Below are 115,343 nucleotides of genomic sequence, written 5' to 3'. Positions count from 1 at the left end.
CGGAGGCCGGGACACAGCAGCACCGACCGGAGACCGAGGACCAGGACCAGACCGACGCCCAGCAACCCCACCACCGGGCCGCCCCGCCCCAACCCCAACCAGGCCGCCAGGCCCCCGCCGAAGGCCCACCAACAGCCAGCGCAGCACCACCCAACCCGCACTCGCGGTGGATGGCAGGCGTCACCGAGGGCTCGTATCGGGGTTGGGCCTGTCGACTGGGCGAGGGCCCAGCTGTATAGAAGGTAGAACGAAGACGTTTCCGCAGGTCATGCACCATCTCTAGTGATCACGGTGTCCCCTCAGTCGCGACATCGCGACCCCGGGATGTACCGACTGGGGAGACACGGACGCGGCGGAATGTCGCAAGGTTGCGACATGAAAACCCGGGGAAATGTCGCAACCTTGCGACATTTGGCGCCTGCCGCCGACGTCGGCGATCCCGAGCCGATCACGAGGGCTTCGATACCTACGGTGTCCCCCAGGGGGGACACCCGACACGCGGAATGTCGCAAGGATGCGACATCGGGGTCCAGGGGTCCTGACATACTGCTGCCTCAGCTCAAGATCCATCACCGAAGCGACCGTGGGAGACCCACCCCGTGCCAACAGAGCCCGCGCGCCGCCGCCGCACAGCACCAAAGGCCTCCCCACAGCAGCCGGCACTGCCGATCGAGAACCCTGCTGACGCCTGGGCCAGCCCGCTGTCCCCGGTCAAGGACGTCAGCAGCCTGGACGATGTTGCCCAGCGCTACCCCAACCGGAAGCTCACCCTGGAGGCCCAGCGCAAGACGCTGGAGATCTACTCCACCGAGCCGAACCAGCAAGGCGCCTTCTCGCTCGACTCGCTGGACTTCCTCCTCGTCATCGCCCAGTTCTTCCGCGAGGCCCTGCCTCTTCGGGTGATCTTGGTCCTGATCGCCGGACAGAAGGCCGGCGGACGGGTGCCGCTGACCCAGGAGGAGATGGCCACGATCCTCGACGTCAACCGGACCAAGGTGAACGAGGCGCTCAGCCAGGTCATGGAGCACGGGATCGTCTTCATGGTGAAGCCCGGGGTCTACCAGTGGAATCCGCCCTACAGTTACCGAGTGGCGGAGTTCATCCCGGGTACAGAGCTGGTGCCCGCGCAGTACGTGCGGGTCGAGCAAGCCGATACGATCTCCAAGATCCGTGGAGACAAGTCCCTCCCCGACCTTGTCCGGTTCCCCTCGCTTGAGAAGATGCGCATCGCCATCGACGAACTCCGTCGGCAGCGCGCCGAAGAGCGAGCGGCGCGGCGCAGGGCCCGTCAGGAGAAGTCCGACGAGAGGAGCGAGTCGTGAGCCAGCTGCACTTCGCAGCAGTCAACTGTGACGGCATCGTCGCCGACCTGGACATGGGGCCCGCGGCATACCGGATCCTGCTGAAGCTCCGGGCCCACAGCGAGGCCGGCGGGCGCATCGACATGGACCAAGCTGGAATCGCGCAGCTGGTCGGTATCGCCAGGACCACGGTGATCGCCGGAATGAGGGACCTGCTCCTCGCGCGGCTCCTCACCCGTGTGCGCAACGGGAACTACAAGCTCAACGCCATGATCGCCGGGTACAGGTCGCCGGAAGACGCGGTGGCGGCAGTGGCCGTCATGCCTGCCGAGGAACGCCTCACCCACCCCGACTTCGTCAAGAACTACCGCGAGGCCGCGGCCCAGTACCAGGACCAGCTCGCGGAGCAGCGCAAGAAGCGCGCCAAGGCCGCAGCCGCGAAGAAGGCCGCAGCCGAGCGCAGTCGGCGACGCCTCCACGCGGTCGGCTAACCCTCGACGGCCGAGGAGCCGTGACGTGAAGGCACCGCCACGGCCTCGCAGCGGTGGAGGCCGGCCTGGGCGGTGTCCGGCCTGCGGGCCGATCCTGGAGGTGTGGCGTCCCGAGCAGCTGCCCCGAAGGTCCGTCTTCCCCACATCGAGCCCATGCTGGCGACGGCTGGACCGCTGCCGACCGGTCCCGGTTGGTGGGCAGAGGCGAAGTGGGACGGGGGCCCGCTGTCTCGCCTACAGGGAAGGCACAGACGTACGCCTGGTCGGCTGGCGCGGGACGGACTACACCGCGCGCTTTCCCGAGGTCGCCGGGGCGCTCGTCGACGTGCCGGGGCCGCTGCTGCTGGACGGCGAACTCGTGGTAATGCGGGAAGGGCGTCCGAGCTTTCACGGCCTCCAGAGCAGGATCCATCGCTCGCGGCCGGCTTCGGTGCGAGCTGCGGCCAGGGCGGCCCCGGCCATGCTCGTGCTCTTCGACCTGGTGCACACCGATCGCCCGCAGTTCTCCGTGCCCTACGAGGAGCGGCGCGGCCTCCTGGAGGCGCTCGGCCTGGACCGTCCGCGGGTCCGGGTTCCACCCGCCTGGGCATCGGCGGAGGAGGCCTTCGCCTGGACCCGCGAGCGTCGTCTCGAAGGTGTCGTCGCGAAGCGGGCCGGCTCGCTGTACCGGGCCGGGGCACGCTCCCGGGACTGGATCAAGGTGAAGCACCTGCTGGTGGCCGATGTCGTGATCGGCGGCTGGATCCCCGGCGGCCGCAACGGGGCCACGGTGCGCACGGTCCTGGTCGGCGTTCCCGCCGGCCAGGGCGGCCAGCTCGTGTTCGTGGGCGCGGTTGGCACCGGCTTCGACGACGCCGAGCGCCGCGCCCTGGCCGCCGCCCTACGCCGCCTCTCCGCGCCGCTCAGCCCGTTCGCCGGCACCGCCGGAGGCCTCGGGCTGCCGAGGGGCACCGAGGTCCGCTTCGTGACCCCGCAGCTCCACGCCGAAGTCGAGTTCCTCGAACTCACCGAGGGCGCGCGGCTCAGACATCCGGTCTGGCGCGGCCTGCGGGGCTGAACGACGGCTCACGCGGCCGAGCGGCGCCGTTCGCCGGCCTCCCGCTCGTGCTCGGTCCTGGCGGCCTCCAGGAGATCGCGCCACGAGGCGACGGTCGGCCGGCGGCGCAGCAGGGCGCGCCGCTCCCGCTCTGTCATGCCACCCCAGACTCCGAACTCGATCCGGTGGTCGAGGGCGTGGGCCAAGCACTGGGTGCGGGAGGGGCAGCCGGAGCAGGTGGCCTTGGCGCGGGCCTGGTGGGCGTGGTCGGCGAACATCTCGTCCGGATCGGTGGTTCGGCAGGCGGCCGCTTCCCGCCAGTCGTCTTCGTGCAGCACTGGTGTCCTCCCCCGCTTCGGTGCTGGGCTCAATCTAGGCGATCGGGATCACGTGGTCGAGGATTTACCGGAAATGATTTTCTGGACCTCGGTTCGAAGCTTTCTCTATTTCTTGTCACGTTCCCCTTGCCGGGATTCTTCCTGGGTCGCTTCTGGCCGGTTTATCGGGGAGTTTTTGCCTGGCCACGGTTCCACGAGGTCAGTCCTGCGGTGCGCCGCGGCGGGACAGGGGTGTTCATCGGGTTGTCGGCTCGGCGGCTGGCGGCTTGCGGTGGCCGCCCGCCGTGTCATTGGAAAGGCTGCCATGGATGGTTCATCTGAACTGGTGGCGGGGCGGCGGGTCAGAGGCTGCGGAGGACGGCGACGACCCGGCCTAGGATGGTCGCCTGATCGCCCGGCAGGGGCTCGTAGGCCGGGTTGGCCGGCATGAGCCAGGTCTTCCCGTCGCGGTGCCGCAGCCGCTTGACGGTGGCTTCGCCGTCGATCATCGCGGCGACGATCTGGCCGTTCTCGGCCGTCGGCTGCCGTCGGACGGTGACCCAGTCGCCGTCGCAGATGCCCGCTTCGATCATGGAGTCGCCCTTGACGGTGAGGGCGAACAGCTCGCCGTCGCCCACGAGTCGGCGGGGAAGCGGGAAGACGTCCTCGACGCTCTGCTCGGCCAGGATCGGGCCGCCTGCGGCGATCCGGCCGACCAGCGGTACGAACGAGGTGGACGACGAACCGAAGGCCCCGGTTGCCGGTGGTGTGGGGTCCCCGAGGCGGTGGTCCGCCAGTACGTAGGCGCGGGGGCGGTGCGGGTCCCGGCGGACGACGTGCATCTTCTCCAGGCGTCCGATGACGTGGGAGACCGAGGAGGTCGAGCTGAGTCCCACCGCCTTGCCGATCTCCCGCATGGAGGGTGGGTACCCGCGGTTCTGGACGAAGTCTCGGATCGTGTCGACGACCTGGCGCTGCCGGTCCGTCAGGCCGTCGGCGCCGACGCGGATGCCGGGCGGCCGGCCCGCGCGGACGGGCAGGGCGATGTCCTCCGCCACGGTGTGGTCCTCTCCTTGGGGATCTTGGTGGACTGGCACTCTACGCCCGCCTGCCGTAGTGGTCTACGAACTTTCCGTGGTTACCAGGGCGTCCACCTGCGCCGATGATGCGCGAGCGGGTCGCGGAGGTCAGTGCCGCGGGGGTCAGGGCGCCGGTGCCGAAGCGGGCGTTGGCGCGGTCGATGACGGGCTCCAGCGTCCGCGCGTTCTCGGTGGGTCGGTCGAAGGTCAGCTGGACCGCTGCGGACTTGTGGTCGCGGAGGTCGCCGGTGCGGGCGGTGACGGCTCGTACCCGGGCCCGTTGCAGGCCGAGCCGGGCGTGCAGGCCGTAGAGGGCGTCGCGCAGTGCCGGGCTGTGGCCGGTGGCCTCGGGCAGGGTCCGGGAGCGGGTGGTGCTGGAGCGGTCGGCGAAGGTGACCTGGAGTTCGACGGCGCGGGCGGCCTGGCCGGCGGCACGGAGGCGGTTGCCGAGGTCGGTGGCGAGGTGGAGGAGCGCGCGGCGTACCTCGTCGGGGTCGAGGACGTCGTGGTCGAAGCGGGTGGTGGAGGAGATGGTCGCGGGCGGTCCGGAGGGGGTGACGGTGCGCCGGTCGGTGCCGTGGGCGCGTTCCAGCAGCAGCCGGCCGGTGGCGGCGCCGGCGATGCGCTGCACGGTGGCCGGCGGGAGGCCGGCGAGCTCGCCGACGGTTCCGATGCCGTACCGGCGGAGCTTCTTCTCCAGGGCGGGCCCGATGCCGGGCAGGTGGCGCACGTCCTGGTGGTGGAGGAAGGCGAGCTGCCGGTCCGGGTCGTCGGGCAGGACCTGGACGGTGCCGGGGGTGGCGGTGTCGGCGGCCAGGGTGGCGAGCATGCGGCTGGGTCCGATGCCGCCGGTGGTGACCAGGCCGTAGCGGGCGGCCAGCCGGGTCTGGAGCAGATCCGCCAGACCGGCGGGCGACAGCCCGAAGTAGCCGACGGCGCCGGCGAGCTGGAGCAGCGCCCGGTCCGGGGGCAGGGCCTGGACGACGGGGGTGATGTCGCCGAGGACGGCGAACAGGGCGCGGTAGGTCTCGAACGGGGCCCGGTGGACGTGCAGGTGCAGGATCGTCGCCGGGGTGTTGGAGGTGGTGGTCATCGTGGGCTCCCCGGGGCCTGAGTGGTGCGTGCGCATGCCGATCACCCTGCTGAGCCTTGGGAGGCGTGCCACATGCGGCCGGCGCCGCCCGCGCCGCTGGGGCGGTGGTTCTGGCGGCCGTCGTCCTGGTGCTCGGGATCTGCCGTCCCGGGGGTGGCGAGGAGGGCGCGGACGGCTGCCGTGCCGCCTTCGGCACGTGCCCGGGCGAGGTCGGCGAGATCCCAGGCCCGGTGTCCGACCACCGAGAGGGAGCGGCCTCGGTGCTGGAGCTGACCCCGTACCAGCAAGAGCCAGGAGTGGAAGAGGGTGCGCGCGCTGGCCTCGGCGTCGGGACCGGAGAAGAACGCGAGGTCGACGGGGAGGCCGCCCGCTCCGTCGTCCAGCGTGACAAAGATCGTGCGGCGGCCGGACTTCTGCGGCGGGGTCTGGATCGCGACCTTCGCCCCGGCGACCAGCACCGTCTCTCCGGCCTCGACGTCGCGCAACTGGGTGGAGGGGGTGACGCCAAGCTCGGCCAGCAGCGCGTGGTGCTCGGCCATCAGGTGCTGGGAGGCGTCCAGGCCGATGACCTCCAGCTCGGCGTCCAGCTCTTGACCGGCGGTCATGGCGGGCAGGCCGGTCGGGGCGGGGGATTCGGCGGGGGCGGGCAGGGCGAGCTGGTCCGGCACGGCGGTCGAGCGGTGGCCGTGGTGGAGCTCGTCCAGGAGCAGCAGCAGGTCCCGGCGGGGCCGGGTGCCGCCGGGTACGGCGGTCATGGCGCCGATGCGGGCGAGGTTCTGGGCGGTGGGCAGGGAGGGGCGGGCCCGCTCCCACAGGTCCGGGATCGAGGTGAAGGGGCGGGCGGCGGTGATCCGGTTGATCTCCTCCGCCGTGATGCCCTTGACGGCGGCGAGGGCGATCCGCAGTCCGTCCCGGCCGTCCGGTCCGGTCTCGACCCGGTAGCCGGCCTCGGAGGCCTCGACGCACACCGGCAGCACCGGCACGCCGTGGCGGCGGGCGTCGGCCAGCAGCAGGCGCAGCGGGTACATCCCCGGCTCCGCTTCCATGATCCCGGCGTAGAACGCGGGCCCGAAGTGCGCCTTCAGCCAGGCACTTTGGAGGGTGATGACGGCGAACGCGGCCGAATGCGAGGCCGGGAATCCGTAGGCGCCCATGCCCTTGAGCTGCTCGAAGGTCGAATCGACGACCCGCTGGTCGTAGCCGGCCTCGGCGGCGCGGGTGCGGAACCACGTCTCCAGGGCGGGCAGGCGCTCAGGGCGGCTGAGGGCGCGGCGGGCCTCCTCCCCCATCGCCAGATCGGTCCGGGTCAGCACCGAAATGACCTTCGCCACCTGCTCGTTGAACACGAGCACGCCCAAAGTCGGGGACAAGGCGGGGATAAGGTCCGGGTGCGGGTAGCGCACCGGCTGCCGGCCGTGCCGGGCGGCCAGCCACGGGCGGATCATGTCGGCGGCCACCGGCCCGGGGCGGAACAGCGCGAGCTGCACGACCAGGTCGAGGAAGCTCCTCGGTTGGGCGCGGCCGAGGAGGTCGCGCTGGCCGGGGCTGTCGATCGAGAAGACGCCGAGGGACTCGCCCTCGCGCAGCAGGGCGTACGCTCCTTCGTCGTCCAGCGGCACCTGAGCCGGGTCGTCCAGGTCGATCGCGCGGCCGGTGGTGCGCTCGATCTCGGACAGCGCGTACGACATCGCCTGCATCGTCCGGTTCCCGAGGATGTCCAATTTCAGGCAGCCCAAATCCTCGACATCCTCCTTGTCGAACACGCTCATGGGCAGGCCGTCCCCGGGGGTGGGGAGCACCGGTGTGCGGGCCAGCAGGGAGTCGTCGGAGAGCAGCAGGCCGCAGGGGTGCATCGCCTGGCCGCGGGGCAGGGCGTCCAGGTCCTCGATCAGGTCCCAGAAGCGGGTGCCGTAGCGGTCGGCGTGCTCGGCGACCTGGCGCAGCTCGGGCAGCTCGGCCATCGCCGAGCGCGCGTCCTTGGCCCGGATGTGCGGGAACGCCTTGGCGAGCCGGCCCGCCTCCTCCGGGTCCAGGCCCGTGGCGAGGGAGACGTCGCGGATCGCCCACCGGACCCTGTACGTCTCCGGCATCGCGACCGCCGCGACGCGGGAGCTGCTGAAGCGCTCCAGCACCAGGCGGTAGCAATCGATCCGGCGGTCCGCGGGCACGTCGACGTCGATGTCGGGCAGCGAGCGGCGCCGGAATGACAGGAAACGCTCCATGATCATCAGGCCGTGTTCGAGCGGGTTGACCGCGGAGATGCCGAGCAGGTGCACGATCAGGGACCCGGCGCCGGAGCCGCGCGCGGACACCCGCACCCCGGCCTGCTTGAAGTCGGCGACGATCTGGCTGACCGTCAGGAAGAAGGTGGACCAGCCCAGGCCGGTCGCCACCTGAAGCTCCTCGGCCAGCCTCTGGACCGCGTCCTGGTCGTGGTCCATGCCGCGCTCGGCCAGCGCCGACTCGCACCGCTCGCGCAGTACCCGAGCCGATGAGCCCGGCAGCAGACCGAGCCGGTCCTCCTCCGGGAATCGGACACTGCCGATCCCCAGGTCGGACGCGGGGTCCAGTCGGCACTCGGCCGCCGTGCGGGCGGTCACCGCCAGCAGCCGCTGCCCGCCGGACGGCCCCTGGCCGGCCGCCTGCGCGACCTCCACGGCGAGCTCGGCCATCTCGGCGGGCCCCTTGAGCCACCGCTCGCCGTTGCACACCGCGCCACGCTGTACGGGGCGCAGTAGCCGGGCGGCGTCCAGGACGTCGGCGATCGGTCCCTGGCCCGGGTCGGCGTAGCGGGTGGCGTTGGTGAGGACGGCGAGCAGGTCGAGGTCGGCGGCAAGTCCCACGGTGCGGGCGGCCAGGCGCAGACTGCCGGGGCCGGTGCCGGTGCGGCGCAGGTGGACGGCTTCCAGGCGCAGGTGGGGGCCGAACCAGGTCCGCCACGGTGCGAGCAGTTCGGTGGCGCGGTCGGGTCGGCCGGCGGCGAGCGCGCGCATCGGCTCCGAGCTGGGGCCGAGGAGGACGGTGAGGCCGTCGGTGTGGGCGGCGAGTACCTCCAGGGGGACGACGGGCTGGCCGCCGCCGCGCTCGGCCCGTACCGCCCATGCGGCGGTGATCAGCGCGCACAGGTTGGCCCAGCCGGTGCGGTCGCGGGCCAGCAGGGTGATCCTCGGCGCGGACTCGTCGACGAAGGCCCCTCCCCTCGCCGGGGCGCGGCGCTTGTCGCCGGGCCGGTCGGGCTGCTCGACCAGGCCGACGGCGAGATCGGCGCCGAACAGCGGCCGCACCCCGGCGGCGGCGCAGGCCTTGGCGTGGCGGACCACGCCGGAGACGGTGTCCCGGTCGGTCAGCGCCAGCTCGGTGATGCCGCGCTCGGCGGCCCGCTCCGCGAGCGCGGCCGGCAGGGATGCTCCGTAGCGGACCGAGTAGCCCGAGGCGGTGTGCAGATGGGCCGCGAGCACCCTGCGTCGCCTCCTGTCCGGTTGCCCCCTTCTTCGTCTCGTCGTCTCCGGCTCCCCTCCGGCACTCCATTCGATAACATGTTCGATTACCGGCGCAAGCTGCATTACCGCAGGTGGGGGCCATGGAACGGTACGTGCGCGTTGCTTCCCCCGGTCTGCTTCCTGCGCGGAGACCTCCACGAGCCCCGCTGGGACCGTTCGACCCCCATGCCCCCAAGCCGCGGATGCGGAAACTCCGAGGAGGCGAGACCCGGGCAAAACACTTCGTAGCCACGGGGAAAGGCGAGGATGATGTGGGTCACTGGCGTCACTGCTCGACCCGAGGGGAACCCACATACGATGCCGCTTGACTGGTCCCGCGTCGGCTCTGGGCACAAGGAACCGCTGCTGCGTCCCCGTGAAATCTACGCGGCGCTGGCGAGCCGGCCATGGCCCTACCTGCGGCACGAGCAGGGCGAGGTGCTGGAGAGGTGGTTCGCGCGCCGTACCGACCGGGACATGGTGATCAAGCAGAACACCGGCGGCGGTAAGACGGTCGTCGGCCTGCTCATCGCGCGCAGCACGCTGAACGAAGGCGTGGGCAAGGCCGTCTACCTCGCGCCGGACACCTACCTGGCCGCACAGGTGCGGGCGGAGGCGGACCGGCTGGGTCTGGCCGCCACCGGCGACGCGGACGACCTGGCCTTCCGCTCCGGCCAGGCGATCCTGGTGACCACGTTCCAGAAGCTGATCAACGGCAAGTCCGTCTTCGGGGTGGCCGGTGACGGCCGGCCGGCGATCGACCTGGGGATCGTGGTCGTCGACGACGCGCACGCGGCTTTGGCCACCGCGGAGGGTCAGTTCCGGCTGACCGTGGCGGCCGACCACCCGGCCTACGCAAAGCTCCTCGCGCTCTTCGCCAACGACTTGGAGGCGCAGTCTCCGAAGGCGTGGGCGGACGTGCGCGCCCATGACTTCACCGCTGTGGTGCGCATTCCCTTCTGGTCGTGGCAGGCCCGCCAGAGTGAGGTCATGGCCGTCCTTCACCCGCACGCCCGGGACGAGGGCTTCAAGTTCGAATGGCCGCTGATCGCGAACGTGCTGCCGCTGTGCTCGGCCACCGTCACCAGCCGCGGGGTGGAGCTGCGCCCGCCGTGCCTGCCCATCTCGATGATCCCCGCCTTCGACAAGGCCACCCGGAGGGTGTACCTGACCGCCACGCTCGCCGACGACAGCGTCCTGGTCACCGACCTCGACGCCGACCCGAAGCAGGTGCAGCTTCCGGTCACCCCGGGCAGCGCCGCCGACCTGGGCGACCGCATGATCCTGGCACCCGTCGCTCTCAACCGCTCCCTGGGCGACGAGGCCGTGCGAGTCCTGGCCCGGCAGCTCGCCGACGGCGACCGCGATGGCGACAACGTCCCGGACGCCCCGCCGGTCAACGTCGTCGTGCTCGTCCCCAGCGAGAAGGCCGCCGCTGCATGGGAGCCCTATGCCGACCGCATTCACTACGTCCGCAACCTCGAAGCCGGTGTCGCGGAGCTGAAGGCCGGCCATGTCGGCCTCGTGGTCATGGTCAACAAGTACGACGGCGTCGACCTGCCCGGCGACGCGTGCCGGGTCCTGGTCCTGGACGGCGTCCCCCGCCCGATGGACGCCACCGAGCGACGCGAGGCCGCCGTGCTCTCCGGCAGCCCCACCTTGCTGGCCCGTCAGATTCAGCGCATCGAGCAGGGCATGGGCCGCGGAGTACGCGATAGCGAGGACCACTGTGTGGTGCTGCTGCTCGGCAGCGACCTTGCGGTAGCGACCCACGACCCGCGCCAGCGCGCACTGCTCTCCCCGGCCACCCGCGCCCAGGTCGAACTCAGCCGCGACATTGCCGACCAGATCCAGGGGGAGGGCCTGGACGCCGTGCGCTCCGCGATCGGCGCGTGCCTGGACCGGGATCCGCAGTGGGTGGCGGCCAGCCGCCGGGCCTTGGCCGAGATCCGATACGCCGACAGCGGCATCGTGCGACCGGAGGCCGTCACATCCCGGCAGGCGTTCGACCTGGCGGCCACCGGCCGGCTCCGCGACGCCGCCGACACGATGCAGCGCGCCACGACGGACGTCGAGGACCCTGCTGTCCGAGGACTGCTGCTTGAACAGCGGGCCGCCTACCTCAACCACGTCGACCCCGCCGCGGCGCAGCGCATGCTGGTCAAGGCCCTGGAGCTGAACCCGTTTGTGCTGCGTCCGGCCGCCGGGGTGGTGCCGGCGCAGCTGCGGGCCGCGGCCGTTCAGGCGAAAGCGGCGGCGGGGTTCCTGGAGCAGGAGTACACCGATGGCATGTCGCTGGTGCTCGGCGTCAAGGCGCTGATGGACGAGGTCGTCTGGGGCGACGAGAGGCGAAGCGACGCGGCGGAGGCGGCCTGGTTGAGGTTGGGGCTCCACCTCGGCGTGGCCAGCACCCGGCCGGAGAAGTTGTACGGGACGGGCCCGGACAATCTGTGGGCGCTGACCGACGAGCGGCACGCGGTGATCGAGCTCAAGACGGGGTGCAGCACCGAGACGATCGCCAAGAGCGACCTGGACCAGCTGGGTGGAAGTGTCCGCTGGGACGCGACGACCCACGCCGGCGTTAAGTCGCTGGCGGTCATGGTGCACCCCAGCCCGGTGGTCGATGCCCGGGGCACGGCCGTGGACGGCATGCGGGTCGTGACCCCCCAGAAGTGGGAGGCGCTGAAGAGGGCCGTGACCGTTTTCGCCGTCGCGCTGGCGGACGGGAACGGCCGCTGGCGCGACGAGCAGGCCGTCGCCGAGCAGTTGGCGGTCGGAAAGCTCATGGCGGGCGGGTTGTTCCAGACGTATGGCGAGACGCCGCGTCCGCAGGAGTTGAAGGCCCAGCGGTAGCTGACGTCATTACTCGACCGCCCCGTCGTCGAAGCCGCGCTTCCAGTAACCCCGCCCGAACCGCCGACCTGGGGCGGCCGGACCGCTCGGGGGTTCGGCCGGCCGCTCTTCCACGGTGCGGCCGACAGGCCGAGGCGGCAGTCCGGGCTACGCCAAGGAGGTGCTGCGACGGAGCGGCCGATAGGCCGCACGGACGGCGGCTGGCGCGGGACGGGGCGAGGTTCAGTGACCGGCATCGGCGGCGGTGGCCGCGCCGCCCCGCCGGACGGCGGCCGTCATCGCCCGGTGGGCGGCTTCGGCCTCGGACGCCGTGGTGGCGGGCACCGGAGACCCCTCCACGGTGTACCACTCGTCGGCGCCGTCGTACTGGATGTGCAGGATCGCCTGGCGGCTGTCCCAGGTGGTGCGCAGGGTGAGGTCCCCGGTGATGACGCCGACCTCGACGGTCATGACGCCGCCGGGGCCGGCCGCGATGCCGGCGGTGACGACGGGCTCGGTCCGGGCGTAGGGCTGGTCCGGGGTCGTCATGAGCCCGCCGGGCAGGTGTCGAGCATCTGGCCGACCGCGGCCTTCTCCGGCTTGGTGACCGTCAGCTTGTAGTAGCTCTTCACGTTCGTCCAGGCCTTGCCGTAGTTGCACCATGCCGACTGGAGCGGCGGCTTCCACTGGTCCGGGGTCTGGTCGCCCTTGCTGCGGTTGGAGGCGGCGGAGACCGCGAGGAGCTGCGGCCTTGTCAGGTCATTGGCCAGGCCCTTGCGCTGCTCGTCGGTCCAGCTGTCAGCCCCGGCCCGCCAGGCCGCCGCAAGCGGAACCAGGTGGTCGATGTCGATCTTGCTGGGGTCGTTGACGGTCAGGCCGTCGTACGGGCTGACCCAGTTCCCGGAGGTGGGCTTGCACTGGGCGTCGGTGGTCACTGCCTGTCCGTCGCGCTTAAGCACCGCCTCGCGGACGTCGCAGTTTTGCCCCTGCGAAGCCCAATGCGGGAACCGGTCCCGGCTGTACCCGGTCATTGGCCGCAGCTCGGCGACGGTCAGCGCCTCCAGCTCGACCCGCGCCGCCGACACCGACGAAGGCGCGGGCCCCGGCCAGGCCCCTGCGGTCGCGGGCGGCACCGGCTTGGCCTGGCTCTCGTGACCGGCCGGCTTCGAGCACGCGCCGAGTGAGCCCACGAGAAGCACGACGCCCGCCCCCGCCGCGGCCCGACGCAAGTACAGAGAGGACATACGCATAGCTGACAGCCTGCCCACCCTGACGCTCCATCACCAAAACGGCACGCCACAAGACCACCGTGGTCTGCGCAACACCGTGGCGTCGGTGCAAGCCGACTCGGTGCACCTCCTGCTGGCCGTACGGCCCCCGCCCGGCCGCAGGGTCCGCACAGCCTGAAGAGCGCTGGACGGATCGGCGGGCCGACGGGCGCGACGAAGGCGCAGCGGGTCGGCAACTACAGGAGGACCATCGCGAGCATCAGGGCGGCGATGGTGATCACCAGGGCCAGCAGCACGATGGGCTCGACCATCGCGCCGCCGCGGCCAGACAGCTGACGGCTCATTACGCTCCCCCCTTCGTGCGCCCGGCAGCACGATAGCCGATCAAGCACCGCCGACGGTCAACGCGGAAGGTTGTTACTACACAGACGAGTGGCTGTCGGGCGATGCCAGACACTTGCCGTGCACCAGTTCGTTGGCCGGGTGGCGCCGTCCGCCCGGCGCCTTTTCGATGTTCCGCCGCGCTGTGGAGGCCGTGTATGGGTCTGACCGTGCAGACGCTGAGTTTCAGGTCCGTCCTCCATGCCCGGTGGTCCGTCGTCTTCGACCACCTGGGCGTGGAGTGGGAGTACGACCAGCGGGCGTTCCCCCTCGGTGGCGGCCTCACCCACCGCCCGGCGTTCTGGCTGCCCCAGCAGCGCATCTGGTTCGACGCGATCGGCCCTGCCGGCCCGAACGACGTGGCGGCCTGGCCGCGCTTCGCCTTCGCGGCCCTGCCCGAAATTCCGGAGGCGGACAGCTGCGTGCTCGTCGACCTCCGGGAGGAGCACTCGATCCTGCCCGCCCGGCTGCCGGAGCGCTGGCGCGGGCGGGCTCTGCTGGCCACGGGCTCCATGCCCACGGCGGACCAGACGGACCCGTGGGACGGCGGCGATCTGAGGATCTTGGGGGACGACTACTACCAGTGGACCCTGTGCCCCGAATGCGGCCAGCTGGGGGCCGAGTACGCCGGCTACGCCAACCGCATGCCCTGCCACTACGACCACCGGGCCCACGAGGCCAGCAACAGCGCCGACCCGCTGATGCTCGCCGCCTACCGGGCAGCCGCCGACGCCGAGGTGGTGAGCAGCGGCGAGTACACCTGGGACCCGTTCACCCAGGAGCACCAGGGCGGCTGGGAGCGGCGGGTCCTGGTCGACGAAGACCTGTGGCACCGCGACCGCCTCGCCCGCCGGGTCTGCACCGCCGACTGCTGGTCGACCGCCAGCGCCTGGCGGGAGACCGCCCGGGCGGACCTCGACGGCTGCCTCGACGAGAGCGAGGCCGGGGCGTGCACAGCCTGCCCCGGTACGGTCTGCACCCAGTGCGGGACGCGGCCCGCGCCGGGCCCGGGCGAGTTGTGCCTCGGGTGCCGCCCGCTTCGGCCGCCGCTGGACGAGACCGCTGCCCGACACCTGCTCAACTCGCTGGCCGGCAGCATCAGCGCCCGCAGCGGGATGCCGATCGCCAGCGTGCAGTACCAGATCAACGGGCACGTCGGCGTCCGCCGGCGGGCCGAGGCGACCTTGTGGTGCATCGCCCAGGCCCTCGACTTCGCCACCGAATGGCTCACCGGCCTCGGATGGACGCGCTGGCCCCCGCCCGCGCCGGACCGGTCGGACGCCGCGCAGGCTCAGCCCGCGGCCCGCCCGCAGGTCGCCAGCACCCTGCCCGCCCCGCGCGTGGTCATCACGGCCCGCATGGCCGGGACCTGCGGTCTGTGCCTGGACGACGTCTACGAAGGCGACAGCATCGGGCGCATCGAGATCCCTGCCCAGAGCCGCTACGGAGATCCCGGCTGGCTGTGCCAGCACTGCCTGCGGCTGCGCCGTCATGCCCCGCGGCTGCGCGACGTCGCCCTGCGGATCTTCCACCGGACCTGGGCAGGGCAGCATGCCAGCCTCAACCAGCTGGAGGTCCGGCTGCTCGCCGACGCGCTCACCGCCCGGCTCGCCGACCCCGGGGAGAGCCCGTCCGCTGCGGCGGAGGCGATGCTCGGTCGGCTGAGGCAGGTCCTGGACGACGGCAAGCCCGCGAGCCTGGGTGGCAGCGAGACCGCCGACGTGATCCAACTGCTGGCCGGCCGCTCCTGGGACGGCGGGGACCAGGTCGTCCTGGACGCCGTCGCCGCGCACCTTCGCGAGTGGCGCGAGGCCGCCTCCATCGGATACGGCCGGCCCCGGACGCTCAGGGCGCAGACTCCCCTGCGAAACTGCACCGCCCCATACCCGGTGTAGGGCCCCGCCCAGAAGCTGGCACCGCCGTTCGGCCCCGGCCACAGCAGCCCTCCTCGGGGGCCTCCTCCCTCCTCCGCGCGCAGGACGGGCCGGCGCCTCGGTGTACCGTCCCACAATGAGCAGCCCGACCCCTGACCTCGACCTCGTGATCGAGACTGCCATCGAGGACACCGTCGCCACGGCCAGCCCGGTATCGGGCCGCTGGATGACCGCCGAACTCGAACGGCGCGGACCGGAAGCAGTGTGGACCGGAGCCTGCCAGCTGCTTGCCCCATTGGCCGCCCGGCCCGCCTACGGGCAGGACCCGGCGCAAGGCACCGACCGGCTGCGCGCTGTCGTGCGGTCAGCCCAGCCGGACGTCGCCTTGGCCTTGGCGGTGCGTCTCGCCTACCAGGTCGAAGGCGAGGAGGGCGCCGCCGGAATCTGGGAGGCCGAGGACATCGAGCTCCAGCGAGCGGCGCTCATGCACCTACTCATCAGCTACTGCTTCAGTATCGGCTTCGGCGGACGCCGGCTGGGCGCGGCGCCCACCGTGGCGCTCATCCGGGAGGCATTCCTGAACCGCCCGGCCCGTCCGGCTGCTGCACCGCTTGTGGCAGGCGCCCCAGAACCGCAGGGCGGATGACGCCGACCTCACCGCTGCCTCAGGATCGGACGACCCTGGCGACACCACAGCGCCGACGCCCGGCCCTGTCCGCGCTGCCGCGATTCCCGGGGCCGGGCCCAGCAGTGTGGTCAGAGCAGCGGCATGCTGCTGGAGCGCGGGCAAGGCCACGACCGGGCGCACCCCGCCGAGGCCCGATGGCGGAGCCCCAACTGCGGGTCAGCGCCCACTGTCGAAGGTCCCGAACAGGCGGGCAGCGGCCGTCGTGCTGTACCCGTAGAGGTCCTCTGGGTCGCGCCCCTGCGCGGCGATCTCGGCGGCCACCACGACCCGGTGTTCGGCGTGCTCCTGCTCGGTGACCGCGTCCCAGAACAGCCAGCGCCCGCCGGTGTGCGGCGGCTGAGCGAGGACAGTCCGCACGGCGAAAGGATCGTCTCCAACGAGCAGGAAGCCGTCCGCGTGCATGATGTGCAGCAGTTCCCGGGTGCAAGCCCCGCTCGCGGCCGCGGCCGGCCACGTCGTGGCCAGTTGCCGAGCGAACCGGTCGACGGGCACTTCCGATACCTCGCCGGGGCCGATGAGGCAGTGGAGGACGCCCCTGGCGATCATGCTGTCCAGGACCAGCGCGGCGGCGGGGACCTGTCCTCCGTACACCGGGGCCAGCCACATGATCCAGCGTCTGGTCTGCTCGGTGATGCCGGGCCGGTCGGGCACCTCACCGGGCTGAAGGTCCCACCACGGCATGTCGGTGTCGTTGTAGAAGGCGCCGGGCGGTTGCAGGCTGCGCAGCAGCGGCGGCCGCCACGCCGGGACCGGCCGCTCGCGGCGGACCCGGCCGGGCTTGCGGCGGCCCATCAGCTCATCACCTGCTCGGCCTGGGCGCGGGCGTCGGCCCACGCGTCGAGCGCCTCGGTGGTGGGTTCGCACAGCGGAACCCACCCGCCGGGGACCTCGCCGTTCTCAAAGCGGCGCAGCAGCGCGTCCGCTCCGGCTCCGGCACCGTCGGGACCCCAGGGCCGGGCGGTGGAGATGACCAGGACCTCGCCCAGTGCGCACGCGGCCGCCACCCAGTCGTCCGTCAGCGCGGTCACGGCGGTGTAGAGCGAACGGGCCGGCTGCCCGCCGTCCTCCAGGCAGGTGCGCAGAGCGATCCAGGAGGGGGCGAGCGAGCTGCCGGTGCGGTGCTCGATCCGCGCCGTCCAGCCGTACGGGGCGTCGCCGCCGTCCATCCCGAGGCCGAGCTCCTCCCGTACGTAGTCCTGCCACAGCTGCTCCTGCTGCTGCGATCCCATGAGGCCGGCGAGCTGCTGGGTGTAGAGCCGCAGGATCGGAGTGGGCCTGCCGTCGTGGTCGGCGAGCAGCGGAGCGACGTAGGGCCGGTAGACGGCGTAGACGGCCTGGCCTTCATCGGGCCGGCCGTCTCCGTCCAGCGGTGCCCAGGACAGCTCGACCTCGGCTGGCTCCTGGGGGACGGCGGCGGGAACGGCCCAGCGGATCGCGGACGGCGCGCAGGCGTGGTGGGCAGAATGGACGGCCAGCACCCCGGGGTAGGGGTTGAGGTCCGGGTCGTAGCGGCTCAGCAGCAGGGTGACGGAGGTGTCGGTGGTCTGGGGGTTGCCCGGCTCGTCGCACCAGTGGCAGGTGTAGCGGCCCACAGCTCCCGGCAGACGGATCTTCTTCAACCAGGCGGCCCAGTCGGTCCGGCAGTTGCGCTGGAGACCCTCGCCCCGGCCCAGCGCGAGGATCTCGTCGGACAGGACCAGCCGAGGCGGCCGGAGACCACCGTCGATGATGCGGGCCGCTGCGGAGTGCGTGAGGCCCAGCTCCGTCTTCAGGTGTTTGATGGCCTCTCGCCGACCAGCGGAGGAGTTCTTCGGCACGACAGCTTCTTCCCACCGGGTGCCCACACCATCCCGGCCGGGCGCGAAGGGTGCCAGAGCAGGGCGAAACCAACGCGGGCCCTCACTTGGACCGTTGGCCGCCAAGTGGTCACCGGCCGGTGTGGGCGGGGTGACGGCGGCGAGGAACGTGCGCGTCCTGCTCCGCTCGCACCCTACCGCAGCCTCAGCGGGCGACGGGCGACAACTTGGCGGCGGTGTCCTGGCCGGTGCGGCCAGGGGGCCTCGGTACTCGGTGGTGTGCCTGTCCGGCGTTGCGTCCTGCACGCGGAACGCCGTCTGCCCTGACGTGGCCGGAGCGGGGATCGCCCCGGCCGGTCGGGGGTCAGGTCAGGTAGGCGGCGACCAGGTCGGCGAACTCGTCCGGGGTGACGATCCGCACGCCGAGCTCCTCGGCCTTGGTGCGCTTGGAGCCGGCCTTCTCACCGGCCACCAGCAGGGTGGTGCGCTTGGAGACGGAGGAGGACGCCTTGCCGCCCGCGCGTTCGATCAGCTCGTTCATCTGGTTACGGGAGAGCTCGGCGAGAGCACCGGTCATGCTGCCGGTGACCACGACCGAGCCGCCGGCGAGCGGGCCAGCGTCGGCGTCGGTGTTCTCTCCGGTGGCCGCAGCGGCCGGGGCCGTTTCAGCGGTGCCCACGCCCAGCGCCGCGAGGCGGTCCAACAGCGGGGCGAGCTCGGCGAGCTCGGCAACGACGACCCGAGCCTTCTCCGTCCCGATGCCATCCACCGCCGCCAGCGTCTCGGCGTCGGCGGCGCGGATCGCCGCCATGGAACCGAAGTGGGCGGCGATCCGCCGGGACATCGTGCGCCCCGTGCCCCGGATACCGAGAGCGCAGAACACCCGGTTGAGCGGCTGCGTGCGGGCGGTCTCGATCGCGGCGAGCAGGTTGTCGGTGCTGGTCTCGCCCATCCGCTCCAGGCCCAGGAGCTGCTCGCGGGTGAGGGTCCACAGGTCGGCAAGGTCGGCCACCAGCCCGGCCTCGACCAGCTGCACGGCCCGGGTGCCGCCCAGGCCCTCGATGTCGAGCTGGTCGCGCCCGGCCGCGTAGATGATGGAGGCGACCGCCTGGCAGCCGCGGCCGCGCACGCAGCGCCAACGCTGTTCCGCGCGGTCGATGGAGTCCCCGCAGCGCGGGCAGACCTCAGGGAACACGATCGGCCGCTCCTCACCGGTGCGCTCCTCCACCAACGGCGCCTCCACGCGCGGAATCACGTCGCCGGCCCTAAGTACGTAGACCGCGTCACCAAGCATCAGGCCGCGGCGGGTGATGTCGGCGGGGTTGTGCAGGGTCGCGTAGGTGACGGTGACGCCGTCGATGACGACCGGCTCCAGGACGGCGCGCGGGGCGATGATGCCGGTGCGCCCGACGTTCCACTCGACATCCAGCAGCCGGGTGACCTTGTGCTCGGCGGCGAGCTTGCGGGCGACCGCCCAGCGCGGTGCACGCGAACCCGACCCCGCCTCCCGCTGGTCGGCCGCGGCGTCGGCCTTGACCACGACGCCGTCGATGCCGAACGGCAGCTCGGGGCGCAGCGCGGCGATCTCGTCGATCCGCTGCTGGGCCTCCTCCAGCGTGGCGCAGCGCGCCGGGCGGGCTGCGGTGGTGGCGGCGGTGTTGGCCCCCAGGTCGGCCAGGCGCTCCAGCAGGGCGCTGTGGGTGAGGTCGTTGTCGAGGCCGACCGCGCCGTAGCCGAAGAAGGTCAGCTCGATGCGGTAGGGACGGTCCTTGGCACGCAGGGTGCCGGCGGCGCCGTTGCGCGGGTTGGCGAAGGGGACGGCGCCGTGGGCGGTGCGCACCTCGTTGGCGTGCTCGAACTGCTCGCGGGTGAGCAGGACCTCGCCGCGCAGCTCGACATCGACGGGCTCGGCGAGCGCGGCGGGCAGGCCCAGCACGGCGTCGGCGGCGTGGCTGATGTCCTCGCCCGCAAGGCCGTCGCCCCGGGTGATCAGCCGCTCCAGGCGCCCGGCGCGGTAGCGGGCGGCCACCGCCAGGCCGTCCAGCTTGGGCTCCACGCACCAGCCGTTCACCGGGCGGCCCAGCCGCCGCTCCAGCCCGGCCGCCCAGTCCGTCAGCTCCTCGGCGGAGAAGACGTTGTCCAGCGACAGCATCGGCACGCTGTGCGGCACGTCGCCCTGGACCGCGCCGCCGGCGACCTTCCCCGTGGGCGAGTCCGGCAGGACCTCCTGCGGGTGCGCCTCCTCGTAGGCGGCGATCGTCCGCACCAGCGCGTCGTACTCGTCGTCTCCGAGCGGGGTGGCCCCGTCGGTGTAGTACGCGGCGGCGGCCTGGACGGCCGCGGCAACCGCGTCGGCGTAGGCGGAGGAGGACGACAGCGGAGCGGATGTATCGATCATGGGGACATCATCGCGGCCAGCACCGACAACGTAGCTACCGCCAGTTGCGGCATCTCGACCTGGCCGGTGCTGTCGCCCTCGCGGACGTCGCCCAGGCCAGTCCGCATGTTCTGGGTTGGCGAGCGGAGATGACAACCCGGGGAGCAGGCAGGGTCCGGCAACCTATCGGTGAGCTGCGGCCTGATCCGGTCGTGGATCTTGGCCGCCTTCGGAGTTCGCCAGCCGTGCCGGACTCGCCGAGCGGAGCGGCAGGCTCGCAGCGTCCACTATCGGGTGAATTGCTGCCGAATCCAGCTGGCAGTGCGCCAGCATGACGGCGTGAAGAACGCGAAGACCTGGCACGAGCGCGGAACCCACGTCGAACGCCGGCCCTCGCCGCCCGTCGGGCGCAGCGAGGCGGAGCAGGTGGTGTGCCCGCGTTGCCGGGCCGGGGCGGGCAGCCCCTGCCGCGGCGAGCAAGGGCAGCCGATCAGGCCGCACAAGCAGCGGTTCGGCGCAGCTCGGTCCCAGGCGCAGCGGTCCGGGTCCGGGGTGCGGCGAGGTGAGCCGGTGCCGATCGAGCGGATCCGTCCGGTGCCCGCGCCGGCATCGCGTGCGCAGGGTGCCGGGCGGACAGTGCGGGGTGTGCCGGTGGCCCCCGGGCCGGTGGGCGGGGGTCAACCGGTGCCGCCGCAGGAGGCGCTGGTGGTCGACTGTCCCAAGTGCGGGGTGGAGGCGGGGGCGTGGTGCCCGGGTCCTGACGGCACGGTGGGTGCCCACAGGGAGCGCAGCGCGGCCGCCCGGCAGGCGAGGCAGCACGGCCGCGGTGGGGCCGTCCCCGCGCCGCGGCTCGGGCGGCAGGTCAGCGCCGGGCAGGTCCTGGCGGTGCAGTGTCCGGCGTGCGGTGCCGCGGCCGGGCTGCCGTGTCGTGGGCCGGCGCCGCGCGGGGAGGTGCTGCCCGAACCTCACCCGCACCGGGCGCTGGAGGCCCGCAGGGAGCTGTTCGGCACCCGGGCCGCTCCCCCGGTCGCGCCTCGGGCCAAGGGCGCCAAGCAGCGCGGCCCCGGCGCCGCGGGCGGTGCGGCGGGCAACAACCCGTTCATGGCGGCCACACAGGAGCTGATGGGCAAGCGGCCCTCCCAGGCCAAGACGCGATCCAAGCTCAGCCAGAGGGAGCTGGACGCCCAGTACCGCCGGGCACTGGCCGCCAACCCGGGCCAGGCGAGCGCGATGCGTTCGGCGGGCGCCGCCCGCGGCGGCCGCGGCGCGTCCCGCAAGGGCACTGGCCTGTACGGATAGCGGGTGCCTCGCCGCGGAGTGCCGCAGACCCGCCCGGCCGGGAAGGCTCGGGCGCCGGAGCCCATCGGTCCGGGCGCCGGCATCGGGCGTGTGACGTGGAGGTTCGCCTCTCGCTAGTTCGCGGGCGGCCGGGTGCCGGTGTTCAGTCCCAGACTGTCACGGTGTTGAACCCCCCGATCGGCCCACAGGTCCGTGACCTGGCGACCGGCCGCGCCGTTGGGCGGGGCGCGATGTGGACCGACAACGAGGGGTGGACCGTGCGGAAAAGGGCTTGGGCTCTGGCAGCCGCGGTGATGCTCGCCGCCGTACCCAGCGCGGCGCTGGCGCAGAACCGCAGCTCGCAGTCCATCGGGCTGGACGCGAGCGCGGGCGACGGATCGGTGTGGGGCAACGCCCGGTTGACAGCCACCCAAGAGAACAACGGCTACCGCTTGAAGGGGTGGGTCGAGTCCGGCGCAGGATGCGTGGAGCTGAAGGCCGTGAACATGCACCTCGGCTCTTACTTGGGCGGGGACCAGATCGTGAAGACCTGCGAGACGAACGTCCAGGTCCCGGTGAACGCGTGGACCCACCACACGGACGTCGTCCTGTCGGCGATCGTCCCTCACGGCCAGGACTGGGACTCGCACATCGTCACGCTGACCGGCCGCTGACGCACGCCGCCCGTACGGCAGGGGCATCGTCTTCCCCAATTCCCTCGACGGACGGCTCCCGGTGGCCGGACACTGAGCCATGGTCTCCCCGCCCGCCGGACTGCCGGCCATCGCCACCGCTCCCCTGACCTCCGGCCTGACCTGCCCCGCTCTGGTCACCGTCGTCGACGCCTGCGCCCCGGCGCAGGTGGCCTGCGGGGCGGTGCGCGACGGTGAACCGGTCGATCTGATCAGCGCGCTGGCGGGCACCGGGCGCTCCAACCCGTTCGGCGCCGCGCACATCGTGGAGGAGCTCCAGCAGCACCTGCCGAGGATCGCCGCCAAGACCGGCGTGCCGCTCGACCAAGCGCAGGAGATGCTGTGGACGCGGATGCTGCCCGGGGTGCCAATCGTCGACCTGGCGATCGGCGACCACCTCTCCCCCGCGTCCAGGCTGCTGCTTCGCGACGACCCGACGCTTCCGGCGAGCGCCCGCGGTGACGCCGACGACGCACCAACCGCAGCCCTGGCCGAGTTCCTCGCCCCGGCGGTCATCCTGACCCAGGACTCGGTGTTCACGCGCTTCGGGCTGGCCGTCCCGGTGGACCAGTGGGTTGGCAGGGCCCACGGGCTGCTGCGCGCGGCCGGCTTCGAGACGAGCCTGTCCACCTCCGTGCTCGTCGCCGAGATCGCCGCCCGCCTCGCCGGGCAGTTCGTGGCCTGGTTCGGGCGCACTGCCGTCCGCAACCCGGTTCTCACGGGCGCCGTGGTGGCCCTGGCAGTGCTGGTCTGCCGCCACCAGGGCCTGCTGGACGCGGCCCGGTGGCGGGCCGGCGCCGTGTCCCTCAAGGAGATCGCGGCGCCGCTGCTGGAGAAGTTCGCCGCCGCCAGCGAGGACCACGCCCTGACCCGCGGCGGCCTCGTGGTGGTGGAGGCCGCCGCGGGCGAAGTGACGACCGAGCAGGCCGCCGCTCGCCACCTCACCCGAGCCGGTGCTGCCCTGACGCCGGGGCAGCTGCGGGACGCGCTGCTTGCCGACGGCACCCGGATACCCGCGACCCGGCTCAGGTCCGCGATGCGCGAGCACCCCGCGTTCACCCGGCTCCCCGGTGACCGCTACGTCCTCGGTCGTCCTGCATTGCCCTGATCCGTTCGTGGCCAGGCAGGACGACGACGGCGCACGGCTTCGCCCGGAGGCCATCGGCCCGAAGTGACGAGCGGGCGGGCTATCTCCTTGAGCGCAGCGCCCAGACAAGGGTGATGGCCTGATGGCACTGTGGTCACCGCCGTCCGATCTGGAGTCACTGCCGCCATTCGGGGTCGTAGAGATCCTCGGGGAGAGCTTCCACGGTCTTCAGGACACTGTCCGGAAGGTGTCGGGGGTCAAGTGCAAGGAGGGCGGGAAGGTCAGCGGTTCGGAGCGCTCGCACGCCGGCGCGGTGCCGTTCGCCGATGTCCAGAGAGCGCGGCTCTGCGTCTGCCGCTGCAAGGTAGCAGGTGACGAACGGGTCCAGGGCTGCTCTGTGCGCCGCCAGGTGGCGGCGAAACGTGGGGGTGTCCACCGTGGCGGTATTGGCGTCTTCCGCGCTCGTCGTTGCCGGGATGCCGCCGTAGGCCATGAACAGGCTGGTGTAGGAGTTGATGCAGTGGTGGTCGGGGCCGTCGGCCGGTTCGGGCAGCCAGTGGCCTTTCGAGGCCCCGGTGGTCTCGCCGACGCGGTAGCGGATGAAGTCGAGCGTCGCTGGCAGGGTGTCGATGCCGATGACTCTGGACTTCGGAGCGGCGAGGATCAGGTCAGCCAGCGTCGGGTCGGCGTCAGGGGCTACCGACTGCGGGGCTACGAGCCGGAAGCGCTCTCCGTCCACTTCCTCGTCCCAGCGGGGGATCGCCGCGGTAATGGCCTCGTACTCGGCCACCAGGACGCAAGCGGCGGGGTGCTGCGTGAAGCTGCCCTTGGCTGTGAACGTGCCGAGCGGCAGCCTGGGAGCTTCGGCGAAGACGGTGTAGCTGCTGCTCGTCTCACTGTCGGACTCAACCGTCAGGGCGACCCGGCCCGATACAGCGGGGATGTCGATCTGCGCCGTCCAGGCCCCGCTTCGGCTGTCCCGGGTCCAGTCAGGGCGGCGGTCGGGGACGGTGGCGGCCGCGAGCGCCCAGTCCACCATCTCCCGCACGGCGTCGCGCCCCTCTCTGCTTGCCTCCTCGCTGTCAGGCTGGGCTTCGGGGTGAGCAAAGTCGGGCGAGAGCCTGCCCAGTGCTTCCAGGTCGACCCCAGCGCGGTGGCAGGTGTCGAACAGCTCATCGGCTCCGAGCGGGTGAGCCAGGTTGGCATGGGCAACCGGGACGTCGGTCCACCAGAGGCACCTGGCGATCCAGCCCCCACCTGCTCGCAGCGCTGCGGATGCCGGGTCCGCCAGAATCTTTTTCGCCGCTGCAAGGGCCAAGTCGGCCACGGCCAGGGCGAGTGGTTCCGCCGGGTAGCCGATCAGCAGGCACAGAGCGTGCGCCGGATCCCGGGGGGCGGCAGCACCGGTCGAGAACTCTGACACCAGGCGCAGTACAGCGGCCTGGGGATCGGGGCGGCCAGCGTGTTCGGCCCCGGCCGTCGGCCAGAGGGGGAACGGAGCCGCGGCCGACAGCCACAGGGGCGCGGGGCTAGGAAGGGCCCGGTCGATGAGGTAGGAGGCTCCGAGGTGCTCGTGGATGAGCAGGTCGACGGTTTCCATTCCCTTGAGGCTGCCGAGCAGCCCGATTCGGCGTAGCGTCGCGGAGAGCTGGGTCGCCAGCGGATGCGTCCGGTGGTGATGCCGGTCGGCTGTCTCCACTACCGCGGCGTGCGTGGGCTGTGCCGTCCGCCCCTGGCGTTCCGCTTGTGCTACGGCGGCGGCGATGGCTTTGTTCCAGTCGCGCTCGAAGGTACGGGCCAGGACGATTCTGCCGCCAGCGAGGGTCAGGACAGTGTCCTTGCCCTCGCGACTCCAGCGAAGGCCAGGTACACCGGTCGGTTCGGTGCCCGGCGCGGGGGTGGGGATGAGAGATGAGGCCCACCGGGGCAGTTGGTCGCGCCCGACGTGCAGCACGAGTTCATCATGGCGCGGTGTCAGCCACTGGATGCCGAAAGGGCCGCCGGTGTGGGACAGCCAGTGGAAGCCATAGCCGGTGATCAGCGCAGAGAACACGGCGGCCTCAGCGCGGGCCTGGTCACGGGTCGACTGCGGAATCAGCTCGGCATTCTCGGCGAGCTCCCGCTTGGCGCTCTGATAGGGCTCATTCGTGGCCCAGCGGCGCAGTGCCACGAGATCACCGAAGGTTGGGACCTCGGGCCAGTTGATTGCGTGCACGATCGCTTCCTTCGCGCGCTGCCCGGCCAGCGCATCTAGGAGGACGCGCAGAAAAGTTCATGGTGCTCAGGGCCAAGCATGGGTGGGCGCCCGAGGGGCGCAGGGTTCTGCCTTCCCGATGCCGCGTTTCCGGGTGCGGCATCCCGGCAAGGCCGGAGACCGGCCTGCGATCATCGTGCCAGAGGTCGTACGCGATGGGAAGAGTCATCCTGACTGGTCGTTGACTCGCACGGCGATGCCCGAGGCGGCCCAACAGCCCTTCTGTCTGCTCGGGCCGACGATGTCGTGCAAGCGGTAGCGTGGGCGCCGCAGCCAGCCGGTGCCCGGTACCCGGCCCGTCGTTTCGCTTCCTTAGGGCTGGCGGCCCGGGCGTGCAGGGTGTGGCACGGGCGGGAGAAGCCGCGCACGGATCCCGCTCCCAGCATCACTCGATCAGGTGAATCCCTTTGCCGGGGGCCCTGCTCCCGCTGAGCCGGGACAGCATGGCGTCGTCGCCGGCGCAGAGAGCGAGGACCCCGCGGTGAGCAGCACTGACCTGACGGACTGGCCGGCCGCGTTCGAGCCGTCCGATCCGCCGCGGCTGGGCCGAGTGCACTTCTGGCGGCCGAACGTGACGGTGCCCGAGCCGGAGTCACCGCCCGAGGAGGCCGAGCACCGCCCCCACCACCACCTGGTGGTGGTGCGCCAGCAGGCCAACGGTGTGCGCACTTCGCGGGTGCCGTACTGGTCGATGCCGGTGAGCGCGGCTGTGCCCGTGCTGAGCCGGGCCCGGCTGCGGGGAAGCGGGGACGAGGCCTGCCGGTTCTGGGGCGCGGCCTCGCTGCTCGCGCTGCGCCTGATCTCCCGGGGGCGGATCGACGTGGCGGTGACCGAGTCGGGCTACGACACCTGGCGGTGCGCGCCGCTGACGGACCAGGAGCGGGAAGAGCTCGCCGCGCTCGCGCGGGCGATGCCGCCGACTGCCCACGCGGTCCCCTTCCAGGAGTCCTACAGCGGGCGACCACTGCTGCCCGAACCGCTGTTCCTGCTCCAGGCCTACCTGGACGCGGTGGCGGACGCCTTCGCCCGCACCCCCGAGGGCCCCGAGCGTGCCGGGACGCCGGTCTTCACCGCGCTGCCGGCCCAGCACGTGCCGCAACTCGCCCTGCACAGCGCCCCCGCGCCGGCGCCGCTGGCGCGGATCTCCCTGCTCGTCGCGATCGACGACGACGGACCCTTCGGCGTCCGCGCCCTCCTTCAGGTCCGGCGCACCGGAGTCGACGAGGCGCTGCTGAGCGCGAGCCAGGTGTGGGACGACGACGGCGACCCGTCACTTGATCCTGTGCGGCTTCACGCCCGCGTCGCACTGCACGCCGCGGCCCAGGCGTGGCCTCCGATGCGCGAGTTCGTGGACCAGCCCGGACTCGCCGCCATGGACCTCTCCCCCGACCAGGTGGACGATCTGCTCGGCCAGAGCGCGGCCGACCTCACGGCGGCCGGCTGCGCCGTGTTGCTGCCGCGCGACGTGGTCCGGGCGCTGACGGTGCGCGCCCAGATCTCCACCAGAAGTCCGGGCTCGGCGCTGTCGGGCGCCCTGCTCGGCCAGGACCAGCTGCTGGGGTTCCGATGGCGGGTGGCGCTGGGCGGCAAGGAGCTCACCGCCGCGGAGATGACCCGGCTGGTCGAGGCCCGGCGGCCGTTCGTCCGGCTGCGCGGCCAGTGGGTGCGGGTGGACCCCGCGCTGGTGGCCAAGCTCCGCCGGCGCAACCGTGACCTGACCGCCATCGAGGGACTCGCCGCTGCGATCACCGGCGGAGTCGACGGACCTGGGGGCGAGGTCGTCGACCTCGCCCCGGTCACCGGCCAGCTGTCCGTGCTCCGCAAGGCGGTAGCCGGTGCCCGCGACCGGCCGCCGGCCATCCCCGCCGCGCTCCAGGCCACCCTGCGCCCCTACCAGGAAGCGGGCCTGGGCTGGATGCAGCAGCTGACCTCGGTCGGGCTCGGTGCGGTCCTCGCCGACGACATGGGTCTCGGGAAGACCTTGCAGCTGATCGCGCTGCACCTGGCCCGGCAGGAACAGCCGGACACCGCCGGTCCGGCGCTGATCGTCTGCCCGGCCACCCTGCTCGGCTCGTGGACCGGCGAGCTGGGCCGCTTCGCCCCGAACATCCCCGTCCACCGGGTCCACGGCCCCGAGCACCTGCCGGACGATCTGCCCGGCGACGCGGTCGTGCTGACCACCTACACCACCCTGCACCGACGCCTGGAGCCGCTCACCTCCCGCCGCTGGTCACTGGCCGTTCTGGACGAGGCCCAGCACGCCAAGAACCCGCACACCGCCATCGCCAAAGCCGTCCGCGCGATCCCCGCGGCCTCCAGGGTGGCGCTGACCGGCACCCCGGTGGAGAACAAGCTCGCCGACCTCAAGTCCGTCTTCGACTTCGCGGTCCCCGGCCTGCTCGGCACCGACGCCGACTTCCGCACCCGCTATGGCCGGCCGATCGAGGCCGAGGGCGATCCGGTGGCCGCCGCCCGGCTGCGGGCTCTGACCGGGCCGTTCGTGCTGCGCCGCCTTAAGTCCGACCCTGCGATCGCGCCTGACCTGCCCCCCAAGATCGAGACCGACCACCGGGTCGACCTGACGACCGAGCAGGTCGCCCTGTACGAGGCGGTCGTCCAGGAGCACCTGGAGCTGATCGCCACCGCCGAGGGCATCGCGCGCAAGGGCCTGGTCTTCAAGCTCATGACCGCGTTGCGGCAGATCTGCCTGCACCCCGCCCTGTACCTCCAGGACGAGGACAACCCGGCCGGGCGGACGTTCGCCGAACGGTCCGGCAAGGTCGCGCTGCTGGACGAGCTGCTGGACGTGATCATCCCCGAGGGCCAGGCCGTGCTGGTCTTCACCCAGTACGTGCGCATGGCCGGCTTGCTGGCCGACCACCTGGCCGACCGCGGCATCGCCCACGAACTGCTGCACGGCAAGCTGACCGCCCGCCAGCGCACCAAGCTGGTCGACCGGTTCCAGGCCGGAGGCTTCCCGGTCTTCCTGTTGTCGCTGCGCGCCGCCGGAACCGGCCTGACCCTCACCAAGGCGGGGCACGTGATCCAGCTCGACCAGTGGTACAACCCCGCCGTGATGGACCAGGCCGCCGACCGCGCCTACCGGATCGGGCAGACCCAGACGGTCCAGGTCCACCGGCCGGTCTGCGCAGGAACGATGGAGGACAACATCATGAAGGTGCTCTCGGACAAACGCCGCCTCGCCGATCTGGTGCTGACCGGCGGCGAAGCCGGATTCAGCGAGCTGACCGACCAGCAGCTCGCCGACCTCGTCACCCTGCGCAGGCACCCGTGAGCCTGGCCAGCCCCGTCGCCTACAACCGCGATTTCACCCCAATCCCGGCCTGCGACGGCAAGATCGACGCCATGACCGTCGTCGGCCAGGCCTGGCTCGACGCCCTGACCCAAGACCCGGCCACCCGCACCCGGATCCTCCGCGCCCGCCCCTACGCCCGCACCGCCCGGATCACCGAGCTGACGATCTCCCTCACGGTGCCCGGCCAGCACTCGATCGCCCGTGCCGGCACCATCTACTGCGTCCTGGCCGACGACGAAGCCACCAACGAGTGGGACCTCTACGCCTCGCGGATGCACGTGGGGGTGAACGTTGCGACCCTGCCCGCGGACGTCTGGAGGGAGCTGACGCACATCGCCCGGGCCCTGCCGCTGAGATGGGCGCAGCTCGGCAGCGCCGAGATCACCGAGCGGCTGCTCATCGAGGCCCAGCGCAACGACGTCCCGCTCCTTCCGACCGCGCGCGACCTGCACGTGAGCTGCAACTGCCCCGCCCGCCGCGGCATGGTCTGCAAGCACGCGGGCGCCGCGATCCTCCAGACCGCCCGTCTCCTGGACAACGACCCGTTCACCCTGCTGCTCCTGCGCGGCCGCTCGGCGGCCGACTTCCTGGCCGGCGTCGCCGACCCCGACCACCGCAGCCTCGCCCGCAGCTTCCGGGCCGGCACTGCCGCAGAGCTTCCTCAGGTGTCCGCCGACGGCGCCTTCTCCCGCCGTCACCGCTCCGCCCGGCCGCCGCTTCCCCCGGCGCCAGCTTCCGGGACGAACCCCGCCCCCCGGGTCTCGCTCACGCCGATGCCGGGGATCGACATGGACGCGCTCACCCTGCTGGCGCTGCGCACGGCCAAGCGGGCCGGGGCGTTGCTCGACGAGTTCCTCGCCGAGACCGGACCGGCTCATCGCGGCGTCGTCGGCCACCCTCGCTCCGAGTTGGCCGGCGACTCGGCCGCGCAGCGGGCGCAGCACCGACTCGGCGCATCACCGGCCGTCCGCTCGTGACGGTCGAGCGCCAGAGCGCCCCCGCCCGCAGGGCCCTTGGGCCCGATCGGCGGGGCGCTCGCGGTGAAGGCCCGGGAGGGAGGGATCCGGCGTCGCTGCCGCCCGGGCCGCGTCCGCACAGAGGAGAAACCAGTGTCACATTCGCAACCGCTCACCCCCGAGGAGAAGCTCGCCGACGCGAAGAAGCTGTTGAGCCTCCCGCACATCGTCGTGATCTGCGGCTCCACCCGCTTCATGACCGAGATGACCGAGGCCGATCTGCGGGAGACCGAAGCCGGAAGGATTGTCGTCAAACCGGGCTGTGACCTGAAGTCGCCGCACGAACTTTGGTCCGATCCTGCCGAGGCCGAGGCGCTGAAGGCCCGACTCGACGAGCTGCACCGGGCGAAGATCCGGCTCGCCGACGAGGTCCTCGTGGTCGGCGACTACATCGGCGACAGCACCCGAGCCGAAATCGCCTACTCCCGGTCGCTGGGCAAGCCCGTGCGGTTCACGCACCCCGAAGTCGACCCTGACGCCTGACCGCCCGCTGCCACCTCGACAATCAGGGCCAGCAGCCCGCCGCCTGACCGTCTCGCGGTGGCTTCGGCCGCCGCCCACCCCAAACGTCCTACGCGGTGAATTCCAGAAAGGTCCTGACTTCACGTGCGCCTGCGTGCTGTCGCAGTTTCTTCCGAAGATCGGCCAGAGCGGTGCTGCCACGCGCGGAGTTCACGCCGCCCATGTGGTCGACCGCTTGGTGGGCCACCGCCACGGCCTGCTCGACGTCATTGAGTTCGAGATACGCCTCGGCAGCCCGGGCTTCGTAGATCGCTGCTCCTCGGGGGAAGGAGTCGCCGTCGTAGTCGTCGTAGATTTCGGCCCTGCCGGCGGTGGCAGCCTGTTGGAAGTGGAGCAGTGCTCGGGTGGGGTGGCCGAGGTTGAGCGCGGAGCTACCGAGCAGCTGGTGGATCTCTCCCAGGTTGACCCAGTACATGGACGGCAGGTCCTCGTCGAGGGGGGCGGCGCGGCTGTAGGCGTCCAGGGCTGCGTTGGCTTCCCGGTCGGAGGCTCGCAGGTCCCCTGCCTTGGCGTATGCGCGGCAGGCTCGGGCGTGGAGCATGGCGAGCATGCGAGCGGAGCCGGTGGCTTGACCGTGGGCGTGGGCCGCTGCGACGAGCGATACCGCTGCTCGGGGGTCGCCGGTCGAGTAGCACTTGATGGCCCAGAAGGCCAAGGTGTTGGCGAGCACCTCCGGAGCGTGGGCGGCAACTGCGTCTTCCGCGGCGTCGGCGAAGTGTTCCTCCGCGCGGTCGGGGTGTCCGCTGTCGTAGGCGGTCCAGCCCGCGGCGCGCTGGGCATCGGCGGCGGCTGCGAGCAGACGCTGGCCGGTGCTCTCGTTGTAGGTGGCGGTGCGCAGCGCGCCGGCGATCATGTCAAATTCGCCGACGGCAGCGTTGTAGACGTGGCCGGAGCCGAACTTGTCATCGAGGTGGCGCAGGGCTTCCAGGCGTTCTTCGTGGAGGGTGGCGACGCTGTTGCCGACCCGGCCGGTCCAGGTGCGGGCGGCGGGGGCGGGGGTGAGGGGGGCCAGGGCGATGGCCATGCCGCTGGCCGCGGTTGTGATCATGAACCGACGACGTTCCACGGTTTCACCGGCCTTTCGGGCCTTCAGCGCGGTCGGGGTCGCGCGGTGTGGTGCGAGTAGGACATCGGGGACGGCCCTTTCCAGCCAGGCAGGCCAGCCGAGCTCCAGGACATCGCGTCGGGGGACGTTGAGGAGATGGGCGAGTGCAAGTTGCGCCTCCCGGTCGGGCGTGGTGCCTTTCTTCCACCGGTGGAGCTTCTGCTTGTTGGTGGCGAAGTTGCCGAACCCCAGGCGCTGGTGCCGTTCCTCCACCCGTTTCAGGAGCGCTTCCGCCTTCCCTCCGTGGTGTTTGACGAGGTAGTCCAGCAGGGCCCCGACATCGCTCAACGGTGCACTCACCTTCGTTGCCGGATCGACGGTCCCAGTGTCCCTGGGCGAAGCCGTTTCGGGGAGAGGGCGGCCACGGTGGATGACCGCTGGATGACCGCGAGGCCACCCGAGATGACGCTGGCGCCCTTCCTGTGACCGCTCGCCAGGAGTCTCCTAGGACGGCCGGGGCGATCAGGCCGGGCCGGAACCTTAGGTCTCGCGGGACCGCGGTTGCTCGGCCGGCGAACCGGTTTGACGCACGTTCAGGTGGTTCACGTCGTCAGGGGGAAGAGTGGTGTCTTCACGGGCAGATCAGCCCGATCTCGGGTTGTCGCGGACAGGGGCGTTGGGGCGGGCTCCAGCGTTCGACGAAGGCCACGGGCATGGCCGGTCGGCAGTCTCCATCGTCGTGTCCCCCGCCGCGTACTGGTCGGCGACGGTGGAAGGGTGCGAGCCTGACCTGCTCGCACGGACAGTCTTCGCGGCTGTCCTGGCAATCGCCACCGGCAGCGAGGATGTGCGCCTGACCTGCGGCACCGAGGATGCCGGGGAGCAGCCGCAGGTCGAGGAGCTCCAGGTCGTGCCGCAGGTCGCGCTACGGGCGCTCTCCCATCGCTGGGTGAGCGCTCCGGCGGCCGGGACCGGCTCGTTGGCGGCTCTGCGGCGGCAGGTCAGTGTCGGCGGGCTGCCAGCGTTCCGCTACGCCGGAGACGGGCAGGCCCCGCTCGACCTCCTGTCTCCCCTGAGCTGCGTGGTCCGTACGGTCCCGGAGGGCCTGGAGTGGACGTTCACCGCGCGCAAGGATGCCGCGGACCCGGGCCTGCTTCACGCACTCGCCGCCCAGGCCGCAACGATGTGGCGGGCGCTGGGCGACGACCCGGATGTGACGGTGGAGCAGGTCGGCCGGACGGCGCGGTCGTTGGCGTTCGAGATCCAGGTCCTTGGTGTCACGGGCCCGGCCGTGGAGGCCCTGCATGCCTGGGGGCAGGCCGTCGGCCTGCCCGTGTCCGCGCGCCGCGTCGAACCCGAGGACGTGGGCCTGCCTACGACGGTGGAAGGCGGCCTTCAGCCGGCCAGCTGGGGCGCGAACCTCGCCGTCCTCGGTCGGGCACTGGGCGCTCTGCCGCAACCACGTCCCGCCCGTGCAGAGCACGAGATCCCCTCCGCGGCATGGGGCACGTTGCCGGACGGCCACGCGATCGCGGAGATGCACCGGAACGAAAGCCGCGAGCTCTACGACGAGATCGTGGTCCGGAATCAGTACCTACGGTATGGCCTTCAGGTTTGCGACGGCGACGTGGTGGTCGACGTCGGCGCCAACGTCGGCGTGTTCGCACTGTTCGCCGCCGCGCAGGCGACCCGAGTCACGGTGCACGCTTTCGAGCCGGTCCCCGCCGTGGCCCAGGCACTGGAGGCGAACATGAGCCTCTACGGGATCAGCGGCACGGTGACTCGGGCCGCCATCGGTGCGAGCGCCGGCACCAGCGTGCTCACCTTCTACCCGCAGTCGTCCCTCCAGTCCGGCTTCTACACCGACGCCGACCGTGACCAGCACATCGTGCGCGAGTACGCCCGCCATCAGGCCGAGTCCCTTCCCGGGCTGCCGGTCGAGTTGCGGGCGGTCGCCGCCGAGGCGCTCGCGCCAACGGCACTCGCGCGCACCGCCGAGCGGCAGGAGATCGCGGTGCCGGTGATCCGCCTGTCGGACTGGATCCGCGACAACAGCGTGGGCCGCATCCACCTGCTGAAGGTCGACGCCGAGCGCGCGGAGGAGGACGTCCTCGCTGGGATCGACGACGCGCACTGGCCCCTCATCGACCAGGTCGTCGCCGAAGTCCACGACATTGACGGACGGGTGGAACGGCTCCGAGCCATGCTCCAGAGCCGGGGCTTCGAGACGGTCGTCGACCAGGACGCGCTGTTCGCCGGGTCCGAGATCCACATGCTGTACGGTCTGCGGCGGCCCGGCGTTTCGCGCCCGGAAGCCCCGTGGCTGGGCCGCCAGGTCGAGGCTGCCGAGCGCTGGGCCGCCACGTCGGCCCTGCCGCTGTACGTGACCGTTGCGCCCGGAGCGAGCGCCGCCGAGTCGCGGCAAGCCCGCCGGGCCGTCGAGGCACGCGGCCTCACCTGGGTGGAGCCGCCACCGTCCTGCACCCCGGCCGGCGCCAGCGCTGAGGGATCGCAGGTGGTGCTGCCGTGGGCGGAGGCGGTGCTGCGCCGGACGACCGCCGCGCAGCGGCCGGTGGCCAAGGCCGTGGTCGTGGACGGCGACAACACCTTGTGGGGCGGGGTGTGCGGCGAGATCGGGCCCGAGAACGTGGACGCCGGCGGCCCCTACCGGCAGGTGCAGGAGTTCCTGCGGGAGCAGTTGGAGGCCGGGCGGGTGCTGTGCCTGTGCTCGCGCAACAACCTCGCCGACGTGGAAGCGGTGTTCGCCGCTCACCCGGACATGCCTCTGGGCCTCGGCGACTTCGTGTCGGTGCGAGTGGGCTGGGGCCCGAAGTCGACCGCCATCAGTGAGATCGCCGACGAGCTCGGCTTCGCGGTGGAGTCGCTGGTCTTCGTCGACGACAGCGCGGCCGAGCGCGCCGAGGTCGCCATCGCGCACCCGGGAATCACGGTCGTCGACCTGCCGGCGGACCCACGGGAGTTCCCCGCCGCTCTGAACGGGACGTGGCAGCTCGACTTGGAGGGCACCGGGACCGCAGAGGACCGGGCCCGAACGGGCCTGATCGCGGTGGAGGCCCGGCGCCGGAGGGCCGCCGCGCAGACGGCGACAACGTCCGAGTACCTGGAGCAGCTGGACCTCCAGGTGGAGGTGTCCCCCGCGACGGAGGACGAGGTGGAGCGGATCGCGCAGCTCGCGGCCCGCACCACCCAGTTCAACCTGGCGCTGCGCAGCCACACGCCCGGAACGGTCCGTCAGGTGCTCGCCGGCACCGGGGTGGCGCTGTCGGTCCGGGTGCGCGACCGATTCGGCGACTACGGGCTCGTCGGCTTCGTCTCGGCGGAGGCCGACGGGCGTGTGCTGCGGGTCCGGGACCTCTTCGTCAGCTGCCGCGCGCTGGGACGCAACGTCGAGTGGTGCATCCTGCGGGAGCTGGCCGAGCAGGCCACCGCCCTCGCCCTGGTCGGCCTCGCGCTCACTGGCACGCCCGGGCCGCGCAACCGGCCAGCGCTGGAGTTCGCCGACACGGCCCGAACCCGGTACAGCCTCGCCGGTACTCCCGACCTGGTGGATGCTTCGGCCGCCGCCGCCCTGGAATGGCGGCTCCTCACCACGCCGCAAACCGCCGCGGCCCCGGCCGCCGGTGGGCTCCCCGCCGCCGGAGCACCGTCTCAGGTGCGGTGGCCCGTCTCGCAGCAGGCCGCCGCGCTGGCCGCGGATGCCTACCGGCGCCCCGGCGAGACGGCCTCCACCACCCCCTACGTCGCGCCGCAGACCGAGACGGAGCGCCGGATCGCCGAGGTTTGGGAGGAGACGCTCAAGGTCGGACCGATCGGAGTCCACGACGACCTGTTCACGCTGGGCTGCGACTCGCTGACCGCCGCCGTGATCTGCGCGCGCCTTCGCCGCCACGGTGTGGACCTGGCGGTCCACGAGCTTCTGGCGCAGCCGACCGTCCGCAGGGCGGCCCGGCACGCGGGTGCCAGGAAGCGCTCGGCCATCGAGCTGCCGGCGGACGAGGATGCCGGGCCGGCGTCGCTCGGGCAGCAGCGCATCTGGGCGGCGGAGGCGGTCGGAGGCTGCGGAAACGCCCAGGTCATCCCCGTGGCGCACCAGATTACGGGCCCGCTCGATCTCGGCCGGCTGCGCTCGGCGCTGGCGGCGGCCGTCGCCCGGCACCCGGCCCTGCGCACCGTGCTGGTCGACGACGGCGGGACGCTGGTACAGCGGCGGCTGACCGCCCAGGAGGTCGACATCGAGCTCAGCGACCTGTCGAGCCTGCCGGAGACCGACCGCGCCGGACAGGCGGACCTGCTGGCCCACCGGTTCTTCCAGGCGCCGTTCGACGTCGGCCGGGACCTGATGGTGCGTGCGGCCGTGCTGCGGCTGGCCCCCGACGACCATGTGCTGCTGCTGATGCTCCACCACAGCGCCGCCGACGGCTGGTCCGTCGACGTCCTCCAACGTGACCTGGGCGCCGCGTACACGGACCCGCAGGCCCTGGCCAGTGCCCCGGCCGACGCGACGTTCGCCCAGTACAGTGCCGCGGCCGTCCGGCGGCGCGAGAGCGGCGCGTTCGACCAGGGCATGGCCGCCGTCCGCGCCGCGCTCAAGCGGACGGCGGCCCGGCCATGGAGCACCCCCACTGGTCTGCCCGTCGAACCCCGCCACCTGCGCTTCGCACTGGACGCCGACCTGGTGGCCTCCGCTCGGGCGGCGGCGCGCAGCCGGTCCGCCACCCCGGTCGCCGTCCACCTCGCCGCCTGGCAGGTCCTGCTCGCCGCCGCGGCCGGCACCGACGCGGTCGTGACGGGCTGCCCGGTCGCAGGCCGCACGGAGGAGCCGTTCACCGACACGATCGGCTTCTTCGCCAACCTCGTCGCCATCCCAGCGCACATCGACTGGTCCGCCACTGCCGGCGGACGCCTCGACACGGCAGTGGCCGCCGCGGCCGAGGCACTGAGCCACGCCGAGGTGCCCTACGGGATGGTCGCCGACGGCGCCGGCGCGGTGTTCGACACGCTCTTCACCCTCCAGCCGCCCGCCACGCACCCGCTGCGCCTGCCCGGCTGCACCGTCGCGTGGAGCGAGCCAGCGCTGTGGCCGGTGCCGTACCCGCTGATGCTCGACGTCCAGGAGCACGCCGACGGTGCGAGCGCACTGCTGCGCTTCAACGCCCACGCCCACCACCCCGTGGATCCGCCGTGGCTGGCCGAGGCGTACCCGCTCGTCCTGGCCGCGCTCTCCACCCTGCCCGAACTGCCCATGCAACGGCTGCGCGACCTTCTGCAACCCGGCACCGCCACCGTGCACGACCTGGTCCGTGACCGACTGGCCAACCTGCGAGAGGACGGCGAACCCCGGTGACCACCACGAGCCCCCTACCCTTCGACGGCGACACCGTGTGGCAGATCAACGCCGCCGCCGACGGCCCGGCCCATCCGGCGACCGCGCCACAGCACCGCCACCTGGCCGCCCACCCCGCCGCCGCCTTCACCGAGCCGCTCCTCGAACTGCGCCTGACCGGGCCGCTGGACACCGGCCGGCTCCGCACCGCCGCCGAGCACACCGTGCGCGAGCACACCGCGCTTCGACGCCACCTCCTCGCCTCCATCGCCGACGCCCACCTCCTCACCCCCGCCCGCGGCAACGGGGAGCAGCCGCTGGTCCGGCTCGTCCGCCACGCCGACGGCAGCCACACCCTCACCCTGAGCCCGGCACTCGGGTCAGCGGACACCACCGGGCTGCTGCGCACCGCCGCCGCCGTTGCGGCCGGCTACCGGACCGGGACCGCGGCCGGGGCGAGCGGCCCGGCCCCGCACACGGTCGACGCCTTCCTCGCCGGGCTGCTCACGGCCCCGGACGCCGCTGCCGGCCGCGAGCACTGGCAGGCCCGCCGGCTGGACACGGGGGCCGAGGAGCTGGCCCGCGCCCTGGTGATGCGCACCGCCGCGCCCGGCCCGCGCCTGAACCTTCCCGTGCCGCTGGACGACGCGAACGCAGACCGGCTCATCCGTCTCGCCGGGGACCTCCAGGTCGGCGTGGACGCCGTCGTGGTGACGGTGTGGCGGCTGCTGCTGGAGCGGATCGCGCCCGGCGAGGACGGGGCGCTGGGCCTGTTCATCCCTGGGCCGGTGGAGCAGCTGCCGGACACGATCGGCCTGCTGGGCCGTTGCGTCCCCGTGCCGGTGCGCCCGGACGCGGCCGGTTCGCTCGCCGACACCATCCGCAGCTGCCACCGGGAGATCGCGCTCGCCGCCCGGTTCGGCGACTTCTTCACCCACCTGCTGCCGGGCGGCGATTACACGGCCGGTGTTCGGCACGTGGAGGCGCCCGGGCTCGACTTCGGTCCGGGCCTGGACGCCACCATCGAGACGCTGCGGGCCGCGACCGACCGCATCCGCCTCGACCTGCACTCCCTGCACACCGGCGGCCGGCTGCGCCTCACCCTGGACGCGGACGGTGCCGCCGTCACCGAGGAGAGCGCCCGGCGCCTGGCCGACTGGCTGGACGCTCTGTGTGCCGGCCTGCCGGACCTGCTCGACATCCCGGCCACGGCGGCGGTCGGGCGGATCCTGGACCCGCTCGCCTCCGGCAGCCGCCTTCACAGTGCCGATCGGCCGGCCACCAGCGCTGCGGCGCCCGCCACCCTGGTGGAGGCGTTCGACGCCCAGGTGGCGCGCACCCCGCTCGCCTGCGCTGCCCGCGACGACGACCAGGAGGCCACCTATCGCGAACTGCACGCCGCGAGCGCCGTGCTCGGCCGGGTGCTGGCCGAACGGGGGGTGACCGCCGGGGACCGGGTGGCTGTGCGCATGAGCCGCCGGGTGCCGCTGCTGGCCGTGCTGCTGGCCGTCGCCCGCCGCGGCGCCGCGTTCGTTCCGATCGACCCGGCCCTCCCGGCCGGCCGGGTGGCCGACCTGCTCGCCGACGCCGACCCGCGACTGATCGTCACGGACCAGCACGGCTTCGACAGGCTCCCGCTGGACGGCAGCACGCCGGTGCTGCGCATCGACGCGTTGCCGGCCCACTTCCCGGCCACCGAACCGGAGCCGGTCGAGATCCGGCCGGAGACGGACGTGTATGTGATCTACACCTCCGGCTCGACCGGCCGGCCCAAGGGCGTGCCGATCACCCACGCGGCGCTGATGAACTACCTCAGCTGGGCCTCCCACCACTACGACACCCCGGGCGGCAGCGGCACCCTGGTCCATTCGCCGATCAGCGTCGACATGACCGTCACCAGCCTGTTCCTGCCGCTGCTGACCGGGCAGGCCGTCACCTTGCTGCCCTCCGACGAGCCGAAGGACCTGGCTGCGGCCCTCGACCGGGCCCGCGATCTGAGCCCACTGAAGGTCACCCCCGGCGGACTGCGCCTGCTCGCCACCTTCCTGACCGGCGCCCAGATCACCCGGGCCACCCGGCACCTGGTCGTCGGCGGCGAGCAGCTGACCGCCGCCACCCTGGACCTCCTGGACGCGCCCGGCCTGCTCGTCACCAACGAGTACGGGCCCACCGAGGCCACCGTCGGCTGCTGCGCCCACACCCTGCGCCTGGGCGAGCACCCGGCGGCCGGACCGGTGCCCATCGGCACGCCGATCCGCAACACCGAGGTCGAGCTGCGCACGCCGGACGGCCGGCTCGCGCTGCCCGGCACCGCCGGGGAACTCGTCGTCACCGGGCCCGGCGTCGCAGTCGGCTACCTTGACCGGCCTGCCGAGAGCGCCGCCCGCTTCACCACCGACCCGCACACCGGCGCCCGCTCCTACCGGACCGGTGACCTCGCCGTCCTCGGCGCCGACGGGCAGCTGGTGATGCTCGGACGCGGCGACGACCAGCTCAAGATCCACGGCTACCGCGTCGAGCCCGGCGAGATCGAGGCCGTCCTGACCGGTCACCCTGGCATCACGGCGGCTGCCGTCGTCACCAGCGCCACCAGCGGCACGCCGATCCCCGCCGCGTTCCTCGTCCCCGCAGACGGCGCCTCTCCGGCCGCCCTGCTGGAGGAAGCCGCCGCACTGGCCGCCGACCGGCTCCCGTACTTCGCCCGCCCCGACCGGTACGAGGTCCTCGACCAGCTGCCGCTGCGCGGCAACGGCAAGGTCGACCGGCGGGCGCTGGCCGCCCGCCCCGCGCCTGCCGCGGGCCAGGAGGCACTGGACGGCGCCAACCCTCAGCTCGCCGTGGTCGCCGCGCTGTGGAGCGAGGTCCTCTCCGCGCCGCCGAGCAGCCCGGACGCCAACTTCTTCGCCGAGGGCGGCGACTCCATCAAGGCGGTCCTGCTGGCCGGCCGGGCGCAGCGGGCGGGCCTGGAGCTGACGGTGCACGACGTCCTGGAGCGGCGGACCCTGCGCCGGATCGCGGCTGCGGCGTGTCCCGCCGGGGCACGGGCCGTGGTGGAGCTGGGGCCGGTGCCGCTGACGCCTCACCAGGCTGGCTTCCTCGCGCGCGGGGAGGCCCGGCCCGAGCGGTGGACCTTGCGGTGGAGCGCCGAGGCGCCCGCGCCGGTGGACGCCGGGCGGCTGGAGCGGGCGCTGACCGCGGCCGTGGCCGGGCATCCGGCGCTGTGGACGTCGTTCGCGAATTTCGGCGGCCGGTGGACGGCCCGGCTGGGCGAGCCCGGCCCGGTTCCGGTGCACGTCCTCGACTTGGACGGCGTCCCGCCTGCTTCCCGTGAGCTGGCGGTGGCCGGGGCCCTGGAGCAGGTGGAGGACGGGATCGGCCTCGCCGGCGGGCTGGTGGGTCTGTGCCTGATCCGTGCCGTCGGCCAGGCGGAGCGCATTGTGTGGGTCGTCCACCACCTGGTCGCCGACGTCGTCTCCTTGCAGAGCCTCAACCAGGAGCTGTGGCACGCGTACGCGAGTCCGGCCGCCTCCGCGGGGCAGCGCGGGGACGGGTATGCGGCGTGGCTGCGGCACCAGGACGGACGGCCCGCGACACCCTTCCCCACTTGGCCCGGGCGGGACGGGGCGCCGACTTGCCGCACCGTCGTCTCGCGGATGGACGTGGATGCCCGCCGGCACCTGGCCGACGCGCAGCAGGCCGCGCCGCGCTGGGCGCTCGCCGTCCTCGGGGCCGCGCTGCTGGGTGCGCTCGCCGAGGTGCGCCCGGACCTGCCGGCCGCCCTGTGTGCCGAGTTCCACGGCCGCGACCGGCCCGGTCTCGACCTGTCGGCCGCGGTGGGCTGGCTCACGGACTTCCGCCCGCTGCGCGCCGAGCACCACCTGCTGGCCGACCCGGCGGCGCTGGCAGCCGCTCTCCACCACCGCATCGAGGAGCCCCACGACTGGACCGGAGCACTGCCACCGGTCGCGCTGAATTACCTGGGCGACCTCCCAGGCGGCCGGGGCCCCGACCTCCCCGAGTCCGGCGCCGGCCCGCTGTTCGGCCTGGAGGCCGTCTGCTGGACCGGCCCGGACGCGGTCGAGGTCAGGTGGCGCTTCGACGAGGCGTTCATCCCGGCCGCCACCGTCGAGCACCTTGCCGACACCTTCACCTGCCGCGCGGCCACCACGCTCACCATCCGCCCGCAGACCACCGCCGGGCCGGCTGGGCTCTCGGTCGCCGACCTGAGCAGGATCACCGCCACGTTCGAGGGATGACGATCATGACCGACCGCACGATCGCCGCAGTCCACCCCGCCACCCCTGCGCAGCAGGGCTTCCTCCTCGGCACGCTTGCCGCCCCCGACGACGCCCTGTTCGTCGAGCAGGCCGTCTTCCCCCTCGCCGGGCCGCTGGAGGTGCCCCGGCTGGAGCGCGCCGTGGCGGGGCTGACCGACGGCCACGAGATCCTGCGCACCGGCCTCGCCTGGAACCTGGCGGCCGACCCGCAGCAAGTCGTCCTCACCCGGGGCGAGATCACGATCGGCGTCGTCGACAGCCGCGGCCACGACGACGCCCGCCAGCAGGCCGACCTGGAGGCGCTGCTGCGCGCCGAGCGAGCCCGGCCGTTCGACCTGACGAGGCCGCCGCTGCTGCGCCTGGCCGTGCAGCACCTCGACGGCGAGCGGCACCGCCTGGTGTGGACCCACCACCACGGCGTGCTGGACGGCTGGTCGCACCTCGCGCTCGTCCGGGAGCTCCTGGAGCGCTACGCCACCGGAGGTGCCCCGGCCGAGCCGGCGCAGTTCGGCGCGTATGCGCGCTGGCTCGCCGCCCAGGACCGTAGCGGCCAGAAGGCGTACTGGACCGGGCACCTGACTGGCTACCCGCCGCTGCCCGCACCCGCCGAGCACCCGCTCGACCCGGATCAGGAGCGGTACGGGCAGCACCGCATCGACGTGGACGCGGCCACCGCCGAGGCCCTGGACGGCTTCGCCCGGGCGCACGGCACCACGGCGGCGGCCGTACTGATCTCCTGCTGGGGCCTGATCGCCGCCCGGCAGCGCGGACGCGACGACATCGCCATCGGCGTCACCGTCTCCGGGCGCACCGCCGCGTTCCCCGGCATCGCCCACCTCATCGGGCCCGTCGCGACGACCGTCCCGGTCCGCCTGCCCACCCCGGCGGGGGACGCCAGCCGCCGGGTGAGCGACGTCCAGGACCTGTTGGCCCGGGCGGAGGCCAACAGCCTCTGCTCCACCGCGGACCTGTACGCCTGGGCCGGGCTCGCGCCGGGCGGGACGCTGTACGACAGCGTGGTCTCGATCGCCAACTACCCGCACGCCGGTGACGCCCGCTCCCGGGCCGGCCTGGTGCTGGAGACGGCCGGGATCCGGTCCGAGGGCGGACGCACCCGCCACCTGCTCGCCCTGGTCGTCGAAACGTTCGACGGGGTGCGCCTGCGCGTGGTCAACGACCGCACCCGCGTCGGGGACAAGGACGCCCGCGCCGCGCTGGACGCCCTGCACACGATGCTTCGCCGGCTGTCGGACCAGGTGGTTCTGGTCGCCGACCTGGCCGCGATCACCCGCGACCTCACCCCCTTCCAGCCCCATCGGCCCGCGACCAGCGACGTCCCGGCGCCCGGCCGGGCGGCCGGCGACGGCGACCCGCTGGTGCGGGTGCTGGCCGACGCCTTCACCGACGTCCTCGGCCAGCCGGTCCGCGCCGACGACGACTTCCTCGCCGCGGGCGGGCACTCGCTGCTGGCACTGCGGCTCGCGGCCAGGCTGCGAACGACGCTCGGCGTCGACCTCACCCTCGGCGACCTGCTCACCGCCGGCACCCCCAGGGCGCTGGCCACCCGGGTGCGCCACCTCCTTACCGCCGACACCGCCGTGCCCGACCCGCTGCCCCCGCTCACCCCCGCCCTGCACGCCGACACCGGGGAGCCGTTCGCGCTGACCGGCATCCAGCAGGCGTACTGGGCTGGGCGCAGCACGGACTTCGACCTCGGCGGCGTCGACTCCCACCTCTACACCGAGGCCGATCTGCCCGAGGTCGACCTGGAGAAGCTGGCCGCCGTCTGGCGGGCCCTGATCGAGCGCCACCCGATGCTGCGCGCGGTCACCACCCCCGACGGCCGCCAGCAGATCCTGACCGACGTCCCGCCGTACCGGATCCACACCACCGATCTGCGCGCTGACGCCGACGTCGAGGCGGAACTCGCCCGGATGCGCGAGCGGCTGGCCCACGCTCGCCGCGATACCGGCACCTGGCCGCTGTTCACCATCGAGGCGGCCCTGCTGCCCGGCGGCGCCACCCGCCTGTTCCTCAGCTTCGACCTGCTCATCGGCGACGCGCTGAGCTGGCAGATCCTCTACCGCGAGGCCCGTGCCCTCTACGAGGACCCGGGCGCCGAACTGCCCGCGCTCAAGGTGACGTTCGCCGACTTCGTGGCCCACCTGCCCGCCCTGGCCACCGGCCCGCAGTACGAGCGCGACCGCGCCTACTGGCGGGCGAAGCTCCCGGCCCTGCCCGCGCCGCCCGCGCTGCCGCTCCTGCCCGAACCCGCGAAGACGGCCAGCGGTCCGCGGTTCTCCCGGCGGCAGTTGCGTCTGCCCGCCGACGACCTCGCCGCGCTGCGCCGGGTCGCCGCCGCGCATGGCGCGACCCTGTCCGTGCTGCTGATGGCCGTCTTCGCTGAGACGCTGGGCCGGTTCACCAACAGCAGCACCTTCCTGCTCAACACCACCATCTACAACCGGCCTGACGTCCACCCGCAGATCAACCGGATCGTCGGTGACTTCACCTCCACCGTGCTGACCGGCATCGACCTGGGCGCGCCGACGTTCGCCGGCCGTCTTCGCGCGCTGCAACGCCAGCTGTGGTCCGACCTCGACCACGCCCGCTACAGCGGAGTCGACGTTCTGCGAGACCTGCGGGAGGCCCGCGACCGCACCACAGCCGCCGCGCCCGTCGTGTTCACCAGCACCCTCGACCTGGAGGTACCCGGCGCCGAGCCGGCCACCCCGTTCCCCGGCACCATCGGCTTCGGGATCGGCCAGACCCCGCAGGTCCTGCTCGACTACCAGACCTACCAGGCCGCCGACGGCCTCGTGATCAACTTCGACACCATCGACGGCCGCCTGCCCGACGGCCTGGCCCAGGCGATGCTGGAGGACCACGCCGCCCAGCTGCGCGCCCTGATCGACGACCCCGGCGCCCCCGAGCGCCCTCGCCTCGGTTCAGCCGCTCCGGCGCCCGAGCTCGCCGCGCCGCTCGGCGGCGACCGGCTCCTGCACGAGCCGTTCTTCGAGCAGGCCCACCACACCCCGCGGCGCACTGCGATCGTGTGCGACGGCGAGCGCACCACCTACGGCGACCTCGCCGACGCGGGCCGGCAGGTCGCAGACCGGATCACCGCCGCCGGGCCGACCGGGGAGCTCGTCGCCGTGCTGTGCCGGCCCGGCCGCGAACAGGCCGCCGCCACCCTGGGCGTCCTGCTCGCCGGATACGCCTACGTGCCGCTGGACCCCGCGTGGCCCGCCGAACGCCTCCACGACCTCCTGGCCGCCACCGGCGCCGCGGTTGTCGTCACCGAACAGGAGACCCGCGACCGCATCCGCCTGCCCGCCGGCCTGACCGTCCTCCTCACCGACGACCCCACCCCCACCACGGGTGCCACGGCCGACCGGGCGAGGCGCGTCCGCGCGGCCGACGACCTCGCATACGTGATCTACACCTCGGGGTCCACCGGCCAGCCCAAGGGCGTCATGATCTCCCACCGGGGCGCGCTCAACACGGTCCTCGACGTCAACGAGCGCTTCGGCATCGGTGCGACGGACGCGGTGCTGGCGGTGTCCCCGTCCACGTTCGACCTCGCCGTCTGGGACCTGTTCGGCACCCTCGCGGCCGGCGCCACCCTGGTGGTGCCCACCCGAGACCAGCGCCTCGACCCCGCCGCCTGGACCGCCCTGGCCCGCGCCGAGCACGTCACCGTGTGGAACTCGGTGCCGGTGCTGATGGACCTGCTCCTGGAGGCCCTGCCCCCGGGCGACACCGTGCTGGAGGGCCTGCGGGTGTGCCTGCTCAGCGGCGACTGGATCCCCCTCCAGTTGCCCGGGCGGCTGCGCGAGCGCGCCCCGAAGTGCCGCATCGTCAGCCTCGGCGGCGCCACCGAGGGCTCGATCTGGTCGGTCCTCCACGAGATCGGCGACGTCGACCCGGCCTGGTCCAGCATCCCGTACGGATGCGCGATGACCGGGCAGAGCGTCCAGGTCCTCGACGACCAGCTGCTGCCGTGTCCCGTGCACGTCCCCGGCCAGCTGTACATCGGCGGCCACGGCACCGCGCTGGGCTACTGCCAGGCCCCGGAGCTGACCGAGGCCGCGTTCGTCTTCGACGGCCGCACCGGCCGCAGGCTCTACCGCACCGGCGACTGGGGTCGGCTGGGCCCCGACGGCACCCTGGAGTTCCTCGGCCGCCGCGACGCCCAGGTCAAGATCCGCGGCTACCGCGTCGAACTGCGCGAGGTCGAGACCGCGCTACGCGCTGTTCCCGGCGTCGAGCAGGCCGCCGTCGTCGCCACCGGGGAGCGCACCAACCGGCGCCTGGCCGCCTTCGTCGTCACCGCCCGGCCGCTGGACGCGGTGCGCGCCGACCTCGCCCGCCGCCTGCCCGCCCACATGCTCCCGGCCGCGTTCACCGTCCTGCCCGCGCTGCCGCTGAGCGCCACCAGCAAGGTCGACCGCGGCGCGCTGGAGCGCCTCGCCGCCGACCAGCCCACACCGCAGCCCGCCGCCAGGACGGCCCGACACGACACCGGTCTGGAAGGGAAGGTGCGGGCGGCGCTGACCGCGATCGCGCCCGGCCGACCCGGGCTGGACGACGACCTGCTCGCCTTCGGGCTCACCTCCGTCGACGTGATCCGCCTCGCCAACACCGTCGAGCAGCACACCAGCCACCGCCCCGACCTGAAGGCCTTCTACGCCGCCCCGACCCTGCGCACCCTCCTCCAGTACGCCGACGCGCCCACCGACGACCCGGCGCCGGCCGCACCCGGCGCTTGGTCCGGCTGGCCGCAGCTGACCGACCCCGCCGAGCGGGCCGCCTTCCGCGCCGCCCGGCCCGCCCACGGCCCGGCCCCCGCCTCCCGCACCCTGCCCGAGCGGGCGCCCGCACGCATGGACGCCCGGGCCCGGCGCCGCACCCCACGCCGCTTCACCACTACCCGTCCGGTCACCTTGGACGCGCTCGCCGACCTGCTGGAAAGCCTGCGCCGCACCGAAGCCGGCGGCTGGCCCGCCTTCCTCTACCCCTCGGCCGGCGGCCTATATGCCGTACAGGTCCACCTCCACGTGCGGCCCGGCCGCGTCCAGGGCCTGCCCGGCGGCCTGTACGGCTACCACCCCGACGCCAACGACCTCACCCCCCACGCCTCGGGCATCGACCTCGATCCCGGCATCCACCTCGGCCCGGCCAACCGGCCCCTGGCGAACACCGCGGCGTTCACCGTGTTCCTGGCGACCGACCCCGCCGACTCCGCCCCGCTGTACGGATGTGACGCCGAGCCCCTCGCCCTGCTCAACGCCGGCTACATGGGCCAGCTGCTGTGCCACGCCGCGACCGAGACGGGGCTCGGGCTGGCCCCGGTGCACGGCGTCGACTTCGACCGCATCCGCTGGCTGCTGCCCGGCGGCGAACACCTCGTGCTGCTGCACACCCTCCTCGGAGGCATCCCCGACCACCCCGCCACCGAGGGAGAGCCCGCATGACCACCACCGCCACCGAGCCCCTGGTCGTCACCGACATCGCGCCGCTCTCGCCCGGCCAGGAGCGCCTGTTCGACGCCGAGTTCGCCCTGCCCGACGGCTCCTGGCCTGCCCCGGGCACGCCGACCCGGCTGCGCCCGATCGACACTAGCGCCGTCCGCATCGACGGCCCCCTGGACACCGCCGCCCTCCGGCGCGCCGTCACCGCGCTCGTCGCCCGGCAGTCCGCGCTGCGCACCAGCTTCCGCCGCCGGCCCGACGGCACGCCCGTGCAGCTCGTCACCGACCACGCCCCGGACCCGATGACCCACGGCACGCTCGACCTCCCAGCCGGGCAGGAGCTCCCCACGGCCGAGGAACTGCTACACCACGCCCCGGCCCACCTGGTCGACCCCCGCCACGACCCCCTCTTCCGGGTGCACCTGCTGCGCCTGGCCGAGGAGCGGCACGTCCTGCTGCTACAGATCCACCACGCCGTCAGCGACGGCTGGTCCATCGGCGTCCTCTACCGCGACCTGTCCGAGCTCTACAACGCCGCCCGCACCGGGCGGGACGCGGACCTGCCCGCGATCCCCCGCACCTTCGCCGCCCACAGCCGGCAGATGCGCGCCGAGCGCGGCGGCCCCGAGGAACAGCGCCAGCTCGCCTACTGGCGCCGCCGACTCGCCCCGCCACTGCCCGGCCACCCGGCCGAGCCGTCGCCCGGCGGATTGAGCCCGGTGGACGTCGAGCCGGTCCTCGTGCCCGGCGACCTCGTCCGGAGCCTGCGGGAGACCGCGGCCACCAGCGCGCAGCGCGGCGGCGTGGCCGGGCCGTTCCTCGCCGCGCTCGCCCTGGTCCTCCACCACGCCGGCGGCGAGCCAGACGTGCGGATCGGCATGATGATCTCCAACCGGGCCCGGCCCGGCGCCGAGCACCTGATCGGCTACTTCGTGAACACCGCCGTGATCCGGCTGCACATGGACCCGGCGATGACTGCCGGGCAGCTGGTGGCGGAGGCGAACGCCGCCGTCACCGAGGCCATCGAGCACCAGGCCCTGCCCATCCAGGACCTCTACCAGGACCTTCGCGGCACCGGCGCCCTCGAAGCGGGCCCGCTGTACCGGGTGACGCTCGCGCTCAACACGATGCGCACCACCTCGCTGACCCTGGACGGTCTGCACTGCAAGGACATCGACCTGGAGCGGATCGGCCCCCGTCACGCGCCGACCAGCATCGAGCAGCGCTGGGTCCTGGGCGAGCACGCCGGCCACCTGGCCGGAACGCTGACCTGGCGCACCGACACCGCCACCAGGTCCGGCATCGAGGCCACGCTCACCGGCCTCGACCAGGCGCTTCGCGCCGTCACCAACCCCCACACCGCCGTCGCCGACATCACTGCCACCCTCCCGCCGGCGACGCGGGAGGCTCGGTGAACACCGCCCAAGCCGGCGTGCCGCTGACCGGGCAGGACGTCTCCGGCCTGCTCGACGCGTACGGCCTGACGCTGCGACGGGCTCGGCCGCTCCCGGGCGGCATGGAGAACACCCACCTCAAGGCGGAGACCACCAGCGGCACGTTCGTGATGACCCTGCTGAACAAGAAGACGCCGGAGCAGGCCGAGGAGTACGCCCGCTTCCTGCGGCACCTGGAGCTCACTGGCGCCCCCGCGCCGCGACTGCGGGCGCTGCACGACGGCGGCTGGGTCACCCAGTTCGGCGGCCGGCCGGTCATCGTCTGCGACTTCGTCGACGGGCGCAGCCCCGCCCGGCTGCCGGCCCGCCTCGTCCACGAGGCCGGGTTCCTCCTCGGGCGGGTACACCGCACCGCCGCGGCCGGCTTCGACAGCGCGCTGCGCCCGCACCTGCGCCTCGACGAGGACGACGCCGCCACCCTGGCTTCGCTGCCCGACAGCGCGTTCGGCCGGTGGGCGCGCTCCACCTGGCACGCCGTCGGCCACGTCCCCGAGCACGACGGCCCCCTCGTCCCGGTTCACGGTGACCTGTTCCCGGACAACATCGTCGTCCGCGGCCAAAGCCTGGTCTTCCTCGACTGGGAGGACGGCTCACTGGACCTGCCCCACCTCGACGTGGGGATGACGCTGCTCGGCCTGTGCTGCCGACGCGCCTTCTCCCCACGCCGCGCTGGCCGCCTGCTGGCCGGCTACCAGCAGGGCAGCGGAACCGCCCTGAACGGCGGCCTGGTGCGCGACGCGGCCTTGTACGCGGCCGTCCTCGTCGCGCTGCGCCGCCACCGCTGGCAGCAGGAGCACCGCCGCCTGCTTGCCGGGCGTTCGGCCGCCGCCATGCACCACCTCGCCGCCTCCCTGGCCGACCGCTGGCCGCAGCTTCAGCTGTGAGCCAGGCCGGTCACCTTCGACCCGCGCGCCCGCTGGCGCGCCCCGACTCCGCAGAGAGCGAACCGCCATGCCCCGTGATCTTGTCCTGGTTGTCGTCCCGCCGAACTCCAACACCGTCATCACCGGTCGACTGCTGACCGTCACTCGCCCCGAGGAGCACTCCGACTGGTCGGACTTCCTGTGCCTGGGAGCGCTGTCCCTCGTCTCCTCCCTCGCGGCGAACCCGGCGCTGGAGCCGGTCTACGTCGACGGCACGATCACGCCCCTGGACGACGTCCTGGAGTACATCACCGCCCACGCCGACCGAATCTTGGCAGTGTGCCTGGGCATGCTGACCGCGAACTACGAGGCCGGCGTCCTGATCGCCCGGCACGCCAAGGCCATTGACGCCCGGATCGCCACCGTCGCCGGGAACGACCACTTCAGTTCCCTGGCCGAGGCGTGCATGACCGCCTCGCCCAGCCTGGACTACGGCTTCGTCGGCAACGAGGTCGTGGTCCCCTTCACCGACCTGGTCGGCGCCCTGCGCGCCGATGCGCCGATCGACCCGGCGGCCTTCCCTGGCCTGGTGTACCGCGCCGACGGCCGCGTGCACACCACCGCCCCACGCGCGGAGCCGGTCTTCTCCGGCTACGACTACACCCTGGTGGATCGGGCCTTCCCGCAGACGCCGCTGTACACCAGGCAGTTCGGTCACCGGATCGCCCCGCGGATCCGCGAGCTGCTCGGCCGTACGGTCACGGCTGGTGTGCCGGTCGACATCGGGCGCGGCTGCGTGAAGTTCGCCGCCGACGACGCCTGCTCGTTCTGCTCCATCCACCCCGGGCAGCTGTGGCGCAACCAGCTCACGCCAGCCCAGGCGTGGGCCGCCATCGAAGCGGCGTGGAGCGCCGGCTACGACTATCACTACCTGACCGCCGACGAACTCCCGCTCACCTTCGCCCAGTTGCTGCACGGCATGGCCGCAGACGCACCCACCTGGTGGTCTGCGCTTCACGAGGATGAGCGGCCCCTCCTGGTGGGCTACGGCCGCGCCGATGGCATCGCCGACCCCCGCAAGACCGCGCTGCTCACCTCCCTCGGGGTGCGCCAGATCATGATCGGCATGGACGCTGGCGCGCCGCTGTCGCTCGCGGCCATGAACAAGCCGGTCGGCGGCCGGCGCCGCGACGTGCTCGCGGAGGCCGAGCGGCTGTACGAACTCAACTCGACCGCCATCACCGTCGCCCGTGACCACGGCATGTTGATCCGCGCCGGGTTTGTCGTCGGCCATATCGGCATGACCCAGGCCCTGCTGGGTGAGAACCTTGAGCGGATCCTGGCCCTGATCACCGAGGGCGGCAAGCACGGCGTGTTCTCGGCGGTCGACGTTGAGGTGCTCTCCCCTCAGCCTGGCGCCCGCGACTACACCTACCTCACTACCCCTGACGCTGCCCGGCAGGCCGCCGCGAGGCTCGGCCTCACCGTCGCGGACGACGCCACCCTCGCCGAGGTCTCGGCCCGCTGGGCGCACCGGGACGTGGTGATGCCGGAGGACGCGATGCGGGACTACACCCTCGCGCTGATGCCCGAGATCACCTTCGACGACCTCGCCCAGGCCCGCGCCGCGATTCGCTCCCACGCCAAGGCGTGCGGCGTGGTCATCGGCGAATGACCCCAACCGCCCCAGTCCGGAAGGAGTACCTGTGCACTTGACCCCTGCCGAGCAGGGCCGGCTGCTGCTGTACACGGCCACCCTGTTGGCCCGCGAGCGTCTCCAGCGTGGTGTGCAGCTGAACGTTCCCGAGGCGATCGCGCTCATCGCCCATGCGGCCTGTGAGGCCGCCCGGGACGGAGGTCGGCTTGAGGACGCGGTCGCCGCGGGACGCGCGGCCCTGACCGTTGGCGATGTGCTGCCCGAGGTGCCGGGCATCCTGACAGAGGTCCAGGTCGAGGCCGTCTTCGCCGACGGCTCCAAGCTCATCGTCATCACCCACCCCCTCGGCCCGGCCACCGACCCCACGACGGCGCCCGGCGCCGTCATGCCCGCCGACCAGCCAGCACCCAAGCACGCCGACATCGTGCGGATCGAGGTCACCAACACCTCCGACGTGCCGGTCACCGTCACCTCGCACTTCCACTTCTTCGAGGCCAACCCGGCCCTGGCCTTCGACCGCGCAGCCGCCTACGGCCGCCACCTCGCCCTGCCCGTCGGCGCCAACGCCCGCTTCGAGCCCGGCACCACCGAGCAGGTCGAGCTGACCCCGATCGGCGGCGACCGGATCGTCATCGGCTTCGCCGGCCTGGTCGACGGCCCCCTCGACGCGCCCGGCGCCTGCGAAGCCGCGCTCACCCGCGCCCACGTCGCCGGCTACCTCGACACCGGCCCCACCACCGACCCGGAAGGCCACCAGTGAGCAGCAGCCACCTCACCTACGCACAGCAGCACGGCCCCACCACCGGCGACCGCGTCCGCCTCGCCGACACCGGCCTGACCCTGCGCGCCGAAGCCGACGCCCAGCAGCGAGGGGAGGAGTTCCTGACCGGCTACGCCAAGACCGGCCGCGACGGCATCCACTACCAGGCCCGCCTCACCGACCGGACCTGCGACCTGATCGTCAGCAACGTCCTGCTCGTCGACCCCGTCCTCGGCATCCGCAAGGCCTCCATCGGCATCAAGGACGGCCGCATCGCCGCCGTCGGCCGCGCCGGCAACCCCGACACCCTCGACGGCGTGGACGTCCTCGCGGGCACCGGCACCACCGTCATCCCCGGCGAAGGCCTCATCGCCACCCCCGGCATCGTCGACACCCACGTCCACCTCTGCTCACCCGGCATCATGAGCGCAGCCCTCGCCGCTGGCGTGACCACGATCGTGTCCCAAAACTTCGGCCCGACCTGGGGCTGCGGCGTCACCAGCCCCGCCGAACTGCGCCACGCCCTGCGCGCCTTCGACGCCTGGCCGGTCAACATCGCCATGCTGGCCCGCGGCTCCTCCTCGGATTCGGACCCGCTGCTGCGCGCCCTGGAGCAGGGCGGCGCCTCCGGGTTCAAGGTCCACGAGGACATGGGCGCCCACGCCCGGGCCCTGGACACCGCGCTGACCGTCGCCGACGACCACGACGTCCAGGTCGCGCTGCACAGCGACACCCTCAACGAGGCCATGTTCGTCCAGGACACCCTCGCGGTCATCGGCGGCCGCACGCTGCACGCCTTCCACGTCGAGGGCTGCGGCGGCGGCCACGCACCTAACGTCCTGCAACTGGCCGGACTGGCCAACATCATCGGCTCCTCCACCAACCCGAGCCTGCCCTACACCCGCGACACCGCCGCCGAGCACCTCCACATGATCGCCACCGTCCACCGCCTCGACCCCGACGATCCCGACTGCCGGCGGATGGCCCACGACCGCATCCGCACCGGCACACTCGGCGCCGAAGACGTCCTCCACGACCTCGGCGTCATCCCCATCACCTCCTCCGACTCCCAGGCCATGGGCCGCATCGGGGAGACCGTCCGCCGCACCTTCGCCATTGCCGCCAAGATGCGCGCCCTGGACCCCGACCCCGGCGGCGACGACAACGAGCGCGTCCTGCGCTACATCGCCAAGCTGACCATCAACCCGGCCATCGCCCACGGCATGGCCCACGAGATCGGCGCGCTCACCCCCGGCCGGCTCGCCGACGTCGTCTTGTGGCACCCGGCCTACTTCGGTGCCAAGCCGCAGCTCGTTCTCAAGGCCGGCTACCCCGCCTGGGGCGTCACCGGCGACCCCAACGCCTCCACCGAGACCAGCCAGCCCCTCGTCCTCGGGCCGCAGGTCGGCGCGTACGGCGCCACCGCGGCCGACCTGTCCGTCGCCTTCGTCAGCGGGGCCGCGCACGACAGCGGCACCGACACCCTGCCGACCCGGCGCCGCCGCGTCGCCGTCCGCAACACCCGCACGATCGGCCTGGCCACCATGCTGCGCAACGACCGGCTCAGCGACGTCCGCGTCCACCCGGGCACCGGGCAGGTCACCCTCGACGGCGACCCGATCAGCTCCCCGCCCGCCCAGGCCACCGCCCTCAGCCGGCTCTACTTCCTGTAACCCCCGGCCCGACCCCCAGGAGCACCCGCATGTCCCTCACCGACCCGGCCCACGACCTCCTCGACCGCGGCCACGCGACGATCCCCCTGCCCACCGCAGACACAGAGGTCCTCGCGGAGCTGCGCACCCAAGCGGCGTGGTTCTTCACTCAGGACGAGGAGACCAAGGTCCGGCACGGCAGCAGGGACTTCAACTTCGGCTACCGGCCCTACGGGCGGCAGTACTCGATCAGCCCCGACCGGCCCGACATGAACAGCTCGTTCACCTATTGGGCGGACGACCCGACCAAGGTCCCCGGCCACGAAGCCGACACCGTCGCACCCTTCCTGAAGGCCCTGGGCGCCTACTGGCGGGTCGCCGCCGACGCAGCCGACCAGGTGCTGACCGGCCTGGCCCGCCACTACGGCTACTGCGACGACCTGGAGTTCCGCACCTCGTCCTACCTGGAGGTCAACTGGTACCTCCGAGACCCCGCGCGGGACCTACTCCAGGACCGCCACGAGGACGGCCACCTGGTCACCCTCGCGACCTCCGACGGCCCCGGCCTGGAGATCGAGACCGGCGGGGCCATGAAGCGGGCGACCGTCGGAGACGGCCGCCTGCTCGTCATGCCCGGCAGCGTGCTCACCGCGATGACCGCCGGCCAGATCCCGCCGCTCTACCACCAGGTCCGCAACCACCAGCTGGAACGCCGCATCACCACGCTCTTCCTGGTCAACCCCAGGCTGGACCGGAACGTGGCCCCCTACACCGCCGCAGGAGGCGAGGGCGTGGACATCGCAGCACTGGCACGGACCAGCGGGTCGATGTTCGGACTGCCCCCGGCGCCGGTCCCCGACCCGCCCACCGCGTGAGCACGAGGAGCCGGCTCAGGCCAGCGCGCGCTCGAACACCGACCGGTTCGCGGCGACGAACGCGAACTCGCGCCGGCTCCACTCGATCCGCGAGGCCAGCACCTCGGGCTCGGCGGGTGCGGTGTCGGGAGAGGCCATGAGCTCGGCCCAGAACCGCGCGTTGCGCGCCTGCCGCTCAAGGATGGCGTCAACCACGGCACCGCGCTCCGGCCCCTGGAGCCCGTAGGCATCGGTGAGGATCTTCACCTGCTCCGCCTGCCGCTCCACAGGGATGGTGCACTTGGAGGCGATGCACCACGTCCACGCCGCGTAGCCGAGGTCCTCCAAGGGCGAGCCCGGGGCCGCAGTGTCGAAGTCGATCCACGCGGTCGGCAGGCCGTCGACGAAAACCGCGTTGTTCGGTCCGACATCGTGATGGCACACCACTGGTGAGCGGCCGGCCAGCTCGCTGCCCCGCGTCGCGTCGTGCATGGCCCGCAGCAGCGCACCGGCCGCCGCCACCTGCTCGTCCTCCCACACCTGGAAGCGCGCCGGAACGTCACCAGGGATAAAGCTGAAATGGTCCATTCCGTCGGTCTGTCCGAGATACTTCGGGGCGCCGTCGAATTCCTGCTGCTCGAAAACCTTCAGGAGAGCGGCGACGAATTCCGAGGAATCCGATGCCGGCCTGCGCACGGAATCATCGACCCGGACGACACCGTCGGTCATCCGCCCGCCGGAAAGCGTGATCGCACCACCAGGCGCATCAGCCATTGCAGCCGCTCCCATCCCTAGATCCCGAATCGGCCCATGGGCCGCCAGCAGCACATTTCCATGCTGGGACACCAGGGCTCGCCATGCGACCCAAGCGATGTTATACGAGTCGCCCTGCACAACGGCCGCGGGGTGACCAACTCGCCGCGCCGCGTGTACAGTTCAGCATTTCCAAGATCGCATTCGGTGATCGCCAGTCGCGTAATTGATCAAAGCGCACCGGGCGTGGCCTGCGGCGATGTCGGCAGCGGACATCAGCGGCATCGCGCTCCTGCGGTGGGCCACGTAGCGAACGTCACCCCAACGGATGACGAGGCATCGGCGCGTTGTCCCGCGGCGGCTAGACGTGCTCATGCAGCTGCGCCCGCGGTCCGGAGGACCGCGGGCGCAGCTGGGCGCGTCTGATCAGGCGAGCAGGTTGGAACGAAGGGCGTCCAGGTGGGCGGCCGTGACCCCGTGGGGTGCCAGGTAGGCGGGGAGCGACCTGTGTTCAGTCAGGATTGTGTCCATCGCGGAGGCCAGCAGAGTTTCGCTGACCGGATGGGAGTAGCGGGTGACTCCTGCCTCGTCCAGGAAGGACGTCGGGCCGGCCGTCAGCCTGAGTTCGGCATTGGATCGCACGAAGTCCTCGACGACCTGGTCCCACGGGACGCCCAGCAACGACTGGATCACCGCCACCGCGAGGCCCGTCCGGTCCTTGCCCACCGCGCACTGCACGACTGCCGGCAGCGAGGCCGGCTGGGCCAGCCGCTCTACCAGCGCCGCGATCGCCGGAGCCGCGTAGGTAGCCATGAACGGGTACAGGGCAGCCGGATCCACGGGCCACGGCTTGCCGTCGAAGCCCGAGACGTCGGTGAATCCCATTGCCTTCAGGGTATCCAGATCGGGCAGCGCCGGAATCGAAACCCATTCGATGGCGAGCCCGTGGATCTGCCCGGGCCAGACACTGCTCTCGACACCGCTGCGCAGGTCGATCACCGTGCGAACACCCAGATTTCGCAGGCGCTCAGCCCCCGCTTCGGTCAGCCGGTTCAGGGAACCGGATCGGTACAGGACCCCAGGGCGCAAAGGAGAAATTCCCGCATCCCGGAAGTTGCGCACGTTCGGAACATCCGAAACGTTTATCTGTGCTGGAAGGAGGCGACTTGCCGACCCTGCTCGAATGTCAGGCTGCGTCATAAGGAAATAGTAGGGCGCATGGCGCCTCTAGGCCTCATGAATTCAGGGAATTTGCATCTTCGTTTGAAGAGTGGCTGGAAAGTGTCGCTCTGCATGCCCCAGTGGCATCACCAATATCTGTAGGATCGTCTTCCATCGGTGGTTGCACGGACCCGGCGTGAATGACAGTTCGAGCAATCTCATAGAGCAAATTCGTCCGGCCTGTCGGCCTCGCGGCTGGTCTACACCCCGCGCTGCCCCAGGTCCCTCAGCTCTGGGGCGCGTGGCTGAGTGCTGCTGCTCGTCAGCACCATGTCGTAACCCGAGGCAGTCAACCGCGGTTGGCCTTGCGACCACCCACGAAAGTGAGACGCTCGTGCCCGTCATCTGGATCAACGGCCCCTTCGGCGGCGGCAAGACGACCCTGGCCAAGGGCCTCATGCGGGAGCTGCCTGGCTCGGTCCTGTTCGACCCCGAAGAGGTCGGCTACCTCCTGCGCGGGGTCTTCCCCAACAAGCGCGACGACTTCCAGGACTTCCCAGCCTGGCGCACCCTAGTCGCCGAGTGTGCCATCCATGTGTACGAGGAGAACGACCGCCGGCCGGTCGTGGCCCCCATGACCCTCCTGAACCACGACTACGCGGCCGAGATCCACGATCGCATCCGATCCGCCGGCACCCCGTTGGTCCACATCCTGCTCCACGCCGAGCCCGACACCATCAGCGCCCGGATCGAAGGCAGCATGGAATTCCCGGGCGACGAAGAGCGCAGCGAGAAGGTCCGAGTCTTCCGCCGCAAGAAGGCCGCGGTCTACGCCGACGCGCACCGGCTTTGGCTCACCAGCGAGGCCGAGGTCATCGACACCACGCACCTCAACCCCGCTCAGGTCGCCGAGCAAGCCCTCAAGACCATCGGCGAGCTGTGAGCCCCACCGCCCCGGCGGCGGTAACGCGCGTGGCCGGGACAGCCGACGCTCGACCTGCTGCTCCTGCGCACCAATGCCTGAATGAACGGTCTGCACCAAGTCGCGTCCTGGGACAACCCGTTTTGCACCGCCGCACCGACGTGAGCCCGCGAGCTCGACGCCGCCCGGCACCGTGCCGAGCCGGGCTGGGTGGTGGATCGGCGGAGCGGAGGCCCGCTAGACGTGCCGGAATCCCCGTGCGGGGTCGCGCGCGGCGTCCGGGTCGAAGGGGATGAACCAGTCGCCTAGGCCGAGGTTGACCATGCCGAGCATCTGATTGACCTGGTTGTCGGGGTCTTCGATGCCGTCCATGGAGGCGTCGAACAGCATGAGGACGTCATGGTCCTGGAAGAGAAGGTCGGAGCAGGCCCCCCAGTCCAGGTCGTATCGGTGGACGGGCAGGCCCTCAATGGCGACTGCTACGAGTCGTGGGCGGTCGGTGGCGATCTCCCGCGCCCGGCTGATCGCCAGGTGCAGGGCCATCTCCTCCCCGGTGCAGCCCGGCTCCAGGTCCCGCCCGGCCGCGAGGTCGCCCGCCAGGTCGTCGAAGGTGCGCGCCATCTGCCGGCGCCAACTGCTGTCCTGCGCGAAGGTCAGCTTCGGCAGACTGGCGAACAGGCCTGCGCTCTTGTGGGTGAGGTGCTCCTCCCCCAAGGCGGCCACCTCGGCCCATGCCATCTGGCCCAGGTCCTCCAGCGCCAGGCGCAGCACCGCCCTGGTGCGGGGGGTCAGCTCCCATTCGTCGTCTTCGTCGTCTTCGTCGGCCTCGTCGTAGGGGTAGTCCATGCCGTGCTGGGAGAGGTCCTGGAGCCGCTGCCGGACCTGGGCGGCGCCTTGCTCGGGCGCGGCCAGGCAGGTGTCGATGACGAGCAGGCCGTCCTCGTACTCGTCCGCGGCCAGCAGTTCCGCGGCCTGGTGGAGCAGCGCGGCGCCCGGCACCGTGGCGGTGTCGTCAATGGGGAGGACGACTGCGTAGTGGTTGTCGGTGAACCGGTCGATCAGCGCGGCCACCAGCGCGGCGGCGACGATCGGGTGCTGCCAGGGCGCGGGCAGCTCCAGGTGGTCGATCACCAGCAGGCTGTTGGGCATCTCGACGGCGGCTTCGAACTCGGAGCTGAACTGGCCGTCGGGGGTGAGTACCTGGGTCGCCACGTGTGCGAGGAAGCCGCCTTCGTCGGTCATGCGGTCGTACAGGTTGCCGCTGCGCCAGTAGAGGCAGCGTGCGGCACGCAGGGTGCCGATGGGCTCGCCGTCGGCGTCGATGCGGGCCGACCAGACCTGCAACCCGTCCCCGGACCGGTCGGTGAGGCGGTGTTGGTGCCGAAGCTCCAGCGAGAGCAGAGCGGGATCCACCCGCGTGCCGGTCACGGTCAGGTGCGGTGCCATCGGGCTCCCTGGTGGTGGCTCTTCCCCTGCGGGGCGGGTGCCGCCAAGCCTAGGGCTTGGGGAAGTGTCGGCGGCCCGCTTGTTCGGGCGCCGTCCCTCGGCCCGGGCCGACGGCGCGGCTCTACGGCAGTGATGAGACCGGTTGGCGGTCCGGTCGCCGCAAGGCCTCCAGCACGCGCTGGAGCATGGCGGTCTCCGGGGATTGGGCCTGGACCGCCGCCCTGGCTTCTTCGAACCAGTGGCCGAGCGACGTACGCCATTGCGTTTCCGCCTGCTTGGCGTGCGCCCGGATCTCCGCGAGCACCGTGTCCGCCTCCATCACGAGGCGGACCAGCTCGGTCGGTGTGATCCGCAGCGGCTCCTCACGGCCCGAGCCCAGGTCGACCTCCACACAGCGGGTCGGGCTCCGCCCTTCGGTCAGCTCGCCGTGCGGCACCAGCCGTACACCGATGCCGCTCACCGGGAGTCCCCCGTGGCGGGCGGGCCCGCGGTGCGGCCCGGGCCGCTGATGGAGCGGGTGACGAGGTCGAACCGCTGGACGGTGGCGGCGTGCGGGACGGAGAACGGGGTACGGCCGGCGACGCGGACGATCCTGCCTCCGCCCTCTCCCCAGCGCAGGTCGACGATCTGGCAGGCCTGCCGGCCGATCAGGAGCCAGTCGCCGCGGGCGAGCTGACGGGGACCGGCGGGCGTCGGCTTGGCGAGCACTGTGCCGTCGTCCAGCCGCACGGTGCTCGGCGGCGGCTCGGGGGCCGGAGGGCTGAAGTCGTAGAGCTGACGTCTGCGGGCGGGCGGGGTCACGGCTGCTCCTGGTGCTGCTGGGGAACGGTGTCGGGAGTCGGCTTCGGGTACCGGGCCCACACGGCCTTGCCCGTGGCGGTCCGGAAGGAGCCCCAGCTCTCGCTGAGCTGCGAGATCAGGTGCAGGCCGAGTCCGCACTCCTTCTCCCCCGGCTCGTCGGTGTCGGGGACCGGCTCCCGGTGGCTGGTGTCGAAGACCAGCACCGTCCAGCAGCCGGTCTCGGAGGTCACGACCAAGTCGGCAGGTCCGGGAGCGTGCCGCTGGACGTTGGCCATCAGCTCGTCCACGATCAGCGCGGCCTCGCCGACCGCCTCGATCTCGTGGTCCGCGCCGGCCAGCCCCGCGAGGCAGTAGGCGGTGACGGCACGGTGGACCTGGTGGACGTTCTCCGGGGTGATGGCCGCGAAGGTGTAGGTGACGCCGTCCACCGTGGTGGGGGCGGGCCCGGCGTCCGACGGCGCGGCCAGGAGGTGGGGGGATGCTGCGGTGAGGGTGCTGGTGGTGCTCTCCATGACGAACGCTCCGTCCGTGCTGGCTGATCCGCGCCCGGGCGTGCAGGGGCGCACTGATTCACGTCGCGGTGAGTGATCGTGCGGGGACTCGCCGCAAGCATGCCTAACTGTCCTACCCGATTCGCAGAGCGTCAAGACGAGAGAATGCGAATTCGCATATCGTCGATTGGCGTAATCCAGTACAGAGGGCAGACTGTTGACCCACCATCACCCCGGGAGGCAGCACGTGGCACCAACCCCTCCGCCGACCTTCCGCAAGCGCCGACTCGGGCAGACCCTGCGCAGATTGCGGGAGGACCGCGGCCTCACCCAGCAGCAGGTCGCCGACGCCCTGGGCATCCAGATCGACCGGATCAGCCGGGCCGAGCTCGGGCGCACGAAGATCGACATCCCACTACTGCGCGCCCTGCTGAACGAGTACGACGTCACCGACCCAGGCCTTCGCCAGACCCTGGAGGACATGACGCGCAACATCGGCAAGCGCGGCTGGTGGCACTCCTACACCAGCTTCCTGACCCTCAACTTCCAGGACTTCCTCGGGCTGGAAGGCGAAGCCGAACGCACCCGGACCTATCAGACCCTGGTGCCCGGCCGCTTGCAGCTGGAGGACTACACCCGCTGTCTCCTGGAGGCCGGCCTCGGCATCGTCCACCCGACGCGCGAGCAGCTCGAATCACGCGTCGCCGTCCGGCTCGAACGCCAGAACCGGCTCCACGCACACCCCTACGAAGTCATCCTGAGCGAGAAAGCCATCCTGGACGACCACATCGGCGACCCGGATGTCATGCGCCGTCAGATCGCGCACCTGCGCGAACAGGCCGACCGCAAAGAGATCCAGCTCCACATCCTCCCCGGCGGCCGCGGTCCGCACCTCGGCCTCGACGGCCCCTTCACGCTCTTCGACTTCCCCGACGGCGGCCAGCTCGTCGCCCTGGAGGCCCTGCTCAACTCCTTCTACCTGGAGGACGAGTACTCCCTGGCCACGTACACCGCCGCCTTCGACCAGATCCGCCACCTCGCCCTGGACATCGACGAGTCCAAGGCGTTCCTCGAACGCGCCGCACACGCGGCGTAGCAGCACAGCGAGAGAGGCAATATGCCAGCAGCACCGTTCATCCCGTCGGACGAATGGCAGTCCTACTCCGGCGACAGCGGCCAGTGCGTCCGGTGGCGCAACCCTCCGGGTGGCACGCCCGGGGAGAGGATCGAGATCGGGGACTCCAAGGACCCGGACGGGCCGACGCTCGTCTTCCCCGTGGAGACCTGGCTCCGGTTCCACTCGTGGGCCGCCGGGCTGGAGGCGTAGCAGCAGGGTCCGGGAGAAGCCGGAAACGAGGGTGCCCGGCGGCTGAGGCCGCCGGGCACTGCTGTTCTCCCGCTACCGGCCGGCCGGGGCGAGGGGGACGATGAAGCGGCGCAGCGCGCGGGCGGCGCCCATGGTGGCTCCGAAGCTCACCACGGGCGAGAGCCCGAGGAGGACGGTCCGGGCGGTGCCGGACAGCATGGTGTTCGCGATCGCCATCAGCCCGAATTGCAGCGCGATGCCCCCGATGAGCATGGCGGCCAGGCGCGCGCCGACGGGGAACCAGGCCGGGCCCGGCACGTGCAGGACCTGCTGGGCGTGGGCGAGGTGGCCGGGGAAGTCCTCGGTGACGACGCCGCACTCGCACACCATCGTGGTGCGCCGCTCCCCCGCGATGACGGAGGCCCCGTAGTCGGTCTCGCGCCGGATGCCGTGGCGGCCGTCGTCCATCCTTCGGCGCTTCACCCGGTCTCCTTCGACGTCCTCCAGCGTGCTGCCGGACCCCACCCTAGTGGCGGTCGGCACCCGCACGGCCCCGTTCCGCGCTGGCCCGATCTGTCGGTGGCCCCAACTAGCATCGGTTCATGGGTATTTGATACCTAACCGGCCAAATGTTCCAAATGTGTGCTTGCTGCACTCCCCCGAACCGGAGGACATAGGACGATGACCGCTCCTGCCCAGACCGCCCCCGCACCCGCGCGCGCCGACCATGGCCCCTACCAGGCCGCCGACGCGGCCGGCATCAACCGCTACCTCTGGGACCTCGGCCGCGGAGCCGGGCTGATCCCGCCCGCCGACACCGACCGAGGCCGCTGGTCGGCGGCCGTCGTCAACCAGCTGCGCACCGAACTGCCCGAGCTGCTGCCCCGGCTCGACGCCCTGCGCCCGCTCGGCGCCCGCAGGATCGCCGAGACCCTACGAACGGCGACCGGAGTCGAGGCCGTCACCGCCGACGACGTGCCGGTCCTGGCCGACCGCGGCCTGCTGCGGCGCCTCGGCGACTTCGAGGGCCACCCCACCTACGGCGCACTGGAGGCCGAGCAGTGGACGGACACCGCCGCCCTGGCCGACGTCGTCGGCGAGCGCACCGCCTGGATCGAGGCCTCGCTGTCCACCGCCGCCGCAACCCAGGCTTGCCCCTGGGCCGAGACCGAGCACGAGTTCACCTGGGCCGCCGAGCAGCGCGGCACCGTTCCCGGGCGCCTCGGCCGCTGGGCCCGCGACGACGTCGAGGCCCTGGCGGCGGACACCGACCTGGCCGAGCAGGTAGAGGGACGGCGCCTGATTCCCGGGGAACGGGCGGCCGATCTCCTGGACATCAGCTACACCCGCGACTTCCCCTACATCCTTGCCGCCGGCTGGCTGGAGCAGGCGGGCTCGTGGTCCAAGACCATGGGCACGGTGCGCACCGTGGAGGTCAAGCTCTATCGGACCGCCGACGTCCTCGCCCTGCGCGGGCGCGACGGAGTGGACTGGGAGGCCGTCCGGGCCGTCCCGCCCGGAAGGACCTCCGCCCTGCGCGCCCACACTGCCAGGAAGCCCAGGCGGGCCGAACTCGCCCGCCGCCTCGCGACCGCGGTGGCCGAGCAGCATCAGGTGCCGGTGCACCTGCTCCACGACAACGTCCGCAACTACTGGAGCATCGCCTGCTCCCCGCAGGACAACCTGACGCTGACCCGGCAGCTACTCCTGACCGCCGCCGACGGCAACGCCGAGCTGGAGGCGCTCGCGAGGGGGCTGCGCCTGAAGGATGCCCGGCTGGAGACGCTGCTGACGGCCCGGGAGGTGTCGGCCCCGGGTGCCGGGCTGGTAATCGACTGCGAGACCACCGACCTCTACGACGCGCGGGTGTGCGAGATCGCGGTGATCGACGCCCACACCGGCAAGACCCTGATGAACCAGCTGATCAACCCGAAGACGCCGAACCGCGCCACCCACGTCCACGGCATCACGGACGCGATGGTGGCCGATTGCCCCACCTGGGAGGAGATCCTGCCGAAGCTGTTCCGGATCACCCGGGGCAGGCGGCTACTGGCCTACAACAGCTCGTTCGACATGGGCGTGATCGCCGGCCACACCCGGGCGGTGGGCCGTCGCCCGGGCCGCCTCGCGGACAAGGAGTCGTGGTGGTGCCTGATGAACGCCCGCTCGGTGTGGGAGGTTCACCGGGCCTACAAGCTGTACGGCAACCACCGCGCCCTGGGCGACGCGCAGGCCGCGCGGGATGTCCTGCTGTCGATCTCCGGGAGCAAGGGGCTGATCACGATCGACCCGTCCAGTCCGGCTCAGGGCCGATGACCCCGCAGGTGCCTCCCGGACCGTCCGGGAGGCACTGCCGATGTGGCGTCAGCAGCCGCAGCCGCAGTTCGCGCACCAGCCGCAGTCGGTGCAGCGCTCGCGCTCCAGGTGGCCGCAGGGCTGGAATCGATCGCCGCCGTCCGACTGCGGGTCAGGGCAGTAGCACTCGCAGCAACTCCCGCACGCCTCGTGCGTACGGTCCTCGCGGTTCCCGTCAATCACGATGGACGAGCGCTCGCCGCAGTCCCGGCACCGGCGCAGCCGCAGCTCTGGTGCCGGCGGTCGGGCGGCCATGTCGGCGGCCCACCGGGTGAGCGCGGCAAAGTCCGCGTCGGTGAGCCCTGTCTCGGGGTTCACCACGTGCAGGAGCACCGGAGCGCCGTGGTCGCGGGTCAACTCCTGTTGCAGCTTCTCGGGGAAGCCGGCCGCCAGCCACGCGAACGGTCGGTCGATGCCGGCTCGTTCCAGGCAGGTGGCAGCCAGCACGTCCCGGCTCCGGTCGCGGATCGTGTCCATCGGGTCCCACATGGACCTGCCCGGGTCGTCCGGGCGGGCGAAGAACGACCGGTCCTGCACCGGAATGAAGCGGGGCAGACGGGTCAGGCCGGCTGCGCGGAGCAGCTCTTCGACCTCCTGCGGCTGCCAGGGCCCGACGACGGCGAGGTCGAACGGGAGGTTCTCCAGGCGGGCGCCGATCTCGGTGTTGAGGTGTACCCAGTGGTACTTCGGCTTGGGGTACGCCGGGTAGTCCTTCCAGGCCTGGGGGCTGACCGGGTGAACGGTGTAGCCGGGCGGCTGCCGGGCGCCGCCGTAGGGCGACAGGACACCGTCGATGTCGAATAGCAGCAGCGGGCGTGCCTGGGCGGCGGCCCTGGCTGGCGCGTTGTTCAGCGAGTGGGACGGTTGGGTGCTCACGGTGCGCTCCACGTCTGGCCGGGACGGGTCAGTGCCGCTCGGGAAGGCGGATGCCCCAGGCGGCGGTCAGGTCGTACAGGAGGGTGTCGGGCAGGGTCTCGGGCGGGCAGTCCTCGAACACCCCGATGAGGCTGACTGGCTCGGCGTGCAACCGCTCCAGAACCGCGAGCAGCTCGGGCTGGCGGACGAGCTGGAGGCGTCCGCCGGGCCGGTCGTGGCTGCTGCCCGGGCCGTAGCCGTCCAGCAGCGCCTGGATCCGGTCGCGGTGGGCGTCGGTGAAGGCGCGCAACCGGGTGGTGTAGGCGGGGCCGTCATCGGCGATGGCGGGTGCCAGGGCGGTCAGGGCGACGGTGGTCAGCTCGACGTCGAAGGGCCGGGGTCCGGCGAGTTCGGTGTACAGGGGCAGGACGGCGTGCAGGAGTTCGCCGGCGGTGATCGCGGTTGACCTCCAGGTGAAGGGAGCGTCCTGGGCCAGTTGGTCGCCGCGGCGGCTGGACCACTCGAAGACGAGGTGGCGCAGTTCGTCGACGCGGGCTCCGAGCTTGCCGTACAGGGCGGCGTTCGCCTCGTTCCAACCGCGGACGTAGTCCTCGCTGGGCTCGGGGCCGTTGCCGAGCAGCAGGTCGTTGAGGTGGTGGGCGATGTCGAAGATGTCGGCCTCGAACGCGGCGACGAGGGCCTGGGCGTCGCGGTCGTTCTGGGACTTGAAGGCCAGCCAGAACAGCAGCGCGGTGCGGCTGTGGAGGCCTTCGCCCCACACGGTGGGCCAGGCCGGTTGCGTGGTGGGCGGGTCTGTGGCGTGGGTCATGGGCGTCCCCTCTGCTCGGGTGCGGGCTGGGCAGCGCGGGTGCGGCGGATCAGGTTCGGGCGCCGCGGGCGTCGGGGCGGGGAAGAATCGGCACCCACCGCCGGCCGTCGAAGCCGGGCTGGTCGTCCCAGGGGCCGAGGGCGTCGGCCAGGCAGTTCCAGCGCCGCACGGCGTCGTCGGGCAGCGGTCCGGCCGTGTGGTTGTCCAGGTCCGCGAGGAGTTCGGCCACGAGGTGCTGGAGCAGGAACTCCGCGGAGGTGGGGAGGCGGTAGTCGTCGGAGTAGAAGTCCGCTTTCGCTGCGAGGCCTTCGCATCGGGCCTCAAGGAACGCTGCGGCGGACTGGACGTCGGACCGGGTGGGGCGTGGGCTGTTCACGGGGTGACTCCCTCGGAGGTGATGGACGCGGGCCGGGATGCCCCGCAGAGCGCGGTAGTGCTCCCCGGGCTTCGGCGATCAGGGCCCTGCGGTTCGGCGCCAGCGCAGGTATCCGGCGTACAGCTCGGCGGAACGGCGGTCGGCCGGGTGGAGTTGGCCCAGGGCGTCGGCGGGGCAGGGCTCGTCGGGTGCCTCCGTTGCGAGCAGTTCGTCCGGGGTGGTGCCCAGCAGGGCGGCCAGGCGCTTGAGTTCGCGCGCTTCGACGCCACGCCGGCCGCGCTCGATGTCGCTGTAGCCGGAGCGGGGATGCCGAGCGAGCGGGCGACCTTGTCCTGCGAGTGCCTGCGGGCGCGGCGGGCCGCGCGGATGTGGCCCGCCAGCGTTGCCCGTTCGGTTGCGTCGGCGCGGGGCCGGGTCATCCGTCGCCCGCGCAGTCGTGGTCGGCCTCGACGTGGTCGCCGTCCTCGAACCCGGTCTCCAGCGACCAGCCGCAGGGGCAGTCGGCGCGACCGTCCCAGGCGACCTCACCGTCGGCGCTGCCGTCGTCTTCGCACTCGTGGTCGGCGTCGACGATGGTGCCGTCGTCGAAGTGGGCGTCGCCGCCCTCCCCGCAGGCGTGGCACTGCCAGGTCGCATACCAGCGGACCATCGGCGTACTGGCCGGACCTGCCGGTGTGCCCGGCGCGGTGCTGGAGGTCAGCACGGCTCCGCTGCTCGGGGAATGAGGTCCGGGCGGCGCCACCGGCATGGTGCTGTCGGTGCTCATAGGTCCGCTTCCCCGTCCTCGTCCCCGCCGTGCACCAGTGGCGCGGGCGGAAGGGCGTGCAGGGTGAAGTGGGTGGGGCCTTCGGCGCTGGTCGGGCCCGGCAGGATGCCGAGGAACCGCAGGACGGCGACCTGCTGCCGGTCGAGCGTGCCCTCCTGGGTCGCGCGGAGCTGCTTGGCCTGCCACTTCCCGGGGCGGAAGTCCGGGTCGTTGGCGAGGCCGGGCCGGTTGACCGGGCCCTGGACGGTTCCGCCGGCGGCCAGGTAGGCGGCGTAGCGGCGGGCGGAGCGGTTCCAGTCGGGGGACTGGCGCCACAGGGGATCCAGGTTGTCCAGGCGCGAGCGCTGCTCGGCGGTGAGTGCGTCCGGATTCTTGCGCTGGCGGCGCATCCACTGCCCGTCGGCGAAGGCGCCGGTGCGGTGGTCCGTGGGCATGGCGAGATGGCCGTGCTTGCGGTGGAAGGCGAGGGCGTAGGCCATGCCGCGGTCCCAGGCGTTGGCGCGCTTGTCCCAGATCATGCCGATCGAGTCGAGCTCGGAGCGCCGCGCGGGGTCCATGCCGTCGGAGGCGTTGAGGTAGCGCTGCTGGTCGAGCCAGGTGATGAGCTCGCCGTACTGCTGCTTGTCGGTCACGTCCAGGTGGCCGTGCTCGGCGTAGAAGGCGGCCGCAGCCTTGTACTGGCGTTCCCACTCCTGCGCGCGGGGGCTGAAGGCCCGGAGCTTGAGGGCCTGGAGGATCTCCTGCTGGTGGGCGGTGGCGTCGATGCGCAGCCATTCGATCGGCGACTCCTGCGGCTCCTCGTCCAGCAGAGCTTCGTCCTCCTCGCCGCTGGCGGCGGTGCGGGAGCGCGTCTCGGGGGCGGTGAGCGGGCCGGCGGCGCGGTGGGTGCGCAGCTCGGTGATGCGGCCGACCACCCGGGAGTCGACGGAGGCCAGGGCCCGCAGGACCTGGAGGATTGTCTTGTACGGGCTGGCGTTGATGGCTTCGTCGGCCTCGACCTGGACGGCCTGGCCCGCGTCGACGACGTCCATCGGGTCGGCGGAGGGGAGGTCGTCCGCTTCGATGCCGCCGGTCTCCGCGCTCGGGGCGGGCAGGTACACCGGGATGATGATGTACGCGATCTTCCCCTGCTGGGGCTTCTGTCGGACGGCCCGGCCGAACGCTTGCACGATGTCGATCGGGCTGGATTTGGGGTCCGCGAAGACGACGGCGTCGACGGCCGGGATGTCGATCCCCTCGCCCAGGAGGCGGGCGTTGCACAGGACGCCGCACTCCTCGCCGTCCTCCCCGGTGTGGGCGGAGAACCGGCCGAAGGCGTCGCGGCGGTCCTTGAGCCGGTCGGTGCCGGCGATGGCCGCGGTCCACAGCCGCTCGGGCCGGGCGTAGTCCGCCAGCGGGTCGCCGGCCGCCTGCCGGGCCTTGTCGACCAGCAGGTCTGCGGTCTCCAGCAGGGTGTCGGAGAACTTGCGGGCGGCAGTGACCCGGGAGTGGAAAGTGATGACGCGCCGCAGCCCGAGGCTCGCGATCGCGCGCAGGACGGCGACCTGGAGGGCGAGCCGTTGCAGGTCCTCGTTGGTGCGCTGGGAGCGAAGGTCCGCGACGGCGGGCAGCATCAGCAGCTCCGCCAGGTCCTCGTCGGTGACGACGGGCACCAGCACCCGGTAGTCGGCCACCCAGCCTTCGTTCACGGCCTGCGTGTAGCCGTAGCGGGCGACGATCTTGCCGAAGGTCCGCTCGTCGTCCATCGAGTAGAGGGTGGGCGCCTTGCCGACCACCAGGTCCGACAGATCGTCGGTGCCGGGCCGGCTGGCGGCGATGCTGGGGGTGGCGGTGAAATACAGGCGGCGCAGCGCCGGGATCTTGTCGTCGTCGTGGACCGCGGCCCACGGCTTGTCGATCGCCCCGGCGGTGTGGTGGGCTTCGTCGACGATCACCAGGTCCCAGGGCGCCAGTCCGAAGTCCGCGTGGGCCTGGACCAGGCGCTCCAAGGATGCGTACGTCGCGTACACGGTGATCGCCTGGCCCTTGTCCGCCGAGACGGCCGCTGCTTCTCCGCTGCTGCCGCCCGCTGCGGCCAGGAGGTCGGCGATTTCGGCGGCGTTGGTGGTGACCTGGGCCTCGATGTGGCCGCCGGCTTCGGCGCGTTCCAGTGCCTCGTCGCGCGAGCACGCCGCGAGGGCGTAGCCGCGGCGGCCGTGGCGGGTGGTCCAGGCCTCGGCGGTCTGCTCCAGCAGCTCGATCCTCGGCACGACGACCAGGACGCGTCCGTTGCGGGCGAGACGGCGGGCGCACTCGGCGGACACGGCCGTCTTGCCGGTGCCGCAGGTCATCTCGATGGTGGCGCGACCGCCGTCCTTGACCTCCCGGCACGCGGTGGTGGTGTTCCGCTTCTGGTAGTCCCGCAGCGGGGTGACGGTGAGCCGGGGGGTGCTGAGTCGGCGGCGCGGGTGCGGCGGCGCGGACGGAAGCTCGCGCTCTTCCCGCTCGGGGGACTGGGTGCCGGTGGCGGACGTCTCCACGGTCAGGTGGTCCTCTGTTTCTGTTCGGACGGGGCGGTCAGTTGTCGTTCTCGGCCTTCGCCAGTTCGAGGCCTTCGTGGTCGAGGTCGTGGTACTTCCACGGGTCGTGGTCGCCGGGGAGGCTGGCGGGCCGCAGCTCGCCGCACCCGAAGGGGCAGAGCTGGAGGTGGCCGGGGTGTTCGGCGGCGCCCCGGCTGTAGCGGTGGCGGACCGCGGCGTCCTTGACGTTGAGGCGCTGGCCGATGCGGGCCCAGGACGGGGAGGGCCGGCAGACGTCGCGCAGTGCGAGCACGATCTCGTCGGCCAGGGAGTCGAGTTGTTGTTGGGCGCTGGAGACGTCGGCCAGCAGCGCGAGCAGGGCGTCGGCGCGCTGGTCCTCGGGGACCGGGTACAGCCGGCGCTCGATCAGGGCGAGGTGCTCGCGGGCGGCGAGGGCGGACTGGACCAGCTGGGCGGTGCTGCGCCCGCCGGGGGTGAGGGCCTCGTTCCAGGTCAGCGTGGTGCGCTTGGTGGTCGAGGTCAGGTGCCGGTACTCGGCCAGGGCGTCGAGGCAGTGGGTGCACAGGCCGGGGCGGGCGTCGGCGGGCTCGGCGTCGGCGTCGTGGTGGCCGTCGAGGACTTCCAGGACCGGTGCCTGGCAGAAGGTCTGCAAGGGGGTCAGGCCCAGGTGTGCGGTGGGGGCTTCCTGGTCCCCGGAGGCGGGGAAGAGGCCCTTGACGTAGGGCAGGCGCGAGGGCAGCACAGCGTTTCTCCTTGCTATGAATAGCAGATGGCTTGCTAAATCTAGCAAGCCTCGGGGCTTTTCTGCAACCCTCTGTGCCAGCCTTCTCACCTGGCGTGATGACGAGCGGGCTCTACCTGTCGGCCCGGCGCAGCGGGAGCACCTTCGCGTCGGCCTGCGGTGCCGGGGGCCGGCAGCGGTGACCGGCCTGCCAGGCCTTCGCCTCCTCCTCGGTGGCGGTCTCGAAGCCGGAGTTCCAGCAGGTCCGGCAGGTGGTGGTGCGGGTCTCGGCGTCGAAGATGTACGGCCTGGGCATCTGGGGTCCCTTCTCGCGGGTGGAGCGTGGTGGAGGTCAGCGGCGGTGTGACTGAGCGCTTCACTTGGCGGATTGAGCAAATCCGCTAACCAGCGACGATGTCCCAAGGCCACTCCCCCGTGGAACGATCCTTGGAGCTTCGCAACTCGCTGACCAGGAACAACGCCGAACGCTCAACTGGCCAACTCGATCGCTAACTGGCCAAGTGAAGCGCTCAGTCACAGCCGGCGGCCGCGCGTGGTCGGCGGGGTCGGGACCCATCCGCGGATCTGGAGCCACCGGATGTCTGCGTCCTCAACCGCCCGGTCCGTCTCGACCAGCCAGGCCTTCACCGCCGCGGTGACGTCGCCGCGGTGCTGCGCCACGCGGCGCGACCATTCGCCGGCGTCGAAGCCGATGATCCTCTCGCCCCGTCGGCCGACTCGTTGGGAGCCGTACTGGCGCTCCTCCGTCCCGTCCGCGCGGGGGACGACGCCGCGGCGCTGGCCCGGGGAGTCCTCCCGCGACCCGGCGGACATTGTGAACTGATCGGCCTTCATACGGACCGTGATGGCGATCCGGCCGCCGACGCGCGCGGTCTCGTGGACGACGTCCGCCAGGTGCGGGGCTCCGGACTGGATGGCCTGCTGGCCGGCGGTTCCGGTGCTGGAGCGCCCGAGGGTGCCGATGATGTTCTTGCCGCGTACCCGTGCCTTCTGTCCGGTGCGGGTTCGGCGGTCGGCGATGTTCTGGCGGGCGATCGCCGCCAGGGATTCCAGGTCGCGCTCGCCACCGCGCACGGCGCGCAGGACCTGCTGGAGGGCGCCGATGTACGCCTTCCCCTTGCCTCCGCCCTTGGTGAAGATCTGGGTGATGATCGAGGCGTTGCGGCCGATCATCCCGGCGACCTGGCTGCGGCTGTAGCCGAGGTCGATGAGGTCCTGGGTGAGGCGGCCGGCTTCATTCAGCGGTGGAGGCTCGGGGGTCGGGCTCATGGTGTCCTCGGGTGCGGTGGCGGTCGGATGCGGGTCGACGAGACCGGCGCCGGAGGGGTGCGCGGGCCGCCGGGGCGGGCCGGACGCACGCGGTGTACATCCGGCCCGCCGTCAGGTGGGGTGGGAGCGGTTCAGCGGCGCTGGGCGGCGAGGTGGTCGCGCCCGCGCTTGCGCAGGGCCATCAGCTCGCCCTCGCTGGTCGGTGCCGCGAGGGGGCCGGGCAGCAGGCCCTTGAGCAGGTAGTCGCCGGGCGCGTCCTGGTAGGGCCAGCCCGGGTCCTTGGCGAGGTCGAGGTAGATCGCGTCGGTCCTGAAGGCGACGACCGTGCCGGGCGGCATGTGGAGGGCACCGACGCTGGTCTCGGCCTCCGTCTCCTTGTCGTGCATCGTCATCGTCAGCAGGGCGGCGCGCGCGCCGCCCCACACCCCTGCGGCCCAGTGCGGGTGCGGGTCCGACGCCGAGTGGGACAGGCGCTTCCAGGTGGTCCCGCCCTGGTCCTCGCTGAGGATCTCCGCGCCGTCCGGCACCTCCTCCCCCCGTGGGGTGTAGCCCGTGTTCACCGTGGGTCCCGCCGCGAACGCGCCGATCGTGTACAGGAGGATGGAGCGGACGGCACGCGCCGCGAGGTAGGAGGCTCGGCGCACGCGCTCGTCGCCGTGGACCTGCGACTCGGCCATCAGCCCGGACCAGGCGTTCTTGAGCTTGGTCGCCCACAACTTGATCGGGGAACCGGATTCCCAGACGAGCCCGTCCAGGATCTCGACCCCCCACCGCCCGACCGGGTTGTTCAACGCGGCGTGCACCTCGGGACCGCTCGCCCAAGTGGTGAACCTGGTGCCGGGCGTGGCGGGGTAGTCCCAGGCGCGCTGGCCGGACACCGGCGCCGGCAGGACGCCGACATGCTGCCACCCGGCGGGCACGGTGACCCGGATGTTCCAGTGCGAGGGGGCCATCAGCGCGGTGTCCTGCTCCGTCTCGGACAGCGCGGCGAAGCCCCGGGCGGTGAGCCGCTGAGGCTCGCCGACGCCGCTCTTCCACGTGTGCTTCCCGTACGCGAAGGTCCGGTCCAGTTCCACCAGGCCCGACAGCTGCGCCGGAACACGCGGTGGCAGGATCAGCTCGGTACGGCCCTGCCCGGCGGTGGCGTGCATCAGCTCGCGCACCTCCAGGCCGGGAGCCGGATAGCCCCCGGCCCAGCGACCCCTCGTCGGGATGGTGCGGCGCCACAGGTCCATGCCGGTCAGCGACGGGAATCCGAGCAGCGCCACCTTCTCCCAGCCCTTTTGGGCACGCAGCGCGTTGTACATCCGGAGGAAGGCGGCGCGCACCAGGGCCACGTCGGCGCCCTTCGCGTCGAACCACTGGCCGGCGGAGAGGATCTCGACCCCCCGCTCCTTGGGACCCGCGTTGACGCGCTTGTACCGGCCCACAGGGTGGCGCTCGTGGGCGAAGTGCCCGGCCTTGGCGTCCTTCCCGCGCCCGGCATCGACGCCCCACTTCTGGGAGGGGGTGTTGAGCCAGGCAGCCACCGCCTCGATGAGTGTCGGGTAACGCTCGGCGCCGGTGTGCCAGGGGTCACCCGCTGTGATGTAGATCCGCTCCGTGCCCGGCGCGGCGGCCTGTACCGCGTCGAGAATCTCCTCAGGGGTGCGCCTGCCGAGGTCGACCCGGACAACCCGCTCCTTGAGGGTCATCTCGCCGGTCGCGGCGTCGAGGAACACCATGCTGCGCATGGTGTGGTCGAAGTTCGGCCGGATGGAGACCAGGTTCGGGTCGAGCCGGGTGAAGTCGGCGCCGGCCGCTCCGGTCGGGATGCTCGGCAGCTCGCGGAAGCCCAACTCCTGGACCTGCGGGGGCTCCTCGGCCGCGGGCGTCTGCTCGGCCACGACGGGCGCGACCGTGGCCTGCTCGGCCTCGGGCGTGCCGGTGCCGTGCTCGGGCGCGAAGGCCTTGACCTCGGCGGCGGGCTCCGGCTCGGCAGCGACGGCGGCGGGTACGGGCTCAGCGTCGGCGGTGACCGGAGCCGGTGCCGACTGGGCAGGGGCCGGCTGCGGCTGGGCGGCCGGAGCCGTAGTGCGCCGGTCGGCGGGGGTGGGGTCCAGGAGGGGCGCGATGTCGACGACGTCGCCCACCGACATGCCGCCGGCCTTGGCGATGGCGTCGGCCTTCGCGCCCTCGAAGGAGGCCAGCTGCATCACCTGCCGGGCGCGCTGGTCCCCGAGCTTGGCGCGGGCTGCTTCTGCCGCCGCGACGACCTTCTCGGCGGCGGCGACTTCCTTGTCGGCCTGGCCGATCGCGGTGCGCAGCTCGCGCAGCTTGGCCAGCCCGTTGTTGTACTCCTGGCGTCCCATCACTCCCCCTTTCCGGTGGGCTCGTCGGTGGCGGCGGTGGCTCCGTTCGGCAGGGGATTCAGCCAGCTGGCATCCCCCTCGGTGCCGTAGATCTCCGCCAGCCCGACGAGCAGGTAGCGGTACGCCTCACGCTGGCGGCCCCGCGGTTCGGCGGCGCCCGACTCCCAGCGGCCGAACAGCTCGCGCGAGACGCCGTCCACGGCTTCGGCGGCCTCGGCCTGGGTGAGGTCGCCCTGCGTACGCAGCCGCTTGCGTTCTTCCGGCGCCGGCAGCGGCGCCCTGCTGGCCCTGGCTTTGTCCAGGAGCCGGTCCACGGCCGGAAATGGCGATGAGTCAGTCATCAGTACCTCCACCCCCAGAGTACCACCAATCTCGCATCAATCTCTCATTCGCATCACATGTATCCGACATGACTATCTCATCGGCATCACGCGATTCCGCCGCGATATGCCACGGGGCGGCCGGAGCCGTCCATGGCTCCGGCCGCCCCCGGGCAGCGGTTAGTGTCAGCGCGCCTCGGCCCCGCTGGCCAGGATGAGAGTCTTGTCGGCGAGGCCCTGCCTGTACTCGGCGGCCTGCTCCAGGTTGGCCCGGTGCTGCTCCGCGACGGCGGACGGGTCGATGTCCAGGGGCTCGACCGGAGGGTGGCCGGCGGCCAGGATCTGCTCGTAGGCGGACTGCCGGTAGGGGTGGTCTCGGTTCAGCCGGACCTTCGCAGCGTCGACCGCGCGGTTCTCCCACATGTCGATTGCGATCCTGGCGTCGTCGATGGCCACGATGTAGGAGTGGTGCGCGGCCAGCCAGTGGGGTGCGGTGCTGAGGGCCTCCCAGCGCACGTCGACCAGGTGAAGGGCGCGGTCCCGCTCTTCGCGGGCGATCCACTCCTCCAGCAGCCGGGGACGGAGGGTGTTGTAGGCGCGCAGGGTGTCCGTCAGGTTGATCAGGCGGCTCTCCTCCTCGCCGGGGCTGCGGTCCGGGTGCTCGTCGATGAAGCGGTACAAGACCCGGTGGAAGTGCGCGGCCTCCTGGCCGTCCAGGTCGAGGCCGGTGAAGCCTTCCAGGGTGACGGGGGTGATCTGCACGGTGCTCTCCTTCGAGGGATGGCGGTCGGGGTCGATGCCCTGGGACCGCAGGTCGGTGTAGACCGTGGGCCAGCTGACGCGGGCGGCCTCGGCGAGGACGGCGAGGCTCGTTGCTCCGGCCTTCCAGGCAGCGGCGATCGGCTCGGCGTCGGGATGCGGACCAGGCCCGCAGGGCTTTCAGGGCTTCTTGGGATTGGTCAGATTGGCGAGCGCGGCGATCTCCTCTCCGGTCAGGCGCCGACGATCCGCGAGCGTCCGGGCCACGGTGGTGATCTGCGGCCAGTAGGTGTCGAGCAGCCGGTCGGCGGCGGCGTGCAGGATGCCGTAGTCGAGTTCGGCGCTACGGCCGAAACCGATGTAGGGGTGTGCGCTGGTGATGTCGCTGCGGTCGCCCTCGGCGCAGACCTCGGTGATCCATGCCGCGAGCGGGGTCCAAAGGCCCTGCTCGCGCAGCCACCGGTCGTTGGCGCGAGGACCTCGCCCCACGGTTCCGCGCTTTGGGTGTTGCTCGCGGTGACTCCGCCGTCGGCCCCAAGACCCGCCCATGCAACGTGGGATCCGGCGACCATCCCCAGGACGGCGTGGGCGGCCTCGTGGTGGGCCCGGTAGGCCGCGAAGCCGACCTCGTCCACGCCCAAGGCCGGCTCAGCCGGGCCCTGGTACGGGTCGTCGGGAAGGTTGCGGACCCAGTACGACTGGTGGCGGCCGGTGGAGACGTCGTACCACTTCACGGCCGGGTCAGGAAGGTTGGCGGGATGGATTCGGGGCTGGTGCAGAGTCGCGGCCTGGTCCGGGTTCGTCATCGCGCTTCTCCTTGCTCAACGGGAGCCGTCCAGTGGGCGGCGGTCTCGTCCCGCCAGGTCCGGTAGCAGCGCATTGCCTTGAGTCCCTGCACTGGGTCGGCGTCCAGATGGGTCCGAAGGGCGGTCTCGTCCATCGAGCCGACGTCGGCGAGGTCGTAGGCAAGGCGCAGGGTGGATCGCCAGCGGTGGAGGAGGATGCGGCCCGCGATTTCGATGGTGTCCTGGGCGTGGGCGTGAGGGAGCAGGTTTTGGCAGGCGTGGGCGCACCAGTTGAGGTCGCCGCCGGCCAGGCAGTTCAGCACCTCCTGGTATGGCTCGGCAGTGCCGTCGATGCCTCGGCCTTGCAGCCACAAGAAGGATGCTTGGAATCCTCCGACGCGCATGGCGAGCAGGTTCGGCAGCGGGATGCGATCGCCGAAGGCGCGATAGTCCAGGGCAATGTGGTCACCGCCGAGGCCGATCAGTTCGTAGCTGGTCACGGTGGCGCTGGTGACGGTCAGGCCCACGGTATGGGCGACGATGGCATGCCCGGCCTCGTGCACGGCGCTCAGCAGGCGCAGCAGCCGAGGTTCCAGGCCCAGCGCGGCGGAGGCGTTCTCCACCAGCCGCCGTTTCTGGGCGTCCTCGGGATGCGGGACTAAGGTGCCGGTGGTCATGATTCGGGCCTCTCGGTCGGTGGGGTTGCCATGCGGCCGGGTGTGGGCGGCTAGCGGGTGTTGCGGACGGCCAGCGCGGCGCTCACCGCGGCGGCGGCCAGGCCAATCGTGCGGTGCAGGGCCTGGTCGAGCTCGAAGAGCGCCGTTCCCGGACCGCCAGAGTCCGCCGCCTTCCCTTCGGCCCGGACCACGGTGCACGCCTTGACGTAGTCGCCCTTGCCGACCCGGACGGCGAGGCGCAGCAGCGGGCGGCGCCTGTCGATGATCAGGTGGGTGCCGAGGTTGATGGCGGCTCCGGCGAGCAGTGCCGCGGGCCTGGGCCGGAACCCGAGGGCGCGGGTTACCGTCAGGGTGGCTGCGGTCTGCACTGCGCCGTAGCACAGGACGTGTCGGGCGGCGCTGATGCGGCCGAGCGTGGTGGCGCTCATGGTCCGTACGAGCGGGTCGGCGATGTCCTGCGGGCTGGCCGGGGAGCCGTCGGCCAGGACGAGGTGGTCGCCGTAGAGGCCCTTGTTCACGGCGTCCGCGCCGCGCTGGGCCCACTGGTCGGCGGTGTCGTGGGTCCCTTCGAAGATGGCCGCCAGGGCGGCGAAGACCGCGAGGTTGCGGATGGCGGTGTCCCACTTGGTGACAGCGGTCTCGGGGTCGTGCAGCATGGCGGTGCTCCTGTCCTTTGATCAGGTCTGATCGGGTGTGGAGTCCTGGGCGGCCGTGATGTCTTGGCCGGACGGCGGTCGCCCAGGGAATTCGGTGCGCTGCCGGTCAGGAGTTCGCGCTGTCCCGGTGTCCCCTGCCTTCGAGTGCCGCGGCGACGATGTTCGACGTCGGGTTTCCCTGCCAGCCGCAGACGCAGCGGCAGACGACCAGTCCGTCCTCCCCGTCGTAGACGTCCGTCTTGTGGGTCGGCTCGACCTCGGGCTCGGTCTCCTGCGGGTCGGCGGGACGCCGGGGGCGGCGCGCGATGGTGGTGTCCTTGGCGGCCTGCTCCTGGCGGTGCGCCTCGCCCCACCGTGCTGCCTCCAGGGCGTCGGTGGTGCGCTCCGGGGAGGTCCAGCCGCAGTTGCAGGTCGTCCCGACGCGTCCGTCGCGGGCGGCGATCTCGAAGATCTCGGGGTGGTGCTCGGGCAGCGGGACGTTCAGGGCGGGGTTGGCGTTGTCGTCGTCGGTGGCCTCGCGGCGGGTGCCGATGGCCCACCGCTCCCAGCCGCCCGGGAACTCCTTGAGGATCTTGTCCCGGCGGGACTGGGCGGTCTTGGTCGGAACGCCCATGGCGAGGGCCAGGTCGGCGACGGTTCCCCCGGGCATGCTCGCGTGGGTCCGCACGGCGGCGTCGATGATGCCCTTGATGCGCGGTTCCAGCTTGTGCACGAGGTCGGAGATGACGACCTGCCAGCAGGCCAGGTCGACCCGGCGCAGGCCGCCCCGGTGGCTGTAGCCGGTGCGCAGCAGAGCCAGCCCCCACAGGACCTTGTCCGTCCAGTCGGCCATGAGTCCGGCGTCGATTCCGACGGCCTTGGCTTCTTCCAGGTCGAGGTCGACGGTGTGGATCCAGTTGTCGGTGGAGGGCGGGTGCTCGTCCGGGAAGGTGGTGGCCCAGGCCTCCCATTCGCTGACCCCGGCGGTGAGTACTTTGGCCTGGCGGGTCTGGGCGGTGGAGCGGGGGGCGTCCATGGCCCGGGCCAGGTCCGCGACGCTGCCGCCGGCCTGGCGGTGTTCGCGGATGGCGGCGGCGGTGATGCCGGCCAGGAGGGTGGTGCGGGCCGATTCCAGGCGGCTGATTGCCAGGTGCCAGTTCTCGACGGTCACCGGCCGGGTCGTCGCGGGCTTGTTGTCGCGGCCGCGCCGGTCCTTGCCGGTGCGCAGCAGGGTGAGTGCCCACAGGGCGGTGTCGAGGATCGAGGTGAGTTCGTCGGCATCGGCGCGGCCGACGGCGCGGGCCTCGGTCGGGAGCAGGTCGATGACGATGTCGCTGCCGCCGTGCTGTGCGGTGGTTCCGTGATCGTAGCGCAGGGCCATGTCGCCCCCTCAGGAGTGGATGAAATCTCGTACAACCACTGTACGAGATTTCATCCACATCCGCTACGGCCTCTGAGCTGCAACAACACTACTGCCACGGGTAGTTGACGTTGCATCAGCACTTAGAGCGAATTGCGGCGGGGTGGGGGCGGGCCGCTGTCGGCGGCCGGGATGCTCCAGGGCAGCAGCAGACCGTCGCCGCAGGAGCGCGGGAGGACGTGGAGGTGCGCGTGGAAGACGGTCTGGGTGGCGACCTCGCCGGCGCTGGTGATGACGTTGCACGGCGGCGTTGCGATCTCCGCGACCCGGCGCATCAGCGCCGCGCTGACCTCGGGGTCGGTCGTGACGTCCGGGACGTGGCGAAGGGGGACCACGAGGAGGTGGCCTGGTGTCACCGGGCCGAGGGGGTGCAGGGCCAGGGCGTCCGGCCACCGGCGGACCACGCGGGCCGCAGCGGTGCCGGCCACGATGGCGCAGAAGACGCACCCGGTCGGCCAGGAGGCCGCAGGGCCGTGGGGGCACTGCGGCGGCCGTGGAGGAAATCCTGCCCGGCGCCCGGGCAGGACCCGCTCTGCGGTTCGGTCACCGTCAGCCTCGGAGACCGTGCTCTCGGGGCTGGAGGAGTTCCTTCCCGACGTCCAGGTGGGCGACGTCGAAGGTGATTTGGTGCCGGGTCCAGAGACGGTGCGCGATCTCCTCCGCCATGGCAACCGAGCGGTGGCGGCCCCCGACGCAGCCGACGGCAAGCCGGACCTGGCGGAACCTCCGGTTGGCGACGTCGTCGAGTAGATCGACGGCGAGCGACACGGCGCGGTCGATGCTGCCGACGACGCCGGGAGTGTCCAGCACCCGCTGGAGCACAACGTCGTCCAGGCCGGTCAGCGTCCGCATCCGGGGGTCGCGGTGCGGGTTGTAGTACTGGACGGTGGCGTCGAGAGTCATATCGGCCCGCGGAACGTGCTGGCACTCGGCGGGAACACAGCCGTCCAGGCGGTCCCCGGTCAACTGCCGGTGGCCGTAGCCGAAGCTCACGATGCGGCCGCGCACCACGGTCCAGTCCTTCCCGTAGCGGGCCTCGGTGCCCTCCGGGTTCAGGAGGAGGCGGTCGCGCTCGGCGAGAATGCTCATGGTTGTACACAGCCTTTCGGATCTCGGGGGTCGCTTCGACCGCCGGATGCCGGCGGGAGCGGGTGGGAACGAACCCATTTCATCGCGCCCGAGGAGCACCAGGAAGGGGCAACCCAGGGTTTCCCGTTTCCTCTTCGGCACGGGGTCTTCTCCCGTGCAAGCGAGGGAAGTTGGCCTCCGGGTCATCGGCGGGGACGGGCGTCCGGCCCGCGGGCGATGACCGGTGCGGGCCGCGTCGCGCTGTTGCGCCACGGTGTCCGCCCGGCGTCGTACGATGGCGGCCGCGGTGACGACCACCGCGGTTCCCGGGGCTATGCCCGGGGTGGCACGCCCACGGCAACGGTGGGCCGGAGCCCGGCACGGCTGCCGGGGTGAGGGTCTCGACCAAGCACGGCCCCCGCTCCAGACGGGGGCTGTTCGCCGATGCCTTCACCCTTCCTGGAGATCCTCGTGGACGCCTTCACCAAGCAGCTCGCCGACGGCCGCACTGCCCACGTCCGGCCCTTCATCACCGCCTACGGGGCGGTCACCTACACCGTCGTCGACGACGGCGGGCGTTCGATCGCCAGCGGCTGGCTCCAGGAGGCGGCCGAGCGAGGCGTCCCCGAGGACCGACGGCCTGCGGGCTGCACGCACCTCATCGCCGGCGCTCCCGCATTGTGGTTCACCTCCGAGGAGGCCGGGTGCCTGGTCGAGCTGGGCGACGCCGCCCAGGCGGCCTTCGACTCCTCCCCCGAGGGCCAGGCGCTCGCGGCCTGGCGCCGCAATCAGCGGGAGCTGGAGGAGGCGGAGGCTGCCAGCACTGCCGTGCTGCGCACCCCGGAGGGCAGGGAGCTGGTCGAGCAGCGGGAGCGCCTCAAGGAGGCGGCGGCCGCAGTGGCCGCCGCCGACGACGCCGAGCGGGAACGGGCGTACGACAGCGGGGAGCCCGATTTCTACTTCCGCCACCAGGAGCCGCGCAACGAGGCGAACCTCGCCCGGGCGCTGGAGAAGCTGGACGCCTTCGACGAACAGCATCCGCAGATCGCCGAGGCGCTGCGGGCGGAGAAGGACGCCCGCACCCGCCGGTTCCTGGAGACCGACTGACCGCCACGTCGTACTGCGGCTGCTGCTCACCGGGTCGTGAACGCAAAGGCCCGCCGGCTGCGCGGCGGGGCCGGCAGTCGGCGGGCGTGGTGGGGGCCTGGGCGGTGGACGCTGCTGTGGTGCCGGTGGATCACGGGTGTCGGCGGACTGCCGGAGGTGGTGTTCTTACACCTCCACGCCCAGGGCCCGCAGCTGGGCCGCGGCCTTGCGGTAGTCGTCGACCACCCCGTGGTACAGCCAGCTCAGCTTCTTGACCTCCTCCCGGAGACGGGTGATCTCGGCGAGCGCGGCGTCCTTGAAGTCCACGCACGTGCAGTTGTCCAGGTTGTCGGGCTCGTTGGCCCGCCCCGCGCAGCCGGGGACGAAGAAGGCGGTGCCGTCGGGGGCTTGGGCGGTGTGGCAGGGGGCGGGCAGCGGCCGTTGCGGGTCTTCGTGGTGCACGGGGTCTCGGTCTCCAGGGACTGGGTGGTCAGGCGCGCGCTGCGGGCCCGGGCGCCCACGGGTCGTCCTCGGCCCCGGCGGCCGGGTCGGCCTCGACGTAGCCGAGGCACGCGAAGGAGGCGCCGTCGTCCTCGCTCGCCCGCCCGGTGCCGGCGCAGACACAGTCGGCGGGGTGGGGTTCGGCGGGGATGCCCCGGCCGCACTGGTCCGGCTCCTGGTGGACCGCGACGCCGTCCTCGTAGTCATAGGTCATGACCCAACCGAGGCCGCCGCAGCCTCCCTCACAGTCCCAGGCGTGCGGGCCCTCGTTCAGCCACGTGCCGTAGGTGACCCGCAGCCAGACCCGCGCCGTCTCCTGCTCGGCGGCGCCGATACCGTCCAGGCGGCGCAGGTCGTTGGCGGCCGCGGCGCACTGGACGGCGCTGTGGATGTCGCTGGGGCTTTGCAGCGCCACGATGTCGAGAGCGACGGCGCGGAACAGCAGGGCCGTGTACTCGTGCTGGCGCCTGCGGTCCGGGTCGACGGTGCCGGGCTGGCGGCGCTCGGCGGCGACGGCCTGCTCCCACTGGTGGTACTCGATCGCGTAGTCGGACATGAGGCGGCCGACGGACGGCGCGTCCGGGTAGGCGTGGCGCACGGCGGCGCAGGCGAGCGCCTCGGCGACGGGTTCGCCCTGCGGGTAGTAGTGGACGACGGTCGGTACTGCGCCCGGCCGGTTCAGGACGACGCTCAGCGGTTTGTGGTGGGCGGCCAGGGTGCGCAGCGTGTAGGCGGCCTGGCGGTCGGTGGTGTCGCGGGTGATCGGGTTGGTGGTGAAGACGGTCATTGGTTCTCCCGGGTGGCTGGGCGGGTGCGGCCCGGGTCGGGCCGCACCCGGAAGGGGGTCAGAGGCAGAGGCAGGTCGCCTGGACGGGGTAGGTCCCGCTGGAGGCGTCCAGGAGGTCGGTGGCGGAGTGCACGTTCACCCACGCCGGCCTGCCGCAGTCGGGGCAGGGGATGTGCATCTGGTGGACGACCTCGTCCGGGTCGTCCTGGTCCGCCCACCGGATGGTCAGCTCGTGGCCGCCGATGGCGAAGGCGCCGGTGCGCAGGCCGTGGTCGTCCTCGTGGCGGGTGAACAGCGGGGCGAGGTCGGGTCCGAAGGTCCTCTCGATGTGCAGCGCCGGGTGTGCCTTCTCCCGGTCGGCGCATCGCCGCAGGAAGGCGGCCATCACCGGCAGGTCGCGGGTGTGGTGGACGGTGGCGAAGCCCTCGGCCAGGAGCCCGGGCAGGTCGCGGGTGAGCTCGTCGTGCTGGGCGGTGACGACCTGGTCGCGCACGCGCAGGGCGGCCGGGCGTTCGGCGTTGCGGGCCAGGGCGCCGGTGAGCGTTGCGTCGACGACCAGGGCGACGGCGGGCACGCCGTGCAGCTGGGCGGCGGCGATGAGCTTCTTCCTGACCCAGGCCTCGGAGTTGACGGCGTCGACGATGACGGGCCGGCGTTCGCGCAGCATGCTGTCGAGCCGGCCGTAGAGGAGCTCCCAGGCGGCGGTGGAGGCGCCCTGGTCGAGCGGGTCGCCGGTGAGGGCCTCGCGCAGGCGGTCGGCGTTCAGGACCGATCCGGCGAAGAGGCGGGCGAGGGTGGACTTGCCGCTGCCGGAGATGCCGATGAGGACCAGGAGGCAGTCCTCGGGCAGCCCCAGCGCGGTGAGCGCGCGCCGGGTCGCCGCAGTGCCCACGTCGATGCCGTCGAGCGGGCGCTCGGCGGGTTCCGGCGCGGGGCGCGGGGCGGTGCTGCGCGCGGTGAGGTACCAGGATCGGACACCGAGCACGTCCAGCAGCACGCAGGTCCCGTCGTGCGCCAGGCGGCCGAACACCTTCGTGATCTCCTGGCGGAGCGGGAGGTAGCGGGTGATGCTCTCGCAAGCGGTCACCAGCCGGCTCCTCTCCACGTCGAGGAGTTCGGGCTGGTAGACCTGCGGGAAGTTCGCGACGATCTCCGCGTAGTCGACCAGGTCCGCGTGGGCTCCGGCGGCGGTGGCCCGTCGTTCGCGGCTGCACAGGGCGTCGATGTCGCGGCCGGCCCGGGCGGCGGCGGCCGACCAGTCCAGCTCCGCACCGGCCTGGAACAGCATGTCCAGCAGCCTCTGGGCATAGGGGGCGAGCTCGGCCAGCAGCGCGTTGGCCTGCGCGACGCCCAGGTAGGGCAGCTCCCTGACCCCCGAGTCGATCGTCCAGGTCAGGAGCCTCGGCACGGGGTTGAACCACATGTGCGGACCGGTGCGGGTGAAAGGCCTGCCGGGGTACCAGCGCGCCCACGTCTGGGCGGGGACGTCGTTGGCGAATGTCCAGGCGGGGTTGCGCGCCTCCAGGTGCTGGGGGCTCTCGAAGAACGACAGCTGCCCGGTGGCGGTGTCCAGGTGGATCTGCTGGTAGTGCCCGGCCCAGCCCGAGTTGTCGATCGGGGCGGTGGAGATCACCGCGTTCACGGGCGTGACGGTGACGCGCGGCGCGGCGTAGCGGGCCTGCCGGACCTCCGGCACCACATGTTCGGTTACCATATGCACTCTCCTCCTGACTTTCTGTCACCTTGGGTGTTGCGTCGGTGCGGTGCTGCTGGTCGGCCAGCAGCACGGTGGGTGTTGCGGAGGTCCTGCGCGGGGGCGAAGCCGGGGACGCTGGTGCGGGCTCGGCAGGCCGCGTGAACGGCCTGGTGGCCTCAGTCCTCGTCCGCGTCGTCCGCGCTGTCCTGCGAGGCCAGCTCGGCGCTGGCCTCCAGGTCGACTTCGCCGTGTCCGTGGTAGATGGTCACGGCGCCGTGCTCGTCGGTCTCGGAGTACGACGGCAGGTCGACATCGTCGTCCTCGTCGCCGGTGCCGTAGGTGCGGCGTCCGCACGCCGGGCAGCGCCAGATCCCTTCGCCGCCGACCGGCAGCGGGAGAGTCGGGCCCGCGCACTGCGGGCAGGCGGGCGTGGAGGTGAGGAGCGAGAGCCGCTTGTTGAAGCGGATCTCGCGCACCGACCAGCCGTGGGCGCGCAGGAGATCGGCATAGGCGGACACCAGGACGTGCTCCTCCGCCGCGGCGTCGGCGAAGGTCAGCCCGCTGAGCACGCCCGGGAACCGGGTGCGATGGCAGACCCTGACCTGCGCGCGGCCGGGAGCACCCGGGCCGCACACGAATCCGGCCACGCTGACCAGGCGCGCCGCGTCGAACTTCGCTTCGGAGTGACGCGTCAAGAGCAGGGCCCGTGCCGCGCTGGACACCTCTTCGTCGAGGTCCGTCACGCTCGGCCCGGTCATCCCTGCTGCCCTGCGATCAGCCGCGCCACGGCGGCCGCCAGCTCGCCACTCTCGGCGGCCTCCTCCGCCGCCTCCAGGCGCTCGAAGACGTTCGCGACGGTCACCGCCGGATCGACGACGCACGCCTCGCGCAGAGGCCGGTGCAGCGCTTCGTAGCCGTCGGAGCGGCCCGCGTGATAGCGGCACAGCTCCTCGCACTCGATGCAGGCCGGGCAGTCCTCCCAGTCGGCGCGGTACGGCGCGATCTCCATGGGCACGTCGGCGCCGGCCGGCAGCTCCAGCGCCGCGTGCGGCCGCGCCACGCCGAGTTCGCGCTGAGCCCAGTTGGCGGGCAGGGCGCGCAGCTGCATGGCGAGCGCGGCGGCGACGGCGGGCTGGTGCTCGATGAGCTGCTTCCACAGCGTGTCTGCCGTGGCCAGCGGGTCGGCCGAGGACGTCATCGCGGGTCCCTCCGGGTGGGGTTGACGGGCGAGGGGATGTTGATGCGGACCCGGGAGACCGGGCGGTCGCGGCCGCAGACGATGCACTGCCCGTCCGCCTCGAAGTCGTTGTTGGTGTCGCAGTCCGCGCACTTCCAGACCGGCCGGGCCGGTGCCGTCGGACGGGTCATGTCCGTTCCTCGCAGGGGGTAGTCGGAAGGGGAAGGTGGATCCCCGGAGTTGCCGTCGACGGCCGTGCTGCTCACCAGGGCTCGTCGTCGAGGTCCTGGGCGGCGGGTCGGCGGGCGGTGCAGCGGTGCCGGTATCCGGGCTCGTAGGTGTAGCCGCTGCCGCCGCACACGCAGTCCTCGCCGTGCGGCTCCTCCTGCTGCCGGCGGCGGCATGAGTCGGGTTCCTCGGCAACCGGCACCCAGATTCCGTCGCCCTGGTTCTCCCAGGTCGTGACGGTCAGGGTGATGCCGTCACCGTCGCAGCCGGGGCAGTCGGCGCCGTGCTGGCTGTGGTCGGTCTCGCCGATGAGGGCCGCGGCCCTGCGTAGCAGCTCCTCGGCCTCGTTCAGCCGGGCGACCTGTTCGTGGTGCCCGGCGGCGCGCAGGTCGGTCTGCATGTCGGTGAGCAGGTCGGCGAGAAGACCAGCGGGGGCCTGCTCGCGCAGGTCGTCCAGGACGTCGGTCGGGTCGGTCCAGTGGCCGGAGGCGAGCCAGTCGTGCAGGCGCCCCACGTCGTTGCGGAGCCCTTGGTAGACCGTCGCACGGCCCTCCGGCCCGGTTTCGGTGAGTGGCCACGACGGCCCGGCCGGCGTCTGGGGCAGGTCGGCCGTGGCCTGGGGAGCGCCGGTTCGGGGGCCGGTCTGGGTGGGGGCGGCGATGCGGGCCAGCAGCGGCCACAGCCGGTCGTTGTGGCCCCAGGCCGGGTCGACGATGGTGACCTGCCAGGCACCGGCGGCCTCGCGCAGGACGTCGGGGTGGCAGCCGGGCAGCAGGTAGCGCAGTTCGGACCGGTCCTGGCGGGCTCCGAAGACATCGTCGGGCTCCGTGCCGAGCTGCGAGACGTCGACGCCGCCCCGGCCCAGGCGCCAGGTGAACCGCGGGAACGGGTGCTGGGCGACGGTCAGTCCGGCCGCGCGGGCCTCGGTGAGCAGACGCCGGCGCATCGCCCGGTCGGTGACCAGGGCGGTGACGGCCGCGCGCCGCAGCCGCAGCCGGCCGGAGTCGACGCTCGGTCCGGCGCCGCTCTGGGCGGCCACGGTGAGGATGCCGGCGCGGTTGGCGGCGGCCAGGACGTCCTGGGGACCGCACTGGGCACCGTGGGGAACGTGCAGGGGCGGTCCGGTGAGTTCGGCGGCCGAGCCGTCCAGCCAGTCAGCCAGGCGGTTGGCGGCGTCGGCAAGCGAGCGGGCGTCGATCCGGTACGGCTGCCCGCCGCCGACCTCCGTCGCGTGGAGGTCGGCGGGCTTGGGGGACTTCAGGGTCTTCATCGGGTGGGTCCTCTCTCGGCTGGACCGGCCGGCCCGGGGCGCTGCGCCCCGGGCCGGTGCAGAGGTGGTGAGGCGTCAGGCCTGCTGGGCGGCCTGGGCGGCGTTGTAGCGGGCGACCCACGCGCTCGGGTCGAGGCCGATCTCGTGGGCCGCATCGAAGGCGGCTTCGGTGAACTCGGCGAAGTCGAGTTCGTCGGTGACTTCGGCGGCGAGGCGGTGCGCCCGGCGCGGGTCGACCTCCTCCAGGGCCCGCAGGGCCCGGAAGGCCAGGTAGGCGGATCCGGCGGCGTTGGCGATCGGGGCGACCGCGTCAGGTCCGCCGGAGTACGCGGCGTCTTTCAGGGCCTCGCCGGAGGTCACGACCCGCTGGAGCATCTCCGCCCGGAGGTGGGCGAACTCGTCGTTGCCGTCGGGCAGCGGCAGCGCTTCGACCGGGCGGCCGTCGGCCGCCGAGATGTGGGCGAGGGGCGGCTGCCACTCCAGCGCCACCGGCATCTGCACGCCGGCGAAGTCTTCCCCGAGGACGAGGAGGCTGCCGTCGTGCTCGGCCACGCCGAGCCACACGTAGTCGCCGGCCTTCCGCCAGCGGTGCAGGATGGCAGTGTCGAGCGCGATCGGCCGCGGCGCGTCGCCCGTAGCGGGCTTCAGACGGGCGGCGAGGAAGGGCCGCCAGCCGCCGCTCAGAGGGAACGCCGCGGTGCTCACGGGCACGCGCAGGGCGCTGGTGGGGGTGAAGGCCTCCACACGGTCGGCGGCGACGATCAGGTGCACATCCTCGTCGTGGCCGCGCAAGCGGGCCCAGGCGGCGAGGCTGTCCGCGTCGTGGCCCTGGATGGTGGCGGCCCACGGCTCACCGTCGCCGCCCTCGGGGCCGCAGGCGGGGGCGCTGCCCACGGCGAGGGTGTAGCGGCAGGTGGTGACGGCGTGCAGACGGGTGGCGTCGGCATCGAGCAGGGTGAGGGCGCCGGGCTTCCAGCTGGTGGGCTCGGATCGGTGGGGGGCAGTCTGCTCCAGGATCCGGGCCAGCTCGGCGGCCCGCAGGATGGTGGTGGTCATGACGTCCTTCGGTGGCATACGGGCAGGGGCGGCCGCCGGCCGGTAGGGCCGGGGCGAGGTGCAACGGGTATCGGGTCCGCGCTCGCCGCGCCGCAGGCCGCCTGGCCGCCGGGGCGGGACGGGAGGGGCGGGGGCGGTGACTGGACCGAGTGCGCGGGCGGCGGTTAGGTCGGCGGCCGTTGCGGGGGCGCCCTGCCGGGTTCGTTCCCGGAGGCCTGGTCGCGGGGGGGGGGGGGGGCCCCGCCCCCCCCCCCCCCCGCGCCCCCCCCCGCGGGGGGGGGTGGGGGTGGTTTGTGGGGGGGGGGGGGGGGGGGGGGGGGGGCCGGGGGGGGGGGGGGCGGGGGGGGGCGGGGGGGGGGGGGCCCCCCCCCCCGCGCCCCCCCACCGCGGGTTCACCCGCAGGGTCAGCCGGCGTTTCCGGTGTTCTCCGGGCCGGTCCAGCGCTTCAGGTTCCGGCGCAGGTGCTCGCGGTTGACTTCCATGACGGTCGCGACCTCGACCTGGGAGGTGGCGTCGATCTCGGCCTTCACCGCGAGCCAGAACTTCCGCTTGGCTGCGCCGATCTCCAGTTCCAGCTGTTCGGCCGCGGCGTCCAGACGCCCCTTCGGGGTGTCGGGGTGCTCGCGGCGGGCGGGGGTGGTCATTGTTTCTCCGGATCAGTCGGGGACCATGGTGGTGTGTCCCGGCCGTCTGGATCGGGTCCGGTACCTCGGGGCGGCCGCGTGGCCGGCCAGCTCAGTCGGCCGCCCCGAGGGTGTTCAGAGGCTGTGGTGGACCTCGCCGGTGTGGGAGTTCGCGGTGAGGCGGATGTGGGGGGCACCGTCGAAGCCGTCGGTGTCGATGTGGCCCGTGACGGAGTTGAGGGTGACGGTCGCGAGCCGGGTCACCCTGGACGGGGCGTGTACGTCGATGTTGCCGGTGCTGGTTGTCGCGGTGAGCGTGCCGCCTCCGAAGCGACGGACGTCGATGTGGCCCGTGTCGGAGTGCAGTACGGCGCTGTCGCGCGTGTGCCCGAGGGTGATGTTGCCGGTGATGGTGCTGACGTTGGCGTTGTCGATGTCGGCCCGAGTGGCGTGCATCGCCCCGTCGGCGAGGATGGCCTCGACCTGGTGGAAGTCGCCGTTGAGCGTGAGGGAGGCTGCGCCGGTGCTGGTGAAGGTGACCTCGCTGCCGGGCGGCAGCTGGATGTCGACGCGGATGGTGCCGGGCAGGGCGTCGACCCGGGTGCCTTCCGGGACGACGACCACGCCGTCCCGGACGATGGCGATGCCGTTGATGGAGAGGGTGCCGTTGTCCATCTGCACGTTGCCGAGGCCGCTCTGCGAGAAGACGGCGTCCCGGACACTGCCGGACGTCCGAACGCCGCTGGTGCCCTTGCGGCTGAAGACGGCGTTCCGGGTCTGCACGTTGGTCCTGCCGGCCTGCACGAAGGTGGCGCCCTGGTAGAAGTCGCCTCCGACGTGGCCGCTGAAGACGTTATGGACGGTCATGCCGGTGTGCGGGGACGCGGCGGGCGCCTCGCTGTCACCGGTGTTCGGGATCTTCACCTTCAGGGTGTTGCCGTATTCGAGGAAGCTGGTGCCGGTTACGGCGTCGGCGGTTGCGCCCTGGGTGTCCGCGGTGTGCACGGTGACGGTGGGCCGGCTGACGTCGGGGCTGGTGGCGACGGTGACCATCCCGTTCAGGACCTCGACCTCGACGCGGATCGGGCCAGGGGCCTGGACGGTGTGGGTGTTCTCGGTGGTCATGAGGTACCTCTCGGTTCTGCCCCGGCAGGCCTGGGGCTTGGCACCTGCGGGCAGGCGGCGGTGTTGCGGCGCGGTAGGCGCCGCTGTAGCGAGGGGCGGGCTGCGGACCGTAGAGGTCCGCGCCCTGACACCTCAAGTATGCCACCTAAATTGTGGCCACGCAATTGGTGGCCACAATTTAGGTGGCGTCGCGGGGGCGCTTCAACCCCACGGTCGCCGGGCGCCGTCGGGTCTCCGCCACGGCCGGCGGCCCCCGAGGTCAGGGCTCTCCGGTGCCCGCCCGGCGGCAGCAGTAGGTGTAGCGCAGCCAGGACACCGCCTCGCGCTCGCCCTCCGGCGCCAGGCCCTCCAGGCGGCGAAGACGGTTGGCCGCCGCCACGCACTCGGCCGCCGTTCGGGGATCACGGCCGTCGCGTAGCGAGGCCACGTCCAGCGCCACCGCCTGCGGCAGGACGTAGGCCTGCTCCAGGGCCGCCAGGCGCCACTCGGCGTCGCGCTGCGGATCGCGCCCGGTGTCGGCGATCGCGGTCTGCCAGAGGTGGAAGGCCGCCGCCGACTGCCGGATGAGCAGCGCGAGCGAGGGGAGCTCGCCGTAGGCATCCAGGACGGCGCGCTCCCCCGCGTCGATCGGACGGGCGGGGCGGGCGGCGGCCGGGCGGTAGACGACCTCCGTCCCGTCGGCGAGCTCGACGGCCAGGCCGAGCCGCGCCTCGGCCAGGAGGATCACGGTGTCCCTGGCCTGTTCGGCCGGCATGGTGAGCGTGATGGAGGCGGCGGTGACGGGCAGGTCCTGGTCGTCGGGCACGAAGGCTCCCTGGGGTAGCGGCGGGCTGTGCTTACGGGTGGACGGTGGCGCTCCCGCCCCTACTTGATGACCGTCCGCGGCGGCCTGCGGGAGGGGCGCTTGGAGACCGCCGGCTGCTCGACGTCCGCCGCCGGAGCGGCCGGTGCGGAGTCCTCCAGCGGCCAGCGGCCGGGCACGGCCGCCGGAAGAAGGGTGAGGTCGAGCAGCGCCTTGCCGTCGGCCAGGCGCTGCACGTAGGCGTACAGCTGCGCGCCGGTCGTCACCACGGTTTCCAGGCCGCCGGCGGCGAGGACGAAGCGTCCCTCAAGCTGCTCGCCGGTGTGCGAGTCCACGAGCAGCTGGATGGGCCGGTGGTGCAGGACGGCACCGAAGGGCAGGTTGTAGGTGGCGGTGCCGTCCGCCGCTCCGGTCCAGCCCCGCCTTTCCCACAGCGGGCCGCTGTTGCCCAGGATGCTCCAGGAGTGCAGCTGCGCGTCGTACGCCGCCGCTGACGCGGCCGCGGCCTCGACCTCCTGCATCGGCGTCAGCTGGGCGGGGGCGACGGTCTCTTCGGCGGCGGGGGCTGCCGGGGCGGGGGCCGGGGCCAGTTGCGCGAGCTGGGGGCGGTGGCGGTCGCGGATGCGCCGGCGCAGTCCCTCCAGGGCGGCGTCCAGGGTCTCCTGGAGGAGCACGGCCGTACCGACCGCCGCGAGTGCTGTGGCTGCGGTTCGCCCGTCGGCGGGCAGCCGGCCTTGCAGGGCGCGGTGGGCGCGGAGGCCGGCGGCCGTCGCACCAGCGGTGGTGACCAGGCTCTGGGCGCCGCCGAGGGCGGCGAGAAGGACGCGCTGGGCGGCGGGTGTGCGGTAGTAGACGGTCATGGAGAAGGAACTCCCGGGCTCTGTGGCCGCCACGTCGGCGGCCGGTTCCGGCAGTGGAACCCGGGAACGTTGGTGGACACCTTGGTGGAGCGGACCCGCGAGGTACCGGTTCGACAACGGCCCCCACCAAGGTTTCCCACCAATGCTGTGACCTGCGAAATCAGCGCTGCCGCGGCAACCTTGGTGACCGGGTCCGCGCCAGCTGGGGGCGCCACCAAACCTTCCACCAGCGCCGCTGTCGCTTCAGCGGGACGACACTGTGGAGCAGATCGTCCGGCGAGTCGGGCAGGCCGACGAGCGCGGTGTCCCAGCTCTTGAACTCCTCCCCCTTGTCGTCCACGTACACGAACGCGCCAGGCTTGACGTTGGTGACCAGGATCTGGTGTTCGGTCTCCCAGTAGGCGGTCTCCGCGCCGGGCAGCACGATGACTTTCCGGTCGAGGTAGTGGCCCAGGTAGTCCGCGATGGCCTCGTGGTACTCGCTTGCCCGCGCGGTGAACACCACGATCCGCCAGCCGCCGTCCAGGAGGGCGCGGATGCGCTCGACGGCGCCGGGCAGGGGGGCGCCGCGCAGGCGGCCGCCGTTCCACGGTCCTTCGGGGTGGATGACGCCGTCGAAATCGATGCAGATCGTACGGGCGGAGGGCGAGTCGGCGAGGGCGAGGTCGATGGCGCGGGCGAGCAGGGCGTTCACGTGACTCCGTTCGGAGAGGAAGGCGGCCGGGGGCGCGGCGGTCGCTGCGCCCGGCGTGGCGGTGACGACTGGTCAGGAGGGGTCGAGCGGCCGTCCGGGCGAGGGGACGACCGCGAGGGGGCGCGCGAGCCGCAGGACGGGGGCGGCCGGGACGATCCTCTGGACGGTGCGGTGGACGGTGATCTGCGGCCGCAGGGAGACGGTCAGCCCGCGCAGGGCCGGCACGGAGGCGGCGGCCAGCACGGTGGCGGTGAGCGCGGTGGCGACGGTGCGCCCGCCGGGCGGGCTGGCCTGCCACACTGCGGCGAGTGTCGCGGCCACCCAACTGGCCCAGGTGAGACGGGCGACGAAGGAGCGCAGGGCGCACGAGAGCAGGGCGGCCGCCAGGCCGGTGAACTGCCACGCCCGGTAGGCGCCGGTGCTGGTGAGGGGCAGGCCCGCGGTGTGCTGGTCGAGGTAGCGGTACACGGGGCCGGTGATGGTGCTGCTGGTCGCGGTCCACCAGGCGCTGCCGGGGCCGGCGGCGAGGATCTGCCGGCCGGCCCAGTAGAGGACGAGGGCTCCGCCGATGACGGTCAGGGCGATCAGTGCCGGGGTCAGGAGGCGGACCCAGCGGGGGCCTTCGCGCCATCCGTGGTCCAGGGCGCGGACCAGGTCCTGGCGGCGCCGGTCGAGGAAGGCGTCGGGTGCGGTCGCCGCGCTCCAGCGGTCGCGGACGGCGGCCGTGAGGGTGCGGCGCCCGGGGTCGGGGGCCTGGGCCGGGTGGGTGGGCGGTTCGGTGCTCGTGGTCATGGTCTGCTCCCGGATGCGGGTCGGTGGGCGGGCCCGGCCGGGGCGGCCGGGCCCGTCGGGAGTGCCGAGGACGGATCAGCGGCCAGCGGCGGCGGGCGCCTCGGCGGCCAGGACCCACGGCCCGTCGGTCAGCGCCCGGGCGGCGGCGAGGCCCTGGGCCGGGGCACGGTCGTCGGCGTAGAAGGGGTGCAGCAGCGGCACGCCCCGGTGCCAGCGGTCGTAGTGGCGCCAGGTGAAGCCGAGCGGGTTGTACCGCTCTCCCTCGGGCAGGTAGGCGGCCTCCAGGTCGTACTCGCGGCCGTCTGCGGGGTCGGTCCAGTGGGTGGTGCCGATCTCCGCCTCCGGCACCCGGTGGCCGGCGGCGTCGATCCGGCGGTCCATCCAGGAGACCCGGCACAGGTAGCCGGGGTGGTCCCAGGAGTTGGGGTGCGGGGCGCCGGGGCGGTGGACGTCGATGTGGACGAGCAGGTCCGACAGCGGGTCGCGGCCGCGAAGGTCCGCACGGAGCAGGTGTGCCCGGCCCGCTTCGACCGGCAGGACGTAGCCGTCGCCGGGGGTTGCGCTGGCGGTGGCGTTGGCGATCCACCCGCGGAGCGTGGCGTAGACGCGGCCGTCCTGGTCGGGGGCGGCCTCGCTGACCTCCCAGTCGGCGAGGACGAGCTCCTTGCCGTCGGCGAAGGCGAGGGCGGCGCGCTCGGTGCCGGCGATGCGGTGGCCAGGGTGGTTCCAGGGCTGCACGGGCTGGTCTCCTCGGACGGGGTGAAGGACGGCGGCCGCCGCCGGGTGCTGGTGGGCTCCGGGACCGGCGGGCCGGGGCTCGATGCCGTGGGGGTGGTCGTCGTCCCCGGCGTCGTCGAAGAGGGCTGGCGGCGGGCAGGTGCTGTACAGGTCCTCGAACGCCGGGCTCGCCACCCACCGGCAGCCGCCCGGGCACGGGTCGTCCTCCGTGCAGCCGCAGTGCACGCACCGGGCCTTCGCCGGGTCGGCGAAGGCCTCGACGAGGGCGGTGAGCAGCTGGCGGAACGGCCCGGGGACGGGGTTGACGAGGGTGACCTGCCAGGCGTCCTGCGCGGCGGTGACGGCCTGCTCCCCCGCGCCCTTCCACAGGAAGCGGACGTCCTCGGGCGGCATCCAGTCGCCGAGCCGGGTCCAGGGCTCGCCGTTGACGGTGGTGACGACGATGCCCGGCGGCCGCGGCCGGTCGGCGGTGTCGGGGCGGTGCTCGACGTAGAGCAGCCCGTGCTGCACAGCCGCCCGGCGCAGGGCGTGGAGCACATCCTGGTCGGCGACGAGGCCGGAGACGGCCTCGTGCTGGGCCCACCAGTCCAGGTAGCGGTCGGTCCCGATCAGGCCGGGCTGGCTGCACTCGGTGACGAAGCCGGCGCGGTTGCACAGGGCCAGGGCGCGCACCAGGCCGGGGGTGTGGGTGGTCTCCTCGTCCGGGCCGAAGTTCGGCGCGTACCCGGGGTGGGAGGCGAGGGTGCCCTCCAGCCATCGGGCCGTCAGCTCGCCGAGGTCGGCCAGGGAGGTGGTGGCGCGCCAGGCGGCGCGGTCGGCGCGCGACATGAACAGGTGCTGCTTGAACATGGCGGTCAGGCCGCCGTCCGCAGGGCGCGCCGCTCCAGGCACGGCTCGCAGTGCTGGGGCTGCGGCGTCAGGACGCCGTCCAGCCACAGGTGCTCGGGGCAGAAGTGCTCCCCGCAGCCGTCCACGGCGCTGTCGTCGTCGGTGCTGCCGCACCGGCTGGCCGGGCCGGGCTCGATCTCGGCGCCGCAGCCGGTGTCCTGGCAGGTGGTGATGGCGTCGGCGGCCGGGTCCTGGTCGGCCAGGGCGGCCTCGGCGCGTTCGGGGGTGATGAAGGCGAGGGTGCTTCCCACGGTGTCCTCCTGGGTGTCCGTGTCGGCCGGTCGGCCGGCAACGCCCCCGGGGAGCACACCGCCCGCCCGGCTGGTGCGCGGGGCGGGCGGTGCGGGCCGGGTGCGAAGCCGGACGGCCGGTCAGCGCAGGTGCTGGCCGGCCAGGAAGAGCAGGAGCCCGATGGGCCCGAAGATGCCGAGCAGGTAGACGAAACGCATGGCGGGCTCCCCCTCAGCCGTTGTGGTTGGTGATCGACCCGCGCCACCCGGCGGACTGGCGGCCGATGGTGGTGATGTGGGTGCGGGGACGGTGCACGAGGGCCAGCACGGTGCCGGTCGCGGAGGCCCCCTCGCCACTGGCCGTCGCGGAGGGCGCGGTGCCCGAGGCCGCCCTGGCGGTGACGGAGCGGAGCTTGCCGAGCAGGGCGGCCACGCCGAGCACGACGGCGCCGACGAGCACCGCGGCCCACTTCAGGAGTTCGCCGATCTTGTCGGCATGCGGGGCGACCTCGGCGACGGCGGCGCCGAGCACCCACACCGTCCCGCTGGCCGCCAGCGAGGCGATCGAGCCGTAGACGATGTACTGGCGTACCGCCTGCGGCAGGCCCGGGTCGGCGGCCGGCGCGGCCGCGGGGGCCATGGCCTCGACGGCCTGGCGGTGGGCGGCCCGGCGCGCTTCGGCGGCGTCCAGGTAGGCGGTCACGTCGAAGACGGGCACGGCCTCGGCCTGGCCGTCGATGAGCGCGGGCACGAACGCGGCGTCGTCGCGGTCCCGGCCCACCGCCATGGCGACGATCCGTCCGTCCATGTGCGCGGCCGCGTAGCCGGGTTCCAGGAGGATGACCTGGGACGGGTCGAGGGGCCTGCTGCTCTCGGGGCTGCTGTTGGGGGTGGACACGGAGGACTCCTTCGGAGGCGAATCGGGGGGTGGGGGGCGCCGGGGCGGGGCCCGGGGCCGGAGCGGTGAAGCGCTCGGCCGGGGCCCCGCCTGCGACGGGGACGGCTGGTCCGGACGACCGGTCAGATGCGCTGGAAGCGCTGGGCGTCGGCGTCCCATCGAGCGGCGGTGATCAGGCGCTGGAGATCCTCGGTGGCGTCGGGGGCCTCGGCGGGGCAGGGCGTGAATCCCAGGCCGGGGACGTCACGCACGTACCAGCCCCACTCGCGGCACTCCGCCGTGCCGGGCCACTCTCCGGTCCAGGTACTGCGGCACCGTTCGTCGTCCTCATCGTGGTCGCACATCAGGCGCTGCTGGCCGGTCTGGGCGCACAGCGCGATGTCGCAGCCGTCCCCGTGGAGCTCGGCGGGGGCAACCTGGCAGTCTGGGCAAGGAGTCGGCGCCGCAGTGCTGGGCGTGCTCGTACTCACTGGGGTGTTTCCCTTCGGGTTGATGCGAGGCCGCCCCCGCCACAACGGGAGGCGGCGGGACCGGGCGGGCGCGGCAGGGCCAGCTGAAGACCGGCACGAGGACCGCTGGCAGGTGGCGGGCGCAGGCCCCGTGGGGCCGACGGATGGGGCATCGGGGCGCCAGGCCCGCCTCGTCTTCGGGGTGGGGGTGTTGGGCAGGAAGTCAGGCGGCCGGCATCGGTGGCCAGGTCCGGAAGAGTTCGGCCTGCTCTTGGAAGGGCTGGGTGAGCAGGCCGGTGCCCGGCAGTGCCTGCTCGCCGTCGATGGCGGGGCCGCCGGCCAGCAGTTCGATGAGGCTGCCGTTGCGCAGCGAGCGGCCCAGCGCTCCCGTCGCCCACCTGCCCGGCCTGTCCACCGTGCGCAGGTGCAGGCCGCCGCGCGCGGCCCACCGGGCGATCGTCTCCAAGTGCGCCTGGATCCGCTTGTCCTGCTCCAGGAGGCCGGTCACGCCGACGAGGGTGAGGGTGACCAGCTTCTGCTCGGCCGTCGGCTGGTACTCCTCGTACCCGGGCCCGGACAGGCCCTTGTGGACCCGTTCCATGACCAGCAGGCTCGCCTGGGTCACCAGCTCGACGGCGTGGGCCATGGTGTCGGCGCGGTGAGTGAGCGGGCGGTTCGCGGTGTGGGTGCCGTCCAGGTCGACTACCCACGACTCCACCAGGCCGGCGGCCTCCTCGGCGTCCCACAGTGTGTCGAGCAGAGCGCCGATCCCGCTGCCGGGGCGGCCCGTGATGGCGGCGCAGACCGGGCCATCGGGGCTGAACAGCTCCAGGGTGGCGTCGCTGCCGTCGGCGTGGCGGCCGATCGCGACGGTGCCCTCCTTGGTGTTGAGCAGGGTCTCGGTGCTCGGCCGGTTCGGCATGGTCCGCAGGGCGGCGAGCTGGGCGGCGGCGGGCTGCTGGGGTTCCACGTGCTTGTCCTTCCAGGGAATGGCGCAGGGCGCGGCAGCCGTGCTGCTGCGCCCTGCGGGGTGCTCGGTTGTCGGTGCCGGACGGGGATGCCCCGCGTTCCGGCCCGCTCGGTGGCGGCGGTCAGGAGGCGAGGTTGGTGAAGAAGGAGGTGACGGAGTGGAGCGCGTTGTCGATGGAGGGCGCCATGGCGGTCTGGGCCAGGCAGAAGCCGAGCACGGTGAACACGGCGGCCCGCCAGTACGCCACGTGGTGGCGCCAGAGCTGGTAGGCGGCGACGGCGCCGGTGACGGCGACGAGGGAGACGGAGACGATCACGGGTGAACTCCAGGACGGTCGGGACGGCGCTGCCCGAGCGGCGGCCCGGGTGGCCGGAGTTGGGGTTGCGGCGGACCGCAGGGCGGCATGCTGGTGGCGGGCCGCACGTCGCGGCCGGCATTCACTTGGAGGGCCTCGCGGTGGCGCATCTGCACTACACCTGCCCTGCTGGAACTGCGGCGCGGACTGCGTGGTCGACGGCGAGTACTGCGACTGCTGCGAGGAGATCGAGGTGCCGGCGGTGTGGGACTGCTGGGACTGCGGGGCGCAGAACGAGACCCCCGAGGACTGACCGCCCCGGGCCGCCCGGTCGGCCGGGCCGGGGGCTGCCCGCCGGTCGCGGGCAGCCCCCAGGGCGTTTCAGACCCGCAGCTTCTGGATGGCGGCCAGGGCGTCCTTCGGGTTGGTGATGCTGCTGCGTCCGGCGGGCTTGCCCGTGTTCGCCTTGCCGCTGCTCTTGCGCGGGGGCGTGGGCTCGTCGTCTTCCCAGTCGTCCTCGTCGTCCGGGTCGTCGCCGAACTCTCCCGGCTGGGGCGGCAGAGTCCAGTCGAACCACAGGCCGCGTGCTTCGAGGCCGGCGATCTCGTGCGCGGTGAGGCCGAAGACCTCGTCCGGGAAGAGCGGCGCGATGGGCTGGCTGAAGTCCATGAAGAGGGTCCTCATCACCTCCGGCTTGCGGCCCGGAACGGTCCAGCCGACGCCGCCGGTGTTGGAGTCCGCCGGGGGCTCCGCCTGGCCCTTCATGATCCGCTCGATCCGTCCCTCGTTCTCCTTCGCGAACGACCGGGGCAGCGGGTCGGGGATGTCGTCGGGCGCCACCGCGAGGGTCTTGAACATGTCCAAGATCTTCTTCGGCGCGACCTTCAGCACGATCGGGATGCTGTTCTCGCGGATGTTCTCCAACAGCAGCTGGGTGAAGCCGTCCTGGACGTAGATGCTCTGGCCGGCCACGTGCTCGCCGATCGCGTACTTGCGGCCCTTCACCGAGATCGCCTCGGCCAGGTCCATGATCTCCGCGCCGTACTCGCCGTTGGCGGCTGCCGAGAGGAACTCGTCCCAGAACGCGGCGATCGGCAGGTAGGGACAGCCCGGAGTTTTCGGGTCCCAGTCGTGGAGCTGGCCGTCGGCCCACAGCATCTGTCCGCGGATCTCCATCAGCGCCACCAGGGCCCGCATCGCGCGCACCATGTACAGCGCACCGACGCCGTACCGGTCGCAGTGTGCCCCCAGAGCCGCGGTCTTCGCGTCCGGGGCTTCGGTGACCAGCCACACCACCGCTCCCCAGTGGGCGTGCGCCGCCACCGCCAGAGCCATCAGCTGGGTCTTGCCGCCGCCTGCGGGCGCGACATAGAGCCCGTGGGCCGCGCCGCGGTCGGTGTGCACGCGGCTGCGGCCCGGCTGACCGTTGGCCAGGAAGCCTGGGGTCCACCAGCCGTCGGCGTCCGGGGTCAGCAGCTCGCGGGTGGCCGGGTAGACCCTCGCGAGCGGGGAGACGTCCCACACCGTGACCAGGACGTGGCGCCCGTCGAAGTCGACGAACACCCGGCCCTCGGCGTAGGTGGTGCCGAAGGCCCGGGCCAGCGCGGCGTTGTCGACGCGCGGCTCGGCGATGGAGTCGGGCAGTTTCGCGCGCCAGTAGGTGACGCCCCGGTCGTCCTTGCGGATCCTCGTCGTGTACCGGGAGCCGGGGATCGCCGTCTCGCCGATCCCGTCCTGCCACCACTCCTCGATGGTCGGCTGGGTGCGGCGCCGGCGCTGCTCGTCGGGGATCACCTGGGCCTCCTGCCAGCCGGGTCCGGCCTGACGACCGGCCAGCTGGGTGGTCTCCACGAGGCGCACGTCCGACTCGTGGACGCCGAACGCGGCGGCGACGTCCGCCTCGCGCAGGCCGCTGATCGGCCGCCCTTGCTCGTTGGCCCGCAGCAGCACCGTGAAGTCGTCGCGCGTGCCGGGGTGCGGTTTGGCGAAGACCACGTGGGTCCGGGCGGGTTCGCCGGCCTGCTTCCAGAGCTGGCGCACGCCGCGGGTGAAGTCGTCGGCGCCGTCGTCGACGGGCTCGGGGGCCGGCTCCGGGGCGGTGGTGAGCACCATCGGCTCCGGGACGGCGGCGATGGCACGGCGACGGCGCTTGCGGTAGCGGCCGGTGCTACTGGCGACCGGCGCCCACGCGCAGCACAGCAGCGTCCAGCCGGCGGTCATCGCGATGCCCCAGCCCAAGCCGGGGGTGTGGTGCGCGGCGTAGTCGACGCCGGCGGCCAGGGTCAGCGGCGACAGGCGCACCAGCCAGCGGCCTGCGCTGTCCTTCTCGGTGCACACGACGACGACGCTGGCGCCGATGCCGATGCCTCCGGCCGCGAGGACGGAGAGGCTGACAGGGTGGTGGGAGGGAAGGTGCGGGGCCGCCCCGAGGAAGGGGGCGGCCGCCAGGTACAGGGATCGTTCCAGCTTGACGGCGAGCGCCACCGGGGAGGTCCTTTCGGGCAACGAGCAGGGTGGGCACGCCGCGTTCGGCGTGCCCACCCTCTGGGGAAGGGGGTGCGGGCTGGTTACCGCCGGAAGAAGCCCGGCTTGGGGGTGCGCCACTTGCGGCCCTTGCGCACCCGGTGCAGCGCGCCGTAGTGCCGGGCGTGGGCGCGCTTGACCTCGATGGCGGACTTCTCCGCCAGCTGGGCGGCGCGGAGCATCGCCCGGACGGCCTTGGCCGCCTCGCCTTCGGCAGTGGCGACCTCCTGGGTCATCTCCACGAACACCTCGTCGAGCTCGGCGTCCGCGATGCCCGAGGCGAGGTTGGAGGCCTCGGTGGCGGTGGCTCGCTTCCGCCGGTCGAGCCCTTCCAGATGTCCGTTGGCAGCGGCCATCGCCTCGATCACTACTTGCAGCTTGTGCTGGACGGCTTCAAATGAGTGGTCGCTGTCGCCGACCACCGGCACCCGCCGGCGGACCCTGCGGCGCGGCCGGGAGTCCTGCCGGGGCACGACCGTGGTCTCGGGCGCGGCCGCGGGCGCCTGGACCGCGGTGGTACTCGCGGGGCTGACGGCGGCGCCGGGGCCGGGCGCGGCCGGCAGGTTGCTCGCCTGCTCACTCATCGGCTTGTCCCCTTTCTTTATGTGTCTAGTTGTGGTGGACGGCCGCGGACGCCTCGTCGAGGCCTCCCTCGTCCATGGCCTCCAGGTCCTCGCTGTAGACCTTCGCGACGGACTCGGCGGCGAGTGTGGCCACCGCCGCGGCCTTCTCGGAGTACTCCGCCAGGCGCTTGGCCTCCAGAGCCGTGGTGGTGGCAAGGTCGGCCAGGTCCGCCATCAGGTTGGTGACCTTGCGGTCGATGTTGTGACTGCCGACCAGGTCGGCGCTCATCTCCCGCAGCGCGATTGCCAGAAACTTGAGGTGGTCGACGGCCTCCTGGACCATCAGGTAGTCGGTCGAAGAGTTGACCGCGATGTTGACCATCGCGGTCATGTACTCACCGAAGTTGGTGTCGGTGCGGTGCTGGCGGGCCATCCGCTGGCGCCCCACCGAGCGGGCCCGGGTACGGGCCGCGGGCCGGGCCTCCCCCGCCGGATCGGGCACCGGCTCGGGCTCGGGTGCAGGGGCCGTCGGCGCCTTGATCGGCTCGTCGTCGTCTTCCACGATCTCCGCGTCCGGGATGTCGTCCTCGTCTTCCGCCGCGCCCTGCTGGCCCGGCCTCCACTCGTAGGCCGGCATGGGCTCCGGCTCCGGCTCCGGCTCCGGGGCCTGCTGGCCGGGCGGGGGCTGGTCGGCCTTGTCGTGCAGGTTCTTCAGGAAGCTGATCCACTCGTTGCCGGTCGTGTCGCCCGGCGCGGTGGCTTCCTCGGGCTTGGCCGCGCCCTGCAGCGCGGGCTCGGGTTCCGCCGTGGGTTCGGTCTCGGGTGCCGCCTCGGGACCGGTGCCGGTGGCCGCGGCCTCTTCGGGGGTCTCCTTGTCCTTCGTGTCCTTGGTCAGATCGACCTTCAGCGAAGGGTCGTCGGCCTTCAACGACGGGTCGTCCGGCTTCACGCCCGCGTCGTCGGCCTTCACCGCCGGATCATCGGGCTTCACCTCCGGCCCGTCCGGCTTCACCGGCGTCTTGTCGCCGCCGTCCGTGCCGTCAGCGCGCTCACGGCGACGCTTCAACTCCTGGGCGACGAGACCGACGAGCGTCCGCGGGGTACCTCCATCCTTCTCCGCGTCCTGGCGCGCCTTGCGCTCGGCCGCCTTCTGATCCCGCCGGGCGTTGCGCTGGTCCCGCTTGTCGTCCACGACCCGCTGCCGGTTCTGCCGGTCCTGCGCGCGGTCCGCGGTGCGGTCGGCCAGGCCGGCGTCCTGCCGCGTGCTGCGGCGCTGCTCACGGGCGCGGGTGCGCTCGGCCCGGCTGCTGGTGGCCGGGCCTGCGCCGCTGCGGTCCCCCGCACTGCCACCCCCTCCGCCCCGGCCTCCCCCAGGGCCGCTCTGGCGGCCGTTCCCGCCTCCGGATGAAGCCTGAGACCTGCCGGGGCCGTTGGAGCCGCCAGAGGAGCCTCCAGGGCCCTTCCTGGTGCCGTCGGAGTTCCGGTCACGGTCGCCGTTTCGCTGCGACCCGCCGTTCGGGCGGCTCTGGTCCCGGCCGCCGCCGGTGCTGCGGTTCGTGGACCCGCCGCCCGCGCCGCCCGGGGGCCGGCTGGTCGGCCCGCTCCCCCCGCCGGGACCGCCGGGGCCTCGGCTGGTCGGCCCGCCTCCTCCCCCGGAGCCGCCCGGCCCCCGATTGGTCGGCCCGCCGGGGCCGCGCTGCGAGCCCTTGCCGAGTCCCTTGCCGGAGTCCGAGCCGCTGCCGATCGCAGCGCCCTTTCCCCGCGCCGACACCAGGGCGGTGCGGGCGTCGACGTGCGCCTTCTGCAATTCGTTGTGCTGCGCCAGCAGCGACATTTCGCGTTCGGTCTGCGCGTTGAGGCGCGAAACCTTGTCCGCGACCTGTGCCTCCCGGAATGGCGCGTGCTCGTCCCGGTTCTCGCGGACGCGGTCGACGTGGAATTGCAGCCAATCGGATACGACTTCGGCGAGAGAACGCCGCTCGTAGTATTCGCCGGAATCCTCGTATTCGCCTTCCTCTTCGGATTCGACGTACTCGGGTTCAGCGGCTGCGGTCCGGGCGGGAATTCCCTCGGACCGCAGAAAGGAAGCCGGGTCCGGAAAATCGGGGACCGTCGGGATTTCCGGCGCGGTTTCGAGCTCTTCCGGCTCCTCGGTGCTGTCCGCGTAACGCGGAATCCGCGGCGCGACGTAGGGCTTGTCGCCGCCGCCCGGGAAGGTGATCACCCGCCCGCTGGGGTCGTCGTCGGACACTGCTCGCTCCCTTCGGGGGCTGAGAGGGGGTTGACAGAGGGTGGGGTCCTCGTGCACGCGTGCACGCGTGCACGGGTGCACGCGATACGCGCGCGAGGGCCCGCCGGCGGCCGGCGGGGCCCTCGCGGTGACGCTTGGTTACTTCGGGGGGAACTGGGCGGTGACGTCCCTCGCGTAGACCTGGAGGTCGTCCCAGACGCGGGGATCGCCGGCCGCCCGCCGCTGCATCGCGGTCAGGAACAGCCGCAGCACCATCGCCCAGCCCAGCCAGACATCGGTCCGGCCGGCGGTGGCTTCCTTGACCAGCCATTTGCGCGTGATGCGCAGCCAGTTCTCGGCGGTCCCTTTTTCGTCGCCGCGCTTCTCGATCGCCTCGGCTTCGCCGTTGACGTAGAAGTTCCGCTGGTTCAGCTGGCTGCGTTCGACGCTGGTCTGCGGTCGGCTCGGTCGGCTCATGCGGACTTCCTGTCACGCACATCGCGCAGGTCGAAAATCGACTGGGGCTCAGCGTAGCCGGTTTTCGTGGGCGGGGGAACCTGTTCGGCTGACTTGTTGACCGGAAGGGTCTTCGGGGTTCGCTTGTTCGCCTTTTCCAGGGCCTTTGCCGCCCGCTGTGCAGGCAGTGCGGCGACCTTTTCGTCGTGCTTGCGGCGCCGGAAATTGACTTTTTCCGCAGCCGTCACCGCGTTTTCGATCGACGTGATGAGCTCACGCAGCGGGCGCTCGACCCGCCAGGCCCGTACCCGGGCGTCCCAGGGCCGATCGCCTTCGACGTGGGTTCCGCGCAGCTCGACTTGGGTCTCCTGGGCCAGCAGGCTCAGCGTCGAAGCGATCCCCAGCAGGCGGCTCTGGATGTCGGCAACGTAGCCGGCGAAGGCCTCGGGGCTGCGGGCCGCGGCCCGCATGGCCTCGCGGCTCTCGTTGGTGGTCATGGTTCCTCCGGGGAAATGCGCTGTTTCGGCCTCGGCAGGGCCGTGACCTGGGGGTTCGTTCGCGACCCGGGCTCCGGCCGGTCGGCCGGGTCGTGGGCGGTGCTCGGCGCCTCAGCGCCTTCGGCGGTCACCAGGGCGACGGCGCGCCCTGGTGACCGGCGAAAAGGCCGGGATCCGGTCGTGCGGGGCCGCCGCAGCAAGGCGCTGCGGCGGCCCGGGACGGGCCTGCGGGCGGGTCAGGCGCCGTAGACCGTCGTCCGGTCACCCAGAGCCCTGCGGAAGGGCTCCAGGAGCTCGGTGAGGGGCGTCCTGGCGGGGTTGGTCAGGTGGTCGACGGCGGCGGCCTTGCGGGCGGAGGCGGTGCCGGTGGAGACCCCGAGTTCGGCGGCGATCCACTCGCCCTTGACCTTCTCGGCGTCGCCGCCGGCGGCGCTGATGGCGGCCATCACGCGCAGCGTCTGCCAGTCCTGCTGCGTGAGTCCGGCCAGCGACCCGTCGAGGAGGGTCCGGGTCAGGGCGGCCTGGGTGGCGGCCTCGGCCTCGGCCGTGCTCGCGGTCTCGCGGGCGGTCGCGGCCGTCGCCGCCGCCTGCGCCAGCTCGTTCTGGGCCGCCTGGTTCGAGCTTTCAGTGGCGAGCCGGTGAGCTTCAACCGTCGCCAGATGATCTTCAGCGGCCTTTCGGAGGGCAGCCTCCTCCTCCGCCTTGGCCCGTGCCTTGGCGAGCCTCAACGCCTCCTCGGACTCCCGCGCCTGGTCGGCCAGCGCCTTCTTGCGGTCGGCACTTTCACGCGCGACGCGGTCCCCTTCAGCGTCCGCCTGTGCCTGGAGATCCAGTCGCTGCATATCCCACGTGAACTGGTCCTTTTCCCGCTGGACCGAGGCCTCGAAGCGGCGCCGCTCGGTGTCGTCGGCCAGCTGGAGACGCCGGGCCTCGCTCTCGTCCTGAAGGAGTTGCAGCGCCGCCTGACGCTCGGCCAGCTGCCGCTGAAGATCGGCCTCCCCGCACTGAAGGTCGATTTCAATCTCCCGCTGCGCCCTGCGGCGAGCAAGATCCAGATTGCCCTCGGCCCGGACCCGCTTCTCCTCCGCTTGAAGCTCAGCCGTGCGCAGTTGAAGATCAGCATCGACGCGCTGAATGTCAGCCTGGCTCCGCTGAACGGCCTCCTCGGCCTCGCGCTGGATCTTCTTGATCTGCTCGACGGCCGGGATGCCGAGTGCCTTGGCCACCCCGATGCCGCGGTCGGCGACCCGGAAGGGCAGCAACTCGGCCGCCGTCGGCTTGGGGCCTTCCTTCGACTTCTTCCAGTCGGCGCCGTAGCGGTCGGCGAGCTGCTGTGCGTAGACCGTCAGCTCGTGGTCCTGGCGCAGCAGTTCCTCGAACGGAATGAGGACCAGGCGCATCCGCCGGTTCAACTTGAAGGTGCGGAAGGGCGCGTACAGCCACTGCCGCAAGGTCGGCGCGCCAAGGTCGACGGCACCGGCGAGGATCTGGGCGCGACGGCCGATCCAGTGCCGGGCGGCGTGGGTGACGGCGATGTAGAGAACCGGCATTGCTGCGTGCATCGCGGCGGTCAAGGGGTGCCGCGTGATCTCGCCGCTGCCGGCTGCGGCGGCGTTGAACCAGATCGTGGCCCCGGTGAGCAGCAGGGCGAGCCAGCGCAGGGCTGCCATGGGAGCACGGCGGGCGACGAGGTAGAGGTCGATCGCCTGGAGGGCGACGATGCCAGCGTCGATGCCGACCGGGAACACGTAGGAGAAGACGCCGAAGCCGTTGCGGGCGGCGAGGGCACGCAGGGCGCTGTAGGACCCGGCGAAGCCGATGCCCGCCACCACGCTGCCTGCGGTGAAGGCCAGGCCGGCGAGGACGCGCAGCATGTCGCGTCGGCCGGGATTCGCGGTGGTCTTCGGACTGGTGTCGTCGACCGGGTCCGGCGGGGGCTCGGTGGCCGGGATCGGCTGGGTGGGCAGGAGGCGCGGGGGGTGGCCGTTCGCCTTTTCGATGGTGGGGACGGTCACGCCGTCGGCTCCTTCCGGAGGGAAGCGGGGGCGGGCGCCCCGAGGGGCACTCGCTGGGGGGAGTGGTCGCCGCCGGTTCCGGGCACCGGGTCCAGGCGGCGGAGCAGGTCGTCCAGGGCCTTCGACCGGGCGGCCAGGCGCGCCTCGGCGGCGTCCGCCTCGGTCTGGAGCTCCCGGGCGGCCTCAGCCCAGTCGGGCCGGGGTACGGCGGGCAGGTAGACCGGGTCGAGGCAGTCGTAGGCGTCTGCGGCCTCGGCAGTCTCGGCCGGGCTAAGCCAGTCTCCGGGCTCGTAGACATCGGGCTCGGGCCGGCGGAGCTGCCCCCGGGCCCATGCCGCCGCGGTGGTCAGCAGCAACACGGCCAGGAGCACGAGCGCGGTCGGTGCGGGCATGGTGCCTCCGCGGGGTGAGCGGCCGGGCTTTCCGGCTCCCCGTCACCGCCCGACGTCGGCCTCCCTAGTGGGGGCGCGGCGGGCGGATCAGGCAACCGGCAGATGGCGGTCGGTCATGCGGGAGTTACTGCTGGACGGGCTTGACCTCGGTGATGTCCGGGAACTGGGGGTTGGTCAGTTCCGGGCAGGGGCCGACGTTGTGGCGGCCAGGGCCAGGTCCAGGGCGTCGGCCCAGGCCCGCAACGCGGCGGGCGAGGGGGCGTTGCGCGGGGCCTGGTAGCCGGGGGCCAGCGCGGCGAGGGTGTACTGCACGGCGAGCACCACCTCGGCGGGCGCCGCGAAGTCCCGCTGGCCGAGAGTGCGGAGCAGCAGGCCGGTCAGCGTGCAGATCCGCGCGATGGGCTCGGCCGACGACGCGGCGGCGTCGAGCACCTCGGGACGGCGGACCGTGGCGGTGATCCGCACCCGGCTCCGCTCGGCGAAGTCCTCGACCAGGGCGGCGAGCTCCACGCGCTCCCGGGCCAGCTTCACCGCCGCCTGGAGCTCGTCCAGCTCCTGCCCGGACGCCGAGGGGTTGGAGAAGACGACGGCGGTACGGGCGATCGAGGCGTCGACCTGCTCGTCCAGCCGACGGCACCGGGCCTCGTACCAGGCCACCCGGTTCGCCGGGTCGTTCAGCCAGGCCAGCAGGTCGCCCAGCGCCGTCGACGGGACGAGGCCGGGGGCCTGCTGGGCCTGGATCCGCAGGGCCTCGCGCTGGCGGAGGTCCCGCTGGTAGGCCTCCGACAGCGCGAGGCGCTCCTCGCGCTGCGCCCCCTCGTCGGCGTCGGCGGGGCGGTGGGTTGCCGGGAGGAGCGCCTGGGTGGTGGTCTGCTGGCCGCTCACTTGGCGCCGTCCTTCTTGGTCGTGCCGCTCTTCTCGGTCCCGTTGCCGGTGCCGGTGCCGATGTAGCTGCGGCACTCCAGGTGCTGGTGCACGGTGTCCTCCTGGGAAGGGGAAGGGCCGGGCCGAGCGGTCCGGCGGGGTGGGTCAGGCCGCGATCTGGTCGGCCTGGTGGCGGACCGGCGGCCAGGGGTGGAGCGGGGTGGTCGGCGCGGGCTGCCGGATGGGCTGCGGGACGGGGCCGGCCGGGGTGCCGTCGGGGTAGCGGCCCGAGGCGCGGCAGATGTACCGCGGGCCGTTCTGGAAGGGGGAGAACTGCGGGACCAGCTCCTTCTCGGCGTGGGTGCGCCGGAGGGGGTCGGTGCCGCCGTTGCCGTGGTTCGTGGTCTTGTTCGCGCCGACCTTGGGGCTGGGCGACTTGTTGCTGGCCACGGGGCCTCCTGGTGGGTCTTGGTGGAGGGGGCCTTTTCGGTCCCGGGGCTCCCCATCACCCCCGGATGTCGCCCAGCGCTCGGGTGAGCGCGGGGCGGGTGCCGGGGGATCAGGGCAACAACGGGGCTGCTGGTGCGCCCTGGCCGCCACGCGATCGCAGCGGCGGGCGCGCCCGCCGGTAGGGCGGGACTGGCCGGCCTGACGAGGCCGGCGACCGGGTGAGCATCAGATCCGCCTGCTCACCGACAACGGGGTGACAACGCTCGGTGCGGGTGGCACGCCGAAGGGCGTGTTCTCCAGAGCCGGACCGCTGGCAGGTGCGACGGAACCCGTAGGCGGGCTCCGCGCCACCGACGGCATCCCCTGCCGTCTGGGGGGCGATCTGTCTCATCTCGCCCTCACGTTCGGGACCCGCTGGTCCCCCACGCCCGAGGGCGCCGTGCCTGCCAGCACGAAGGGGGAGCAGCTGCGGCTGGCCGGGCGCGGTTCTACTCCCCGGAGGGGGCAATCCGCGCTGGCCGAGGCCTCCGCTTTCGCGTCGGTCCCGCAATGCACATGACACGCTATGAAGTTCTCAAGGAACGGGTGCTCACGGATTCAGCCCTTCCGGGGCTGCCTCCAGGCCTTGGATTCGACTTACGGCGAGCCACCGTCAGATCACGTGGAGTGACCTCCAGATGGCGGAGCAAGGTCCTAGCCAGGTCCCCAACCCCCGCGCCCGCCAGGCGGGTTGTTCGCGAGGTATGGGCAGTTGCTAGAGCTGCTGCTCAGAAAGGGATGTCAGACCTGGCGGATCTCGACGGGCGGCACCGTCGCGCCCCGCCTCCGCGCGGCCCTGTCGGCCTTTCCGCGCGGCGGGACTTCCCTGCTGGCCCCAACCCGGTTGACCGAGACGTCGTTCCGGGTGACCGTGCCCTTCTCGATTCGCCCGAAGGCGAGGAAGCGCTTGTCGCTCATCCCTGGCCCCCCGACCGCGCTGCGGACTTCAGCTTGGCGGCCGCGGCCTTCGCGACGCCTTTGGCCATGCGGGCGGCCAACTTGGCGACGAGCAGGTCGACCAGGGCGTCGGAGTCCTTGCCGCTCATGCCGCCACCTGCCCGTCGAACTCGACCCGGACGGACACGGCGAACCGACCCGCGGGGGTGATCGCGGCGACGGTGGCGATGTCACCCTCGAAGCTGACGTCCTCTGTGTCCAGGGAGACCTTGATGGACTCGAAGCAGTCGGGGGTGACGGTGCCCAGGTCGACGGTGCCGACGGCGCCCACCGTGACGGCGCGGTCGAGGAACTCGACGACGTCGAAGTGGCGGACCTCGGAGGCCTCGTCGGGGGACAGCTCGTCCACCGGGGCCTGGGCGGCCGGGCTGGCGGCCGGCGCGGTGCGGATCTTCAGCACCGGCGTGACGGCCGAGGTGGTGGTCGTGGGGTCGGTGTAGGCGGACAGGCCGCCCTGGTGCATGATGCTCACGGCGAGTGACTCCCTCAGTGACAGTGAGGTTGAGGCGATCGCCATCAGGTGCGGCTGCGAACCGCGCCAGCTGCGGGTCCAGGACAGCGAATCCTGGGCCCGCAGTGCCGTTTTCGGGGTGCGAATCCCGGTCCCAACACAGCGATCTGGTGTACCACCAGCGGCGTTCGGGGTGCGAGCCCGTTCCGCTTGGCGACGTGACAACCATCGCATGACGACGCGTCAGAGTCAACACTTCTTCGAAGTTTCCATGTCGATGCCGCACTACTTCGAAGTTGTGGGGAATGTGGTTCACTAGTACACCGCTCGCGCAACTACGAAGAAGGGGGGCTGGCACATGGCACCAACCAAGCGCTCGCGCGACCTCGCCGACCAGATCAGACGCGACATCGACAACCGGGTCTACGAGGTGGGGGACAGGCTGCCCAACGACCAAGAGCTGGCGACACAAGGATGGTCCTCCAGCGGCACGGTCCGCGACGCGTACCGGATTCTGAAGTCCCAGGGTTACGTCGTAGCTCGCCAGGGTCAGGGCCGCTTCGTGCGCGACCGGCGCGTTGTCACCATCCCGCTGAGCCGCTACTCGCAGACCAGCGGAGTAGAGGGGCTCGGCCCGTGGGAGGCCGCCACCCGCGCCCAAGGGCTCAACGGGCAGATGGTCTTCGTCGCCGTCTCCACCATGGAAGCGCCCGCGAGCATCGCCGAGAAGCTGGCGCTCACCGCGGCCGACCAGTACAAGGTGACGCAGCGAACCCGCCACGCCGTGCTCGACGGCGAAGTGCTCCAGGTTCAGCAGGCCTGGTACCCCGCCGAAGTAGCCCGCCGATGCGGGCTGGATCGCGAGGAGAAGGTGGCGGGCGGAACCCTGCTGGCGCTCGGGGCCCAGTACCAGATCGGGCACGGCGACGAACGGGTTGGGTTCAGGCTCGCGACCGACGCCGAGGTAGCCACCCTGAAGGTGCCCGTCGGCGGCTGGGTCGCCAGAGCCGAGCGCTTGCTCGTCGACGAGTCCGGCCTGCCGCTGGAGCTTCTCCAGATCTCCGCCGTTCCCGACCGGACCGACTGGGTCTACGACGGGCTCGACTACCGGCGGATGCTCTGAAACCTGGCCGGCCGACCAACGCCTGGACATGCTGCCTCCCGAGTCGTCACGACCGAGCGGCCGCTGCGGATACAGCATGGCGAGGGGCTTAGGGGCAGCGGGAGGCACGACCGGCCCAGCGGTGGCCCAATAGTGGCCCAGTGGTGGCCCAATGACGGCACACTGTCGTTGCAACTCGGGGAGGGAGTGGAATGGTGGGCATCCGCATCGAGAGCTGGACCGGTCGCGAGGCCAAATGCCTTCAGCAGGCTCTGCGGATGTCCGATCGGGAGCTGGCAGCTCACCTTGGCGTCGCGCGGAATTCGGTGATCAACTGGCGCAAGGGAGGGGAGACATGGGTGTGCACCTCTAGCACGGCGCAGCTGTTCGACCGGGCGACGGAGCTGATGAGCCCCGCCGAACTCAGTGCCTTCCGGGCACTGCTGGACCGGGCCGGGGCAAAGTTCGAGCTAGTCGGTCGGCCCGTCAAGGTCGCTGGCGACTTCTCCCTGACGTCGCACCAGTTCATCCCCGTGCACCTCGGTTCGATTGCCGCCGACCTCTTCGACCGGGGTTCTGCCGGCCCACCTGGACCGGCTGGCCTCGACCGTCGCCTGCTGAACGTGCCCACGGGCGAGGGCCGGGACGGCAGTCTGCACGTCTACGCCTTCGGCGTCGCTGTCCTTCACGTACGCCAGCAGCTGCGGCTGAAGTCGGTGACCGACCTTGCCCTTTGGCGTTACCCCGCCTACGGGCGGAACCGCGCCTGGGCCCAGCAGGCCGTGGCCGCGCTGGCCGCCGGCCTGCTGGGGGGTGTGTCCGTGGTTCCGCTGCCGGAGTACGTGCTGTCGGTCTACGAGCTGCACCAGCACCCGTGGGACGGAGCGGTGCTGGACACCGCGCTCCAGCTCCTCGCGACTCCGGGGGTGCTGGTCGACCGCTCCGACGAGGCCAACCCGCTGCCGTTGGGCATCGAGGAGCAGCGGCTCGTCGCCGGTTGGAGCGACCCGGACTCCATCGGGTTCAGCGGAGGGATGTCGCGGGGGGTGGCCAGTTGGTCCGGGGTGGCCTACCACCCCCACCCCGAGGAGAGGGCCCTGACGATCGACGACGTCGTGGCGATGGAGCTCGATACCCAGGCCCTCTGGGCTCTGTCCACTCTCCTGCTGCACTCCGTCGAGGGCGAGCGTGACCCCGAGATGCCGGAGCCCTTCGGGTGGCGGTTCCTGCGTGGAGCACGTATCCGGCTGATGTCGGCCAGGCCGACGGAGACGGCGCAGCACCGCGCGATGCGGGCGGCCGTCATCGGTACCAGCGATCTTCCCGACCGTCTGGAACAGGCCTGGACCGCGCTGAAGGAGGCTTCATGAGCTCGGCGTCCGTCGTACCGCGGCTGGAGTCGACGGTCCTCGTCGCTGTCGACGTCCAGGTCGGCTTCGTGAGGGATTCAAGCCGGCACGTCGTACCGACGATCGCGCAGCTGGTGGGGGCCTGGCAGGCCGCCGGCGGTGCGTCGATCGTCGCCACCTTCGCCAACCCGGAGGGTTCCCAGTACGAGCGGATCAGCGGCTGGACGAAGCTCCGCACGACGGAAGAGCAGGCCCTGGCAACCGAGCTGGCTCCCCTTGCCGGCTTGGCACACCAGATCGTGAAGACGACGTCCAGCCTGCTCAAGGCTCCGGGCGCGTTGGAGCTTTTCCGCTCGCAGGGGTGGACGGACGTGGTACTCACTGGGATCGACACCGACAGCTGTGTCTACGACACCGCCGCCGACGCCTACCAGCACGGCATCACCCCGTGGCTGGTGGTGGACGCCTGCGCGTCCTCGGGAGGCCGGGAGTTCCACGACGCAGCACTCCTGATGGCCAGCCGGAACTTCGGCCGCCGCCTGCTGCTCACCAGCGCCGACATCCACCGCATGCTCTCCGAAGGAGAACTCCAGTGACCCGCCCCGAGGCGCAGCTGCTCATTGTCGGTGCCGGGCCAGCGGGCTGCCTGGCCGCCGTTACCGCGGCCAGCGTCGGCATGACCTCGCTGCTGATCGACCCGGCCCCCATTCCGGGCGGCTCGCTCTGGCAGATCGGTCACCTCGCCAACTGGCCAGGCTTCTCCGACGGCCCGAGCTACGCACGGGTACTCGGGGCCCATCTGGCCGGTCTCGACGGGCACTGCTCGTACGTCCAGGCGCAGGTGACCACGATCGAGGCCACCGAGGACCTGGTCCGTGCGACCCTTGCGGACGGTTCCAGCGTGGCCGGCGAGGCGCTGATCGTCGCCACCGGTGTGCACACCGCGAAGTCCACCGAGGTCTCGTGGATCACCTGTACCGAGGCCTTCCCGCCGATCACCGGCGCATCCCCGGTGGACCTTGGCGCCTGCACCGTCGTCCTGGGCGGGGACCGGCCGCTGGGAACCTGGCTGCGGACCCATCCCAACGCTGACCGAAAGTTGACGGTCTGCTACCCGGAGCGGGACGGGTACAAGGTGGAGGAGGTGCGGTCGGACGAGCGCGTCCAGCTGCTCCCGGTGCGAGCCGTCTCGGTCACGGGCACCGGGCCTTACACGGTGGACATCCTCCGGGCCGACGGCGGCCAGGACACCGTGGAGGCCGACTCGGTGCTCACTAACATCGGCACCGTGCCGACCGCCCTGCCCGGCCTGGCCGTTGGCGAGGACGGCTTCTGCCCGCCGGCGGCCCAGCACCCGCGGGTCGTCACGGCGGGTGATCTGACTGCCAGGGACGGACAGCGGGTCTCCACCGCGGCCGGTGACGGCGCCGACGCCGCGCTCACCTTGTACTCCCGCTTCCGGCGGCAGGCGGTGTGATGAACGGTCAAGCCCGACACACGCGTGTTCGCAGTGCAATGGCGTGGCCGCAGAGGGCGTCTGTGGGTTTAGGATCAGGTGCGGACCGTTACTGGTCTGGCGGGAGGTGGAAGCCCCGCCGGACGATGAGGTCCACAAAAAGTTAAGGCCCCGCTGCAACCGCGGCGGGTGGAAGATCCCGCCGGACTCGGTTGCCCGGGGCCGGTGAGCCAGGAGCGGTGTAGTGGCTGCTCAACTGGCTCGGTAGCTACACCTGATTAGGAGGTGTGCGCTGTGGTTCAGCGTACCCGTTGGACGGCCCGTCGGCGTAACAGCCGCCAGCCGATGTCGCGCGGCTCACTGCCGCGCCCGGCCGTGTTGGGCTCGTACAGGTCTGAGTTTTCCCTGCTCAGCGGTGGTTTCCGCTTGGTGGGGTTCACCCGTTCGCGTGTCGCCCGTATTCAGGGCTTGATCCGTTCGGGTTGCGTCTCGCTCCGCGTCGTCAGGAGTGAGGTGTCCGCCGCGGCTGCCTCGGGCGGCCGGCTTGTGGGGGTGAGGATGACCTAGCCCTTCGGGGGCGGCGCCTCCATCCGCTCGTTCCTCCTGCCAGGGAGGTCTTGCGGTAGCGCCGCCCGGGAGCTCAACCGGTTACCAGCCGGTGTCGCGCCCAGATCGTCCTCGTGAGGGACCGCCCTGCCAGGGGCCAGTCGCCTCGGTTCGTTCGGTTCTGCCAGAACCACTTCCAGCTGTAGGGGCGCCTTCGCGTTCCCTCCAGCTCTTTGGAGCAAGGCCATGATGCAGCACAACGCTGCCCAAATCCACTCCGGCATGCCTCTATGCCGGCATAGCCGTCTGTTTTCGGCCGCTGAGGCCGTTCGGGCGTTGCGCGTCGTGTCGTCGTCGGCCCCTCGGGGCGGCCGGTGAGCGCGAACGCGATGCTGTCGACCCGTCTTCCTGCTGCCCGGCCGCGTGGTCGCCGGTGGCTTCGTGCTGTCCCGAACCAGCAGGAGGCACCTGAGGCGCTGCTGCTGGGCGAGGCGATGCGCGCGCGGCTGGAAGGCGCGGTGCGGGCGCTGCTGGCAGACGAGTCGTTGGTCGGCTTGTCGGACGCGGCCCGGCTGGCAGCGGTGGTGCTGCTCGCAAAGGGGTCCCTGGAGCAGGGCCGGACCGTCATCTGGTCGGGTGAGCTGGCCCGGTGGCTCGGCGTCAGCGTGTCGATGGTCAGCCACAAGGTCCTCCCGCCGCTGCGCGCCCGAGGCGTCATCACGACCCAGGTGGAGACCGACGACGACGGCCAGCCGGTCGCGCTGCGGATCGTGCTGGAGCCGGTCGCCAGGGTTCGGCGTGCCCGCGACCAGCGGCACCCGCTCGCGCTGACCCGCAAGGAGCTGTCGGTGCTGCTGCGGCTGTGTGAGGCGCTCTTCGGCCCTGGCTGGGCTCCGAAGGGGAAGGCGGAGATCCCGCCCGGCCTGCTGGCCCAGGAGGACCGGCGCGGACACGGCGCGGCCACCGACCGGCTGTCGCTGCTCCTACTGGTGCTTTCGTGCCGGGAGAACGGCTGGGTGCGGCTGTGCTCCGGCTCGCTGAAGGCCCCGGAGGCGGGCCGGGGCGCGGCGACGCTCGCTCTGCTGCTGCGCGGCGGGAAGACGGAGGCCTCCCCTGTTGCGGCTGGCCGGGTTCTGGCGCGTCTTGAGGACCTGGGCGAGGTCGAGTTGGAGCGTGAGGACGGCGGTGCGCTGACCGGGCGGGTCCGGCTGGTGGCGATCGCCGAGCGGTATGCCGCGGTGCGGTCGGCGGGGACCAAGTCGGCCGGCGGCGCGGCGGGTCGGGCGGGGAAGCGGGCGGTACGGCTGGTGGAGCCGCCCGCTGCTCAGGCGTGCCCGGACGCGGAGGTCTCCCGTGAGCCCGAGGCCGCGTCTTCGTCGGCTCCTGAGAGTGCCGACGGGGATCTTGGTCGTCCGCAGGGGCCCGAGGACGGCCCGGAAGAGCTGCGACCTGCGGAAATGGCGGGCGGTGAGGACGTTTCGGTGGTTTCGGAGAGTGCCGACTTCCACGCTCACCACGCTCCTATGGCTGATGTAGGTAGTGATGTTGAGGAGGTAGATGGCGTGTCCGGCGCTTGCGCCGTTGGGGTGACCCACCGTCGGCCGGAGCGCGCGGGCGCGCGCGAGGACGCGCCGCAGGCGGCGGTTCCTGGCGTGCCCGCGCTGCGGCTCGTGGGGGCCGGGGACGGCCCGCTTCGCGGGGAAGAGCCCGACCACGACGTCCAGCACAACCAGCACCAGGAGCAGGGAGCGGGCCGGTCGGCTCGCGTCTTCGCCGTGCCCGCGGACGCCGAGGTGGCCCGTGCCCTGGCGCCGGTGGCGGACCTGTGGCAGCGACTGGAGCGACCCACGACCCGACGTCTCGTCACGAAGCTGGTCCGGCTCGCGTTGGACGCCGTCGCGATGTGGGCCGGGCGGGTCGACGCCCCCGAGGTGCTGGCCGACCGGCTGGCCTTCCGGCGGGACCGTCAGCGTGCTCAGGGCAACCCGCACGTCGACGATGTCGTGGGCTGGCTGCGGAAGCGGGGCCTGCCGCAGGAGCGGCGGTGCCGGCACCAGGCGTGCGACAACGGCGTCCGGCTGGACACCGGCCAGCACTGCGTCACCTGTGACCTGCGGGTTGAGGACCGGCGCTCGGTCCGGCGCGCCATCATCGGCCAGGTCGTCCGCCAGCTGCCGCACGCGGCCTTCGAGGAGCGCCAGGGCGCCATCGAGGACGCGCTGCGCGGCCATGCCCTGGTGCGGGCGGAGGCCCAGGTCGACGCTGCCCGCCGGGAGGCCGAAGCCGCCGAGTGGTGGGAGGCGCAGCGTCCGGAGCGGGAGGCGGCGGCCGCCGCTGCCGAGCGGGAGCGGCTGGCGGTGCCGTGCGCGGACTGCGGTGCCGAGCGGTCGGCCGGGCTGTGCGGTGGGTGCGCGCGGGGCCGGGAGATCCGCCAGGGGGTGCACGAGTGCATCAGCGTGACCCTGGCGGCGTTCGCGGACCTGTCCAGCTACGCGAGCTTCCGGGAGGTCTGGGAGCAGACCCGGGTGGAGCTGCGCGCGGCCCGTCGGGAGGCCCGCAACGGGGCCGTGGACGAGCAGATGGGCGGGGCGTCGGAGGTGCTGGCGGTTCAGCACGCGCTGATCGAGTACCGGGCGTCGGCCCTGCGGGTGTTCGCGGCCTCGGAGCGGGCCCAGGCGGAGGCCGAGGGCGCCTTCGAGGCGGTGATGCGCTCGCGGCACCGCTTCGCGAGCCCGGAGGCTGCGCGGGAGGTGGCCGTGGAGCGGGCCGGGCAGGCCCGGGCGCGGGCCGCCGAGTGGCTGCTCCGGCGGCGGTTGGCGTCGGTGGAGCAGCTGCGGGAGCGGATCGCTGTGCGCGGCGGGAAGGGTGGCCCGGCCGTCCAGGGCGAGGCCAACTCGTCGACGGAGGGCGCGAACCGGGTTCGGGACGCGGTGAACGCCCGTCGGGCCGCCGCCTGCGCCGAGCAGGTGAGCTGACCGTGGCCGTTGACGACCGCCTTCGGCACCGGGGCCAGGCCGCGGCGGGTGAGCACGATGATCCGGCGGCCGCTGCCGTCGGGAACCCGCGCGCTGGCCGCGAGGACGGTGACCACCGCGACCAGACAAGGGAGTTGACCGTGAACGTGAGGCACACCGCAGGCCCGCAGGGCCAGCACCCCGGGGTCTGGGTCACCCAGGCCTACCCGCCGGTGCTGCTGAGCGCCCTCCAGCGGCGCGGCGGAATCCCCGCTGCGGTGCGCGAGGCCGTCCTCGACCAGCTCCGGCACCGCTCCCCCGCCACCCTGCGGGAGCGGATCGAGCGGCGCTGGTTCACCCGCTTCAACCACCTGCCCGCCGGCGAGGTCGCCCAGCGGGCGGACGACATCGCCTTCGACCTGGTCGCCGCGCCGCACTGCCCGGACCCCCGCTGTGAGGACGGCTGGCTGCTCGACCAGTACGACGACGCCAGCGGGTGCCCGCGCTGCCGTCGGCGCCGGATCGAGGTCACGCTCTACGAGCCGGCCGCACACCCGCCGTCCACCCCCGAGCACCAACAGCACATGGCCGCGCGGATCCGGGACCAGATACGCACCACCCGCAGCACCGCCCGCCACGTCTGGCGGCGGCCCGTTGAGCCTGGAGAGCACCGTGCCTGAGACCTCCGACTTCACCGCCGACGCAAGCCCGGCCCAGGGCCTCGACGGCCTCGTGGACGCCTCCGGGCGCCCGATGCCCACCGAGTACCGCATCCCCTGCCCCGGCCACCCGCTCGGCGACCACGCCTCCCTGCTCCTGCGGCGCCGTCACACCGACCACCGCGACGCCTGGTGCATCGTCAATCCGGCCTGGCCCGTGGGCGGCGAGAACGTCTGGACCGGCCGGACGTGGGAGTACCTCGGGGACGTCGGCCCGGCGCAGGCCTACCGCTACACCGAGGACCAGGCCCTGGCCCTCGCACCGCGGTTGGCCCGCGAGGAGACCGCGCGGATGCTGGAGGCGATCGAGCAGCTGCGCCGCCGCCCGGCCGGCGACGCCGCAACCTGACCTGCCCTCGTTCCGGCAGGAGGAGCGGGGGGGGGGGGGGGGGGGGGGGGGGCGGGGCGCGGGGCGGCGCGGGGGGCGGGGGGGGGGGGGGGGGGGGGGTGGGTGTGGGGGGGGGGGGGGTGGTTTGGGTGTGGGTGTGGGT

Annotated in this window: 101 protein-coding genes; 33 read left to right on the top strand and 68 right to left on the bottom strand. The window is 72.5% G+C overall.

Annotated features, from left to right (window positions below; all coding sequences use genetic code 11):
• Positions 1-599 precede the first annotated feature (599 nt).
• The 3 genes from ACGF12_RS14100 to ACGF12_RS14090 are packed head-to-tail and all read left to right on the top strand — an operon-like array spanning position 600 to position 2,849.
• The gene (locus ACGF12_RS14100; RefSeq protein ID WP_393028566.1) at positions 600-1,322 is read left to right on the top strand and encodes a hypothetical protein; all 723 of its coding nucleotides are present in this window, start codon (positions 600-602) and stop codon (positions 1,320-1,322) included.
• Positions 1,319-1,792 carry a MarR family transcriptional regulator gene (locus ACGF12_RS14095; RefSeq protein ID WP_393028565.1) on the top strand — a complete coding sequence of 158 codons (474 nt, stop codon included), beginning with the start codon at positions 1,319-1,321 and terminating at the stop codon, positions 1,790-1,792. Before ACGF12_RS14100 ends, ACGF12_RS14095 begins: the two co-directional genes overlap by 4 nt.
• 25 nt (positions 1,793-1,817) lie before the next feature.
• Positions 1,818-2,849, top strand: a complete 1,032-nt coding sequence (locus ACGF12_RS14090; protein ID WP_393028564.1) for an ATP-dependent DNA ligase — start codon at positions 1,818-1,820, stop codon at positions 2,847-2,849.
• 8 nt (positions 2,850-2,857) lie between these two features.
• On the opposite strand, the gene ACGF12_RS14085 is transcribed toward ACGF12_RS14090, so the two are convergent.
• The 4 genes from ACGF12_RS14085 to dnaE all read right to left on the bottom strand — a co-directional run bounded on the left by ACGF12_RS14085 (position 2,858) and on the right by dnaE (position 8,775).
• Positions 2,858-3,166 carry a WhiB family transcriptional regulator gene (locus tag ACGF12_RS14085; protein WP_393028563.1) on the bottom strand — a complete coding sequence of 103 codons (309 nt, stop codon included), beginning with the start codon at positions 3,164-3,166 and terminating at the stop codon, positions 2,858-2,860.
• Positions 3,167-3,507: 341 nt separating this feature from the next.
• Entirely contained in the window at positions 3,508-4,203 is a 696-nt protein-coding gene (gene lexA, locus ACGF12_RS14080; RefSeq protein WP_393028562.1) for a transcriptional repressor LexA, read from the bottom strand.
• 40 nt (positions 4,204-4,243) lie between these two features.
• Complete coding sequence (locus tag ACGF12_RS14075; RefSeq protein WP_393028561.1) at positions 4,244-5,317, bottom strand: hypothetical protein; 1,074 nt, start codon at positions 5,315-5,317, stop codon at positions 4,244-4,246.
• Positions 5,318-5,358: 41 nt separating this feature from the next.
• Entirely contained in the window at positions 5,359-8,775 is a 3,417-nt protein-coding gene (dnaE, locus tag ACGF12_RS14070) for a DNA polymerase III subunit alpha (protein ID WP_393028560.1), read from the bottom strand.
• Between the two features lie 339 nt (positions 8,776-9,114).
• Here dnaE and ACGF12_RS14065 point away from each other — a divergent pair, with 339 nt between their 5' ends.
• A complete protein-coding gene (locus ACGF12_RS14065) occupies positions 9,115-11,649 on the top strand; it encodes a DEAD/DEAH box helicase (protein ID WP_393028559.1) in 2,535 nt (844 codons plus the stop codon).
• Positions 11,650-11,871: 222 nt separating this feature from the next.
• On the opposite strand, the gene ACGF12_RS14060 is transcribed toward ACGF12_RS14065, so the two are convergent.
• Together ACGF12_RS14060 and ACGF12_RS14055 are read right to left on the bottom strand one after the other, a co-directional pair.
• A complete protein-coding gene (locus tag ACGF12_RS14060; RefSeq protein WP_393028558.1) occupies positions 11,872-12,177 on the bottom strand; it encodes a hypothetical protein in 306 nt (101 codons plus the stop codon).
• On the bottom strand, positions 12,174-12,872 hold the full coding sequence (locus tag ACGF12_RS14055; protein ID WP_393028557.1) for a DUF1524 domain-containing protein: 699 nt from the start codon (positions 12,870-12,872) through the stop codon (positions 12,174-12,176). The genes ACGF12_RS14060 and ACGF12_RS14055 overlap by 4 nt, the downstream gene beginning before the upstream one ends.
• Positions 12,873-13,396: 524 nt before the next feature.
• Between ACGF12_RS14055 and ACGF12_RS14050 the strand changes: the two genes are divergently transcribed.
• Positions 13,397-15,133 carry a hypothetical protein gene (locus tag ACGF12_RS14050; RefSeq protein ID WP_393028556.1) on the top strand — a complete coding sequence of 579 codons (1,737 nt, stop codon included), beginning with the start codon at positions 13,397-13,399 and terminating at the stop codon, positions 15,131-15,133.
• 115 nt (positions 15,134-15,248) lie between these two features.
• Complete coding sequence (locus tag ACGF12_RS14045) at positions 15,249-15,758, top strand: hypothetical protein (RefSeq protein WP_393028555.1); 510 nt, start codon at positions 15,249-15,251, stop codon at positions 15,756-15,758.
• Between the two features lie 198 nt (positions 15,759-15,956).
• Here the strand turns inward: ACGF12_RS14045 and ACGF12_RS14040 are convergent, their stop codons facing one another.
• The 3 genes from ACGF12_RS14040 to ligA all read right to left on the bottom strand — a co-directional run bounded on the left by ACGF12_RS14040 (position 15,957) and on the right by ligA (position 19,994).
• Positions 15,957-16,592: a hypothetical protein gene (locus tag ACGF12_RS14040; RefSeq protein ID WP_393028554.1), complete on the bottom strand. Its 636-nt coding sequence runs from the start codon at positions 16,590-16,592 to the stop codon at positions 15,957-15,959.
• Positions 16,592-17,617 carry a hypothetical protein gene (locus ACGF12_RS14035; RefSeq protein WP_393028553.1) on the bottom strand — a complete coding sequence of 342 codons (1,026 nt, stop codon included), beginning with the start codon at positions 17,615-17,617 and terminating at the stop codon, positions 16,592-16,594. Before ACGF12_RS14035 ends, ACGF12_RS14040 begins: the two co-directional genes overlap by 1 nt.
• Positions 17,618-17,960: 343 nt before the next feature.
• Positions 17,961-19,994 carry an NAD-dependent DNA ligase LigA gene (ligA, locus tag ACGF12_RS14030; protein WP_393028552.1) on the bottom strand — a complete coding sequence of 678 codons (2,034 nt, stop codon included), beginning with the start codon at positions 19,992-19,994 and terminating at the stop codon, positions 17,961-17,963.
• A gap of 930 nt (positions 19,995-20,924) precedes the next feature.
• Here ligA and ACGF12_RS14025 point away from each other — a divergent pair.
• From ACGF12_RS14025 to ACGF12_RS14015, 3 genes are all read left to right on the top strand, one after another.
• Positions 20,925-21,272, top strand: a complete 348-nt coding sequence (locus ACGF12_RS14025) for a hypothetical protein (protein ID WP_393028551.1) — start codon at positions 20,925-20,927, stop codon at positions 21,270-21,272.
• Between the two features lie 257 nt (positions 21,273-21,529).
• Positions 21,530-21,925, top strand: coding sequence for a hypothetical protein (locus tag ACGF12_RS14020; protein ID WP_393028550.1), 396 nt, complete (start codon positions 21,530-21,532; stop codon positions 21,923-21,925).
• 79 nt (positions 21,926-22,004) lie between these two features.
• Entirely contained in the window at positions 22,005-23,051 is a 1,047-nt protein-coding gene (locus ACGF12_RS14015; RefSeq protein WP_393028549.1) for a hypothetical protein, read from the top strand.
• A gap of 154 nt (positions 23,052-23,205) precedes the next feature.
• Here ACGF12_RS14015 and ACGF12_RS14010 read toward each other — a convergent pair whose 3' ends face one another.
• Entirely contained in the window at positions 23,206-25,245 is a 2,040-nt protein-coding gene (locus ACGF12_RS14010; protein ID WP_393028548.1) for a hypothetical protein, read from the bottom strand.
• A 520-nt stretch (positions 25,246-25,765) separates the two neighbouring features.
• Here ACGF12_RS14010 and ACGF12_RS14005 point away from each other — a divergent pair.
• From ACGF12_RS14005 to ACGF12_RS13995, 3 genes are all read left to right on the top strand, one after another.
• Positions 25,766-28,579 (top strand): DEAD/DEAH box helicase, encoded by a 2,814-nt coding sequence (locus ACGF12_RS14005; RefSeq protein WP_393028547.1) that lies wholly within the window; start codon positions 25,766-25,768, stop codon positions 28,577-28,579.
• A complete protein-coding gene (locus ACGF12_RS14000; protein ID WP_393028546.1) occupies positions 28,576-29,577 on the top strand; it encodes a hypothetical protein in 1,002 nt (333 codons plus the stop codon). The genes ACGF12_RS14005 and ACGF12_RS14000 overlap by 4 nt, the downstream gene beginning before the upstream one ends.
• Positions 29,578-29,709: 132 nt before the next feature.
• The gene (locus tag ACGF12_RS13995; RefSeq protein WP_393028545.1) at positions 29,710-30,099 is read left to right on the top strand and encodes a hypothetical protein; all 390 of its coding nucleotides are present in this window, start codon (positions 29,710-29,712) and stop codon (positions 30,097-30,099) included.
• An 88-nt stretch (positions 30,100-30,187) separates the two neighbouring features.
• Here the strand turns inward: ACGF12_RS13995 and ACGF12_RS13990 are convergent, their stop codons facing one another.
• On the bottom strand, positions 30,188-31,531 hold the full coding sequence (locus tag ACGF12_RS13990) for a transcriptional regulator (RefSeq protein ID WP_393028544.1): 1,344 nt from the start codon (positions 31,529-31,531) through the stop codon (positions 30,188-30,190).
• A gap of 391 nt (positions 31,532-31,922) precedes the next feature.
• On the opposite strand from ACGF12_RS13990, the gene ACGF12_RS13985 reads away from it, so the two are divergent.
• The 9 genes from ACGF12_RS13985 to ACGF12_RS13945 all read left to right on the top strand — a co-directional run bounded on the left by ACGF12_RS13985 (position 31,923) and on the right by ACGF12_RS13945 (position 53,539).
• Entirely contained in the window at positions 31,923-36,548 is a 4,626-nt protein-coding gene (locus ACGF12_RS13985) for an FkbM family methyltransferase (protein WP_393028543.1), read from the top strand.
• Positions 36,545-40,783 (top strand): amino acid adenylation domain-containing protein, encoded by a 4,239-nt coding sequence (locus ACGF12_RS13980; RefSeq protein WP_393028542.1) that lies wholly within the window; start codon positions 36,545-36,547, stop codon positions 40,781-40,783. Before ACGF12_RS13985 ends, ACGF12_RS13980 begins: the two co-directional genes overlap by 4 nt.
• A gap of 5 nt (positions 40,784-40,788) precedes the next feature.
• A complete protein-coding gene (locus tag ACGF12_RS13975) occupies positions 40,789-46,281 on the top strand; it encodes an amino acid adenylation domain-containing protein (protein ID WP_393028541.1) in 5,493 nt (1,830 codons plus the stop codon).
• Positions 46,278-47,693, top strand: coding sequence for a condensation domain-containing protein (locus tag ACGF12_RS13970; protein WP_393028540.1), 1,416 nt, complete (start codon positions 46,278-46,280; stop codon positions 47,691-47,693). The genes ACGF12_RS13975 and ACGF12_RS13970 overlap by 4 nt, the downstream gene beginning before the upstream one ends.
• Positions 47,690-48,616, top strand: a complete 927-nt coding sequence (locus ACGF12_RS13965) for a phosphotransferase (RefSeq protein WP_393028539.1) — start codon at positions 47,690-47,692, stop codon at positions 48,614-48,616. The genes ACGF12_RS13970 and ACGF12_RS13965 overlap by 4 nt, the downstream gene beginning before the upstream one ends.
• Before the next feature lie 67 nt (positions 48,617-48,683).
• Complete coding sequence (locus ACGF12_RS13960) at positions 48,684-50,270, top strand: hypothetical protein (protein ID WP_393028538.1); 1,587 nt, start codon at positions 48,684-48,686, stop codon at positions 50,268-50,270.
• Between the two features lie 31 nt (positions 50,271-50,301).
• Complete coding sequence (ureA, locus tag ACGF12_RS13955; protein ID WP_393028537.1) at positions 50,302-51,012, top strand: urease subunit gamma; 711 nt, start codon at positions 50,302-50,304, stop codon at positions 51,010-51,012.
• Positions 51,009-52,685 (top strand): urease subunit alpha, encoded by a 1,677-nt coding sequence (locus ACGF12_RS13950; RefSeq protein ID WP_393028536.1) that lies wholly within the window; start codon positions 51,009-51,011, stop codon positions 52,683-52,685. The genes ureA and ACGF12_RS13950 overlap by 4 nt, the downstream gene beginning before the upstream one ends.
• Before the next feature lie 29 nt (positions 52,686-52,714).
• Positions 52,715-53,539 (top strand): hypothetical protein, encoded by an 825-nt coding sequence (locus ACGF12_RS13945; RefSeq protein ID WP_393028535.1) that lies wholly within the window; start codon positions 52,715-52,717, stop codon positions 53,537-53,539.
• Between the two features lie 15 nt (positions 53,540-53,554).
• Here ACGF12_RS13945 and ACGF12_RS13940 read toward each other — a convergent pair whose 3' ends face one another.
• Positions 53,555-54,292: a phosphotransferase family protein gene (locus tag ACGF12_RS13940; protein ID WP_393028534.1), complete on the bottom strand. Its 738-nt coding sequence runs from the start codon at positions 54,290-54,292 to the stop codon at positions 53,555-53,557.
• A gap of 405 nt (positions 54,293-54,697) precedes the next feature.
• A complete protein-coding gene (locus tag ACGF12_RS13935; RefSeq protein WP_393028533.1) occupies positions 54,698-55,471 on the bottom strand; it encodes a tyrosine-protein phosphatase in 774 nt (257 codons plus the stop codon).
• A gap of 355 nt (positions 55,472-55,826) precedes the next feature.
• Between ACGF12_RS13935 and ACGF12_RS13930 the strand changes: the two genes are divergently transcribed.
• Positions 55,827-56,375, top strand: a complete 549-nt coding sequence (locus tag ACGF12_RS13930) for an AAA family ATPase (RefSeq protein ID WP_393028532.1) — start codon at positions 55,827-55,829, stop codon at positions 56,373-56,375.
• A 216-nt stretch (positions 56,376-56,591) separates the two neighbouring features.
• Here the strand turns inward: ACGF12_RS13930 and ACGF12_RS13925 are convergent, their stop codons facing one another.
• The 4 genes from ACGF12_RS13925 to ACGF12_RS13910 form a co-directional block, all read right to left on the bottom strand.
• Positions 56,592-57,800 carry a hypothetical protein gene (locus ACGF12_RS13925; protein ID WP_393028531.1) on the bottom strand — a complete coding sequence of 403 codons (1,209 nt, stop codon included), beginning with the start codon at positions 57,798-57,800 and terminating at the stop codon, positions 56,592-56,594.
• A 121-nt stretch (positions 57,801-57,921) separates the two neighbouring features.
• Positions 57,922-58,260 carry a hypothetical protein gene (locus ACGF12_RS13920; protein ID WP_393028530.1) on the bottom strand — a complete coding sequence of 113 codons (339 nt, stop codon included), beginning with the start codon at positions 58,258-58,260 and terminating at the stop codon, positions 57,922-57,924.
• A complete protein-coding gene (locus ACGF12_RS13915) occupies positions 58,257-58,601 on the bottom strand; it encodes a hypothetical protein (protein WP_393028529.1) in 345 nt (114 codons plus the stop codon). Before ACGF12_RS13915 ends, ACGF12_RS13920 begins: the two co-directional genes overlap by 4 nt.
• Positions 58,598-59,113, bottom strand: coding sequence for an ATP-binding protein (locus ACGF12_RS13910; RefSeq protein WP_393028528.1), 516 nt, complete (start codon positions 59,111-59,113; stop codon positions 58,598-58,600). The genes ACGF12_RS13915 and ACGF12_RS13910 overlap by 4 nt, the downstream gene beginning before the upstream one ends.
• Before the next feature lie 226 nt (positions 59,114-59,339).
• Between ACGF12_RS13910 and ACGF12_RS13905 the strand changes: the two genes are divergently transcribed.
• Entirely contained in the window at positions 59,340-60,188 is an 849-nt protein-coding gene (locus tag ACGF12_RS13905; protein ID WP_393028527.1) for a helix-turn-helix domain-containing protein, read from the top strand.
• 21 nt (positions 60,189-60,209) lie between these two features.
• Positions 60,210-60,419: a DUF397 domain-containing protein gene (locus ACGF12_RS13900; RefSeq protein WP_393028526.1), complete on the top strand. Its 210-nt coding sequence runs from the start codon at positions 60,210-60,212 to the stop codon at positions 60,417-60,419.
• 72 nt (positions 60,420-60,491) lie between these two features.
• Here the strand turns inward: ACGF12_RS13900 and ACGF12_RS13895 are convergent, their stop codons facing one another.
• Positions 60,492-60,881: a hypothetical protein gene (locus ACGF12_RS13895; protein WP_393028525.1), complete on the bottom strand. Its 390-nt coding sequence runs from the start codon at positions 60,879-60,881 to the stop codon at positions 60,492-60,494.
• 198 nt (positions 60,882-61,079) lie between these two features.
• Here ACGF12_RS13895 and ACGF12_RS13890 point away from each other — a divergent pair, with 198 nt between their 5' ends.
• Positions 61,080-62,714: a 3'-5' exonuclease gene (locus tag ACGF12_RS13890; RefSeq protein ID WP_393028524.1), complete on the top strand. Its 1,635-nt coding sequence runs from the start codon at positions 61,080-61,082 to the stop codon at positions 62,712-62,714.
• A gap of 48 nt (positions 62,715-62,762) precedes the next feature.
• Here the strand turns inward: ACGF12_RS13890 and ACGF12_RS13885 are convergent, their stop codons facing one another.
• The 18 genes from ACGF12_RS13885 to ACGF12_RS13800 all read right to left on the bottom strand — a co-directional run bounded on the left by ACGF12_RS13885 (position 62,763) and on the right by ACGF12_RS13800 (position 78,145).
• Positions 62,763-63,629 (bottom strand): hypothetical protein, encoded by an 867-nt coding sequence (locus tag ACGF12_RS13885; RefSeq protein WP_393028523.1) that lies wholly within the window; start codon positions 63,627-63,629, stop codon positions 62,763-62,765.
• Positions 63,630-63,657: 28 nt separating this feature from the next.
• The gene (locus ACGF12_RS13880; RefSeq protein WP_393028522.1) at positions 63,658-64,437 is read right to left on the bottom strand and encodes a hypothetical protein; all 780 of its coding nucleotides are present in this window, start codon (positions 64,435-64,437) and stop codon (positions 63,658-63,660) included.
• A gap of 49 nt (positions 64,438-64,486) precedes the next feature.
• On the bottom strand, positions 64,487-64,813 hold the full coding sequence (locus tag ACGF12_RS13875; RefSeq protein WP_393028521.1) for a hypothetical protein: 327 nt from the start codon (positions 64,811-64,813) through the stop codon (positions 64,487-64,489).
• Positions 64,814-64,891: 78 nt separating this feature from the next.
• Positions 64,892-65,341 carry a helix-turn-helix domain-containing protein gene (locus ACGF12_RS13870; RefSeq protein ID WP_393028520.1) on the bottom strand — a complete coding sequence of 150 codons (450 nt, stop codon included), beginning with the start codon at positions 65,339-65,341 and terminating at the stop codon, positions 64,892-64,894.
• Entirely contained in the window at positions 65,229-65,579 is a 351-nt protein-coding gene (locus ACGF12_RS13865; protein ID WP_393028519.1) for a hypothetical protein, read from the bottom strand. Before ACGF12_RS13865 ends, ACGF12_RS13870 begins: the two co-directional genes overlap by 113 nt.
• Complete coding sequence (locus tag ACGF12_RS13860) at positions 65,576-68,098, bottom strand: Helicase associated domain protein (RefSeq protein WP_393028518.1); 2,523 nt, start codon at positions 68,096-68,098, stop codon at positions 65,576-65,578. The genes ACGF12_RS13865 and ACGF12_RS13860 overlap by 4 nt, the downstream gene beginning before the upstream one ends.
• A gap of 37 nt (positions 68,099-68,135) precedes the next feature.
• Positions 68,136-68,840: a hypothetical protein gene (locus ACGF12_RS13855; protein WP_393028517.1), complete on the bottom strand. Its 705-nt coding sequence runs from the start codon at positions 68,838-68,840 to the stop codon at positions 68,136-68,138.
• A gap of 112 nt (positions 68,841-68,952) precedes the next feature.
• Positions 68,953-69,135 carry a hypothetical protein gene (locus ACGF12_RS13850; RefSeq protein WP_393028516.1) on the bottom strand — a complete coding sequence of 61 codons (183 nt, stop codon included), beginning with the start codon at positions 69,133-69,135 and terminating at the stop codon, positions 68,953-68,955.
• 218 nt (positions 69,136-69,353) lie between these two features.
• Positions 69,354-70,109 (bottom strand): hypothetical protein, encoded by a 756-nt coding sequence (locus tag ACGF12_RS13845; protein WP_393028515.1) that lies wholly within the window; start codon positions 70,107-70,109, stop codon positions 69,354-69,356.
• Positions 70,110-70,240: 131 nt separating this feature from the next.
• Entirely contained in the window at positions 70,241-72,460 is a 2,220-nt protein-coding gene (locus ACGF12_RS13840) for a hypothetical protein (protein WP_393028514.1), read from the bottom strand.
• Positions 72,460-72,801: a helix-turn-helix domain-containing protein gene (locus ACGF12_RS13835; RefSeq protein WP_393028513.1), complete on the bottom strand. Its 342-nt coding sequence runs from the start codon at positions 72,799-72,801 to the stop codon at positions 72,460-72,462. The genes ACGF12_RS13840 and ACGF12_RS13835 overlap by 1 nt, the downstream gene beginning before the upstream one ends.
• A gap of 165 nt (positions 72,802-72,966) precedes the next feature.
• On the bottom strand, positions 72,967-73,542 hold the full coding sequence (locus ACGF12_RS13830) for a hypothetical protein (protein ID WP_393028512.1): 576 nt from the start codon (positions 73,540-73,542) through the stop codon (positions 72,967-72,969).
• 177 nt (positions 73,543-73,719) lie between these two features.
• Positions 73,720-74,028: a hypothetical protein gene (locus tag ACGF12_RS13825; RefSeq protein WP_393028511.1), complete on the bottom strand. Its 309-nt coding sequence runs from the start codon at positions 74,026-74,028 to the stop codon at positions 73,720-73,722.
• Positions 74,029-74,341: 313 nt separating this feature from the next.
• Positions 74,342-75,001 (bottom strand): hypothetical protein, encoded by a 660-nt coding sequence (locus ACGF12_RS13820; RefSeq protein ID WP_393028510.1) that lies wholly within the window; start codon positions 74,999-75,001, stop codon positions 74,342-74,344.
• A 50-nt stretch (positions 75,002-75,051) separates the two neighbouring features.
• Positions 75,052-75,657, bottom strand: a complete 606-nt coding sequence (locus ACGF12_RS13815) for a hypothetical protein (RefSeq protein WP_393028509.1) — start codon at positions 75,655-75,657, stop codon at positions 75,052-75,054.
• A gap of 106 nt (positions 75,658-75,763) precedes the next feature.
• Positions 75,764-77,017, bottom strand: a complete 1,254-nt coding sequence (locus ACGF12_RS13810; RefSeq protein WP_393028508.1) for a hypothetical protein — start codon at positions 77,015-77,017, stop codon at positions 75,764-75,766.
• A 122-nt stretch (positions 77,018-77,139) separates the two neighbouring features.
• Complete coding sequence (locus tag ACGF12_RS13805; protein WP_393028507.1) at positions 77,140-77,484, bottom strand: HIT family protein; 345 nt, start codon at positions 77,482-77,484, stop codon at positions 77,140-77,142.
• Positions 77,485-77,605: 121 nt separating this feature from the next.
• Positions 77,606-78,145: a hypothetical protein gene (locus tag ACGF12_RS13800; RefSeq protein ID WP_393028506.1), complete on the bottom strand. Its 540-nt coding sequence runs from the start codon at positions 78,143-78,145 to the stop codon at positions 77,606-77,608.
• Positions 78,146-78,568: 423 nt separating this feature from the next.
• On the opposite strand from ACGF12_RS13800, the gene ACGF12_RS13795 reads away from it, so the two are divergent.
• Positions 78,569-79,231 carry a hypothetical protein gene (locus ACGF12_RS13795; protein ID WP_393028505.1) on the top strand — a complete coding sequence of 221 codons (663 nt, stop codon included), beginning with the start codon at positions 78,569-78,571 and terminating at the stop codon, positions 79,229-79,231.
• Between the two features lie 165 nt (positions 79,232-79,396).
• On the opposite strand, the gene ACGF12_RS13790 is transcribed toward ACGF12_RS13795, so the two are convergent.
• The 32 genes from ACGF12_RS13790 to ACGF12_RS13635 all read right to left on the bottom strand — a co-directional run bounded on the left by ACGF12_RS13790 (position 79,397) and on the right by ACGF12_RS13635 (position 106,747).
• Positions 79,397-79,672 carry a hypothetical protein gene (locus tag ACGF12_RS13790; protein ID WP_393028504.1) on the bottom strand — a complete coding sequence of 92 codons (276 nt, stop codon included), beginning with the start codon at positions 79,670-79,672 and terminating at the stop codon, positions 79,397-79,399.
• Between the two features lie 28 nt (positions 79,673-79,700).
• Positions 79,701-80,498 carry a hypothetical protein gene (locus ACGF12_RS13785; RefSeq protein ID WP_393028503.1) on the bottom strand — a complete coding sequence of 266 codons (798 nt, stop codon included), beginning with the start codon at positions 80,496-80,498 and terminating at the stop codon, positions 79,701-79,703.
• A 58-nt stretch (positions 80,499-80,556) separates the two neighbouring features.
• The gene (locus ACGF12_RS13780; protein ID WP_393028502.1) at positions 80,557-82,212 is read right to left on the bottom strand and encodes an AAA family ATPase; all 1,656 of its coding nucleotides are present in this window, start codon (positions 82,210-82,212) and stop codon (positions 80,557-80,559) included.
• Positions 82,213-82,370: 158 nt separating this feature from the next.
• The gene (locus ACGF12_RS13775; RefSeq protein ID WP_393028501.1) at positions 82,371-82,937 is read right to left on the bottom strand and encodes a hypothetical protein; all 567 of its coding nucleotides are present in this window, start codon (positions 82,935-82,937) and stop codon (positions 82,371-82,373) included.
• A gap of 11 nt (positions 82,938-82,948) precedes the next feature.
• A complete protein-coding gene (locus tag ACGF12_RS13770; protein ID WP_393028500.1) occupies positions 82,949-83,392 on the bottom strand; it encodes a hypothetical protein in 444 nt (147 codons plus the stop codon).
• Positions 83,389-83,562: a hypothetical protein gene (locus ACGF12_RS13765; RefSeq protein ID WP_393028499.1), complete on the bottom strand. Its 174-nt coding sequence runs from the start codon at positions 83,560-83,562 to the stop codon at positions 83,389-83,391. The genes ACGF12_RS13770 and ACGF12_RS13765 overlap by 4 nt, the downstream gene beginning before the upstream one ends.
• A 71-nt stretch (positions 83,563-83,633) precedes the next feature.
• Positions 83,634-84,869 carry a DUF6919 domain-containing protein gene (locus ACGF12_RS13760; RefSeq protein WP_393028498.1) on the bottom strand — a complete coding sequence of 412 codons (1,236 nt, stop codon included), beginning with the start codon at positions 84,867-84,869 and terminating at the stop codon, positions 83,634-83,636.
• Between the two features lie 75 nt (positions 84,870-84,944).
• The gene (locus ACGF12_RS13755) at positions 84,945-85,925 is read right to left on the bottom strand and encodes a hypothetical protein (protein ID WP_393028497.1); all 981 of its coding nucleotides are present in this window, start codon (positions 85,923-85,925) and stop codon (positions 84,945-84,947) included.
• Positions 85,926-86,329: 404 nt separating this feature from the next.
• The gene (locus tag ACGF12_RS13750; protein ID WP_393028496.1) at positions 86,330-86,569 is read right to left on the bottom strand and encodes a hypothetical protein; all 240 of its coding nucleotides are present in this window, start codon (positions 86,567-86,569) and stop codon (positions 86,330-86,332) included.
• Positions 86,570-86,683: 114 nt separating this feature from the next.
• Positions 86,684-87,673, bottom strand: coding sequence for a DUF4097 family beta strand repeat-containing protein (locus ACGF12_RS13745; RefSeq protein ID WP_393028495.1), 990 nt, complete (start codon positions 87,671-87,673; stop codon positions 86,684-86,686).
• A 259-nt stretch (positions 87,674-87,932) separates the two neighbouring features.
• A complete protein-coding gene (locus tag ACGF12_RS13740) occupies positions 87,933-88,478 on the bottom strand; it encodes a hypothetical protein (RefSeq protein ID WP_393028494.1) in 546 nt (181 codons plus the stop codon).
• Between the two features lie 59 nt (positions 88,479-88,537).
• Positions 88,538-89,335 (bottom strand): hypothetical protein, encoded by a 798-nt coding sequence (locus ACGF12_RS13735; RefSeq protein WP_393028493.1) that lies wholly within the window; start codon positions 89,333-89,335, stop codon positions 88,538-88,540.
• A gap of 160 nt (positions 89,336-89,495) precedes the next feature.
• Positions 89,496-90,029, bottom strand: coding sequence for a hypothetical protein (locus ACGF12_RS13730; protein ID WP_393028492.1), 534 nt, complete (start codon positions 90,027-90,029; stop codon positions 89,496-89,498).
• A gap of 72 nt (positions 90,030-90,101) precedes the next feature.
• The gene (locus ACGF12_RS13725; RefSeq protein WP_393028491.1) at positions 90,102-90,821 is read right to left on the bottom strand and encodes a hypothetical protein; all 720 of its coding nucleotides are present in this window, start codon (positions 90,819-90,821) and stop codon (positions 90,102-90,104) included.
• A 75-nt stretch (positions 90,822-90,896) separates the two neighbouring features.
• Positions 90,897-92,408 carry a DUF6919 domain-containing protein gene (locus tag ACGF12_RS13720; protein WP_393028490.1) on the bottom strand — a complete coding sequence of 504 codons (1,512 nt, stop codon included), beginning with the start codon at positions 92,406-92,408 and terminating at the stop codon, positions 90,897-90,899.
• Positions 92,409-92,413: 5 nt separating this feature from the next.
• The gene (locus tag ACGF12_RS13715) at positions 92,414-92,698 is read right to left on the bottom strand and encodes a hypothetical protein (RefSeq protein WP_393028489.1); all 285 of its coding nucleotides are present in this window, start codon (positions 92,696-92,698) and stop codon (positions 92,414-92,416) included.
• A gap of 211 nt (positions 92,699-92,909) precedes the next feature.
• Positions 92,910-93,575 carry a hypothetical protein gene (locus ACGF12_RS13710; RefSeq protein WP_393028488.1) on the bottom strand — a complete coding sequence of 222 codons (666 nt, stop codon included), beginning with the start codon at positions 93,573-93,575 and terminating at the stop codon, positions 92,910-92,912.
• Between the two features lie 122 nt (positions 93,576-93,697).
• Positions 93,698-94,045: a hypothetical protein gene (locus ACGF12_RS13705; RefSeq protein ID WP_393028487.1), complete on the bottom strand. Its 348-nt coding sequence runs from the start codon at positions 94,043-94,045 to the stop codon at positions 93,698-93,700.
• Between the two features lie 202 nt (positions 94,046-94,247).
• Entirely contained in the window at positions 94,248-94,994 is a 747-nt protein-coding gene (locus ACGF12_RS13700; RefSeq protein WP_393028486.1) for a hypothetical protein, read from the bottom strand.
• Positions 94,995-95,115: 121 nt separating this feature from the next.
• Positions 95,116-95,310, bottom strand: coding sequence for a hypothetical protein (locus ACGF12_RS13695; RefSeq protein ID WP_393028485.1), 195 nt, complete (start codon positions 95,308-95,310; stop codon positions 95,116-95,118).
• A 360-nt stretch (positions 95,311-95,670) separates the two neighbouring features.
• Entirely contained in the window at positions 95,671-97,773 is a 2,103-nt protein-coding gene (locus ACGF12_RS13690) for a chromosome segregation protein ParM (protein ID WP_393028484.1), read from the bottom strand.
• Between the two features lie 83 nt (positions 97,774-97,856).
• Positions 97,857-98,396, bottom strand: coding sequence for a conjugal transfer protein TraB (locus ACGF12_RS13685; protein WP_393028483.1), 540 nt, complete (start codon positions 98,394-98,396; stop codon positions 97,857-97,859).
• A 25-nt stretch (positions 98,397-98,421) separates the two neighbouring features.
• Complete coding sequence (locus ACGF12_RS13680) at positions 98,422-100,626, bottom strand: hypothetical protein (protein WP_393028482.1); 2,205 nt, start codon at positions 100,624-100,626, stop codon at positions 98,422-98,424.
• 138 nt (positions 100,627-100,764) lie between these two features.
• The gene (locus ACGF12_RS13675; protein WP_393028481.1) at positions 100,765-101,082 is read right to left on the bottom strand and encodes a hypothetical protein; all 318 of its coding nucleotides are present in this window, start codon (positions 101,080-101,082) and stop codon (positions 100,765-100,767) included.
• Positions 101,079-101,558 (bottom strand): hypothetical protein, encoded by a 480-nt coding sequence (locus tag ACGF12_RS13670; protein ID WP_393028480.1) that lies wholly within the window; start codon positions 101,556-101,558, stop codon positions 101,079-101,081. Before ACGF12_RS13670 ends, ACGF12_RS13675 begins: the two co-directional genes overlap by 4 nt.
• 236 nt (positions 101,559-101,794) lie before the next feature.
• The gene (locus ACGF12_RS13665) at positions 101,795-103,573 is read right to left on the bottom strand and encodes a DUF2637 domain-containing protein (RefSeq protein ID WP_393028479.1); all 1,779 of its coding nucleotides are present in this window, start codon (positions 103,571-103,573) and stop codon (positions 101,795-101,797) included.
• The gene (locus ACGF12_RS13660; RefSeq protein ID WP_393028478.1) at positions 103,570-103,965 is read right to left on the bottom strand and encodes a hypothetical protein; all 396 of its coding nucleotides are present in this window, start codon (positions 103,963-103,965) and stop codon (positions 103,570-103,572) included. Before ACGF12_RS13660 ends, ACGF12_RS13665 begins: the two co-directional genes overlap by 4 nt.
• A gap of 174 nt (positions 103,966-104,139) precedes the next feature.
• Positions 104,140-104,850 (bottom strand): hypothetical protein, encoded by a 711-nt coding sequence (locus tag ACGF12_RS13655; protein ID WP_393028477.1) that lies wholly within the window; start codon positions 104,848-104,850, stop codon positions 104,140-104,142.
• 144 nt (positions 104,851-104,994) lie between these two features.
• Positions 104,995-105,279, bottom strand: a complete 285-nt coding sequence (locus tag ACGF12_RS13650; protein WP_393028476.1) for a hypothetical protein — start codon at positions 105,277-105,279, stop codon at positions 104,995-104,997.
• A 780-nt stretch (positions 105,280-106,059) separates the two neighbouring features.
• Positions 106,060-106,236 (bottom strand): hypothetical protein, encoded by a 177-nt coding sequence (locus ACGF12_RS13645; protein ID WP_393028475.1) that lies wholly within the window; start codon positions 106,234-106,236, stop codon positions 106,060-106,062.
• Complete coding sequence (locus ACGF12_RS13640; RefSeq protein ID WP_393028474.1) at positions 106,233-106,364, bottom strand: hypothetical protein; 132 nt, start codon at positions 106,362-106,364, stop codon at positions 106,233-106,235. Before ACGF12_RS13640 ends, ACGF12_RS13645 begins: the two co-directional genes overlap by 4 nt.
• Positions 106,361-106,747: a hypothetical protein gene (locus ACGF12_RS13635; RefSeq protein WP_393028473.1), complete on the bottom strand. Its 387-nt coding sequence runs from the start codon at positions 106,745-106,747 to the stop codon at positions 106,361-106,363. The genes ACGF12_RS13640 and ACGF12_RS13635 overlap by 4 nt, the downstream gene beginning before the upstream one ends.
• Positions 106,748-107,084: 337 nt before the next feature.
• On the opposite strand from ACGF12_RS13635, the gene ACGF12_RS13630 reads away from it, so the two are divergent.
• From ACGF12_RS13630 to ACGF12_RS13600, 7 genes are all read left to right on the top strand, one after another.
• The gene (locus ACGF12_RS13630; RefSeq protein ID WP_393028472.1) at positions 107,085-107,849 is read left to right on the top strand and encodes a GntR family transcriptional regulator; all 765 of its coding nucleotides are present in this window, start codon (positions 107,085-107,087) and stop codon (positions 107,847-107,849) included.
• Between the two features lie 194 nt (positions 107,850-108,043).
• Complete coding sequence (locus tag ACGF12_RS13625) at positions 108,044-109,198, top strand: XRE family transcriptional regulator (RefSeq protein ID WP_393028471.1); 1,155 nt, start codon at positions 108,044-108,046, stop codon at positions 109,196-109,198.
• Positions 109,195-109,773: an isochorismatase family cysteine hydrolase gene (locus ACGF12_RS13620; RefSeq protein WP_393028470.1), complete on the top strand. Its 579-nt coding sequence runs from the start codon at positions 109,195-109,197 to the stop codon at positions 109,771-109,773. The genes ACGF12_RS13625 and ACGF12_RS13620 overlap by 4 nt, the downstream gene beginning before the upstream one ends.
• Positions 109,770-110,654: an FAD-dependent oxidoreductase gene (locus tag ACGF12_RS13615; protein ID WP_393028469.1), complete on the top strand. Its 885-nt coding sequence runs from the start codon at positions 109,770-109,772 to the stop codon at positions 110,652-110,654. The genes ACGF12_RS13620 and ACGF12_RS13615 overlap by 4 nt, the downstream gene beginning before the upstream one ends.
• A gap of 899 nt (positions 110,655-111,553) precedes the next feature.
• On the top strand, positions 111,554-114,154 hold the full coding sequence (locus ACGF12_RS13610) for a hypothetical protein (RefSeq protein ID WP_393028468.1): 2,601 nt from the start codon (positions 111,554-111,556) through the stop codon (positions 114,152-114,154).
• A 140-nt stretch (positions 114,155-114,294) separates the two neighbouring features.
• Positions 114,295-114,813 carry a hypothetical protein gene (locus ACGF12_RS13605; RefSeq protein ID WP_393028467.1) on the top strand — a complete coding sequence of 173 codons (519 nt, stop codon included), beginning with the start codon at positions 114,295-114,297 and terminating at the stop codon, positions 114,811-114,813.
• On the top strand, positions 114,806-115,201 hold the full coding sequence (locus ACGF12_RS13600) for a hypothetical protein (protein ID WP_393028466.1): 396 nt from the start codon (positions 114,806-114,808) through the stop codon (positions 115,199-115,201). The genes ACGF12_RS13605 and ACGF12_RS13600 overlap by 8 nt, the downstream gene beginning before the upstream one ends.
• Positions 115,202-115,343 lie beyond the last annotated feature (142 nt).

It is taken from the genome of Kitasatospora sp. NPDC048296, assembly GCF_043201815.1.
In the GTDB taxonomy this organism is placed as follows: Bacteria; Actinomycetota; Actinomycetes; order Streptomycetales; family Streptomycetaceae; genus Kitasatospora.
Note: the sequence above shows the minus strand (reverse complement) of the source record. Positions and strands in the feature narration are given on the sequence as shown.

Coding starts and splice junctions, on each gene's coding strand:
- ACGF12_RS14075 (WP_393028561.1), bottom strand. CDS start 5,317: ATGACCACCACCTCCAACACCCCGGCGACGATCCTGCACCTGCACGTC.
- ACGF12_RS14065 (WP_393028559.1), top strand. CDS start 9,115: ATGCCGCTTGACTGGTCCCGCGTCGGCTCTGGGCACAAGGAACCGCTG.
- ACGF12_RS14060 (WP_393028558.1), bottom strand. CDS start 12,177: ATGACGACCCCGGACCAGCCCTACGCCCGGACCGAGCCCGTCGTCACC.
- ACGF12_RS14055 (WP_393028557.1), bottom strand. CDS start 12,872: ATGTCCTCTCTGTACTTGCGTCGGGCCGCGGCGGGGGCGGGCGTCGTG.
- ACGF12_RS14050 (WP_393028556.1), top strand. CDS start 13,397: ATGGGTCTGACCGTGCAGACGCTGAGTTTCAGGTCCGTCCTCCATGCC.
- ACGF12_RS14045 (WP_393028555.1), top strand. CDS start 15,249: ATGAGCAGCCCGACCCCTGACCTCGACCTCGTGATCGAGACTGCCATC.
- ACGF12_RS14040 (WP_393028554.1), bottom strand. CDS start 16,592: ATGGGCCGCCGCAAGCCCGGCCGGGTCCGCCGCGAGCGGCCGGTCCCG.
- ligA (WP_393028552.1), bottom strand. CDS start 19,994: ATGATCGATACATCCGCTCCGCTGTCGTCCTCCTCCGCCTACGCCGAC.
- ACGF12_RS14015 (WP_393028549.1), top strand. CDS start 22,005: ATGGTCTCCCCGCCCGCCGGACTGCCGGCCATCGCCACCGCTCCCCTG.
- ACGF12_RS13975 (WP_393028541.1), top strand. CDS start 40,789: ATGACCGACCGCACGATCGCCGCAGTCCACCCCGCCACCCCTGCGCAG.
- ACGF12_RS13970 (WP_393028540.1), top strand. CDS start 46,278: ATGACCACCACCGCCACCGAGCCCCTGGTCGTCACCGACATCGCGCCG.
- ACGF12_RS13960 (WP_393028538.1), top strand. CDS start 48,684: ATGCCCCGTGATCTTGTCCTGGTTGTCGTCCCGCCGAACTCCAACACC.
- ACGF12_RS13945 (WP_393028535.1), top strand. CDS start 52,715: ATGTCCCTCACCGACCCGGCCCACGACCTCCTCGACCGCGGCCACGCG.
- ACGF12_RS13940 (WP_393028534.1), bottom strand. CDS start 54,292: ATGGCTGATGCGCCTGGTGGTGCGATCACGCTTTCCGGCGGGCGGATG.
- ACGF12_RS13935 (WP_393028533.1), bottom strand. CDS start 55,471: ATGACGCAGCCTGACATTCGAGCAGGGTCGGCAAGTCGCCTCCTTCCA.
- ACGF12_RS13925 (WP_393028531.1), bottom strand. CDS start 57,800: ATGGCACCGCACCTGACCGTGACCGGCACGCGGGTGGATCCCGCTCTG.
- ACGF12_RS13910 (WP_393028528.1), bottom strand. CDS start 59,113: ATGGAGAGCACCACCAGCACCCTCACCGCAGCATCCCCCCACCTCCTG.
- ACGF12_RS13900 (WP_393028526.1), top strand. CDS start 60,210: ATGCCAGCAGCACCGTTCATCCCGTCGGACGAATGGCAGTCCTACTCC.
- ACGF12_RS13890 (WP_393028524.1), top strand. CDS start 61,080: ATGACCGCTCCTGCCCAGACCGCCCCCGCACCCGCGCGCGCCGACCAT.
- ACGF12_RS13880 (WP_393028522.1), bottom strand. CDS start 64,437: ATGACCCACGCCACAGACCCGCCCACCACGCAACCGGCCTGGCCCACC.
- ACGF12_RS13865 (WP_393028519.1), bottom strand. CDS start 65,579: ATGAGCACCGACAGCACCATGCCGGTGGCGCCGCCCGGACCTCATTCC.
- ACGF12_RS13850 (WP_393028516.1), bottom strand. CDS start 69,135: ATGCCCAGGCCGTACATCTTCGACGCCGAGACCCGCACCACCACCTGC.
- ACGF12_RS13845 (WP_393028515.1), bottom strand. CDS start 70,109: ATGAGCCCGACCCCCGAGCCTCCACCGCTGAATGAAGCCGGCCGCCTC.
- ACGF12_RS13840 (WP_393028514.1), bottom strand. CDS start 72,460: ATGGGACGCCAGGAGTACAACAACGGGCTGGCCAAGCTGCGCGAGCTG.
- ACGF12_RS13835 (WP_393028513.1), bottom strand. CDS start 72,801: ATGACTGACTCATCGCCATTTCCGGCCGTGGACCGGCTCCTGGACAAA.
- ACGF12_RS13820 (WP_393028510.1), bottom strand. CDS start 75,001: ATGACCACCGGCACCTTAGTCCCGCATCCCGAGGACGCCCAGAAACGG.
- ACGF12_RS13815 (WP_393028509.1), bottom strand. CDS start 75,657: ATGCTGCACGACCCCGAGACCGCTGTCACCAAGTGGGACACCGCCATC.
- ACGF12_RS13810 (WP_393028508.1), bottom strand. CDS start 77,017: ATGGCCCTGCGCTACGATCACGGAACCACCGCACAGCACGGCGGCAGC.
- ACGF12_RS13800 (WP_393028506.1), bottom strand. CDS start 78,145: ATGAGCATTCTCGCCGAGCGCGACCGCCTCCTCCTGAACCCGGAGGGC.
- ACGF12_RS13795 (WP_393028505.1), top strand. CDS start 78,569: ATGCCTTCACCCTTCCTGGAGATCCTCGTGGACGCCTTCACCAAGCAG.
- ACGF12_RS13785 (WP_393028503.1), bottom strand. CDS start 80,498: ATGACCGTCTTCACCACCAACCCGATCACCCGCGACACCACCGACCGC.
- ACGF12_RS13780 (WP_393028502.1), bottom strand. CDS start 82,212: ATGGTAACCGAACATGTGGTGCCGGAGGTCCGGCAGGCCCGCTACGCC.
- ACGF12_RS13770 (WP_393028500.1), bottom strand. CDS start 83,392: ATGACGTCCTCGGCCGACCCGCTGGCCACGGCAGACACGCTGTGGAAG.
- ACGF12_RS13765 (WP_393028499.1), bottom strand. CDS start 83,562: ATGACCCGTCCGACGGCACCGGCCCGGCCGGTCTGGAAGTGCGCGGAC.
- ACGF12_RS13760 (WP_393028498.1), bottom strand. CDS start 84,869: ATGAAGACCCTGAAGTCCCCCAAGCCCGCCGACCTCCACGCGACGGAG.
- ACGF12_RS13755 (WP_393028497.1), bottom strand. CDS start 85,925: ATGACCACCACCATCCTGCGGGCCGCCGAGCTGGCCCGGATCCTGGAG.
- ACGF12_RS13750 (WP_393028496.1), bottom strand. CDS start 86,569: ATGACCACCCCCGCCCGCCGCGAGCACCCCGACACCCCGAAGGGGCGT.
- ACGF12_RS13745 (WP_393028495.1), bottom strand. CDS start 87,673: ATGACCACCGAGAACACCCACACCGTCCAGGCCCCTGGCCCGATCCGC.
- ACGF12_RS13735 (WP_393028493.1), bottom strand. CDS start 89,335: ATGACCGTCTACTACCGCACACCCGCCGCCCAGCGCGTCCTTCTCGCC.
- ACGF12_RS13725 (WP_393028491.1), bottom strand. CDS start 90,821: ATGACCACGAGCACCGAACCGCCCACCCACCCGGCCCAGGCCCCCGAC.
- ACGF12_RS13720 (WP_393028490.1), bottom strand. CDS start 92,408: ATGTTCAAGCAGCACCTGTTCATGTCGCGCGCCGACCGCGCCGCCTGG.
- ACGF12_RS13685 (WP_393028483.1), bottom strand. CDS start 98,396: ATGAGTGAGCAGGCGAGCAACCTGCCGGCCGCGCCCGGCCCCGGCGCC.
- ACGF12_RS13675 (WP_393028481.1), bottom strand. CDS start 101,082: ATGAGCCGACCGAGCCGACCGCAGACCAGCGTCGAACGCAGCCAGCTG.
- ACGF12_RS13670 (WP_393028480.1), bottom strand. CDS start 101,558: ATGACCACCAACGAGAGCCGCGAGGCCATGCGGGCCGCGGCCCGCAGC.
- ACGF12_RS13660 (WP_393028478.1), bottom strand. CDS start 103,965: ATGCCCGCACCGACCGCGCTCGTGCTCCTGGCCGTGTTGCTGCTGACC.
- ACGF12_RS13645 (WP_393028475.1), bottom strand. CDS start 106,236: ATGAGCGACAAGCGCTTCCTCGCCTTCGGGCGAATCGAGAAGGGCACG.
- ACGF12_RS13640 (WP_393028474.1), bottom strand. CDS start 106,364: ATGAGCGGCAAGGACTCCGACGCCCTGGTCGACCTGCTCGTCGCCAAG.
- ACGF12_RS13630 (WP_393028472.1), top strand. CDS start 107,085: ATGGCACCAACCAAGCGCTCGCGCGACCTCGCCGACCAGATCAGACGC.
- ACGF12_RS13620 (WP_393028470.1), top strand. CDS start 109,195: ATGAGCTCGGCGTCCGTCGTACCGCGGCTGGAGTCGACGGTCCTCGTC.